Source organism: Bradyrhizobium sp. CCBAU 53340, assembly GCF_015291645.1.
GTDB lineage: Bacteria > Pseudomonadota > Alphaproteobacteria > Rhizobiales > Xanthobacteraceae > Bradyrhizobium.
Genome location: NZ_CP030055.1, coordinates 2553701 through 2666763 on the forward strand (window position 1 = coordinate 2553701; position 113063 = coordinate 2666763).

Sequence of the window (113063 nt, forward strand, 5' to 3'; positions counted from 1 at the left end):
AAAAGGGAAGTCCTCCAGGCGTGGCGTCGTATCGAGGCGGCTTGGTGCGTTCACCGATTGATCTCCGTCATATCCAGCCTCGTTACAGCCCAGTTATCCTGACCCGGCAAGTGGGCGCGGCTGCGGGGCGCTCCCGCTTTTATGCCTTCCCTGATCCTTCCCCGTTGGCTAGACAGGCAGGGTCACCTCTGCCCGCCGTTCAACCGACAACGATCGACAAAGAGACGACATGAGCGACGCGATCAAAACCGATGTGCTGATTATTGGCGCCGGCCCCTGCGGCCTGTTCGCCGCCTTCGAGCTTGGCCTTCTCGACATGAAGGCGCATTTCGTCGATATCCTCGACAAGGTTGGCGGCCAATGCGCCGAACTCTATCCGGAGAAGCCGATCTACGACATTCCCGGCATCCCGCAGGTTTCGGGGCAGGGGCTCACCGATGCGCTGATGGAGCAGATCAAGCCATTCCACCCGACCTTCCATCTTGGAGAGATGGTGGAGACCGTGGAGAAGATCGGCGATCCCGCCTTCCGCTGCACCACCGACGCCGGCAAGGTGTTCGAATGCAAAGTGCTGGTGATCGCGGCCGGCGGCGGCTCGTTCCAGCCGAAGCGTCCGCCGGTGCCGGGGATCGAGGCCTATGAAGGCACCTCGGTGCACTACGCCGTGCGCAAGATGGAGACGTTCCGCGACAAGAACGTGCTGATCGTCGGCGGCGGCGATTCCGCGCTCGACTGGACGCTCAATCTGCATCCCGTTGCCAAGCGCGTCACGCTGCTGCACCGGCGCGACGAGTTTCGCGCCGCGCCCCATAGCGTCGAGCAGATGCGCGCGCTGGTTGCCGGCGGCAAGATGGATCTGAAGCTCGGCCAGGTCACCGCACTGTCGGGTGCCGAGGGCAAGCTCACCGGCGCAACCGTCAAGGGCAACGACAACAGCGTCACTGAGATCGCTTGCGACGCCATGCTGCCGTTCTTCGGCCTCACCATGAAGCTCGGTCCGGTCGCGAATTGGGGCATTGCGCTGGAGAACAATCTGGTGCCGGTGGAGACATCGGCGTTCGAGACCAACGTGCCCGGCATTTTCGCCATCGGCGACATCAACACCTATCCCGGCAAGATCAAGCTGATCCTGTGCGGCTTCCATGAGGGTGCGCTGATGTCGCAAAAAGCCCACCGCTATGTCTATCCTGAGAAGCGGCTGGTGTTCCAGTACACGACCTCGTCCTCAAGCCTGCAAAAGAAGCTCGGTGTCAACTGACCGCGGCGCGAACGGGTCAGAGGTACCCCATCTTTCTGGTGCTGGAACCGTTCGCGAAATCGCCGTAGTCTGCGGCCATTGCAGTGGCAGCTAGCAAGGTGATGACAATGCGGAATCGTTTTTCGAGCTTTCGGCTGCTCTCGCTCCTGACGATCGCCGTCGTGACGACGATCGGCGTGGCGAAGCCGGCTGCCGCGCAACAGCCGACCGCTGCGGGTCTCTGGCAGAAGGTCGAAGATGGCCGGCCGGTGGGCTGGTTCCTCTTTGTCGACCATAACGGCATTTTCGAAGGCATCATCGCCAAGACTTTCCCGCGTCCCGGCGACGATCCGAACGAGGCCTGCACGAAGTGCACGGACGATCGCAAGAACCAGCCGGTGCTCGGGCTCTCCTTCATCCGCGACATGAAGCGCGACGGGTTGAAATATGAGGGCGGCAACGTCGTCAACCCGCGTGACGGCAACATCTGGAAGGCCAAGATGAGCGTGAGCCCGGATGGCCAGGTCCTGACCATGCGCGGCTTCCTCGGCATTTCCCTGTTCGGCAAGGATGAGACCTGGCAGCGCCTGCCCGACACCAACCTGGCTCAGGTCGATCCGGCCATCATCGCCAAATATCTTCCCGCACAGGCCGCTGTAACCGTGCCGAAATCCGCGCCCGCAGCAAAGAAGGGCGGCGCGATGATGGCGCCGGCGCCCAAGCAATAGGCGCAGCCAAGGCTACGAGAATTTAAGGCTACGAGTATCCAAGGCAACGAGCATCAATACGTCCGCGCCTTCTGGCAGGGCGAATAGAAGGTGCCGTTGCCGGCCTCGACCCGCTCGAGGCATTGCCGGGGATCGGTGATCTCGCCGTCGATCTGGAAATAATACGCCTGTAGCCCGAGGCTCAGGACGTAATGTCCCGGTGGAAGTTCGAGGTCAGCATCGCTGGCGTGAAGCTCGTACATTTCGGGTTTGCCTGGAATCGGCGCGATCCGAAACGGATAGGAGAAGTTGCGGATGACGCCAACGTCCTCTCCGCCTCCCGATGGTTTGCCGGCAGCGTTGGTCGAAAACTCCCTGACCTTCGCGACCACCCGGACCTCGAGGCGCTCCGGGATCACATTTGAAATGTCCCGGCGAAACACGATGAACTTGACGTGCCCGCTCGGCAGATGCGGCCGGCCCGGCTTCTTGAACTCCGGTGAAATCGCAATGCGCATGTCCGGCGCCATCACGCTGATTGCGTTCAACTCAGCCAGCGATTTGTCGTCGATCAAGGCGTAGATGCCGTAGTCGGTCGGAAGCACGCGCGTCGGCGGAGGAGGGGCGGAGGGGACCAGTTCGGGCTTGGCGACCGTGACAGTGGTCTCCGGTTTGGACGCGACGTGCGCGATCTCCGGCGTTTGCGACGAAATCAGCCGCCGTAGCGCAGCGAGCTTGTCTCGCTGCGAGACGATCAGGACGGTCGTGCTAACGACAATCAGGATGGCCACTGTCCGCTTGATCACCGGCAGAAGCGGACCTGATACCGCAGGCCGCTTGTTGCGGGAGATCCCGATCCCCGACGGCAGTACGGTCGTATCGCTGGACACGAGAACACCGCCTGCATCGCTCACTCTGGACGACGTGAGTTGCTGTTGCGGCAAGCGCTCGAGCGGGGCCTGCTCGCGCGAGAACTTCTCGACCTCCTCGATCGCGACCTCGAGGGCCTGCTTCATCTGGTCGATGTCCTTGGCGTCGGCGTGGGTGAACTGCTCCTGGAGCTTGTAACGGGCGAGGTCGTAGACCATCTGCCGCCTGGCTTCGGCGTCGTCCTTGACCGTATCGAGCATGCGCGAAATCACCAGCGCAAACTGCACCTGGTTTGCGGGCAAGTCGGTCGGGTCCTGTTGACCGGGAAGCAGGTCTCTGGAGTCGCTCATAGCGCCGACGGTCCAATGCCTGTCACGCCGATACCCAATTCTTCCATTCGAAACAGTCGGTTAAACGATTGCCGCGCGTCCGCGCCAGCTTGGTACACGTCCTGACACGCCAAGGAAAGTCTCCGAAGCGAGGCGGCGGACCGTCGGCACGTCACACCTCCGGGAGGGCGCGGCAGATCGGGCGTGCTTGTCGCGCCAGTAGTTCCCCGGAATGCGCGCTGGCGCCGGATTTGCATAGCTGTCGACAAAGCTGCCGGAGGAACGAGTCGCCGTTTCTGCGCCTGCTCAAGGGCGCGAGCGGTCTTGCTTGTTCCTGACGGTGCCGACTTCGATCCGTGAGATGACGCTATGAGATCTGCAAGACTGTGTGCGGCGACGCTGCTGGGCCTGATGACGGCGTTGGCAACATCGGCGCTCGCGCGCGATGATGGACGCTATGCCAACTCTCCGCTGAAGCCCTGGTTCGAGAGTCTGCGCAGCGAGTACGGGCAGTGCTGCTCGGATGCCGACGGCTATGTCGTCGCCGATGTCGACTGGGAGTCCGACAAGGGACACTACCGCGTGCATCTCGACGAGGAGTGGGTCGTCGTGCCCGATGGTGCTGTCATCACCGAGCCGAACAAGATCGGCCGCACCATGGTGTGGAAGCATTATATCGACGGTCACCCGCGCGTGCGGTGCTTCATGCCGGGCAGCATGACCTGAAGGCGCTGACAGCGTCCGCACCGGATGCGAACGCTGCAGGAGAGGGGGACGCTTAGCGTGCTTCGGCGTCGGCGTTCGCGCTGGCGAGCCGTTTCACGCGCGGTGACAGCACGGACATCTGCGCAGGCGAGGCGGGCATGCCGGCGACGGTCATCGTGGCCGCGGTTGGTTGCTGCTCGACGCCGGTGGCACCGAGTACCTGCACTTGCATCGCCGAGATCGGAAACGACTTCACTTCATAGGCGGGAAGTTCGCCAGCAAATGCGCCGGCTGAGCTCGCAATCATCGCGCCGGCAACGGCAATCATCGAAAGAACACGCATTTCAAAATCTCCGTTGAAAATATCAATCGGAGGTTTGGTCGCGGCACTGCGGTAACAGGTTCGCCCGTATGCGAACATTCGTCTGCCAATGGCGGAGATATTTGGTTGCGTGGCGCGACAGCGATGAAGCGAAGAGGCCGCTTTGCGCGCCTTTTGTTTCTAGACGGTTTCACCGAGGCGGTCGCGTGCGGTCAAGCAAAGGTTAAGAGTGTGGCCTCGAGTCAGCGTATCCGGAATGCCGCCGCGCGGATGTCGGATGGCGTCGCGCCATAGGCGCGGCGGAAGGTCCGGTTGAAATAGGAGATGTCGGAGAAGCCGCACTCGAAGGCGATCGCGCTGATCGTGTGGGCCGCAAAGGCAGGATCGCGCAGCATCTGTGATGCGCGCTCGACCCGGCGTGCAAGCAAATATTCCGAGAACGTCGTGCCGTCGCGCTCGAACAGCTTGTGCACGTAGCGGGGTGTCACGCCGTGACGCAGGGCGATCGTCGCGGCCGAGAGGTCGCCTACGCCGAGCCGCTGGCGGATCTCAGCCTTGATCGATTGCAATCGCGCGGCGGCCATCCCGCGCTGCCTTGCCTCGTGCGCCGCATCGGCATTGGCTCCGATCGCGAGCGCAGCGAGATCGACGATGTGGCTCGCCGCAGCCTTGGCCAACGCCGCCTCGAGCGGGCCATTCTCGTGCAGGGTCTGCACGTAGCGGACCAACAGCCGCAGCGCGGGATTCTCGGAAGGAAGCTGGCTGGCAAAGGTCGAGTCGAGGTCGCGCACCAGGGCCGAGACCTCCGGCCGAGGAAGCACGATGGTGATGAAGCTGCCGAAGCTGTGCATCGTGTTCACCGACGGATCGGTGCCCGAGATGATCGAGGCGGAGCCGGGCCGGCAGATGATCTCGCGGCCAAGCTGCTTCGTCGTTGCGGCGCCGCTCATCAAGACCGACAATCCGAATCCGTCCCGGGCACTGGCGAGATGCTGCCGGGTGACGTGATAGTGGGCCGGCGAGCGGGAGCCGGTTACCACGCCAACGCCGGGCAACCCCTGGAAGGTCACGCTGGCATGAAAAGGCGTGTCGTCGAGCGTCTCGATGTCCACATTGGCGATGTTGCGGCCGTAGATCTCGCGCCACATGGCAAGGCGCCGGTGAGCCGGGAACGCGTCAGTCGATGTCTGGACAGGGGCGAAGGGCGGGGTCGGAGACGTCATGCTGCTTGGGTCGCAATCCATCGTCCGGTCGTTCGATGGCTCTGACCCTTGTTAGCGGATTTTCGCACCATTTCAATCGCGAGGGTCCGACTGTGGCCGCGATGCATCGGATGCCGGCAAAACGCCGATGAGTTCACACCGGTCCAATCCAGTTCATCCCAGTCCGAGCCTGCCGCAGCAACCCGCGGCTAGGTGTTTCGCACGAGCCGAAGCAGCCGCGTCGGCGTGAGTCCCGACGCACGCGGCGGAGACGATTTCTGGAGGAGTGGGAATGAGATTTGGTCTCGGGTTTCGCAACGTGTTGCTCACGACGACATCCGTCGCGGCAATCGCGGTGTGCGGCGTCACGTCGGCGATGGCCGGCGACAACGAGGCGCTTTTGTCGCTCCTGGCCAGCAAGGGCGTGATCTCGTCGAGCGAAGCCCGCGCCATCACCTCCGCACCAGCCGCACAGCAGAACGATCGCCTGGTGGCGATCCTGCGCAAGAAGGGCGTGCTCGCCGACGGCGACATTCAGGCGCTCAAATCGAAGTCGCGGCCGGAGAGCGTGGCCAGCACGGATGCCCGACCAGCCCCGGCGTCCGTCGTGCCGCCCCCGGCCGCGGCGCCTGCCGGTCCAGCGCCGATGCCGCGCAAGGCGACCGCATTTGAGATCGGCGGCTTCGAGATCGCGCCGGTCGGCTACATTGCACTCACTGGCGTGAGCCGCAATACCAACACGGGTAACGCGACCACGACCAACTTCGGCGCGATCCCATTCGACAATACAATCGGCGGCAACATGACCGAGACGCGCATGTCGGCGCAGAACTCGGTGTTCGGCCTGCGCGTGCACGGCAACCTCAGGGGCGTCGACCTCACCGGCTATTTCGAAGGCGATTTCAACGGCAACGATCCGGCCAACGTCTATGTCAACTCCAACAGCCACACCTTTCGCATGCGGCTTGCGTATGCCGACGTGAAGGCAGGGCAGTTCGAGACGAGCTTTGGCCAGACCTATAGCTGGTTGACGCCGAACCGCTACGGCATGGGCCCCGATCCGTCGGACGTTTTTCTGACCAATAACATCGACCAGAATTTTCAGGTCGGCCTGCCCTGGGCGCGCCAGGCGGCGGCGCATTTTGCGTGGCACGCGACGCCGAATTTCACCATCGGTGCCGGCGTCGAAAACCCGCAGCAATTCGTCGGCGCGGGTGAGGTGACCTATCCCTTCGCCTTCAATGCGCAGCTTGCGTCGCAGTTCGATACCGGTGCCGTCCCCGGCGCGCCGAACCGGGCGCCCGATGTGGTCGCCAAGGCGGCCTACGACAGCGACGTCTGGTCCGGTACGCGGCTGCATGTCGAGGCGGCCGGCATGTGGCGGCATTTCCGCTCAACGAATATCCCGACGACGATCGGTTCGAGCTTCAGCTGGCATGATACGAACGGATGGGCGACGACGGTTGGGGCGAATCTCGAATTCTTCAGGACATTTACGCTTGTCGGCAATGCGTTCTGGAGCAATGGCGGCGGCCGCTATCTTGGTGCGCTTGGTCCTGACGTCGTGCCTACGGTGACCGGTAGCGGAGGCGTGTACGACGTCGCGCTCTCGACGGTTCGCTCGCACGGCTATCTCGCCGGCTTCGAGTGGCGCGTGCTCGAGCCGACGATCCTGGCGGCCTATTACGGGCAGGCGTTCTTCGACAGCAACTACTTCCTGGATCCGACCAACCCGCTTCCCGGCCGCTATGCTGGCTTCGGCGGTCCGAACTCGCCGAACACGGCCAACAAGCAGATCGAGCAATGGACGGTCGATCTCAAGCACACTTTCTGGGCCGACCCGCAATACGGTGCCATCTCGGGCCTTGCGCAATACTCCTATCTGCGACGCGAGCCCTGGTTCGTCGCAGCCGGCGCGCCCGGCGAGGCCCACACCCACCTGTTCTTCACTGAACTGCGCTACCAGCTTCCAGGCAATTGAGTGAGACGAGGATAGAACCAATGATCAAGTACACAATTGCCCTCGTTTCGATGCTGGGCGTTCTCGCAGGGCAGGCCGAGGCCGCGGATCTCTCCGCAGTGCCCTACGCCGCTGTGACTGCGGCGGCGCCGTGGACCGGATTTCACGTCGGTCTTGTCGCCGGCTGGGGGCGCGGCAGCGCAAACCAGGATTATCCGACCCTGCCTCTTATCGGCAATTCCGGTGACTTCGGGCAGACTGGCTGGATCGGAGGAGCCACGCTCGGATACGACTGGCAGTTCGGCACGTTCGTCGCCGGCGTCGAGGGGGATCTCTCCGCCGCGGACATTGATGGCAACACGTCGAACGGCTTCTGCGCGGGCTCGTTTCCCTGTCGGACGAAAGTCACATGGCTGCACACCGGCCGCGCCCGCGTCGGCGTGACGTTCGGAGATGTCATGCCGTATGTCACGGGTGGTGTTGCAGTTGCCGGACTGAAGGCCTGGAATCAGTTCAACCCGACCAACTCCGAGCCGAGCGCCGTCTGGGGCGGCGTTGTTGGTGGCGGCGTGGAATGGTTGTTCCTGCCGAATTGGTCGGCCAAGGCCGAATACCTGTTCGTCCCCTCGTTCAGTACGGCCACCTCAACCGACCTGCCCGATGCCAGGGTGAACGAACGCAATGTCAGCCTGGTGCGGTTCGGCGTGAACTATCATTTCGGCGAGCCGCCGCTGAGGGCGCGGTACTGAGCGTCGCAGCGCCGGCTCAAGTGGATTGAACGGGGTGTGAGACCCTTGTGAATTGTTGCTGGAATGTCTCATCCGCGCGGCCATGAAAGAGCAAGTGCACGACAGACCAAGGATGTTCACTCGAGTCCAAGTCGTGCCGCGCGGCACCCGCTAGATCATTTCATCGTGCAAGGCCGCTCCGTTCGCCCAGGATTCGGGGCGCATAAATGAAGGGACTGTCCGTGAAAAGAGCGCCATTGATTGTCCTGGCCATGATCGCCGCTGCAACGACGGTTGCCGAAGCGGCCGATCTGTCACGCCCCTCCTATGTCAAGGCGCCGCGACTGGAGAGCGCGCTCTACGACTGGAGCGGGTTCTATCTCGGTGGCAATGCCGGCTATGGCGTCGGCCGTGATCCCAGCACGGTGGGTTTCCCGGGCTTCTTCGGAGCGCCGGTCCCGCCGCCGGAATCGGTGACTCAAGGCCCCAAGGGATGGCTGGGTGGTCTTCAGGCCGGCTACAACAAACAGTTTGGCAATCTGGTCCTCGGTATCGAGGGCGACTGGCAGTGGACCGGGCTGCGGGATGCAGCCTGCGTTTTCGTGTGCGACGACGAAACCACCGTCAATGTCGAGCAGAAGCTGCGGGACTTTGGCACGGTGCGCGGCCGTGTCGGCTATGCGGCCGGCAGCACGCTGTTTTATCTGACCGGTGGTTTTGCTGTCGGCAGGCTTGATACGAACGTCGGACTGGTACGCGCGCTGGAGGGGACGGCGAACGCGGCGAGCTTCAGGCACACATTGACCGGTGGTACGGTCGGCGGGGGCATCGAGACGGCGCTATTTGGAAATTGGACCGGTAAGGTCGAGTATCTCTACATGGATCTCGGCGGAGTGTCCGACTCGTTCACGACTGCTACGCCGGGTGGCCGGATCACCACACAGGTCACCAGCGACATTCGCGACCACATTGTTCGGGCCGGTCTGAACTATCGTTTCGGCGGCCTCGGGCAAGGCAGCCTGGATGCGGGCCTGCGTGCGGCTGCAACGCGTCTTCACGACTGGACCGGCTTTTATGTCGGCGCCAACGCAGGCTATGGCGTTGGCCACGACCCCGCAAGCTTTACCCATGCGACCGTTTTGGGGACTGGATTTCCGGAAACATTCACCTTGGCGCCCGGTGGATGGCTGGGTGGCGGACAGGCCGGCTACAATTGGCAGACGTCCCAATGGGTGCTCGGCGTCGAGACCGACATCCAGGGCGCGGGCCAGGTCGATACTGCTTGTGTCAGCGCCTGCGAGCTCACCTTCAGCACGGGGACGACGCTCGAGCGGAAGCTCAACTGGTTTGGAACGACACGCGGGCAGCTCGGCTACGCCACTGGTCCAGCCTTGCTCTATATCACCGGTGGTGCCGCCTATGGACAGGTGCGCACGAGCATCACCGATCTCGGCGGTCCTGGGATCGTTTCGACGGCGAGTGCGAGCCACATCAAGGGCGGCTGGACGATGGGCGGCGGCATCGAGGGAGCCATTTCCGGTCCATGGAGCGCGAAGCTCGAATACCTCTACGTGGATCTCGGGAATGTCTCCGACACATTCGCGACGCCGGCGGCATTCAGTCCTCCGCTCCGGACCACGACGGTCTCCAGCAGCGTGCGCGATCACGTCTTCCGCGCCGGCCTCAACTACCGGTTCGGCGGGTAGCGGCTCAGGTCACCGGTGCCGGATTGAACAGCGTGAGGTCGTTGTGGATGCCCCAACGATCCGACCACGGCTTGGTGCGGCCAGAGGCGACATCGAGGATCAGGCGGAACAGGTCCCAGCCGGTTTCCTCGATGGTCTTGGCGCCGGTGGCGATGCCGCCCGCGTCGAAATCGATCAGGTCCTTCCAGCGGCGCGCCAGTTCGGTGCGCGTCGCGACCTTGATCACCGGCGCCGCTGCCAGGCCATAAGGCGTGCCACGGCCGGTGGTGAACACCTGCAAGGTCATGCCGGAGGCGAGCTGGAGCGTGCCGCAGATGAAGTCGCTCGCCGGCGTTGCCGCGAACAGCATGCCCTTCTGCGTCGCCTTCTGGCCGGGTGAGAGCACTCCGGTGATGGCTGATGAGCCGGACTTGACGATCGAGCCGAGTGATTTCTCGACGATGTTGGCGAGGCCGCCCTTCTTGTTACCGGGCGTGGTGTTGGCGCTGCGATCGGCGCCACCGCGGGCGAGATAGGAATCATACCAGGCCATCTCGCGCACCAGCGCGCGGCCGACATCCTCGTTGATCGCACGGCGGGTGAGCAGCTGGATGGCATCGCGCACCTCGGTGACTTCGGAGAACATCACGGTGGCGCCGGCGCGGACCAGCAGGTCCGCGGCAAAGCCGACGGCGGGATTTGCGGTGACGCCGGAGAAGGCGTCGCTGCCGCCGCACTGCAAGCCGATGACGAGGTCGGAAGCCGGACAGGTCTCGCGCGTGCGAGTGTTGAGCACCTTCAGCCGCGCCTCGGCCTGGGTCATGATCGCGTCGACGATCGCGCCAAAGCCGTCGTAGGCTTCGTCCTGCATGCGGACGATGGCATCGCTGACGCCTTCCGGCACCAGCCGCTCGGGCGCCAGTTTTTCGCAGCCGAGGCCGACCACCAGAATCTCGCCGCCGAAATTCGGGTTGAGCGCGAGGTTCTGCAGCGTGCGGATCGGCACCACGGCGTCAGGCGCGGTGATGGCGACACCGCAGCCATAAGCATGTGTGAGCGGCACGACGTCATCGACGTTCGGGTACTTCGGCAAGAGCTCGGTGCGGATGCGCTTCACCGCATATTCCATCGTGCCCTTGACGCATTGCACGGAGGAGGAGATGCCGAGGATGTTCTTGGTGCCGACCGAACCGTCCGGATTGCGGTAGCCCTCGAAGGTGAAGCCTTCGAGCGGTGGCAGCGGCGCAGGCACCGCGGTGGAAATCTCGAGCTTGTCGAGGGCAGGGGCCTCCGGCATGCGGATGCGCGCCTCATCGACCCATTCGCCGGCCAGGATCGGCGAGAGCGCGTAGCCGATGATCTCGCCATAGCGGACGATCGGCTCGTCTTGGGCGATGTCGACCAGCGCGGTCTTGTGCCCTTGCGGCACGAAGGCGCGCAGCGTCAGTCCGCAGGCAAAGCGGGAGCCGGCGGGAAGCCCGAAATCATTGACCACGATCGCGACATTGTCGCGCGCGTTGAGCTTGATGTAGCGGGGCTGTTCTTTCGCTGCGACGTCCTGGTCCATGGGAGGATTCCGGGATTTGTAGGGTGGGTTAGCGCAGCGTAACCCACCTCTTCTGCTTCCGCGGACAGAGACATTGGTGGGTTACGCTGCGCTAACCCACCCTACGAGATGTTCCCCGTGATTAGCCGGGGAACGTATAAGCCGTCTTCACCGTCGTGTAGAACTCACGCGCATAGGAGCCCTGCTCGCGGGCGCCGTAGCTCGAGCCCTTCCGACCGCCGAACGGCACGTGATAGTCGACGCCGGCGGTCGGCAGATTGACCATCACCATGCCGGACTCGCTGTTGCGCTTGTAGTGCGAGGCGTATTTCAGGCTGGTGGTGCAGATGCCGGAGGCGAGGCCGAACTCGGTGTCGTTGGAGATCGCCAGCGCTTCCTCGTAGTTCTTGGCGCGGATCACGGCGGCGACCGGTCCGAAGATTTCCTCACGCGCGATGCGCATGTTGTTGTTGGCTTCGGTGAACAGCGCCGGCTGGAGATAGTGGCCAGGCGTCTCGCGCTTGAGCAGCTCGCCGCCGAAAGCGAGCTTGGCGCCTTCATCCTGGCCGATCTTGATGTAACGGAGATCCTGGTCGAGCTGGCTCTGGTCGACCACGGGGCCGATATGCACGCCGGCCTTGAGCGCGTCGTCGACCGACAGGCTGTTCAGGCGTTCGGCCACCGCGGCGACGAAGCGGTCGTGAATGCCTTCGGTCACGATCAGGCGGGACGAGGCGGTGCAGCGCTGGCCGGTCGAGAAATAGGCGCCATTGACGGCGACCTCGACGGCGGTCTTCAGGTCGGCGTCGTCGAGCACGACCAGCGGGTTCTTGCCGCCCATTTCGAGCTGGAATTTCTTCATCGGATTCGAGAGCACGCAGGCCTGCGCGATCTTGCGGCCCGTTTGCACCGAGCCGGTGAAAGAGATCGCGGCAACATCGGGGGACTCGAGCAGGGTCTGGCCGACCACGGAGCCGGAGCCGACCACGAGATTGAACACGCCGGCCGGAATGCCGGAGCGGGTGATGATCTCGGCGAGCGCATGGCCGGAGCCCGGCACCAGCTCGGCCGGCTTGAACACCACCGTGTTGCCGTAGCAGAGCGCGGGCGCGATCTTCCAGGCGGGGATGGCGATCGGGAAATTCCAGGGCGTGATCATGCCGACGACGCCGACCGGCTCACGCGTGAGCTCGACGTCGAGGCCCGGACGGACGGAGGCGCCCTTTTCGCCGATCAGGCGCAGCGCCTCGCCGGCAAAGAACGCAAAGATCTGGCCGGCGCGGGCGACCTCGCCGATGCCCTCGGGCAGCGTCTTGCCTTCCTCGCGGGCGAGCAGGCGGCCGAGCTCTTCCTTGCGGGCGAGGATCTCGGTGGAAATCTTGTTCAGCGCGTCGTAGCGCACCTGCGGCGTCGATTGCGCCCAGGCCGGGAAGGCGGCCTTCGCGGCGGCAATGGCCTTCTCGGTCTGTGCCTTGTCGGCCTTGGCGTATTCGCCGACGATGTCATTGGTGTTGGAGGGGTTGATGTTCTTGGTGACGCCGGAGCCGTCGACCCATTCGCCGCCGATGAAGTTCTTCAGGATCGCAGTCATCGTTTCCTCCAGAGTGTTTTAGCGAACGAGGCAGGGACGCTTGTCGTCGAAGGTCCAGCCGGGGATCAGGTCCTGCATGGCGATAGCGTCATCCCGGGCGCCAAGTCCATGCTTCTTGTAGAGCTCATGCGCGGCTTCGATGGCAGCGCGGTCGATCTCGATGCCGAGGCCCGGACGATCCGGGACCTCGATCTTGCCGCCGCGGATCAGCAGCGGTTCTTTCGTCAGCGCCTGGCCATCCTGCCAGATCCAGTGCGTGTCGATCGCGGTGACCTTGCCGGGAGCTGCGGCACCGACATGGGTGAACATGGCGAGCGAAATGTCAAAGTGGTTGTTGGAGTGCGAGCCCCAGGTCAGGCCGTTATCACGGCAGGTCTGGGCGACGCGGACTGAGCCTTGCATGGTCCAGAAATGGGGATCAGCCAGCGGAATGTCTACCGCGCCCAGCCGCAATGCATGGGACAGCTGCCGCCAGTCGGTGGCGATCATGTTGGTCGCGGTCGGCAGGCCGGTGGCACGGCGGAACTCGGCCATGATCTCGCGCCCGGAGAAATCGGCTTCGGCGCCGCAGGGATCCTCAGCATAGGCGAGAATGCCGTGCATGCCCTTGCAAAGGCCGATGGCTTCATCGAGCGACCAGGCGCCGTTCGGGTCGAGCGTGACGCGCGCGTTGGGGAAACGCTTGGCGATGGCGGTGACGGCCTCGATCTCCTGCTCGCCACGCAGCACGCCGCCCTTGAGCTTGAAGTCGAAAAAGCCGTAGTGATCTTGCGTGGCTTCCGCCAGCCGCACCACGGTCTCCGGCGTCATGGCTTCCTGATGACGGAGGTTGAACCAGTCGGGCTTGCCGGTCTCGCCCGTGACGTAGTCGAGCTTGCTCTTGCGCCGATCGCCGACGAAGAAGAGATAGCCCAGCGTCTCGACGCTCTTGCGCTGCTGGCCTTCGCCGAGCAGGGCCGCGACAGGCAAATTGAGATGCTGGCCAAGCAGGTCGAGCAGGGCGGATTCGATTGCAGTAACGGCGTGGATCATCACGCGAAGGTCGAACGTCTGCTTGCCGCGGCCACCGGCATCGCGGTCGGCGAAGGTCGTCCTGACATCGGCGAGAATGTTGTTCATCGCGCCGACGGTCTTGCCGATCACGAGATCCCTGGCGTCCTGGAGCGTCTGCCAGATCTTTTGCCCGCCCGGTACCTCGCCGACGCCGGTGTGACCGGCATTGTCGGTGAGGATGACGATGTTGCGGGTGAAGAACGGCGCGTGCGCGCCGCTCAAATTGAGGAGCATGCTGTCGCGGCCCGCAACCGGGATCACCTGCATCGCGGTGACGACCGGTGCGCCAGAAATATCCGTCCGGGCCATCGCACCCTCCTCCCTGTTGTCGCTTGTTATTCAGCAGCCTGTTGTGACGATCGGATGGCGGGCAGATTCTTCACCAGCTCCGTCAGTTCCGCCATTTCCTGCTCGGTGAGATCGGTCAACGGCGGACGGACCGGGCCGGAATCACGGCCGATCACCTTCATGCCGGCCTTGATGATCGAGACCGCGTAGCCCTTCTTGCGGTTGCGGATCGCGATCAGCGGCAGGATGAAGTTCTTCAGGCCGGCGTGGATCGTGGCATGGTCGCGCTTGCGCACCGCGGCGTAGAAGTTGGTGGCGAACTCGGGCACGAAGTTGAACACGGCGGAGGAGTAGGTCGTCACGCCCATGTCGAGATAGGGCAGCGCGAACGTCTCGGCGGTCGGCAGGCCGCCGACATAGGTGAGGCGGTCGCCGAGCTTGGTGTAGACGCGCGTCATCAGCTCGATGTCACCGATGCCATCCTTGTAGCCGACGAGGTTCGAACAGCGCTCGGCGAGGCGCGCGAGCGTGTCGGGCTGGAGGATGGCGTTGTCGCGGTTATAGACGATGACGCCGATCTTCACGGATTTGCAGACCGCCTCGACGTGGGCGGCAAGGCCGTCCTGCTCGGAATGGGTGAGGTAGGGCGGCAGCAGCAACAGGCCGTCAGCGCCGGCCTTTTCCGCGCCCACAGCGATCTCGCGCGCGATGGCGGTGCCATAGCCGGTGCCGGCGAGCACGGGCACGCGGCCCTTGGTCTCGTCGACCGCGACCTCGACGACCTCAGGAACCTCGGTCGGGGTCAGCGAGAAGAATTCGCCGGTGCCGCCGGCGGCGAACAGACCTGCGACGTCATAGCCGCACAGCCAGTCCATATTGGCGCGGTAGGTCGCCTCGTCGAACGAGTAGTCCGCCCTGAACGGCGTGACGGGGAAGGACAGGAGGCCCGATCCGATCTTCTGGGCCATTTCCTGCGGGGTCATCTTGCTCATGGGCGCTGTTCCCTGCTCTCGTGTGTGTCGGGGACGCTCACTGAGGCACGCGTCCATGGGCCGCTGTTTAGGCAACCGTTCGATGCGCGTCCAAGCCAAAGCCTATATCGACCGATGCGGATTGAGCATCAATCTTCCATCACCTCCACCGAGGACAATTCGCTGGCGATCTTGACCAGGGCGGAGAGCAGCGGATTCTCGTCGTCGCGGCGCCAGACCATGAAGAGCTCGACCGGGACGCGGTTGCGCAGCTTCAGCGGCCGTAGCCGAACATCGGAGATTTTCAGGCCGGCGGCGGCGGCCGGCACGATGGCAAGGCCGAGGCCGGCGCGCACCATGGCGAGGATCGAGTGGATCTGGCTGAGATGCTGGACATAGCGCGGCAGGATGTCGGCGCGGGTGAACAAGGCCACCAGCAGATCGTGGAAGTAGCGGCTCTCATAGGGCGAATACATCACGAAGGGCTGGTCGTCGAAATCCTTGATGGTGATGCTGTCCGCATTCGCCAGCGGGTGCTTTTTCGGGATCGCGGCGAGCAGGGGCTCGGCGACGACGCGGCGGCTGGCGAGCTCCGGCCGCGCGATCGGCGGCCGCAGCAGGCCGGCATCGATTTGGCCTGATGTGAGCGCCTCGAACTGGTCGCCCGAGACCATCTCCTTCAGCGAGAAATCGACCTCGGGGAGCTTGGCGCGGCAGGCCGCGACCAGCTCGGGCAGGAAGCCGTAGGCGGCGGCGGCCGTGAAGCCGATCTTCAGCGAGCCGGTCTTGCCGAGCGCGATGCGGCGAGCGACCTGCGAGGCGCTCTCCGCGAGCTTCAGGATGCGGCGGGCCTCGGGCAGGAAGCTACGGCCGGCCGGGGTCAGGCGCACCGAGCGGCTAGTGCGCTCCAAGAGCGGCGCGTCGATGATATGCTCGAGCACCTGGATCTGCCGGGACAGCGGCGGTTGCGTCATGTTCAGCCGCACCGCGGCGCGGCCGAAATGCAATTCCTCCGCCACCGTGACGAAACAGCGGAGCTGGTTGAGGTCGAACATCGATACATGCCTTAGATGGATAAGGCGTTTCCCCGGCACTTCTAGCATCGATCACTCCCAAAACAAAGACGGCGGCCTTTTAGAGCCGCCGTTGAGTTGCCTGGTCAGCTCCCGTGAGAGCCCTCAGGAGGAACGTTTGAGCACGACGCGCTCGATCTTGCCGACCACCACCAGGTAGGCGAACGCCGCCATCAGCGCGTTGATGCCGACGAACACCAGGGCGCCGTTGAAGGAGCCGGTCGCGGCCACGATGTAGCCGATCACGATCGGCGTGGTGATCGAGGAAAGGTTGCCGAAGGAGTTGAACAGGCCGCCGGAGACGCCGCCGGCTTCCTTGGGCGAGGTGTCGGAGACCACAGCCCAGCCGAGCGCGCCGATGCCCTTGCCGAAGAAGGCGAGCGCCATGAAGCCGACCACCAGCGCCTGGCCGTCGACATAGTTGCAGGCGATGATCGACATCGACAGCAGCATGCCGCCGACGATCGGGATCTTGCGGGCCATGGTCAGCGAGCCGGTCTTGCGCAGGATGGCGTCGGAAATGATGCCGCCGAGCACGCCGCCGATGAAGCCGCACAGCGCCGGCAGCGTCGCGACGAAGCCGGCCTGCAGGATCGACAGGCCTCGCTCCTTGACCAGGTACACCGGGAACCAGGTCAGGAAAAAATAGGTCAACGTGTTGATGCAGTACTGGCCGAGATAGACGCCGAGCATCATGCGGTTGGAGAGCAGCTGGCGGATGTGGTCCCACTTCGGACCTGAGTCCGGCGCGCGCTCCTCTTTGGGCGCGTCGAGATCGACCAGCGCGCCGCCGTCCTTGATGTAGTCGAACTCGGCCTCGTTGATCGAGGAGTGTTCTTTCGGCCCGTAGACCGACTTGATCCAGACGAGGCCCATGAGGATTCCGAGCCCGCCCATCACGAAGAACACGTAACGCCAGCCGTAATCATGGGCGATCCAGCCCATCAGCGGCGCGAAGATCACCGTGGCGAAATACTGCCCCGAATTGAAGAAGGCCGATGCCGTGCCGCGCTCATTGCCGGGAAACCAGGCCGCGACGATACGCGCGTTGGCGGGGAAGGACGGCGCTTCGGCGATGCCGACCAGGAGGCGCAGCGCAAACAGCACGATGATGGCCGCACCGGCGCTGAAGAAGCCGACCCAGCCCTGCATCATCGTGAACAGCGACCAGACGATGATGCTGAAGGCATAGACGAGGCGTGAGCCGTAGCGGTCGAGCAGCCAGCCCCCCGGCACCTGCGCGGCCACATAGGACCAGCCGAAGGCCGAGAAGATCCAGCCCATGGCGACGGGATCGAGATGCAGTTCCTTGGACAGCGCGGAGCCTGCGATCGACAGCGTGGCGCGGTCGGCATAATTGACGGTGGTGACCAGGAACAGCATGGTCACGATGAACAGCCGGACGCGAGACCTCCTCACATCCGCTGCGGACACCACTGCGCTCATCCGGCGCCTCCTTGAACTCGAAATATTTCCTCAGGGCGACTCCTAGAGGCGCACGCGGGAAAGTGTCCAAGTTCAAGGGGGTATCGATTGATGCCGTTTTTGAATTGATGGAACGGCAGGTCGATCGTGAGGGCTCAGTCACAGCCGCCGCGGCGTACTGGATCGCCCGCCCAGTGCACGCAATTGCGCACAAGGCGGCCGATGACAGCGAGGGGTTGTGATTGCAGCGAAGGATCAGTCCCTCAACCGTACGGCCGGCAGCAGACGGGTATGGTCTTCGCCGCGCACCGCCTCGAGATCGTCCGGCTCGAGGCCAAGCGCCTTCAGGATGGTCGGCGCGACCTGCCGGTTCGCGACCCGCTCGCGAACGACCGTGGGCGCGAGCTTCGGATTGGAGACGACGAGCAGGACGTGGGTGTCATCCTCGGCGAAACCACCGTGTTCGGCGATCTTCTTCTTGCTTGCGCTGTAGATCGTGCCGGGGATCGGCTGGATGATGATATCAGGCGTGCGGCCGGCGGCCGGATCGCCGAACCGATCGACCAGCTCTTCGCCGGCATAGATCTTCTCGATGTGCGCCTTGTTGCCGCTCTTGCGGTCGGCCTCGAGGATCGCGACGGCCTTCTCGGCATCACCCTGGTTCTTGAGCCAGATCAGCGCAACGTCATCGGCGGTTTCCTGGGCCAGCGCAACGCCGCCATTCGTCAGCAAGTCGGTCGGATCGGTTACGTCGGCCCGCACGCCGCCGCCCAGCTTCGGGTTGGTGCTGCCGACGAGCATGTGAAGCTTGTTGACGTCGATCGGTGACTGGCCGTGCTTGGCGCCGACGATGACCAGCGTGTCGCGGGCAATGTGCTGGTCGGCCAGTGCATCCAGCATCTGGCCGAGCGAGGCATCGACGAAGTCGAGCGAGGCCTGGAGTTGCGGGCTCGGCGTTGCCGCGGCGTCCAGATATCCGTCGGCGGTCACTTTCTGGCCGACGCTGACGGCCTGGAAGTTCATGCCGAAGATTGCGGGAACGCCGACCTTGGTCTTGCCTGTGTTATCAAAGCCTTTGATCCAGTTGAGCACCGCCGTGACCTTGAGCTGGTCATAGGTGCGCGTAAAGCTCGGGTCGGCGGTCCAGTCCGCGCCGGGTTGACCGGGGACCGTGGTCGAGTTGATCTCGGGCGCGTAGAGCTCATCGAGGCCCTTGCCCGAGGGACCGCTGATGATCTCGTAGGCGGGATGCTTGTCCGACCAGGCGGTGCGCCGACCCGCCTCGTGGATCACCTCCATGATGGTGTTGAGCCGCTGGAATTGATGCGGATAGACCGGCTCGCATTTGCCGTTCTTCAGGCGCATCGGCAGATGCGCCGGATCGATGTGATTGGAGCCGGCCGGACCGCCGCCGTCGAGCTTGGTCAGGTCGTAGTCGATCGATTCATCGAAGAGCGTCTCGGCTCCTGGGCTGCCCTGGCAGTTGCTGCCGGGCGCGAACAGCGTGCGGTCGTAGGAATCGTCATAAAATACGCCGTGCGTCTTCGGTGTCCCGCCGGTCATGAACGCGAGGAGACCCGGAAAGGAGTCCGAGGGACTGGAGGTGTGCGCATCGGCGAAATGAACGCCATGGGCGAGGAGCCTCGCAAAGCTCGACGACGGGTGGGAGCTGACATAGCGCTGCAAATCGACCTCATGCATGCCGTCGACGCTGATGAGCAGCACATGCTTGACGTCGCCCTTGTCTTTGTCTCTGTCGTCCGCGTGTGCGAAGGATGGTGCCAGCAGCGAAAGACCAAGCGTCGAGACAAAAGCGATAGCGACGGCCGCGCGCGGCCGCTTTTCGATCGTCATTGTTGAGCTCCCCAGTGATGTCTGTTGTGGATTGACGTGCAGACACGCGACACCGCGCAGCGGAGAGCCTGCGCTCCCGCCGTGGGCGTCAACTCCTGCGTCAAGATGTAGCGCTGGGAAAACTAGGTAGCTGCGATGACCATTGGATGACGTCGCGACGATGCGGCGCGCGAAAATTTTTCTGTGCGCGGGATCGTCAGCTCAAACTAACGCCAGGTTCGTCGGGTGCACGCCGGTGAAGATGCGCTGGAGGCTCTCGTTACCGAGACCGAAGACGTGGCCGAACAGGTCGGCGAACAGTGCGCGATAGTCGGTCAGCACGGGATAGTCGCGGTTCTGGAACAGATGCGGCTGCTCGACCTTGACCTGCTCGCCCAGGATGCGGCCGCCATTGATGCCGCCGCCGAGCACCCAGTAGACGCTGCCATGGCCGTGATCGGTGCCCCGGTCGCCATTCTCGCGAAAGGTGCGGCCGAATTCCGAGATCACAACCACCACCGTGTCGCGCCATGCGGCGGGCCCGACTTCCTCGGAGAAGCCAACGAGGGCGCGACCGAGCTCACCGAGCCGGTCGGCGAGATAGCCGTTAGCGGCACCCTGGTTGACATGCGTGTCCCAGCCGCCAACGTCGACGAAGCCGAGGTTGAATTGCTCGCGCATCAGGCGGCCGATGCGGCGCGCCGCCAATTCGAAGCCGCGCGGCGAGACTGCGCCGCGGTTGGCGGCATTCATCTCCTCGGAGACCGAGCGGTAGACATCGTCGCGGACGCGAAAACCTTCCGACACCGAGGATGCCAGGTTGGATTGGGTGTACATCTGCTTGATCAGGGCCGCCTGACGGTCGTCGACGCCGGGCTTGGCAACGTTGTTGATGCCGGTGTTCGGCACCTGCGATTTGCCGCGGAAGATCAGCGGCAGCTGATCTGTAAACGCGATCGGCCTGGCGCGGGTCAGCTCGGTGGCGAGCCGGCTCATGAAGCCCGACCGGTAGTCGCGCGAGCCCCCGGCGGATTGGCCGAGTTCGATCGTGTCCTGGGTCTCGAAATGGCTCCTTGTCAGGTCGTCGCTGGTGCCGGCAAAGGGAATGAAGGCGATCTCGCGCCTGGCCCAGAGCGGATAGATGCTGTCGCGCAAGGCCGGATGCAGTCCCCAGTCGGCGTCGAGCGAGAGTGCGGAATTGGGATTGCCGACATCGGGCTTGGCGATGGCGAGCGTCGGCCGCGAGGCGCGATAGAAATCGCTCGAGACCGGCACGACGACATTCGCCGCATCATAGGCGCCGCGCAAGAACACGACCAGCATGCGGGCGTCGGTCGCCGGCGCAGCCCAGACGCGGCCCGCCACCGTGAGCGGAGCAAGGGCAGCAAAAGTCTTGATCAGCTCGCGACGGTTCATGGTGATCTCCGTGGCTCAGTGCATGAATTCCGGTGACGACAGGAACAGCGTGTTCCAGTCCTGCGGTGAAATGGCCCTGTCGAGCGATGCAAGCGTCGCCGGGCCGAGCGTCTTGCGAAGGCCGTTGAAATACAGTGCGTTCTGCAGCAGCGGGAACGCGGGTTGCTCGATCGGGTTCGGTCCGTCGGATTTGAACAGGCCGGATGAGCCTGAGCCGATCTGACGCGCGATCTCGAAGCGAACCATCATCTGACCGGGGCCGCTCCACGACGCTGAGGTCAGGGCGTAGCCGTCAGGCGTCTCGTGGTTGAACAGGCCCTCGCCGAGCCGATTGATCCAGCCCTGGATCGGCGCCGTGTTCAGGATCACCCTGTCGTCATAGGCGAGACGGACCGCAGAGAGCACGTATTGCACGGGATCCTTGAAACGTGTCCCGGGCTTCAGCGCAGCCTCGAATTCGGGTGAATGGATCATCGCGGCGAGGACCGAGGCAATGTCGCCGTCGGTTGATTTGAAGGTTTGCGCCATCCGCTGCACCAGCGCTTCCGGCGGATTGTCCGAGACGAAGTAGGTCGCGATCTTGCGCGAGACATGGCTTGCAGTCGCCGGATGGCGCACCAGGATGTCGATGGCCTCGTCGACCTCGGCGAGTCCGCGCCCTTTGATGGTGTGACCGAGAAAAATCTTGTCGCTGTAGTCGTGACGGGACGGGTTGAACTCGAAGGCGCCCTCGCGCACGAGCTGGGACTGCAGTTCCGGCTTGAGCTTCGGGTCTTCCGGCCTGGTGTCGATGCCGACCCCGGTGAGGATCTTCGCCAGCGCCTCGACATCGGCCTGCGTGTAGCCAGAGCCGACGCCCATGGTGTGCAGCTCCATGATCTCGCGGGCGTAGTTCTCGTTCAGATGGCCGGCGGCGTTGTCGGCATTGTCGAGATAGCGCAGCATCGCGGGATGGTGGACGGTCGCCGCGAGCAGGTCGCGAAACTTGCCGAGCGAATTGGGACGAATGGCGTGGTCGATGTAGTCGCCGACCAGGACGCGCAGGTTCGACTTGTACTGGTGGACGTTGAAATGATTGAACCAGAACCAGACCATGCGCTCGCGCAGCTGGTCGGGCGCGTAGAGCGCGCGCAGGATGGTGCGCGCCGCGGCCTGCTTGGCGCGCTCGTTCATCGCCTGCTGAAAGACCTGCTGCGCGGCCTTCTTCTGCTCGGGGTCGACGACTTGGTTGGCGCTTTTGGATTGCTGCTCGAAGGCGACAGCAATGTCGAACGGGAAGCTGTGGACGTCGGGCATTGCCTCGATCTGCGCCTTGGCAGCGTCGGGCACAGCCGGATTGCCGGCCGGATGGAGTTGCTCCTGGAGCCAGCGTTCGGCGCCGATGCCATGCATGTGCGTGGCGCTCGAAGTGCTCACGCCGAAGGTCAGCCGATCGAGCAAGGCGAGATCGTGCGGATTTAGATCGTCAGCACGAGAGACGTTCGAACTCAGGCCTGCGGCGAGCGCCACGAGCGTCGCAAGGCGCGACCACCGCAGCCGACGATATCCGCTTCTGCTATCCACGATCGGTCCCGCACCATGATGTGTGCGCATCATGCGCCGGTCGGCTGAACCCGCCCTGAATAGAATGGACTCACTTGACGGCGGCGCCATCAATTTTCGGCGAGCGGCGTTCGGTTCCCGCGCTGTCGGCTATCGCTGTACGCCCGGTAGCAACGGAGCCAGCAATCCGCGCGTGACGTTCGGCGGCACGGCGTCGAGGCCGAGCACGGCGCTTGCGGCAGGCAGCGTCGCATCCGCCATCGCGGCGTGACCTTCGGCCGAGGGATGCACGGCGCCACCATAGACGGCCGAGAGCACGCCCCATGTCGCATCGTGGATGTCGGTTGGCTGGCTCGCCGCGGGCAGGCCTTGCGGATAGGTCATCGCCGCGAAATAGCTGTCATTGGCGTCGCGAATCCAGCGTGCGCGCGGCAGATAGGCGCGATATTCCGAGGCGCCGCGGCCGCACAGCATCGGCTGGCTCGCCGCGCTGACGATATCAGGATTGAAGCTCTGGCCGTTTTCGGCAAAGCAGGTGCGGTCGAATTCGGGATCGCTGCCGGAATGGGCGCAAAAGCCATGATCGGCGAACGCGGCCTGATGTGCATCGACGAAGGTCATGCGGTCGGCTTCCGGATCGCGGCACAGCGCGCCGCGCGTGCAAGTGGCAAGCCCCTTCAGTTGCGGCAGGAACTCGGTGTCGACGAAGGTCGAGACGCGGGCGAGACGCTGCGGGTCAGCGTTGAAGGCAGGATGAATGTCGAAGCCGGCGCGGCCGCCGCGGCAGGGCACGCCGCCATCGGCCAGCGCCGGATTGGCGTACGAGACATAGACCACGTGCGAAAGATCGCCGCCGACCAAAGGTTTCAGCGCCTCGCGCAGCTTGAGGAAATTCTTCGGCAGCTCGCGCTGGAGCGCATCGCGGGAATCGTCGACGCTCGCCATCACGCCGGAGCGGCGGAACAGTGCGCGCTCGGTCGCGGTGTCGACGATGACGTCGGCGACGAGGCCGGAGAAATAGACATCGTTGGCGCCGATCGATAGCAGCACGAGATCGAGCGTGCGATCGGGCTGGCGCTTCCTGGCGGCGGTGAGCGCCTCGCGCAGCTCGTCGACCTGCGCATTCACACTGGTGTTGCAGACGCCGCTCTTGCCGGGCGGGCATTCGCGGGCGCGCTGCGAGCCGAGCAGCCCGTCGCTGATGCTGGCACCGGTGCAGGCGAGCGGCAGATAGGTGACGGCGATATGGGTGTAGCGCACCGCGAGCGCGAGCGCGGTGCGGGCCTGGTAGCTGTAGAGCGAGCGGTGGCAGGGCGAGTTGAACCAGAGCGCGCTGTAATGCTGCCAGTTCGCGAGCGTATCCGGCGCCTCGCAGGCGCGGCCACCCTTGAAGCCGGCGCGGCTCGGCCGGTAATATTGTCCGCCCGCGGTGCCGAGATAGGAGCGGAAGCAAAAGCCCTCGTCGGACAGGGCCAACGGACGATCCGGATTGCCTTCACCGGAGGCGATGCTGTCGCCGAGGCCGGCGATGAAGATGTCGCGGACCTGGATCTCGGTCTGGACGCGCTGAGCCGGATCGGAGCCGGAGGAGACGTCGACGCTCGCCACCGTCTGCTTGCCGTAGCGCACCCGCAGATTGATCGGCTCGGCGCAGTCGAAGGTCGACGTTTGCGGCCCGTCGCCGTCGTCGAACGACCAGGCGCAAGTGGCGCCGACCGGCACCGCGCCGGTCAGGCGCACGGTGATGGGGTGATCGATCGGGGTGATGTAGTTCTCTTTGACGTTATCGCGGGTGCATGGCTGGTTGACCCGGCCCTGGAGGTCGATGCAGAGCCGGTTGACCATGTTGCGGGCCCAGCCGCGGCCCTCGCTTTGCAGCTCCAGCGACTGCTCGGCGGCAAGGATGCTGCGGTTACGCGCATTCTCGACATGGAGCAGGAAGTCGCGCTCCTCCCGGAACAGGCGGAAGCGGTTGCGAACCTCCCAATTGATCTGCATGGCGCCGGCATCCTGGGCGGCTGCGGGCTGAGGCGGCAAAATAGCGAGGAGCCCGGCCAGCAGCAGGGCGCCCGCACAAAATCGGCGAAGGGAAACAGGGATCATGGCCCGCGTCTTCAACGGCAAAGTTGAGGCGGAAATAAGAGAGCATCGCTCTCTTGCCTGCAACCTTTGTCTGCCACTTTTACGGGCCGCCAGCGTGATCGCAGGCCGGTCTTAACGTTTGCTGGCCTGGCGCAACGACCGCTCATGCTCCATTGCCGTCACCTGCTTGGGCAGATTGGCCTGCGCGCAGGCTTCCGCCAGCCGCCGCCGCTCCTGCCAGGGCTGGACGACATTCATCCAGAGCTCGCGCGTGCCCATGATGGAGATGGCGAGGCCGAACGGGATCACGAAATAGAGAATGCGGAAGACGAGCAGGGTCGCCAGCAGCTGCTCGCGGCCGAATTCCGGCAGCGCCACCAGCATGGCGGCGTCGAAGACGCCGATCGAGCCCGGGGCATGGCTGGCAAAGCCCAGGAGCGTCGCCAGGATGAATACCACCGCGAGCGACAGGAAATCGATCGGGGGGGCGGCCGGTATCAGCAGGTACATCGCAAGGGCGCAGAAGCCGAGATCGACCACCCCGATCAGGATCTGCACCAGCGTCAGCGGCGCCGACGGCAGCACCACTTTCCAGCCCTTCTGGCCGAGCTCGCGGCGCTTCTCGCCCATGCTGAGCCAGACCAGATAGGCGACGATGGAGGCAAGGCCGCCGATCGCGATTAGCCGGTTAATCGACGAGGGCAGTTGATCCATGTAGGAGGCTGCATCCGGATGGATGGCCATGCCGATCGACAGCACGAAGATGTTACCGAGCCAGAACGTCAGGCCGGAGAGGAAGCAGATCTTGGCAACATCGATCGCGTTCAGGCCGTAGTCAGAGTAGATCCGGAAGCGGATCGCTCCGCCGGTGAAGACCGTGGCGCCGATGTTATGGCCGATCGAATAGGACGTGAAACTCGACAGCGCTGCGATGCGGTAGGGAACGTGCTTCTTGCCGATCGTTCGCAGCGCAAAAAAGTCGTAGAAGGTCAGCGTACAGAACGCGAAGAACACGCAGATCGCCGCCAGCCCGATATTGCCGCGGGGGATATCGGTCAGCGCGGTGAGGATGGCACCCCTGTCGATGCCATGGAGGGTCCGCACAAGCGTGGTGACCGCGAAGGCGATGATCATGACGCTCGCGGCAATTCCCAGCCGTCGCCAGCCGATCCATTTCTTGAAGCCGCGTTTCAGCGCGGGCAGCAGTCCGTGCATTCATCCTCCCGGCGGGGGGCAAAACCGACCCGATCGGGCCGTTGGCAGGTCGGGCGTGATCGTTGCCAAAAACCGGCGCCGATCGCTAGGCATCTTTGTAGCTCATTAAGGCAAAAACAGCGACTTGTGCAGCCCTTGACAAGGGCGGGATCTGCACCGGATCGGCTGTTTTTGTCATACGTGGTTCACATCGAGCGCGCGTTAAGCATGTGAGTCGAGAGCCAAGCTTCGATCGCGTGCCCTTATGTTCAGATGGTCTCAGATCCCGCGCGCGCAAGCATTGTTCCAGCGCAAGCGCCTGTAGGCTTTCTTTGGAACGACAGCGCCGCGCGCAGGTTAGCGCCCCATCAGCAACCGAACACGGCGAAACAAGCGGCTTTTTGCGCAAGCCGGTGCCGTCGTGTTCCCGAAACCCGCGAGGATCGGAACGATGGGACTGTTCACAAAAGACATCAAGACCATGAACGACCTCTTCGTGCATCAGCTGCAGGACATCTATTACGCCGAGCAGCAGCTCACAAAGGCGTTGCCGAAAATGGCCGATAAGACGACCGATCCGCAGCTAAAGCAGGGCTTTTTGACGCACCTCGAGGAAACCAGGCAGCACGTCACGCGGCTCGAGGAAGTGTTCAAGATGCACGGTGTCAAGGCGAAGGCGGTCGACTGCCCCGCGATCGACGGCATCATCGAGGAGGCCGACGCGACCGCCGGCGAAGTGGCGGACAAGGCCGTGCTCGATGCGGCGTTGATCAATGCGGCGCAAGCGGCCGAACATTACGAGATCGTCCGCTACGGCAGCCTGATCGCCTGGGCCAAGCAGCTTGGCCGCAGCGACTGTGCCGCTGTGCTCGCCAAGACGCTCGAGGAAGAGAAGGCGACCGACAAGAAGCTGACAACGCTTGCCGAGAGCAAGGTCAACCTGCGCGCGGCAAGCTGACCGCGAGCTACTCCCTGAGATACTCCCCGCAAGGGACGCCGCGCATGGCGCGCGGCGTCTCTTTTTTTGGCCGCGTCTAGCTGGCCCGGTACTTCAGGCCGAACACCAGGGCAACCATCGCAAAGACTGCAATCGTCGTCGCAAAGACCAGGCTCGCCACGGTCGAGCTGATCACGGTCGAAAGGACGCCGATCCCGATCACGGGAAGCGCGTTGCCGAGAAAGCAGCAGATGAAATAGGCCGAGACCACTTCGGCGCGGCGATCGTCCGGTGCGATCTGGTTCACAACCTGCAGGCTGCCGCGATAGCCGAGGCCCGCCGCGACGCCGCAGGTCGCGGTCGCCACGATCATGACCGCGAGCGATTCCGCGAACTGGGCGGTCACGAGCAGGGCAAGGCTCGGCAACATCAGGCCGAGCGACCATAGCATCGCGGCAGGGCTCGATATCGACCGCGTCAGGGCAATGACGGCTGCAACGGCAGAAGCAAGCTCGAGGAAGATCGCTCCGGCGATCGCGTGGCTGGTGACATGCAGCTCATTGGCGAGCACGCTCGGCGCGAGCGCGGCGAAAAAGGCGACGAGCGCCATGGCGCCGAACCCCGTGACTGCCGGCGCGACGAATTGAGGCCGTATTGACGACGGAACGCTGGCGCGCGGCCGTATCGACAGCTGCGTGAAGGCGGCCAGGGGACGATTGACCGTCTCGCGGGCGAAGGTGAGAAGGGCCGCGACAGCAACCAACACTGCGAGATAGACGATGAACGGCGTTCGCAGCGGTTGCGTGACATATTCGGCGAGCAGGCCGGCGACCATTGCGCCGAGACCAAGGCCGGTGAAGTTCGCGATCGTCGCGATCACGGTGGCGCGCGAGCGATCCCGCTCGGCGATCAGTTCCGCAAGCCACGCAGTGCCGGTCCCTGCGCCGATCCCGATTGCAAGGCCGCTCAACACGCGTGCGACGTAGAGCGAGGCGACACCGTGTGCGAACAGGAACACGAGCGCGCCCACGACGGCGATGCCGATGGCAATGATCGCGGTGCGCCGCCGCCCGACTTGATCGGACATCCGGCCGAATATCAGGAGTGCGGTCAGATTTCCGACGACGTAGACGGCATAGATCAGGGTCAACGTGATCTGGGAGAAACCCAGCTGCTGCTTGTAGATGACGTAGAGCGGAGTTGCGACCGTGCTGCCGGCGAACAATGCACCGATCAGGCAGCCGACAGCCGCAATGGTTGCGGTCTTGCTTAACTCCGATCTCGAGACTGAATGAATCGAGGTGTTGCCAACTCTTGCCATGCGTTCGCCACTCCGAAGACAACATGGGGAACCCAACACGAAGCAAGCTCGCGTTGTTCCCATGTTCTGGAGCGGATGAGACTTGCATGGCGGGCACGGTTACGCGGCTTCTGTGCCTTCGCAACACAGGGCGCCATTGCGCGATGACGTTTCGATCGCGACCGAAGCATGGTTCCGCAACGAAAGCCTAACGGTGACGTTTCACCCACAAATATGAGGTGGATCATGCCGGCAGAATTTCTTCAGCTGCAATCCTTTCCGAAAGCATCGAACGCGCGAGGCGCGCCGGCTGCATCTTCGCTCACGCTCGCGGCAATGAGCCTCGGCTATGGCGTGGTGCAGCTCGATATCACCATCGTCAACACGGCGCTCGACGCCATGGGCCGGACTCTCGGCGGAGGCGTTGCCGAGCTGCAATGGGTGGTGAGCGCCTATACGATCGCCTTTGCCGCCTTCATCTTGACCGCCGGCGCACTCGGCGACCGCATCGGCGCCAAGCGCATCTTCATGGCAGGGTTCGCGATCTTCACCGCGGCTTCGCTGGCCTGCGCAGTGTCCCCCAATGCCATCGTGCTCATCGGGGCGCGCCTGGTGCAAGGGCTCGCGGCGGCGATCCTGGTGCCGAATTCGCTGGCGCTGCTGAACCACGCTTATGCCGACGACCGCGCGCGTGGCCGTGCCGTCGCGGTCTGGGCTGCAGGTGCGAGCCTGGCGCTAACCGCGGGTCCCTTCGTCGGCGGCGCGCTCATCACGCTGATCGGCTGGCGCGCGATCTTCCTGGTCAATCTTCCGATCGGCCTCGCCGGGCTGTGGTTGAGTTGGCGCTACGCCAGCGAGACCACGCGGGCGCGCTCGCGTGAGATCGATTTGCCCGGCCAGCTTGCCGCGATCGGCGCGCTCGGATCGCTCGCCGGCGCGATCATCGAAGCCGGCGCGCTCGGATGGAAGCATCCTGTCGTGATCGCGGCATTTGTGGCTTCGGCCGTCCTCGCGGCACTGTTTGTCTGGTGCGAGAGCCGCACGGCGCAGCCGATGCTGCCGCTGTCGTTATTCAGTCACCGACTGTTTACCTTGACCACGATTGTCGGCCTTCTCGTCAATATTGCGATCTACGGCCTGATCTTCGTGCTCAGCCTGTATTTCCAGCGGATCAACGGGCTGTCGGCGTGGTGGACCGGTCTTGCCTTTGTGCCGATGATGGGCGCCGTATTGCCGGTCAATCTGCTGGCGCCGCGCCTTGCCGAACGCATCGGCCCGTGCCCGACCATCGTCATCGCTACCTGTATCTCCGCGCTCGGCTGCCTCGGCCTGGTCTGGATCGAGGCCGGAACGCGCTATTGGACGATCATCATGCAGATGATCGCGATCAGCGGCGGACTTGGCTTGCTGGTGCCGCCGCTGACCTCGACCTTGCTCGGCAGTGTCGAGAAGGCGCGCTCCGGTATCGCCGCGGGTGTCCTCAATGCGACGCGGCAGACCGGCAGTGTCCTTGGCGTCGCGCTGTTCGGCTCGCTGATCGCCTCCGAGGGGGCCTTCATGGCCGGCCTCCACCAGGCGCTCATCCTATCGGCGGCTGTCCTGCTGATCGCGGCCGCCGTCATCGGCCTTGGTGCACGAGCGCCGACGCGTGCAATGTGAGCAGCCACGCACATCCTCTGTTCACCATTCCGGGAGCCGGCGCATAGCCGGTTACCGACTGTCCATCTCTGCCGGCTCTAGTGCCTGATGGAATAGGGGCCGGCAATGTATCAAGTTCTGTTTTGTCTCGCGAACCAGCATGATTGGCGCCTGGTCGCACTCGGCGGCGCGGTGTGCCTGCTCGCGAGCGCTGCGGCAATCAGCCTGTTTCACCGCGCGCGGGCGACGAGCGGCGGTGCTCGCCTAGTATGGATCACGCTCGATGCCGTCGTGGCCGGCTGCGGCATCTGGGCGACCCATTTCATCGCGATGCAGGCCTATGGGCCGGGCGCCGGTGGTGCCTACAACATCCCCGTCACCATCCTCTCGCTGATCTTTGCGATCGCCGTCACCTTCATCGGTCTCAGCATTTCGGTTTCGACGAGGCAGGGAGCCCTGATCGCGCTTGGTGGGGCTGTCGTCGGCGGCGGTGTCGCAGCGATGCATTACACCGGTATGATGGCATTCGAGATTCCTGCCCATGTCGGCTGGACCGCCGGAACCGTCGCGGTATCGATCTTGCTCGGCATCGTCTTTGGATCGTGCGCTTTGTTCGTCGCAGGACGAGGCGATAGCCTGTCCAACGCCCTTGCTGCGACGATCCTGCTGACGGTTGCCATCGTCTCACACCATTTCACTGCAATGGGCGCGCTGGAGTTGACGCCGGATCCATCGCTCGCAATCAGCGGGCTGTCGATCCCGCCTGCCTCGATGCCCTTCCTCACCGCCGGCGCTGCGGTGGCGATCATCGCGATCGCGCTGGTCGCGGCGTTGCTCGACCGCCGCGCCAAGGGGGAACTGGGGCGTCAGCAGATCGTGCTGGACACCGCACTCGAGAACATGTCGCAGGGGCTGTGCATGTTCGATGCGGACGGAAAGATCATCCTGTTCAACGAACGCTACGCGGCCATGCTCCGTCGCACCAGCATGCCGCTCACCGGCCGCCTGCTGGTCGACGTGCTCAGGGAGGAGCAGGCCAGCGGTCAGTGGAAGGGCGACGCCGACGGATTCTTCGCGCGTCTCGTAGCCGACGCCCGCGAAGGCCGCACCACAACCGACGTCGTGACCAGGTTCGACCGCTCGATCCGCGTCGTCAACCAGCCGATGCAGGGCGGCGGCTGGGTCGCCACCTTCGAGGACATCACCGAATGGCTGGAGGCACAGGCCAAGATCTCGCACATGGCGCGCCATGACGCGCTGACCAATCTGCCGAACCGAGTGCTGTTCCACGAGCAGCTCGAGCAGGGACTACGCCGGGCGGCGGCCAACGACCAACTCGCGGTGCTCTGTCTCGACCTCGACCATTTCAAGGACATCAACGACTCTCTCGGTCATCCGATCGGCGATGCGCTGCTGAAGGAGGTCGGCCGCAGGCTGAAAGCGACCGTCGGCGAGCACGACACCGTGGCCCGCCTCGGTGGCGACGAGTTCGCCGTGGTGCAGATCGGCCGCTCAGAGGAGGCTGCCGCGCGGGCGCTCGCCGGCCGCCTCGTCGAGGTGATCTCTGCGCCTTACGAGATCGATGACCATCAGATCGTGATCGGCGTCTCCATCGGCATTTCGTTGTCGCCGCAGGACGGCAGCAATCCCGACGAGCTGCTGAAAAATGCCGACCTGGCGCTATACCGCGCCAAGGCCGACGGCCGCGGCACCTATCGCTTCTTCGAGACCGGCATGGACGCGCGCGCGCAGGCCCGGCGCCTCCTGGAGATGGATCTTCGGGCGGCGCTCCAGCGCAACGAATTCCAGCCCTATTATCAGCCGATCCGCGACGTCGCCAGCGATCGGGTCGTTGCCTTCGAGGCGCTGTTGCGCTGGAATCATCCGCAGCGCGGCCTGATCTCGCCGATCAACTTTATTCCGCTCGCCGAGGAGACCGGACTGATCGTCCAGCTCGGCGAGCTCGTGTTGCATCGTGCCTGCGCGGATGCTGCGAACTGGCCCGACGACGTCGGCGTTGCCGTCAACCTCTCGCCGGTGCAGTTCAGGAATCCGAACCTGATCGCATCCGTGACCGCGGCGCTGGAGACATCGGGGCTCGCGGCGCGTCGCCTCGAGCTCGAGATCACCGAATCCGTGCTGCTCCAGAACAGCGAGGCGACGCTGACCACGCTGCACGAGCTGCGCGCCATGGGGGCGCGGATCTCGCTCGACGATTTCGGCACCGGCTATTCGTCGTTGAGCTACTTGCGCAGCTTCCCCTTCGACAAGATCAAGATCGACCGCTCCTTCGTGTCGGAGCTTGCCACGCGCGAGGATTCGGTGGCCATCATTCGCGCCGTGACCGGCCTTGGCCGCAGCCTCGGCATCGTCACCACGGCGGAGGGCGTCGAAAACGACGCACAGCTCGAGCTGCTCCGGCGCGAGGGCTGCACCCAGGCCCAGGGCTACCTGTTCAGCCAGCCGCGGCCGGCCTGCGATGTCGCAATGATGCTGGATCGCCCGCGACTGCGCGCTTCCGCGTAAGGCGCTAGCCGCGGCGCAGCGCAAAATGCGCGCCGCAAAAGGCCATCACGGCGCCGAGGCACAGCGCCGCGAGGCCCGCGAGCACGCCTGAGATGGTCGGAACCGGGCTCGGCGCCGAGGCGGCCTGGCCTGCGCCGGCGAGCAGCAGCACGCCGACCGCGATCAGAAACTGGCGCATCCGCTGCGGGATCTGGCCGGAGACGGCGCTTTGCATCAATGTCGCCGTGAAATAGCCGCCAGAGAATCCGACTGATGCGATCAGCCACCAGGCGATCGCCGCGCCCGTCGGCATGAACTCGTGCGGGTCGGCGCGCCAGAGGCCGCCGAGGTCGAGCCCGTAGCGCGCACCCAGCATGTGCACCGCGAGCGCGAGCAGCACACCCGCGATCGCGGCGGCGCCGAGAATCAGGCGGCGCGGAAAATAGGTCGTCTCAGCCATGCTTCGTTTGTAGGATGGGCGGGGGCGATCGCGCAAGCGGATCGCGAACGGGATTGAGCGATGCAGGTGTTGGACGGGCAGGGTGGATCGGTCACGAGCTATGCCTACAAGGCCTCGCTGATCGGCTCGGCACATCGCTTCGAGCTGACTGACGAGGGGTTGTCCTGGCACATTGCCGGCCGCTCCGGCCTCTGGCGATATGACGAGATCAGTGCAATCAGGCTGTCGTTCCGCCCCGTCTCGATGCAGCAGCACCGCTTTCGCGCCGATGTCAGCCACGTCAAGGGCAGTCGAATCGCGATCCTGTCGACGAGCTGGCAGACGGCGGCCCTGATGGCGCCGCAGGACAATGGATTTCGCGACTTCATCGTCGCGCTGCACGCGCGAATGGCCAAGGCCGGCAGCCGGGCCGAGCTGACCGCCGGCCTCGGCGCCAAGACCTATGCTTTGGTGCTGGCGTTTTTGGCGCTGCTGGCCGTGGCAATGGCCGGGCTTCTGATCCGCGCGCTGATGATTGGCGAATTCGCCGGCGTGCTGTTCATCCTCGGTTTTGCCGCGCTGTTCGCCTGGCAGGTCGGCGGCTTCGTCCGACGCAACCAGCCGCGCAGCTACAGTTTCGATCGGCTGCCGGCTGGCTTGCTGCCGTAGCGCTTGCAATCAGTCGCAATCAAAATTGACTTCGCTGCCGCGCGCCCGTCTCGCATCGTGCCACGATGACATCAATGAATCGCAGCACGCGCCTGCCGACGGCGGAAGAGATCGCCGAGATCAATCGCACCCATCTGATCGATACGCGGCTCCGGCCGGCCGATCTGCTGTTTCTGTTCGGCACCCGTGAGGATGTTACGCTGCGCGTCGAGACGGCCGCGCGGCTCTGGCGCGAGGGCCTTTTTCGCTGGTCGATTGTCAGCGGCGGTGTCACACCGGGCTCGGAGCAATCCGAGTGCGCGATCATCAAGGCGGCAATGGTCGCTTCGGGCATTCCGGCGGACCGGATCCTCGAAGAGCATCGCGCGATGAACACCGGCGAGAACGTGATCTTCTCGCTGCCTGTCATCGATGCGGCGCTGGGATTGCATAACATCCGCAGCGTGATCTGCCTCGGCAACACCTGGACTGCGCGCCGCTATCCGATGACGCTGCACCGGCACTGGCCCGAGGTGACCAAGCTGCTGCTCACCGTCGATAGTTTTGCCACGCCGCGCTCGCTTTGGCATACCGATGCCGAGTTTCGCCGACGTGTCTTGCACGAATGGGACAAGATCGAGCCTTACAAGGCGAAGGGCTTTATCGCCGAATGGCCGGAGCCCTGAGGGCTACTCGGTCGAGTCGAAATCCTCCTCCTTGGTGCCGAGCAGCGAGACGATCGTGCGCAGGCCGGAATCAAGCTGCTCGAACGAGGGCGGAGCGAGCGCAAGGCGCACCGCATTCGGGGCGTGACCATGCGCCACCGCGAAGGTCGAGGACGGCGTCAGTGCGATCCCGCGGCGGGCGGCCGCGGCGACGAAGGTCTGCGAGCGCCAGTGCGGCGGCAGCGTCAGCCAGAGATGATAGGAGCGCGCGTCGGCGGCGATCTGGTAACCGGCGAGCAGCCGCGCCGCGGTCTGCTGGCGGCGTGCGGCGTCGATACGCTTCAGCCGCGTCAACTCGGCGACGGTGCCGTCGGCCATCAGCCGCTGCCCTGCTGCGAGCGCGTGGCCCGAGGCGATCCAGCCACCGGTGCGAACCGCGCTCATCATGCTCTCGCGCAAACGAGGAGGCGCGACGAGGATGCCGAGCGCAAGACCTGGCGCGACCTTCTTGGACAGGCTGTCGAGCACGATGCAGCGATCCGGCCCCAGCGCCGCCAGCGGCGTGTCGTCGGCGAGGAAGCCGTAGACGGCGTCCTCGATGATGGTGAGATCGAGCTTCTCGGCGACGCGCATGATGTCGGCGCGCCGCGTCACGTTCATGGTGACGCCAAGCGGGTTCTGGATGATGGGCTGCAGATACAGCGCCGATAGATGCGCTTCGCGATGCGCCTTCTGGATCGCGTCGGGCCGCGCGCCAAACTCATCCATCGGGATCGGCACCAGCGTGATGCCGAGCCGTGCGGCGATGCTCTTGACGTAGGGATAGCTGAGCGCCTCGACGCCGCAGCGGCCGCCGGTCGGCACCAGCGCGGCGAGCGCGGCGGCGAGCGATTGCTTGCCATTTGCGGTGAACACGATCTGCTCGGCCTGCGGCGCGAAATCCTTGCGCGCGAGATAGGCGGCGGCAGCAACGCGTGCGCTCTTGGTGCCGGTGCTGGTCGATGAGCGCAGCACGGCTTCCAGCGCGTCGACGCGCTCGAGCCCGGCGAGGCTCTTGGCGATCATCGCCCATTGCTGCGGCAATAACGGATAATTGACCTCGAAATTGATCCGCGCGTCATGCGGCTCGGCGATGGTCTCGACCTCGCGCTTGATGTCGCCGGAGATGAAGGTGCCCCGGCCGACCTCGCCGACCACGAGGCCCCGGCGCAGCAGCTCGGTATAAACCCGGCTGGCTGTCGAAACGGCAATGCCGCGATCATAGGCAAAATTGCGCTGTGGCGGCAGCCGGTCGCCGGGTCTTAACGTACCCTTAGCGATATCCGCGGCAATGGCATCCGCAAGCTTCACGTACTCGAACTTGGACATTATTGCACCGAGAGCAATGTTTTCCTTGCTCCGAGCAATGTACTGGAGCATTTAAGTTCCATCAAGTTCCGCGATTGAGCCGAGGTGAGCGAGAGCAATCCGACGGCAAATGAGGTGCAGGCGCTTCCAGCGTTTGCGCCAACGGCACCTGCTTCGCCGCGCGGGACACAAGGCCGGAGAAGAAACATGACCACGATCTCGCAAACTGCCGGGCGGAGTTTACGCCCATCCTCCTCGAGCGGATTTTTTGCCACGCTCGTCAATGCCGCTTACGCGCTGTTCGACCGCCTGGAGCGCCGCTCCGCCGTCAAGACGCTGAACGAGCTCGACGACCGCGCCCTGCGCGACATCGGCATCAACCGCAGCCAAATCGAGGATGCGGTCTACGGTCAGTTCAAGGCCGAGCTGACGCGGTATCTGTGAGCTTGCTCCTCTGTGTCCCGGGCGCGCTGCAACGCCCTTAGCGTTGCGGCGCAGAGCCGGGACCCAGAAGCCACACGATACGTGGATGCATGGGCCCCGGCTCTGCAGCGCATCACTTCGTGCTGCGCAGCGTCCGGGGCACGAGACTGCTGCTTTGGCGAACGCCTGCCTCAACATCGTCATTGCGAGCGCAGCAAAGCAATCCAGGGTGTCTCCGCGGATGCATTTTGATCTTCCCCCAAAAAAGTGGACGGGGATCAAGCCGATTTTAGCTCCATCTCGGCTGGGCTGATATAGCCGATGGCCGAGTGTCTGCGGTGATTGTTGTAGAAGCCCTCGATGTAAGTGAAGATGTCGCGCTCTGCGTCATTGCGGGTTGCATATTGGCAGTGATGGATCAGCTCGGTCTTCAGCACGTGGAAGAAGCTTTCCATCGGGGCATTGTCGTAGCAATCGGCTCTGCGACTCATCGACGGCCGGAAGCCGGCGGCTTGCAGCGCCTGGCGGTACTCGGTTGAAGCATATTGAGTGCCGCGATCGGAGTGATGGATCAAACCGGCGCTGGGCTTTTGTCCCTTGATCGCCATCCGCAATGCGGCAAGCGGTAGTTCGGCGCGCAGATGTTCGTCCATCGCCCACCCCACGATACGGCGGCTGTGCAAATCCATGATGGCGGCCAAGTACAACCATCCCTGGCCGGTCCAGACATAAGTGATGTCGGCGAGCCAAATCTGATTGCGCATGGCGGCCGAGAAGTTCCGGCCGAGCAGGTTCGGCGCGATCGGGAAGCCATGCCCACTGTCGGTGGTGCGGCATCGTCGCGGCCCGGCCGAGACGGCCCGAACAGCGTGGTGGCGCATCTGCCGCTCGATCCGGCCACGGCTTGCACGATGGCCCTGGGCTTTGAGTTCGGCATGGATGCGCGGGCTGCCATAGCGGCCATGGCTGTCGCGATGAACCCGCTTGATGTCCTCCAACAACTCTCGATTGGCAGCGGCCCGGGGGCTTTCCGGCCGCGACCGCCAGGCATAGTAGCCCGCGGGCGAGACGCCGAGCACACGGCACATGATCTGGACCGGATAGTCCGCACGGCGATCTTCGATGAAGCGGAACCTCATGTCCGGGGTCCAGCAAAGATCGCGATCGACTTTTTTAAAATGTCGCGCTCCATGCGCAACTGTTCGTTTTCCCGCTGCAACCGTGCGATCACGTCAGCCTGGTCCGCCGACGGCACCGCCGCTTGCGACGTGGGCGCCGCAGCGCTGCCGCCGGCTACCACCGTGCTCCGCTCCTTCACCCATCGGCTGAGCACGGAGCCGTCAAGCCCGAGCTCCTTCGATACCGACTTCGCCGAGCGGCCGCTCGACAAAACCAGATCAACTGCCTGCCGCTTGTACTCGTCCGAATAGGACCGACGCCGCCGTTTCGCCATCTGACACCTCTCGCTGCCTAAGCTATAGGTGTCCACCGATTTAGGGGAGGCTCAATTTCTGGATTGCTTCGCTACGCTCGCAATGACGGCTTGGTGAGAGCTGGAACCGCATCACCGCGATCAAGCGAACGCGACCTCGCCCCATACGCTGCCATAGGCTCTATCGTCCTCAGATGCGCTAGGCTTGCGGCGCGGACGCGTCGGAGTGCTACGCTGGCGCCCATGCCTGATATCGAGGCGCTGCATCCGCGCTGTGACGCTGCCCGCGAGCACGGCGATGCGCGCCGCCGCCTGTTTGACGACGAACATGATCGTCGTGATGCGGCTCAGCACGCCGAGCAGGAACAGCACCGAGAAGATGTCGATATAGGCGAGGAAATCGCCGATCAGCATCAACTCCGGTGGAATCGGGATGCTGTGATAGTAGGCTGCGATGAGGATGATGACGGGGATGAAGGCGATGGCCTTCCGCACCGTCAGCCGGTCGAGCAGCGCGGCGAGTTGCACGACCAGCACCTCCCACAGCGCATCGCCGATCGCGAGCGGGACCTCGTAGGTCCATCTTCGCCAGAATTGCTTCACGCCTTGGCTCCCGTTTAGTGCCTCACCACCAGCACCGAGCACTTGGCGTAGCGCACCACATGCCCGGCGTTCGAGCCGAGGAAATAGGTGCGCATCGCCGGCCGGTGCGAGGTCATCACGATCAGGTCAGCCTTCATGTGCGCGGCTTCCTCCAGGATCTCGTGGTAGATGCCACCCTGGCGCACCACGCTGGAGATATGGGCGGGGTCGATGCCGGATTCACGGGCGACGATGGCGAGCGCCTCTTCAGAGGTCTGGCGCTGCTGCTCGTCGAAATCGGCCGGGACGTATTCGGCCAGCATCACCGGTGTCATCGGCAGCACGTTGAGCAGCCGGATCGATCCGTTCCAGTTCTGCGACAGCGTTGCCGCGGTTTCGATCGCGGGCTTCGCCAGGTCGGTGTCGGCGAGGTCGATGGGCACGAGAATGGACTTGAACATCTGCGCCTCCAAATCTTCCAGTCAGCACGTTTTCCCGGTACGTCGCGCGCTCATCCCAGTCGAAGCAGCTTGGGGCTCACGAACAGCACCAGTTTGCCGTGGCGGTAGGCCACGTCACCCCAATCCTTGACGTCAAAGTCCAGGATCGCAAGCCCCGCGGTGGGAAGATTGTCGGTCAGCGCCTTGGCGCTGGCCCGATCGCCGCTGCCCGTCAGCATCAGGGCAGCCTCATGCATGCCGGGATTATGCCCGACCAGCAGCAATCGCCTGGGGTCGGCCGGGATGGTTGCAGTGCGAATGGTTTCGAGAATCTGCGCGGGATCGGCGCCGTAGAGTTCCGGCAGGATATCGACCTCTGGCGCTGCGACGCGGTCCTTCATCGCCTGCCAGGCGACGTCCCAGGTCTGCCGGGCGCGAACGGCGTGCGACACCAGCACCATCTCCGGGACGGGCGGATGGGTGGCGATCCAGTCGCCCATCTCGGCGGCATCCCGGCGGCCGCGGTCGTCGAGGCGGCGGTCCTGGTCGCGGCCGCTCGGCGCGTCAGTCTCGGTCTTGGCGTGACGCAGCAACATCAAACGGCGCATGGCATTCTCGAATCGTTCCACGTCTTGAATAATCTACAGGCGGCCATTGAGGACAAGGTGACAAGCGCCTGCTCGGTATTTTAAGAAAACGACATGAGCGAGACTTTCACAAGCGTGTCCCAGGAAGAAGCCGGCTTCCGCGAGCGCGCCCGGCTGTCCTTCGATCTTGACGCCGATATCTGTGTCATAGGGGCAGGGCTCGCCGGCCTTTCCGTTGCGCTGGAAGCGGCCCGCCTTGGGGCCAGCGTCGCGGTGCTCGAGGGCCGCCATATCGGCTGGAACGCCTCGGGCAACCAGTTCGGCACCGTGATGCCGGGTTTCGCGCTGCCGCTCGCCGAGCTGATCGAGCGCATCGGCTTCGAGGACGCCGGTGAATTGTGGGCGCTCTCGAAGGAGGGCGCCGAGTTCGTCCGGACCCACGCCACCGAAGAAAATATGCCTGATATCGGCCTCACCGACGGCGTGCTCGAGGTCTCCAATGTCGATGCCGGAGATCGGCTGATCAGCCGGCTGCAGATGCTGAACGAGGATTTCGACACCGAGGCCGAAGGCTGGCAGGTCGATCGCGTGCGCGCGGCGCTCAAGACCGATCGTTACTTCCACGGCGTCTATTATCCCAAAGCGTTCCAGGTCGACGGCCGCAAATATGTCCATGGCCTCGCGGCACTGGCGCGGCGCGCCGGCGCGCGCATCTTCGAGGACACGCCTGTTGTCAGCATCGATCATTCCGGCATCCGTAAACGCATCGTCACGCCTTCGGCACGGCTGCGCGCCACCCACATCGTGCTCGCCGGCAATATCCATCTCGGCGCGCCGTTGCGGCGGCTGTCGGAGACGTTGCTGCCGGTCTGGCGCTATGCCGGTATTACTGCGCCGCTCGGCGAGCGCCTGCACGAGTTCATCGCCTTCAAGGGCTCGGTGATGGATTCCGACGGCGTCGATCATTTCCGTGTCGTCGATGGCGACCGCCTGATGTGGGAGAGCCCGGAAACCACCTGGGCCGCGAGTCCGCAGCGCTTTGCCGGTGCCATCAGGCGGAGGATCCGATCGATTTTCCCTGAGCTCGGCAATGTCGAGATATCGGAGACGTTCGGCGGCGCCACCGGCCAGACCGTGCACGGCATGCCGCAGATCGGCCAATTGCGCAAAGGCCTGTGGGTGGCGAGCGGGTTTGGGCGCCAGGGCATGAACACCTCGGCGATGGCCGGACAGCTGATCGCGCGCAGCATCCTTTCGGGCGACGAGCGCTGGAAGCTGTTCTCGCCGTTCGAACTGGTCTGGGCGGGCGGCACCACCGGGCGGGTCGCGGGCCAATTAGTCGGCCTTTGGGGCAGGGCGAGTTCCGCCGCCGCAGGGTCGCTCGCCCGCTACCGCGAGCGGGTCCGGGTGAAGGACAGGGAACGCGAGGCGCGGCTGGCCGAGGCCAACCGGGCCGCCGGCACCGGTCCGCGCCATCAGCCCTCAGGGGTTCGGCCGCGGGTGGCCCCTGCGCCGCAGCAGCCGACGGCAACGGAGGAGGTGGAACCGGCCGATCAGGAGCAGGGCGTTTCGCAGTAAGGTGGGGAAGAAAAATTCCGCCTGAACGTGTAACGTTGACCGTTAGAGCCCGTATCTCAGGGCGTGGTCCCCGCGCACGGAGAATGAGATGTTTGACCGCCGCATCCTGCTAACGACTGTCGCCGGCCTGTTTGGGCTTTCGGCCTTCCGCTGGCTGAGGGCAACGCCGGCCCAGGCTGGAGAGAAGACCGCGCAGAAATTCGAGATCGAGAAGACCGACGCCGAATGGCGCGCGCAATTGACGCCGCAGCAATATGAGATCCTGCGCAAGGAGGGCACCGAGCGGCCCGGCTCCAGCCCGCTGCTGAACGAGCACCGCAAGGGCGTCTTCGCCTGCGCCGGCTGCGACCTGCCGCTGTTTACGTCCGAGACCAAATTCGAGAGCGGCACGGGGTGGCCGAGCTTCTACCAGCCGATCGAGGGCAATGTCGGCAAGACCGAGGACCGCACCTTCGGCATGGTGCGCACCGAGGTACACTGCCGGCGCTGCGGCGGCCATCTCGGGCACGTCTTCGACGACGGTCCGAAGCCGACCGGACTGCGCTATTGCATCGACGGTTTCGGGCTGGTGTTCCACCCCGCGGGGCCGTCGGCGACGTAGGCGTCATTTGAAGTGTTTTCCCCGGCAATTGTTGCCGGTCCGGCAATTATGCCCCGGTCGTCCGACCGGGGCATTTCTATTTAAGCCATTGATTTTATGAGGATACAAGCTTTGGCATAGGCCTTGCGACTGTGTCCCCGACTGCGGCCATGGGTCGACCTGCCGCCGAGACCGGATTTGGAGACAAAGTTTATGGGTATCTTCGATGCAATGAACACCTCGGTGGGCGGTCTGCAGGCGCAGTCCTACGCGCTTCAGAACATCTCGGGCAACATCGCCAACTCGTCCACCACCGGTTACAAGGGCATCGGGACCAGCTTCGAGGATCTCATCCCCGACGCCTCCGTGCCGAGCAAGCAGGTCGCCGGCGGCGTCACCGCGCATGCCCAGGCGACCATCACCACGCAGGGCACGATCTCCTCCTCCAGCGTCGCCACCAACATGGCGATCACCGGCGACGGTTTCTTCTCGGTGCAGAAGGCAACCGGCGTGGTCGACAATGTGCCGGTGTTCAACGGCGTCACCTATTACACCCGTCGCGGCGACTTCCAGGTCAATGCCAACGGCAACCTGGTCAACGGTGCCGGCTACTATTTGATGGGCGTCACGGTCGATCCGAAGACCGGCAACCCGACCGGCAACGTGGCGACGGTGCTGAAATTCCAGAACAACTTTGTCCCGGCGCAGGCGACGACCGCGATCCAGTATGCGGCGAACCTGCCGACCCAGCCGAACACGGTGGCGAGCTCGACCGCGGCCACCGGTTCGCTCGTAGCCAATGGTGGTCTCAATCCGTCCGACTTCTCGGCCAACCCGCTGCCGGTCGGCACGCCGGCAGCGCCCTATACGGACGCCACCATTACCGGCACGTCCGTCAGCAATCAGAACACGCCGCAGGCCGCCATCACCGCTGCGACGAAGCTGTCGGGCACCTCGCCGAGCGACTCGCTGACCACCAGCTTCGTTGCCGGTGATACCATTACCGTCGGCACTGCTCCGGCGACCACAATCACCATCACCGCGGCCGGTACCGGCCTGCAGGACGCAACCCACGTCCGCGCCGACGATACCGTCGGCAACCTGCTCACCGCGATCGGTGCCGCCACGGGCGTGGCGCCGACCATCAATGCCTCCACCGGCGCAATTACGTTGCACACCGGCACGGCACAGGATCTCAGCGTCACGAGCTCGGCGCCTGCGTTCTCCGCGCTCGGATTCACGAGCCCGGTGACCAAGGCGCGCGGCGGCGGCGGCACCGCTGGAACGGGCACGGTGATTGGCAACGACATCTCGACGTTCACCAAGGAATCCATCAGCGGCGGTGCGGTGACGGCCTACAACGCGGCCGGCACGCCCGTGAACCTGCAATTGCGCTGGGCCAAGACCGACAGCGCTGCACTGGGCACCGGACACACCGATAGCTGGAACCTGTTCTACCAGACTGACCCGAACGCGACCGGCACGACGGTCGGCTGGGTCAATACCGGCCAGACCTTCACGTTTGCCAGCGATGGTTCGCTGTCCACGCCGAGCGGCTCGGGCATCACCATCAACAACGTCAGCGTCAGCGGCCAGTCACTCGGCTCGGTGGCCTTCAACATCTCCTCCGGCGGCTTGACGCAATTTGCGAGCACGAGCGGCGCCGTGACCATCAACACCATCACCCAGAACGGCTACGCCGCCGGTCAGCTCCGCTCGGTTGCCGTCAACAACAACGGCCTCGTGGTCGGCACTTTCTCGAACGGCCAGAATCTCGACCTTGCCCAGGTGTCGCTGTCGCACTTCAACGGCACCAACTATCTCAAGGCGCTGGACGGCGGCGCCTACGCGGTGACCGACCAGTCGGGTCCGGCAATCGACGGTGCCTCGGGCACCATCAGCGGCTCGTCGCTTGAAGGATCCAACACCGACATCGCCGACGAATTCACCAAGCTGATCGTGACCCAGCAGGCCTATTCGGCCAACACCAAGGTGATCACGACCGCGAATTCGATGGTGCAGGACCTCTTGAACGTGTTGCGCTGATCGGCGCGTAACGTAACCATAAGGCGGCCGTAACATGGGTTTGAGTTCAGCCCTTGCCAGTGCGATGAGCGGTCTGCGTGCCAACCAGGCCGCGCTCTCGATCACGTCCTCGAACGTCGCAAACTCGCAGACGCCGGGTTACGTCGCCCAGACGCCGAACCAGATCGAAATCACCACCGGCGACTTCGGCTCGACGGCGATGACGACCGGCGTCAGCCGGGAGCTCGACAGCTATGTGCTGAACCAGCTGCGCACCGAGACCGGCGGCAGCGGCTACGCCGACCAGATGGCCAACATTCTGAAGCAGCTCCAGAATGTCTATGGCAACCCCGGCGGCAGCGGCACGCTCGAGACCGCGCTGAACAATTTCACCAGCTCGCTTCAGGCGCTGTCGACGAGTGCGGGCTCGTCGTCGGCGCAGACGGTCGCCGTCGGGGCTGCGCAGGCGCTGGCCCAGCAGCTCAACATCACCACCAAGGGCATCCAGTCGCTGCGCTCCAATGTCGAGCAGGATCTCGGCACCTCGGCGCAGCAGGCCAACGCGGCGATGAACCAGATTGCCGACATCAACACCAAGCTCCAGGGCCTGGCTTCGACCGATCCGACCGCGGCAACGCTGATGGATCAGCGCGACCAGGCCATCAACACGCTGTCGAAACTCGTCGACGTCCGAGTCACCACCGACGGATCCAACCAGGCCAACATCTACACCACCACCGGCATCCAGCTCGTCGGCGCCGGGCTCGCCTCGCAATTCTCCTTCACCTCCGCGGGCGCGCTCTCTGCGACCTCGCTCTACAATGTCGATCCGACCAAGTCCGGTGTCGGCGCGCTCAACATCAAGCTGCCGAACGGCTCTTCGATCGACGTCGTCGCCAACAACGTCGTCTCCTCCGGTCAGATCGCAGCCGATCTCAAGCTGCGCGACCAGACGCTGGTGCAGGCGCAGAACCAGGTCGACCAGCTCGCGGCGACGATGTCGAGCGCGCTGTCGGACAAGACCACGGCAGGCACCGCCGTCTCCGGCCCGCCCGCCGGATTCGACGTTGATCTCGCCGGAGCGGCGCCGGGCAACGCGGTCAACATCACCTACACGGACACGACGACCAACACGCAGCGCCAGATCACGCTGGTCAACGTCACCGATCCGACGGCGCTGCCGCTCCAGAACGCTGCCAACGCCAACCCGATGCGAGTCGGGGTGAACTTCTCCGGCGGCATGGGTGCGATCGCTTCGGCGCTCAACACCGCGCTTTCTGGTGTGCACCTCTCGTTCTCCGCAGCCCCGCTGCCGGCGACCGCCACGACGTTGCGGATCACCGATGATGGCACCGGCCTTGCCAAGGTCAATTCGTCCTCGATCTCCAAGACCATCTCGTCGCTGACCTCGGGCAATCCGCAGCTGCCGCTGTTCACCGACGGCGGCACCACGCTCTACACCGGCGCGATCACGGGGGCGGGCTCGCAGATGACCGGCCTTGCCGGGCGCATCGCGGTCAACTCGTCGCTGGTCACCGATCCGAGCAAGCTGTCGGTCTACAGCACCTCGCCGGCGACGCCCGCGGGCGATACCACGCGCTCGGACTATCTCTATTCGCAGCTCACGACGGCGGTGTTCTCCTATTCGCCGCAGACCGGGCTCGGTTCGTCGAGCCAGCCCTTCAGCGGCAACGTCTCGAACTACCTGCAGCAGTTCCTGAGCGTGCAGAGCAATGCTTCGACCCAGGCGACCCAGCTGCAGCAGGGCCAGAGCGTCGTGGTCTCGACGCTCCAGGCCAAGTTCAACTCGACCTCCAGCGTCAATCTGGACTCGGAGATGTCGAACCTGATCCAGCTCCAGAATGCCTATGCCGCCAACGCCCACGTGATGTCGGTGGTGCAGACCATGATGAACACCTTGCTCCAGGCTCAAGCGTAACCAGTACAGGGCTCTGAAACATGTCGATCAGCAGCATCAACTATTCTTCGTCGATTCTCGGCGCGCAGATCCGCAACATCAATCAGCAGCTCACCGACCTGTCGACCCAGCTCTCGACCGGCAAGCTGTCGCAGAACTATTCGGGGATGGGTGCCAACGAAGGCTTTGCGATCGCCTCGCGCGCGCAGCTGTCCAACATCGCCGCGTATACCGACACGATCACCAACGTCAACGTCAACATCAACCTCGCCAACACCGCGCTCCAGTCGCTGACGACGATCCGCAACACGGTGCAGACCGGGTCCGCCGGCACTTCGCAGGATCTCAACGTCAACGGCCAGACGGTCGCGCAGAACACCGCCGCCGCCCAGTTCGGCTCGATGGTCGGCGTCCTCAACACCCAGTCGGGCAACCGCTATCTGTTCTCCGGAACCGCCGTCAACACGCAATCGGTCGCGAACGCCGGCGACATCATCAACGGCACCACCACGCTGGCGGGCCTCAAGACCGTGATGGCGGAGCGCCAGGCGGCCGACCTCGGCGCCAACGGCATGGGGCGGCTCTTGCAGACACAGCCGACGGCGAGCTCGGTGAAAGTGTCGGAAGACGTCGCCGGATCGCCGTTCGGGTTGAAGATCGCAGCGGTCTCCTCGACGCTGACGGGCGCGACAGTGACCGGCCCGAGCGGCTCGCCGGTGTCGTTCTCGGTTGACCTCAACGGCACAAATCCGAACAATGGCGACAAGCTCAGCGTTCAATTCACGCTGCCTGATGGCACGACCGAGCAGATCGATTTGACCGCCACGACCGCGACGCCGACGCCGGCCGGCAGCTTCGCGATTGATACGACCACCCCGGCCAACACCGCGACGAATCTCAACGCCGCGCTGAACACGGCGATCCAGAAGCTCGCCAATACCTCGCTGGTGGCGGCATCCGCCGTGACCGCCGGCGACAATTTCTTCAATACCGCGAGCTCGGCGATCGGCACGCCCGTCAACAACCAAGCGGCACCGGCCGCGCCGATCACCGGGGCGACCGCACTGTCCGGCACGGCCCCCTCGGACTCGATCTCGCCCGGTTTCTCCGCCGGCGACAGCATTACGGTCAACGGCACCACGCTCTCCTTCGTCGCCTCGGGCGCCACTGGCAACCAGCTCAACGTCACCGACAGCATCCAGACCCTGCTGAGCAAGATCGACTCCATCACGGGCACCTCGAGGCCGTCGACCGTTCATGGCGGCGTGATCACGATCAACACCGACGACGCGTCGAGCCTGAGCATCTCGGGCTCGACTGCCGGCGCAACGGCAGCACTTGGCGCGCTCGGCTTCAGCTCGTCGCCGATCAGCGCGACGCAGCCGCCGCTGCGGGTCGGTTCCTCGCCGGCGACCTCGGCGACGACGCTGGTGAACGGTTCGGCCACGACAGTGAAATGGTATCAGGGTAATGACGGCCCCGGCTCGGCGCGCTCGACCGCGGTGGCGCGGGTCGACGATTCCGTCACGGTGCAATATGGCGCGCAGGCCGACGAGGACGCGATCCGCAATCAGTTGCAGGCGATCGCCGTGTTCGGCACGTTCTCGACCTCGCCGACCGGGCAATATTCGGGCGGCCAGGTCGCGGCGCTGAGCCTGCGCACCACGCAGGCGCTGACGCCGCAGCCCGGGCAGCAGAAGGTCGAGGACATCCAGACCGACATCGCGATGGCCCAGAACACGATGAAGGACGCGACCACGCGCCAGACTCAGGCCAAGGCGCAGCTCCAGACCATCATCGACCAGGCGGAGTCGGCCTCGCCGGACCAGGTCGCGAGCGAAATCCTGTCGCTCCAGAATGCGCTGCAGGCCTCGTATCAGACGACCGCCAACCTCGCGCAGCTCTCGCTGGTCAAGTTCCTGTAGGGGCGCATTAAGGCGCCGTTAACCATGCCTGTTTACCTCTTGGTGAGGATTTGAGCGGGGCGGAGCCGTCGATGTCGGACAAGATGCAGCTGGTGGTCGCGACGCCGTGCTTCGGCGGGCAGGTGTCGAGCATTTACGCCAGCTCCATCTTCGCGCTCCAGCGCGCCATGCACGGCATGTCCAATCTCGCCCTCAAGGTGCTCCTGCGTGACGGCGATGCGCTGATCACGCGGGCGCGGGCCAACCTGGTCGCGATGTTCCTGGACGACCCTGATGCCACGCATTTCCTGTTCGTCGACGCCGATATCGGTTTCAAGCCCGAGCAGGTGTTCCGGCTGATCGAATGCGGCGCCGACGTCGTCGCCGGCTGCTATCCGATCAAGCGGGTCAACTGGGACAAGGCGAGGCGGGCGATCCAGGCCGGCCGCGTTGACGTGCCGGCGGCCTCGCTCGACTACGTGCTCGAGATCGAGGACCCCGATCGCATCGTGGTGGTCAATGGCTTCACCCGCGTGCGCTACGCCGGCACCGGTTTCCTGATGATCCGCCGCCAGGCGCTGGAGGCGATGTGCCGCCATCCGGACTACGCCAATCTGCAGTTCTTCCGCGAGCATTCGCATGACTCGCTCGTCACGAGCCCGAACCGGTTCGCGCTGTTCGAATGCATGATCGATCCCGCGACGGGGACCTATCTCTCCGAAGACTTCGCCTTCTGCAAACGCTGGACCGATATCGGCGGCGAGATCTGGGCCGATATCCAGAGCTCGCTCGACCACGTCGGTCCGTCGGTGTTCCACGGCGACATCGCCTCGCAATTCGCGCCGGCCCCGGCGGCCGACGCGGCGTGAGCCTGTCGGGATGAGCATCGGCGCATCCCGTCTGTCCGACATCGAACGAGCGTCCGAGGGCGGCTCGCGCTATCGCCTGCGCGATCTCTTCACACCGCTGGATACGTTGCTCGTGTCCGGCGGAGACGGGCGGCTGGCGCTCGACCCGAAAGAGCGCGTCAACGCCTATGGCTGTGCACCGTCGCCCGAGCCCGAGATCTGGAATTTCGCCTCGTCAACGGCTTCGACGATCTCGCAACGAGCCTATGACCGCGCCGCGCTGGCGCGCGAGGGCTGGTGCACAAATCGCTGTTCGATGAGGTCGAGATCGCCTTCGACCGGCGCTGCGAGGACATGCGCGAGGAGCTGCGTGGTCACTTCCAGCTGTCGCCACGGGTCGAAATCGTGTTCTCGCCATCCAGCACGGACTCCCAGCTTCATGCCCTGTTCCTCGCCGGCGCCGCGCTTGGCGCGCCGCCGGTGACGATCGTGGTCGGCGCCGACCAGACTGGCAGCGGTACGTTGCAATCCGCGCGCGGGCACCATTTCGGTACGATGACGGCGAGCGGCGTTGCGGTGCGCAAGGATGCCGCGATCGCGGGCCTCGCCGGCGACAGCATCGCGGTGCCGCTGCTCGATGTCTCTGGCCTCATGATGCGTACTGACGCGGATGCTGCGGTGATGCGTGCGACCGAGGACAGCCTCGCGCAAGGCCGGCGCGTTCTGTTGCACATCATGGATTCGTCAAAGCTCGGCTGGCGTGCGCCGAGTGCCGCCTGTCTCGATGAGATCGCGCGGCGCTGGCCACGCAAGGTTCAGGTCGTGGTCGATGCCTGTCAGGCGCGGCTCGGCCGCCGGCGGCTGCGTTCCTATCTCGATCGCGGCTACATGGTGCTGATCACGGGCTCGAAATTCTTCGGCGGGCCTGCCTTCAGCGGCGCGCTGCTGGTGCCGAAAGGCCTGTCGCGCGCGATCGACCGGATCGATCGGATCGCGCCTGATTTCTTCGCCTATGCCGGGCGCTGCGACTGGCCAATGGCGTGGACGGCGCTGCGCTCGCGCTTCGAACGCCGTCCGAATTTCGGCCAATGGCTGCGCTGGGAAGCGGCGCTGGCGGAGATCGGCCGCTACTATGCCGTGCCCGGCGCCTTCCGTGCCAGGACCATGACCGAGCTCGCTGCCGGCATCGACAGCATGATCATGCTGTCGCCGTCGCTGCGCGCCGTACCGGCTCCCGTCGACATTGCTGATGCCGATGATGAAGAATTTATGCAGCGCACGATCTTTCCGTTCACCCTATTGCGCCACAATGAGCCGGTGTCGATCTCCGAGACCAGCACCGTCCATCGCGCGCTCGCGCGCGACATGAACGATGACATCGGCGGCAGCGCGGCGAACCGGCAGGTCGCCGCGCAACGCTGTCTCGTCGGCCAGCCGGTGCGGCTGGAGCAACCGGACGGCGTATCGCAGGCCGCGCTGCGGCTCTGCGTCGGCGCGCGAGACGTCACCGACGCCTGGTCGGTCGACGGCGCGCAAGCGCAAGCCAATGTGCAGCGTATCCTCGATCGCATCGCTGATGTCCTGGTGAAGATCGAGCTGCTGCTTGACCGTACCGCCGCCGTGCCGGCGTAGCCCGTATTCGAGGTGTGAGATGTTGCATTCCCTTGCCGCGCCGAATTACGCCGATCGTATCGGCTTTGCGCAGCTGACGCGCCAGGCCTTCGAAGGCGTCGACCTGCATCCGTTACGCGATCAGCTTCTGGCGCGGATCGCGGAAGGAACGGCGCAAGCGGGCGAGGGGCTGGATCTGTCGCTGATCGCCCAGCTGATGGGCGAGAAGGAAGCCGGGCTGGTGATCCAGTCCGAAGTGCTGTCGTTCCATCAGCTGTTTCGCACGCCCGCCGCAGTTCCGAAGCCGGGCTTGCGCGTGCTCGCGCTTGCAGCCGACATCGACATGGGCGGCAACACACCGATCGAATTCCTGCTCGAAGGCTCCGACATCGAGCTGCTGACGCTCTATGTGACCAAGACAACGGGCCTGCCGGAAACGCTGCCCGAGCACGACATTGCCATCGTGGTTGCATCCGATTCCGAGGAATGCCGCGAAGCACTGGCGCTGATCGAAAAGGCCGCGCCGAACTGGCCGCGGCCGCTGCTCAACCGCCCCGAGCTGGTCGGCAATCTCGATCGCGACAAATTGTTTCGGCTGCTGGCCGGTATCCCCGGTCTCGAGATTCCCGTCACCGCCCACGCGACGCGTGCGCAATTGTCTGATCTTGCGGAAGGCCGCATCGCCTGCACGGCGATCACGGGTGAATTGCACTTTCCCATGATCGTGCGGCCGCGCGGTACGCATGCCGGCGTCGGGCTTGCCAAGCTCGACGATGCCGCTGCGCTCGCAGCCTATCTCGCCGAGCGGCAGGAGCAGGACTTCTTCGTCGCGCGCTTCGTCAACTATGCGGGCCCTGACGGGCTCTATCGCAAGATCCGGCTCACCATGGTCGACGGCAAGCCCTATGCCTGCCACATGGCGATCGCCGATCGCTGGGACATCTGGTATCTCAACGCCTACATGGCGTTCAGCGAGGAGAAGCGCGCTGAAGAGGCGATCTTCATGCAGGACTTCGACCATGCCTTTGCTGCGCGCCACAGGCACGCGCTCGACGAAATGAGCCGACGCGTCGGGCTCGATTATTTCATCGTCGATTGCGCCGAGAACCAGAACGGCGAGCTGCTGGTGTTCGAGGCCGACAACACCGCTGTGGTGCATAACATGGATTCGCCGGTCGTGTTTCCATACAAGCCGCCGCAGATGCGCAAGATCTTTGCCGCATTCACCGCAATGCTGTCGCGGCATGCCAAGGAGGCTGCGATGGCGGGCGTCGGGAGTGCAGCATGAACGAGATCATCGGCAACACCCAAGCCGGCGTCACCAACAGATCGCTCGATCCACAGGACTGGAGCGAGTTCCGTGCGCTCGCTCATCGCATGCTGGACGAGGCGATCGACGGCATCGCCAATGTTCGCGCGCGTCCGGTGTGGCAGCCGATCCCGGACGAGGTCCGCGCGGCGGTCAGAACCGACCTGCCGCGCGAGGCGACCGATCTCGCCGAGGTCTATCGCGAATTCTCCGAGCATGTCGCGCCCCATGCGACCGGCAACGTTCATCCGGGTTTCATGGGCTGGGTGCATGGCGGCGGCACCGCGGTCGGCATGGTCGCGGAGATGCTCGCAGCCGGCCTCAATGCCAATCTCGGCGGACGCGATCACATGCCGATCGAGGTCGAGCGTCAGATCGTCGAATGGATGCGCGGCCTGTTCGGCTTTCCGCAAGGCGCGAGCGGCATCTTCGTCACCGGCACGTCGATGGCCAATCTGATGGCGGTGCTGGTGGCGCGCACGAACGCGCTCGGCACGATGGTGCGGCAGCACGGCATCGGCAATGACGGCGCGCTGCTCACGGCCTACGCGTCGAAAGCCGCGCATGGCTGCATCTCCCGTGCGATGGACATCGCCGGTTTCGGCACCGACGCGCTGCGCAAGATCGATGTCGATGCCGAGCATCGCATCGATGTCGCAGCACTGCGGGCGCAGATCGCTGCCGATCGCGAGGTCGGATTCAAGCCGTTCCTCGTGACGGCATCGGCCGGAACCGTCGATATCGGAGCGATCGACGATCTCAAGGCGATCGCGGAGTTGTGCCGCGAAGAAGGCGTCTGGTTTCATGTCGATGGCGCCTTCGGCGCGCTGGCGATCCTTTCGCCCGAGCTCGCACCGTTGCTCGAGGGCATCGGGCTCGCGGACTCGATCGCGCTCGACTTCCACAAATGGGGGCAGGTGCCCTACGACGCCGGCTTTCTGCTGGTGCGCGATGGCGAACGGCACCGGCAGGCCTTCGCGCACCCAGCGGCGTATCTGAGCCGCGAGGCGAGGGGGCTCGCGGCCGGCGCGGTATGGCCGTGCGATCTCGGTCCGGATCTGTCGCGCGGCTTCCGCGCGCTGAAGACGTGGTTCACGCTGAAAACATTCGGCACCGACCGGCTGGGCGCGGTGATCGCGCGAAGCTGCGCGCTCGCAAAATATCTGGAGACCCGCGTGCTCGCCGACCCCAGGCTCGAGCTGCTCGCGCCGGTCAATCTCAACATCGTCTGCTTCCGCTACCGCGCCGGCGATGCGGTCAATCGCGAGATCGTCGCTGACGTCCAGGAATCCGGCATCGCCGCGCCGTCGAGCACGACGCTCGACGGCAAGTTCGCGATCCGCGCCGCGATCGTCAATCATCGCACCGCGGAGACGGATATCGATGCGCTGGTCGCGGCCGTGCTGGAGTTCGGCGCGAAGCGCAGCGGCGGCGTGATCGAGATCGAGGCGCCGCCGCTCGCGGCGCAGTGATGTCACGATAAAACAAAAACGCCCCGGACCTGGTCCGGGGCGTTTTTGCTTGGGACGGACGAAGCGCTCAGGCGGCTGAGCTGACGTCGCCCTTAACGTCACTTTTGGGATGCGTCGCCTCGTACTGGTCCCGCAACTTCTCTTCGTAGGCGATCAGCTTGCGGGCATCTTTCAGCGCCCGGTAGAGGTCGCCGCTCATGATGTTGTTGTTGATGCCCTCGATGATGGACCAAGCGCTGGGCACTGCGGTGACGATATCACGCACGAGGTTGAAATAGGTGCCGTGCTGGGTCTGCGGGTCCGGCGAGATATACATGAGCTGAACCGCGAGATAGACGAGCTTGGCGGGCGTGTCTGCGGTCTCCGGCGTAAGGATGTCGCGCTCGCGCAGGATCGGCACGTTCTCGCCGTCGATCAGAAGGCGGGCGCGCTGATCGGTGTTGGTGATCACGCAGTTGCCGACGATGATGCGTTCGTGTGGCTTGAGCTCGACCTTGAGGGCCATGCCTGTTCTCCATCAACCCTGTTGTAACGAACCGTCGCCGTGCTCGCGCAATGAAGGCGATCGACCGTGATTTGGAGCCGATCCTTGCGCAACATAGTTAACCGGGCGTAAACGACCGCCGTTGCGAGTAAAAGAGCAGCAATATCAATATTGTGCGCGATATTCCGGTCCGTCCGTCGCACTTACGAAGGGGGCATCGCGTGCGGTCGCGGAAAAAGCGGGGGGTTCATTTCACGGATTGTTAGAGGCTTGGACGCACGGTCCGCGGGTCATCTGATCAATCATGGTCAGATAGGACGCGTAGCTACCAGAAAGGTAACAGTATGTCCGGTATCGTTCTCTCCGCATCGGTTCGCCAGAACCTGCTCTCCCTCCAGTCCACCGCTGACCTCCTCGCCACCACCCAGTCCCGTCTGTCGACTGGCCGCAAGGTGAACTCGGCTCTCGATAACCCCACCAACTTCTTCACCGCTCAGGGCCTCGACAACCGCGCCAGCGACATCGGCAATCTGCTCGATGGCATCGGTAACGGCGTTCAGGTTCTCCAGGCTGCCAACACCGGCATCACCTCGCTGCAGAAGCTGGTGGACAGCGCCAAGTCGATCGCCAACCAGGTGCTGCAGAGCCCGACGGGCTACTCCACCAAGTCGACCGTGACCTCGACCGCCATCACCGGCGCGACCGCCAGCAACCTGCTGGGCACCGGCTACACCAACAACACGGCCGTTGGTACCGCCGTGCTGAACGACAACACCGGCACTGCGGTCAACATCACGGCCTCCACCCAGCTGGTTGGCACCGCGGGTGCCACGTCCGACGACCTCAGCACCGCCATCACCAACGGTTCGGTCCTGACGGTCAACGGCAAGACCATCACGTTCGACAACACCGTGACCACCTCGACCCAGGACGCCGCCGGCAACTTCACCATCGGTATCAAGTCGACCAGCACGTTGACGGTGGGCACTGTGCTCTCCGCGATCGACACCATCACCGGTACCGGCACGGCTTCGACCGTCGCGAGTGGCAAGCTCACGCTGAGCACCGGCACGACCTCGGATCTCACGATCTCGGGTACGGGCAACGTGCTCGCCGCGCTGGGTCTCACCGCCGGCACGACCGCCCGCACTCCGCCTGCCATCTCGGGCCAGACGTTGTCGATCGCCGCCACCGGCGGCGGCACCGCCGTCAGTGTTACCTTCGGCACCGGCACCGGCCAAGTCTCGACGCTGAACGGGCTCAACTCGGCGCTGGCGGCCAACAACCTGCAGGCCTCGATCGACTCGACCGGCGTGATCTCGATCACGACCACGAACGATGCGGCGTCCTCGACGATCGGCACGCTCAGCGGCACGGCCTTTACCTCTACCGGCCCGTTCCACAGCGCTGCCATTTCGGCTCCGGTCGCCGATCCGACCTCGCAGACCCAGCGTGCAAGCCTGGTCGCGCAGTACAACAACGTGCTCGCGCAGATCAACACGACCGCGCAGGACGCGTCCTTCAACGGCGTCAACCTGCTCAACGGCGACACGCTGAAGCTGACGTTCAACGAAACCGGCAAGTCGACGCTGAGCATCACCGGTGTGACCTTCAACACCGCCGGTCTCGGCATCTCGAGCCTCGCCTCGGGCACCGACTTCCTGGACAACGCTTCGGCCAACAAGGTCCTGACCACGCTCAATGCCGCCAGCAGCACGCTGCGTTCGGAAGCATCGACGCTGGGTTCGAACCTGTCGGTCGTGCAGATCCGCCAGGACTTCAACAAGAACCTGATCAACGTGCTCCAGACCGGTTCGTCCAACCTGACGCTGGCCGACACCAACGAGGAAGCGGCCAACAGCCAGGCGCTGTCGACCCGCCAGTCGATCGCGGTCTCGGCACTGTCGCTGGCCAACCAGTCGCAGCAGAGCGTGTTGCAGCTCCTGCGCTGATACGCGGCGAAAATCGCCAGTCAAGGCATGGCGGCGGGGCTTTTGCCCCGCCGCTTTTTTGTTGCGCGGCGCGGCTCGCGCGGAGCCGGGGGGAACCGCGGCGGGTTAACGCATTGTTAACCTTGCGGCTTAAGCCGCCATTAACCTTAATTTAAAGGAGACCTTCTAAGACTGGACGAAAGTACAGTCCCCGATCGGCGAGTCCCGATTCGTACAGCGTCGCGCTTCAAGAGGAAGATCCGCCAATGTCCAACATCGTTCTCTCGGCATCAGTTCGCCAGAACCTGTTGTCGCTGCAGTCGACAGCCGACCTGCTCGCCACCACGCAGCAGCGGCTTGCGAGCGGCAAGAAGGTCAATACGGCGCTGGACAACCCGACGAACTTCTTTACCGCTCAGGGCCTCGACAATCGCGCCAGTGACATCGCCAATCTCCTGGACGGCATCAGCAACGGCGTGCAGGTGCTGCAGGCCGCCAATACCGGCATCACCTCGCTGCAGAAGCTGGTGGATAGCGCGAAGTCGATCGCCAGCCAGGTGCTGCAAAGCCCGACAGGCTATTCGCCCAAGTCCAACGTGACGGCGGCCGCGATCCCCGGGGCAACCGCCAACAACCTGCTCGGCACGGCATACACTAACAACACGGTCACCGGCAGCACTGTTACCAACGACAATACCACGACGGCCGCCAACATCACGGCTGCGACCCGGTTGGTTGGCACGGCGGGCGCCTCATCCGATGACCTCGGCACGGTCATCACCAACGGTTCGGTTCTGACGGTCAACGGCAAGACCATCACGTTCTCGACCGCGCAAACCACCTCGACGACGGACTCATTTGGCAACGTCACGATCGGCATCGGCACCGGCAGCACCCTCACGGTGCAGACCGTGCTGAACGCGATCGATGGCATCACGGGCACCGGTACGGCGTCGACCGTCAACGGCAGCGGCCAGCTCGTGCTCAGCACCGGTACCGCCCAGGATCTGGCGATCTCCGGCTCAGGCAACGTGCTCACGGCGCTGGGCCTTTCCGCCGGCACCACCGCCCGCATCCCGCCCCCTCTCAGCGGCAAGACCTTGACGATCGGCGCCACTGGCAGCGGCTCTGCCGTCAGCATCACCTTCGGCGCCGGCACCGGCCAGGTTTCCACTCTCAATCAGCTCAATGCGGCGCTCGCGTCGAACAATCTGCAGGCCACCATCGACCCGACGGGGCACCTCAACATCGTAACTTCCAACGATGCGGCTTCCTTGACGATCGGCGCAATCGGTGGCACAGCCGCGGCGAGTGGTCAGCCCTTCTATGGTCTGATCGCGCAGCCGCCCGTGGCTGACGCGAATTCGCAGTCGACGCGCGCCAATCTCGTCGCGCAGTACAACAACGTGCTCGCGCAGATCAACACTACCGCGCAGGACTCCTCCTTCAACGGAGTCAACCTGCTGAACGGCGATACGCTTAAACTCGTGTTCAACGAGACTGGACGTTCGACATTGACCATCCAGGGCGTGACCCTCGACGACGCCGGCCTCAGCCTTGCGCCCTTGAACCAGGGCGTTGATTTCCTCGATTCGAATTCGGCGAACGCCATCCTGACCTCGCTCAACGCGGCCAGTACCACTCTGCGCTCCGAAGCGTCGACGCTCGGTTCCAACCTGTCGATCGTGCAGATCCGTCAGGACTTCAGCAAGAATCTGATCAACGTGCTGCAGACCGGTTCGTCAAGTCTGACGCTTGCAGACACCAACGAGGAAGCGGCCAACAGCCAGGCGCTCTCGACGCGCCAGTCGATCGCGGTCTCCGCGCTGTCGCTCGCCAACCAGTCGCAGCAGAGTGTGCTTCAACTCCTCCGCTAAGCGATGAGTTGGTGACAACGCTTCCCAGGATTGCGGCGAGGCACAAACCTCGCCGTTTTTTTGATCGAGATTCCTAAGACTCGATTAGTCGAAATCAGCACGGGACAAATCCGGCGATTTACACCTGAGGCGTTTGCGCTTAGCCTCAACTCGAGACGATATCCGTGACCGTAATTGTCCGGAGTGTCTCCACTCTCTCACGTAAGCAAAATCTTAAGCGGTGCTGCCTAGGGTTGGGAAAGAAATCCTTAAGCCCGTACAACGGGCGAGGAAACCTCCAGGGTGATCGATGTCGAGTTCTGCTGCTTCGGCCTACGCGCGTGTCGCCACGACTACTGCGTCTCCTCGTGATATCGAAGCGCAGACGCTGCTGAAAGCTGCCAACAAGCTGCAGGACGCCGTCAATAGCGCCGATCCCTTCAACGAGCAGACGACACAGGCGTTGATGTTCAACCGCAAGCTCTGGACCATCTTTCTGAGCGAGGCGATGCGCGACAACAATCCGCAGCCGCTCGAGGTCCGCCAGAAGATCGCCAACATCAGCGTGTTCGTGCTGAGCCAGACCGCGGCGCTGCTGATGAGCCCGCAGCTCGATCACTTCCGCTCGCTGATCGAGATCAACCGGAACATTGCTGCCGGCCTGTCCGGCCGATCCTGACGGAGGCTCGTCGTGGCCGACCTCATGAGCATCCTGTCGAGCTCGTATAAGTCGGCGGGCATGTCGGCCCCGAGCAAGACGAAATACGTGCCGGTGGATTCCAGTCTCTACGAGGGCAACTGGACCGGCACCTATCCCGACGGCAAGAAGTTCTCGCTCAACATCTCCCAGATCAGCGGCTTCCGCGCCCAGGTCCACTACGAGAGCGGCTCCACGTCGCAGTATCAGCAGGTGTTGATCAAGGATTCTTCGTTTCGCTTCGGGAATACGAAGTTCACGCTGACCGCGAACGGCAAGGCGCAGATCAAAAACGTCGTGACCGATCCCGCGACAGGCTCGAACTATCTCGACACGGCCGTTGCAGCCCGCGCCACGTGATCGTCAGGCGCTGAGGTCCGTATTGAGCGGACGCGAAGGCTCAGACTTCAAATCCAGTGCATGAAAATAGGCCCGCCGGCGCAGCATCGCTTCGTCGGGGAATTGATCGACAACCCTATCGGTCTTTTCGTTCACAACCTGGAACACGAAGGACGCGGCCGCCTGGTTGAAAACCACCTGACGCGAAACGTTGTCGTTGTTGTTCTGCAAATCATTGCGCGCGGGCGCGCTCGTATCGCTCGCGGCGACCGTCTGGCCTACCGGCAAATCCGTCTGCACGGCATCGTTCGCCGCCGAATTCGACGTCGTGACGATCTGTACGGGGGCCGGGATCCCCACCGGCCTGATGCTGAAATCTGTACTCATGGCAGCCTCCTGGTTGCCTTACGTGAGTCAAATCCCAACCCCTCTCAATGCGCAACCATGGAACACCAGGATTGAACACCTGGTTAGGAAACGTGCCTAACCGCGCGACGCTTTTGCCGCGCGGTTTTTCGTAAAATTGGAGATGGTTTCGGATTGCGCTCAGAGCGAGCGGCTGACCGCGAGCGGCGTGATGTGGCGCGGGCCGGGAGCCGCGCGGCGCCCCGCTGCGGTGTAGGTGTTCGGCACGTTGCGCTTCTGGATCTCGGCATTGACGCCGCGCACGACGCTTTCGGAGACTGCGTGCGCGGTCGCGAGCACGGTAAGGTTGACCTGGAGCATGGCGCGGAAGGCGTCGTGATGCCGGTGCAGCGTCGACAGCAGCTCGGGCGCGGATTTAGCAAGCTGTGCCTGGTTCGCCTTCAGCTGGCCGACGGCTCCGACGTAGCGCCGCGACAGCTCCTGCTTCTGGCCTTCCATCGTCATCGCCTCGCGGACCTTGCCGGCGCGGACCAGTTCGGTCTCGCGCTCGATCAGGCCGAGCAGGGCGTTCATCGCGTCCATCAGGTCTTCGGCGAGCTTGCGCGCTGCGGCGCTCTCGGGCGTGCCGGGCCGCTGCGCAGGCATCGGCCGACGTGAGGCGTTGAAATGGTTCATCTCGAAGGACCTTATGCCGTGCGGATGGTTTTGGCCTGCTGCATGATCAGGGTGCGGTAGACTTCGGTGGCGACACCGATGCCGCCGGCCTTGGCGAAGTTCTTGGAATATTGCTCGGTCAGCATCGAGCGCCACACGCCGGTGCCCGGCGTATCGCCGAACGGGCCTTCGCCCTTCAGGCCCGACGTCATCTGCGAGAACATGCTGTTGAGGAACATCGCCTCGAAATCGGTAGCGGTCTTCTGCGCCTTGGATTGCTGCTGCGGCGAGACCTTCTGAAGCGCGGCGGCGAGTTCGAAGTCGGGACGGTTGTTGCGGCTCTCGACCGAGAAGGCGGGGTTCGCGAGCGCTGCCTTGACGACGTGTGCGGTGTTGATCATGCCGGTCTGCATCACATCACCTCGATGTCGGCTTCGATCGCACCCGCGGCCTTGATCGCCTGGAGGATGCTGATGAGGTCGCGCGGGCCGATGCCGAGGCCGTTGAGGCCGTCGACGAGCTGCTGGAGCGAGACGCCGTTCTTCACGAGCGCGAACTTCTTGCCGTCCTCCGTGACTCCGACGCTGGAGCGCGGCGTGACCACGGTGCGGCCCCGCGACAGCGGGTTGGGCTGGCTGACCTGCGGGCTCTCGGAGATCGTGACCGTGAGATTGCCCTGCGCGACCGCGACGGTGGCGACGCGGACGTCGCGGCCCATCACGATGATGCCCGAGCGTTCGTCGATGACGATCTTGGCGGCGAGGTCAGGATCGACCTGGAGCTGCTCGATCTCGGTGAGGAAGGCGACGACGTTGCCCTTGAACTCCGGCGGGATCGACAATTGCACGGTCGAGGGATCGATCGGCTCGGCGCTCTTGACGCCGAGATAGTCGTTGATTGCCGCGGCAATGCGCTTGGCGGTGGTGAAGTCGGCGTTGCGCAGCGCGAGGCGGACGTTCGGCAGGCGGTTGAGCGCGAATTCGATCTCGCGCTCGATGATGGCGCCGTTGGCGATACGGCCCACGGTCGGAACGCCGCGCACGATCTTGGCTGCTTCGCCCTCGGCCTGGAAGCCGGAGATTGCGAGCGAGCCCTGCGCCACCGCGTAGACGTTGCCGTCGGCACCTAACAGGGGGGTGACGAGCAGGGTGCCGCCGCGCAGATCCTTGGCATCGCCAAGGGCGGAGACGGTGACGTCCATGCGCGTGCCTTGCGTCGCGAAGGCCGGCAGATTGCCTGTCACCATCACGGCGGCGACGTTGCCGGTGCGGATGGTGGCGCCACGGATGTTGACGCCCATGCGCTCGAGCATCGCTTGCAGCGACTGCTTGGTGAAGGGGATGTTATTGAGGGTGTCGCCGGTGCCGTTGAGGCCGACCACGAGGCCGTAGCCGATGAGCTGGTTCTGCCGCACGCCTTCGATATTGGCGAGATCCTTGATGCGCGAGGTCGCGTTTGCGGGCGCGACCGAGAACGCCAGCACTGACAGCGCGGCGAAGGCCACCCCGCTCAGAATCCTCACCCAACGAACGCCTGGCATCCTCTGCTCCCCAAGGCTTTCCGAAAAGCCTCCTCGCATCTCGGACCATCAGCGACACTCCCATGACGAGCTGGTCCGACGCTGTCCTTGCGAGCCCTGTGCCAACGCGGGGCAAAGGGGTTAGTCGATTGAATAGGTTGAGTAAATTTGTTTCGTCCTGTGTCAGCGGCTGTTGTCGCTGAGGAGCGAAACTGCCGCCTGTCGGCAGATTTTGCCGGGCCGTTTACGCCCCGTTAACCATAAAGCGGCGAATGTGGCGCATCGATCACCCGGATTGCTCCGATGCGCATCTACGGACCGAATGGCACCACGCTTGGGACGCCGGCCAACCAGGCCAGGCGAACAAGCTCCGGCACCTTCGTGCTGCCGGACACCTCGTCGACGCAGGAGACACGGAGCGCTGCCGCACCGAAGGCCACCGCCAATATCGACGGGCTTCTCGCGCTGCAGGGTATCGAGGAAGATCCGGTCGAGCGCCGCAAGCGCTCGGTCGCCCGCGGCAGGACCGCGCTCGACGTGCTCGACGATCTCAAGATGGGACTTCTGTCGGGCAATCTCGACGCCTCGACGGTGATGCGGCTGCGCGATGCGGCGGCGAATTTGAAATCGTCTTCCGGCGATCCTGGCCTGGATTCCGTGCTGGCCGAGATCGAGCTGCGCGTCGAGGTCGAGCTGGCGAAGGCCGGGCAGGGCTGAGAGTCGTCCGTCACCCTGAGGTGGCCGCTTCTTCAGCGGCCCTCGAAGGGCGACGGCCCCCGCTGAGGCATCTCGGCCGTTCATCCTTCGAGGCTCACTGCACGGTGCTGCGCACCGCGCTGCTCGCACCTCAGGATGACAGATCTTCTGTTAGCCGCTTCACGCTCTACGCCGCTTCCTCCTGCTTCTGCGCGTCGTAGCGGCGCTGGGCGGCGAGCACGTCTTTCAGATTCTCCTCGGCCCAATCGCGCAGCGGATCGACCGCGGCGGCGAGGGTGAGGCCGAGCTGCGTGATCGAATATTCAACCGTCACCGGCACGGTCGCGATGGCGCGACGCTTGATCAGGCCATCGCGTTCGAGCGACTTGAGAACCTGGCTCAGCATCTTCTGCGAGATGCCTTCAATCGTGCGACGTAACTGATTGAAGCGCATCGGCTCCTCACGCAGCAGCAACAGGATCAGCACGGCCCATTTGTCGCCGACACGATCGAGGATCTGGCGCGTCGGGCATTCGGCGGCATAGACATTTGGCTTCATCTCGGGTCCTCGCGCTTGCGTGGGCTTTGCCAGCTGTTGTTCCGGTTACTCCTGCGTAATCAGGTAAGCACAAAGTGCTCTCTTAACACCAGCATTCTTTGCGATATCTAGTCACCGTTAGTTACTAAAGAAGCAAAGGAGCCTTCCATGAAAATCGCAGTTGCCGGCGCCTCGGGCCGGGCCGGTTCGGAGATCACCAGGGAATTGTGCCGTCGCGGCCATGCGGTTACCGCCATCGCCCGGAACCCCGAGAAGATTGCGGCGCTGCCGAACGTCACGCCGACCAAGGGCGACGTGCTCGACCAGGCGGGCCTCGCCAAGCTGTGGGCCGGACACGACGTGGCTGTGAGTTCCGTTCACTTCCTGGCCAGTGATCCGCTCAAGCTGATCGGCGCAGCCAAGGACTCCAAGGTCGGACGTTACCTCGTCGTCGGCGGCGCCGGCAGCCTCGAGGTAGCGCCGGGCGTCAAACTGGTGACCACTCCAGGCTTTCCCGCCCAATACAAGGCCGAGGCCGAAAAGGGTTCCGCCTTCCTCGATCTGCTGCGGCAGGAAAAGGACTTGAACTGGACCTTCATCTCGCCGTCAGCGCTATTCGTCGAAGAGGCCCGGACGGGCAAGTTCCGGCTCGGGACCGACCAGCTTCTCGCAGATGCGAACGGTAAGAGCTGGATCAGCTTCGCCGACTACGCCATCGCGCTCGCCGACGAGATCGAAAAGCCGGCCCATCTGAGGCAGCGTTTCACGGTCGGCTACTAGGCTTTTGGCCGCCCCCGGGCCCACCAGGATAAACCTTCCTGTGCAAGGGTTTGGGGGCGGTAACCGCGCCGTTAAGGAAATATTGTCTGTCACAAGGGGTAGCTATATAAGCCCCGGCTCAACGGACCCCGTTCCGTTCGCGAGTCGTTGCTTAAGAAGATAGGCCGCCCTTGGAAAAGTTGAAAAACTACCGACCGACCGAAAAAGAGCCTTTCATGAACGACCGGCAGAAGGAGTACTTCCGTTTGAAGCTCCTCGCCTGGAAGGATGAGATCCTCAAAGAGTCCAAGCTCACCCTGCAAGCCTTGCAGGAGGAGAACGTCAACCACCCCGATCTTGCCGATCGGGCATCGTCCGAAACCGACCGTGCCATCGAACTCCGCGCCCGCGACCGCCAGCGCAAGTTGATCGCCAAGATCGACGCCGCGCTCCAGCGCATCGAGGACAACACCTACGGCTATTGCGAGGATACCGGCGAGCCGATCTCGTTGAAGCGGCTCGAAGCCCGGCCCATCGCGACGCTCTCGGTGGAAGCGCAGGAGCGCCACGAGAAACGCGAGAAGGTCTATCGCGACGAATAAAGTCCGAGCCGCAGCGATGCGGCTCTTTGTTTTTGGGGCGCAAGGTGCCGTTTGGCGCCGTGATGGGCATTTTGTGCGTCGCTCAACGCCGCGCGACAGCGCGACCGTCCCGGTCGCGAAAAGTGAATCGCGATCAATGACGTAGAGTCCACTCCTGCGAACTCACGTGAGTTCGCATGAGAAACAACCTTCAACTCAGGTGCAGGGAGGTTTTGCGAGTCGCATCAACGAGATCGCCTCGGATGCTGAGACACTGATCAAGCTGCATCAAGCATCGCTGCAATCAGGCTTCATGCGACGCTGCAAGGCGCGCGTCTCCATAAAGCCTGGACCAGCTCAATATTTCCTTAAACGCCGGCAGCAGGCCGTAAGCCGCGTCCGTCAGCTCGTACTCGACCCGCAATGGCTTCTGCGCGCGGACAGTCCGGGACACCAATCCATCCTGCTCGAGCTCGCGTAACTGCATCGTCAGCATGTGCTGGGTGATGCCGCCGATGGATCGCCGCAGCGCACCGAAACGAACTGCTCCGTTCATCAGCGTGAACAGGATCTCCAGTTTCCATTTGCCGCCGAGCGCGTGGATGGCGCGCTTGAAGTTGGCGAGCAGGGCAGGGTCGGGGCTGCAATCGCAGTCGCCGTCGCAAACGCTGGTCAGGTTTTCCATACCGGTCTTGAAATCCATTCTACTTGTTCCCTCTGGAGATAGTGACCAGATGCGACCCTGAGCAGGGCGGCGGACAATTTGCCGGCCTGCGCAATCAGGGGAATTTGGCAATGAGCACTGTTCTGGTCACCGGCGGCTCGGGCTTTGTCGGCATCCATGTCGTCCTGCAGCTTTTGGCTGCGGGCCATCAGGTGCGGACCACGGTACGCCGGCCGGACCGGGAAGCCGACGTGCTGGCGATGCTGCGTGAGGGTGGGGCGGCGATGCCGGAGAGCCTGTCCTTCTTTACCGCCGACCTGACGGCTGACGAGGGCTGGCGCGAGGCGGTCGCCGGCTGCGACTACGTGCTCCATGTTGCTTCGCCGCTGTCGACCAGCTTGCCTGAGGACGAGAACGAAATGATCGTTCCGGCTCGCGACGGCACGCTGCGGGTGCTACGCGCCGCGCGCGAGGCCGGTGTCCGGCGGGTCGTCATCACCTCCTCGCTGGGCGCGATCGGTTACGGCCATCCGCCGCGGGACCGGCCGTTTGACGAAACCGAGTGGACCAATCTCGAGGGCGTCGACGTGCAACCCTACATCAAGTCGAAGACCCTGGCCGAGCGGGCGGCCTGGGATTTCATGGTGCGCGAGGGTGGCGGGCTCGAGCTGTCGGTGATCAATCCCGCCGGCATTTTCGGTCCCGTGTTGGGGCCGGACTTCTCCGGCTCGATCGAGATCGTCAAATCGCTGCTCGACGGCGCCATGCCGGCGGTGCCGCGGGTCTATTTCGGCGTGGTCGACGTGCGCGACGTCGCGGATCTGCATGTGCGGGCGATGATCGCGCCGGAAGCCAAAGGCGAGCGCTTCATCGCAGTGTCCGGCCAAACGCTGTCGATCCTCGACATCGGCAAGGTGCTGCGGCGGGACTTGGGCCCGCGCGCGCGCCGGGTTCCCCGGCTCCAGGCGCCGGACTGGCTGGTGCGGCTCGCCGCGCGCCGGATTCCGCTGCTGCAGGCGGTGGTGCCGATGCTCGGACGTATCAGGCATTCCACCAGCGCCAAGGCGAGGTCGGTGCTTGGCTGGCAACCCCGTTCCAACGATGAGGCGATCCTTGCCACGGCCGAAAGCCTGATCCGGCTCGGCCTGGTCAAGGCCTGAAGCTACGCCGCCCGCGCTTGTCAGGCCCGGGCGGGGATGCTGAAGTGCCGCCCTTGATTGCGATCGCGTAGCGTGGGAGGCGGCGCCGATGGACAAAATTCTCGAAGCCGCAAAGGCGATCGCGCTGGCGCGCCGCAACCATGCGCCGCTCGCCGCGCTCCAGGTTCCCCCTGAAGACGAGGCCGAGGGCTATCAGGTCCAGCGTGCGCTACACGACCTCCTCTTGAAGAATGTCGGCCCCCTGGTCGGTTACAAGATCGGCTGCACCAGCCGGGTGATGCAGGACTATATCGGCATCCCGCACCCCTGCGGTGGCGGGGTGTTCCAGAAGGGCGTGCACGACAGCGGCGTCAAGCTCGCGGCCTCCGACTATGTCCGGGTCGGCGTTGAATGCGAGATCGCGGTGCGGCTGAAGCGCAACCTTGCCGCCGGCGAGGCGCCGTTCACGGCCGAATGGGTTGGCGAGGCCGTCGAGGCCTATCATCCCGCCATCGAGATCGTCGACGACCGCTATGTGAAGTGGGAGACGATGGGCGCGCCGACGTTGATTGCTGACGATTTCTTCGCCGCCGGCTGCGTGCTGGGGCCGTCAGTTCCGCGCTCGTCGGTGCCCGACCTGAAGGCGGTCAAGGGCCGCGCCATCGTCAACGGCGAGGAGATAAGCCACGGTACCGGCGCCGATGTACTCGGCCATCCCCACAATGCGCTGGCATGGCTCGCCAACCATCTCGCCGCCGAAGGCAAGGGCCTGCATGCGGGGCAGCTCGTGCTGACGGGGAGCCTGGTCAAGACACTGTGGCTGAAGGCCGGCGACAAGGTGCGGATGGAGCTGGACGGGCTGGGCGTGGTGGAGGCGGAGTTTACGTAACGCGGCCGAGGAACTCTCCGTCGTCATTCCCCGCGAAGGCGGGGAATCCAGTACGCCGCACTGTATCGGTTCAGCAACGAAGGCCTCGGAGTACTGGATCGTCCGCCTACGCGGACGATGACAGCTGAGGTCTTGGCTAGCGCTATCGCTCATCATGACCGCTGACAGCAGATTGGGCGCCCCAATCACCATCCCAAAAATAGATGCGGCCCTCGCCAGGGGAGCTAGCGAGGGCCGCGTAGGACATCGTCGTTCGCGCCTAGGTTCGCGAGCACGATGTGGGAGCTCTTAAAGAAGCTTAGAAGGGCAGCAGCACGTCCATGACTTGCTGGCCGTAGCGCGGCTGCTGCACGTCCGTGATCTGGCCGCGGCCGCCATAGGCGATGCGGGCCTGCGCGATCTTGCTGGAATCGATGGTGTTGTCGCTCTGGATGTCTTCGGGGCGGACGATGCCGGCGACCACGAGCTCGCGGATCTCGAAATTGACGCGGATCTCCTGCTTGCCTTCGACCACGAGGTTGCCGTTCGGCAGCACCTGGGTCACGACGGCGGCGACGTTGGTCTGCAAGGCCTCCTTGCGGTCAACGCTACCCTTGCCCTCGCTGGAAGCAGTGGAGTCGGCGGTGAGAATGCGGCCGGGCAGGATCTTGTTGGCTTGCGTGATCGTCTTCGCCCCGATGAAGTCGGAAATCCCCGAATCTTCTTTGTTGGAGCGGCTGCGCTGCGTGTCGTTTTCGATATTGGCCTTGTCGGTGATGTTCACGGTCACGGTCAAGAGGTCGCCCACATGGGTGGCGCGCTGGTCCTTGAAGAAGGCGCGGCTGCCGTTGCGCCACAGTGAGTTCGGATTGTAGGAGGCGACTTCCGGCTTCGGCATCGGCATCTGCACCGGCTTGTAGCCGGGCTGCGTCGTCGGATTGTCGATCGCCGACAGCTTCGGCTGTTCGCCGATCTGCGACAGGCGGTCGATCGATGAGCAGCCGCCCAGCGCGCTGGCTCCCAGCAGCAGGACAGAGATCGCGATGCGACGAAAACGGAAAGCCGAACTGAAAGCGGACATGACTAAACTCTTACTTTGCTTGAGCTTGCGAGACGCGAGCTTGCGGGATCTGGGCTTCTGCGATTTGGGCCGGCGAGGCGGGGGCCTGGACCAGGTTGCGGAGAAGGGCTGCGGTGTCGACCGGGGCGGGCGCTTCCTCGCGCTTGAGTGAGGAGGTCTGCTCGACCGCAGGGGCCATCGGCGCCGACTGGCTGGCGCCCTGCACGGTCACCTGGCCGCGGCCGGTGACGATACCGGTCAGCGTGCGCTTGGTCTGCAAATTGAGAACGCTCACGGTGTCGCCCTCGGCGCCGCCGTCGATCGCCTTGCCGCGGGTGGTGAGGTAGATCCCGGGGACCTGGTAGATGACGGTGACGCTCTGGTCGCGCGTGACGAATTCCGGCTTGGCGATGTCGGCGACGCGGATCGGCGTGCCCGCACGCATCGGCCGGCGCAGCTGCATGCCGATCGCGCGCTCGCGTAGTGCGGGCTCGCCCGTCACTTCCGACTTCGGCCGGCGCTCCTGCGCGATGTCGGAGGATTTCAGCATCTCGCTCCGATCGATGTCGCGGGTCAGGACGGCGACCTCGACGGTCTCGATCGCGGTGCCGGTCAAGCGCAGCCTGGTCGGCGCCGGATTGCTGTCGTTGCTGATCTCGAAGGCGATGTCGAAGCGGCCGCCACGGGAATCGTAGCGGGTCGCGACCGCCTGTAGCGCGCCGGTGTTGGAGGCATCGAGCCGCATGTCGGAGACGCCGCGGTCGAAGGTGACGGTGAGGTTGGCGGCATCGCCCAGGCCGAAGCGGCGCTCGAGTGCGGAGGCAACCGCGTTCTCGAGATCCTTGCTCGCAAGCGTGCGGGCAAGGCGGGTGACCTGGACCTCCTTGATGTCGCCGGTCATCACGCCGATCACCTGCTTGGCGCGGAGCACGCTCAGGACCTGGGCAACCGGCAGCGCGCCGGTGGTGCCGAGATCGGGCGAGCGATAGACCGGGATCAGCGCGGCCGAGCCGGCATTGTCGATGAGGTCGCCGACCCGTACCACGTCGGAGGTGACGGTGACGCTGGCGCGCAGCGTCGGCGCGGCGATGCCGTCGTCGGCGGCCTGCGCCGGCAGCGCCAGCACGAGCAGGGCGGAGATCGCGAGAAGCGTGGTGCGGATCATCGTCATTACCTCAGCGGAACAGCGCCGTGGTCGATTGCATCATCTGGTCGGCGGCGCTGATCACCTTGGCGTTCATCTCATAGGCGCGCTGCGCGGCGATCAGGTCGCTCATCTCCGAGACGACGTCGACATTGGCCTGCTCGAGGCTTCCTTGCGTGATCTTGCCGTAGCCTTCGGAGTTCGCCGTGCCGTCCTGCGGCGTGCCCGACGAGGTCGTCTCGATGAACTGGTTGCTGCCGACCGGCTGCAGACCCGCCTTGTTGATGAAACGGGTCAAGCCGATCTGGCCCAGAACTGTGTTGGTCGACGAGCCCGGCAGCGTCACGGTCACCTGACCCTGCTCGTTGACGGTGATGCCCGAAGCGTTGTTCGGGATCGTGATGGTCGGCTGCACCGGATTGCCGCCCGCGGTGACGACGCGGCCCTGATTGTCCATCTGGAAGGTGCCGTCGCGGGTGTACTGGAAGGTGCCGTCGGGCATCAGGATCTTGAAGAAGCCTTCGCCCGAGATCGCGAGGTCGAGGTCGTTGCCGGTCTGCGACAGCGTGCCTTGCGTCATGCTGCGCGGCGTGCCGACAGTCTTGACACCGCCGCCGATGTCGACGCCGACCGGCAGGATAGTGCCCTGATCCGAGGCCTGGGCGCCGACGCGGCGGATGTGCTCGTAGATCAGGTCCTCGAACGCCGCGGTCTGCTTCTTGAAGCCGGTGGTGCGCAGGTTCGCGATGTTGTTGGAGATCACCTGAACGTTCAGTTCCTGTGCCGCCATTCCGGTCGCAGCGGTGTGGAGCGCTTGCATGTCAGTGATCCCCTAATCAGGCCGGAACGTCGGCGAGCTTTTCGATCGCCGATTTGTGGAGGTCGCTCTGCTGCTGGAGCAGGTTGGCGACCCCGGTGTAGGCGCGCATCACCTCGACCATGCGGGTCATCTCGACGACCGAATTCACGTTCGATTTCTCGACATAGCCCTGCTGCAGGGTGGACTTGGTGTCGGGCTGCTGGGTGGCGGAGCCGGTGTCATAGAGATTGGCGCCGAGCTTGGTCAGCTTGGCCGGATCGTCGAACGTCACCATCTTGATCTTGCCGCGGATGGAGTCAGTCTTGGCCGTGCCCTCGAGCACGGTGACGGTGCCGTCGGGGGCGACGTTGATGTCGTGGTCGGTCGGCTGGAACACGATCGGGCCGCCGGTGCCGAGCACCAGGTTGCCGTCGGAGGTCATGAGCTGGCCGGTGCTGCTGAGCGCGAACTTGCCGTCGCGGGTGTAGCGCTCGGCGCCGTCGGCCTGCACGGCGAAAAAGGCGTTGCCGCTGATCGCCATGTCGAGCGGGTTGTTGGTCGCCTCCATCGGCCCCTGGCCGACGTCGCGGTAGGTGCCGCGGTCCTGCACATAGGAGACCCGGCGGTCGGAGCCGATGAAATTGTCCTCATGCGCGTTCGAGCGGAGGTACTCCTCGAACAGCGAATGGTCGGCCTTGAAGCCGTTGGTGTTGGCATTGGCGACGTTGTTGGCGATGACATCCATCTGCCGCTCCAACGTCATCTGCCGCGACAATCCGATCAGAAGCGCATTCTGCATCGGTCAATCTCCCCTGCGTGGGGTCCGCCATTTCGCTCTCCCAAGCGCCTTGGCCGATCCCGTGAACGAGGCCGTCGGGTTCTCCCAAACCGTTCGATCTCGGCCCACTCTCAGCGAAAGCCGTGCCAACACAGAAAGGTTTGTAATTACAAATGGATGGCTATTTTTCAGCGCTTTGGGCGGCCGGCAGAAAGGTTCTGTTAGCCATGTTTGCCCGGCAGATTTTTCCTAGCAGAGGCCCGATCGAAAGGTTCCGTTAACCATTATTACCGTAGCGTTTGCGCGTAAGAGGAGCGCATTGCGCCGGGACATTTGTATCGCGTCACTGTCTGCCAGGAGGCTTCGCTCTTTCGACCCTCGATGAGATGAGCGAGCCCGGACGACCATGGCAGAGAACGAAGCGGAAGGCGGCGCAGCTGCCGAAGGCGCGGAAGCCGCTCCGCCGAAGAACAAGCTCAAGCTCATCATCATGGCCGTCGGCCTGCTTGCCGTCCTCGGCGGCGGCGCTGCGACCTGGTTCTTCTTCTTCCGTCACGGCGACGACGAGCATCATGCCGAGGCGGCGCCCCCGCCGAAGCCGCCGGCTTTCGTCGACGTGCCCGACATGATGGTCAACCTCGCCGGCGCGCCCGGCGAGCGCGTGCAGTACCTCAAGCTCAAGATCGTGCTCGAGCTGAAGGAAGAGAAGCAGATCGAGGCGATCAAGCCGTCGATGCCGCGGGTCACCGACATCTTCCAGACCTATGTGCGCGAGCTTCGCTCCTCCGACCTCAACGGTTCGGCCGGCATCTTCCGCCTCAGGGAAGAGCTGACCAAGCGCGTCAACGCCGCGGTCGCGCCGATCCAGGTCAGCGCGGTGCTGTTCAAGGAAGTCGTGCTCCAGTGAGGATGCTGCGGAAGGGTATGGACTAGCGTCATGGCCGGCAACGAGCAGATGGACCAGGATGCGATTGCCGCCCAATGGGAGGCGTCGCTCGATTCCGAGGATCCCGCGGAGGCCGCGAAGGCTGCTGCCGAAAACGAACTATCGGAGACCATGGCCCTGCAATGGGCGGCCATGGTCGAGGACGGCAGCCGCGACCTCGGCAACGGCAAGAACTCCGGCGAGCGGGTACTGTCGCAGGAGGAGATCGACAATCTCCTCGGCTTCACCGTCGGCGACGTCACGCTCGATGACCACAGCGGCATCCGCGCGATCATCGATTCGGCGATGGTCTCCTACGAGCGTCTGCCGATGCTCGAAATCGTCTTCGACCGCCTGGTGCGGCTCCTGACGACCTCCTTGCGCAATTTCACCTCCGACAACGTCGAAGTCTCGCTCGACCGCATCACCTCGGTGCGCTTCGGCGACTACATGAACTCGATCCCGCTGCCTGCCGTGCTCTCGGTGTTCAAGGCCGAGGAGTGGGAAAATTTCGGCATGGCGACGGTCGATTCCAACCTGATCTATTCGATGATCGACGTGCTGCTCGGCGGCCGCCGCGGCTCGAGCCAGCTGCGCATCGAGGGCCGGCCCTACACCACGATCGAGACCGAGCTGGTCAAGCGCCTGGTCGAGGTGGTGCTGGCCGACGCCGAGCAGGCGTTCCGGCCGCTGTCGCCGGTGACCTTCACGATCGACCGGCTCGAGACCAATCCGCGCTTCGCCGCGATCAGCCGTCCCGCCAACGCCGCGATCCTGGTGCGCCTGCGCATCGACATGGAAGACCGCGGCGGCAATATCGAGCTCTTGCTTCCCTACGCGACCATCGAACCGATCAGGCCCGTCCTGCTCCAGATGTTCATGGGCGAAAAGTTCGGCCGCGATCCGGTCTGGGAAGGCCATTTCGCCACCGAGATCGTCCAGGCGGAGATTTCTGTCGATGCGGTGCTCTACGAGGCCGATATTCCGCTCAAGCAGCTGATGCGGCTGAAAGTCGGCGACACCCTGCCGCTGGACATGCGCGCCGATGCCAACGTCACCGTGCGCTGCGGCGACGTCACCATCACCGAAGGACGCATGGGCCGGGTCGGAGAGCGCGTTGCGATCCGCGTGACGAAACCCTTGCGCAAGCCAAGTACGACACTTGCGATGTTCGAGAAGGTGGACGAACAGAACAAGCTGATGGAGGCCCCATGAACCACTCCCTAGGAATGGCGATCGAGACGCTGGTGGCTATCCTGCTGATGCTCACGATCGGCTACTGCATCCTGCTCAACAAGCGGTTGACGCGGCTGAAGGCGGACGAGCATTCGCTGAAGGCCGTGATCGGCGAGCTGATCACAGCGACCGAGATCGCCGAGCGCGCGATCGGCGGGCTCAAGCTCGCCGTGCGCGACGTCAACGAGAATCTCGGCAGCCAGCTCGCGGCCGCGACGCAGATGTCCGACCAGCTCTACAAGCAGCTCGGCGAAGCCGACAATGTGGTGCGTCGCCTCTCCAAGATCGCGATCGCGGCGCGCCCCGTGACGAATGCGGAAGCCGCCGCCGCGCCGGTGGCCAAGCCGTCGCCTGCGAAAGCAGTGGCGGCGGCCGCCGAAGCCTTCTCCGAGCGCCGAAGGTCCAATGGTCTCGCCGCATAAAGTCAGAGTATGAAATCCTTTCGTAACATCCGCGTCATTCCGGTCGTCCTGGTTGCGGTCGCAGGCCTGGCCATGCTGAAAGTGGCGGGGCTCGTGATCAATGGCGGCTATGTCTTCGACTACCAGCCGAACAGCGCGAAGAAGTCCTGGGCGCAGGAGAATCTGAACTTCCCGACCGGACGCGAGGACCCCGACATCACCGGCTCGACGCACGGTGAGCCGAAGGAAGCGCCCAAGCCCGCCGCGCCCGAGAGCAAGGTCGAGGGCGGCACGCCGGTGAAGATGGACGAAGCCCAGCCGCAGGTCTCGGCCTCGGAGCGCGCGATCCTGGAACGCCTGCAGGCGCGCCGCCAGGAGATCGAATCCCGCCAGCGCGAGATCGATATCCGCGAGAGCCTGCTGAAGTCGGCCGAGAAGCGCATCGAGGGCAAGGTCGAGGAGATGAAGGCGGTGGAATCCCGCATCACCGCGACCCAGGCCGAGCAGAAGGCCGCCGAGGCCCAGCGCATGAAGGGCCTCGTCACCATGTATGAAGGCATGAAGCCCAAGGATGCCGCGCGGGTGTTCGACCGGCTGGAGATGGGCGTGCTGATCGAGATCGCCTCCGCAATCGCCCCGCGCAAGATGTCCGACATCCTGGGGCTGATGTCGCCCGAGGCCGCCGAGCGCCTGACCGTCGAGATGGCGCGCCGTGCCAATGGGGGCGGGGATCAGTCGGCAGCCGTCGGGGATCTGCCGAAGATCGACGGCAAGCCGACGCAAAAGCCGAATTGAGGGCTCATACTTAAGAAGTCCTTAATTGGCAAAACCTACATTCGAGGGCATGGGCCGGCCTTAGCGCCGGCATGGACCGCCGAACCGGAAGAAATGCCGCCAATGGCGCGAGAGGCTGCCGCTGGATTTGTGTCGCGAGCCCGCGCATTGGCGCTGGGGCTGTCGCGTCACGTCCGCAAGGCCGTCCTGTTGTCGGCCTGCGCGCTGATCGGCCTCAATACCGTTGCGCGCGCGGCCGATGCCATCAGGGGCGAGGCGAGCTTTTCGGCCGGCGGCGGCTTTGCCCGCCTCGTGATCAAGCTTGGCGAGGACGTTCCGTCCGAGGTGACGACCGCCGGCTCCATCCTCATCATTCGCTTCGATCGCCCCGTCGACGTTCCCGTCGATCGCGTGCCGGAAGGCGCGCCCGACTATGTCAACTCCGCCCGCCGCGACCCCGACGGCAGCGCGATCCGGCTGTCGCTGGCGCGGCGCGTCACCGTCAACACCATGAACGCCGGCGAGCGCACCTTCATCGACCTGCTGCCGGAAGGCTGGAAGGGCGCGCCGCCGCCGCTGCCGATGGACGTGGTGAAGGAACTAGCCGAGCGCGCCCGCGCTGCCGAGCGGGCGCTGCGCGCCCAGCGCGCTGCGGCCGAGAGCAAGAAGCATCCGCCGATCCGCGTGCGTGCCTCGGTGCAGCCGACCTTCGTGCGCTTCGTGTTCGAGATGCCCGACGGCGTCGGCGTCTCCTCGGTGCTCAACGAGCAGAAGCTGACGCTTGCCTTCAACGCCAATCTCAACTTCGATCTTGCCGATGCCGTCGTCGCGGCGCCTCCGAACGTTGCCTCGATCAAGCAGAAGGCCGACATCGACCAGACCAGCGTCGAGATCGCGCTGATCGGCGATTCCGACGTGCACTCCTTCCGCGACGACAAGAACTACGTCGTCGACATTGCCTTCCAGCCGGACAGAGGCAAGGCGGCCGCAACGGCTGAAGCCGCGATTGCGCAGGCCGGCGCAGGCGGTCACGGACCGGCCGCAGAAAAGCCGGCGGCCGCGAAGCCGAAAGACGCCCAGATCGTGCCGCCGACTTCGGAGACGATCGCCCGCGACGCCAAGATCGACGTCAAGCCCGACGTCAAGCCCGAGGTCAAGCCGGAGGCGAAGGCGGAAACGCCGCCCGCAATGCCACCCCCTGAGGCGCCGAAGCCGGCGCCGGCCGTTGCGGCGCCCGCGACTGAAGCCCCGCACGCCGCCGAAGCGCCCAAGGAGGCCACAGCCCCCGCGGCGCCGGCGAAGGAAGCGGCCGAAGCTCCCAAGGAGGCCGTGGCGGAGGCGGCCAAAGAGCCTGTCAAGGAGCCGGTCAAGGATGTACCGAAGGAAGCCGCCAAGCCCGAATCCAAGCCTGCGCCTGCGGAGGCGCAAGCTGCGCCATCGCCTCCAATCGCCAGTGTCGATGCGCGCCGTGACAGCGACGGACTGCGCGTAACGTTCCCGTTTTCTGTGGCAACGCCGGCCGCAGCGTTCCGCCGCGGCGACACGGTGTGGCTGGTGTTCGATTCGCCGAAGCCTGTTGACGTCGACCCGATCCGCGCCCGTGGCGGCGCAATGATCGGCGAGGTCAGCCGCATGCCGCTCGAAAAGGGGCAGGCGGTGCGAATCCGTCTCACCCGTCCTTTGGTCTATTCGCTGACCAGCGAGGAGGTCGGCAAGGAGACGAACTGGCTGCTCACGCTTGCCGACAAGATCCAGGCGACGCCGCTGCCGCTGATGATGTCGCGCAACATCACCGATCCCGCGCTGGCCAACATCGCCATCCCCTTTGCCAATCCGGGCCAGCTGCACAAGCTCACCGATCCCGATGCCGGCGACATGCTCTACGTCGTCACCGCGCAGCGGCCGGTCCGCGGCTTCATCAAGCGGCAGGATCTCGTCGACCTCTCGCTGCTGGAATCCGCCCATGGCATCGCGATCCGCCCGAACTCCGACGACGTCGGCGTCGAGGTCGGGGCGGACAAGGTCATTCTGGGCAAGAAGGGTGGCTTGACGCTGTCGCCGGTCGATGTCTCGGCCGAGCGCGCGCCGACCGCGGTACGGCCGGTCTTCAATCCCGAGAGCTGGCGCAAGGGCCAGTCGGAGGATTTCTGGACGCGCCAGAGCGATTTGATCACGGCGATCTCGGCGGTCGAACCGGCGCAGCGCTCGCTGCCGCGGCTCGATCTCGCCCGGTTCTACATGTCGCGCGCGATGTATTACGAAGCCAAGTCCGTGACCGATGTGATGCTGGCCGATCCTCTCAACAAGGAGGAGAGCAGTGCGCTGATCATCCACGCGATCGCGAGCATCCTGATCGGCCGGCCGGCCCAGGGCCTGAAGGATCTCGCCAATCCCGTGATCGGCAACAGCCATGATTCCCAGCTCTGGAAGGCGCTCGCCTATGCGCGCCAGGAAAAATGGGCGGACGCCCGCGAGAAATTCAAGAACGTCGAATTCGCCATCGCCTCGCTGCCGCTGGACATCCAGCGCATCGTGACGATGGATGCGATGCGCGCTTCGCTCGAGGTCAAGGACTATGCTGGCGCCTCCAAGCGTCGCGGCGAGATCGAGGTGGTCGGCGTACCGCCGGAAGCCGCGCCAGGCTTTGCGGTGCTGCGCGGCCGGCTCGCCGAAGCGCTCGGCCACGACAAGGACGCGCTCGACGACTACAAATTCGCCGTCGCCTCGAACGACCGCCTGGCCGCAGCCGAGGCCAAGCAGCTCGAGGTCGCGCTGCGACAGAAGCGCGACGAGATCAGCAAGGAAGACGCGCTGAAGGAGCTCGAGACGCTGTCAATGACCTGGCGCGGCGACGCTATCGAGGTCAAGACGCTGCAGATGCTGTCGCAGCTCTATTCCGAGAACGGGCGCTACCGCGACGCGCTCACCGCGGCGCGCACCGCGACGAAGATGCAGCCGAACTCGGAGGCCTCGCGTCAGGCGCAGGATCTGGCGTCGGATCTGTTTACGCAGATCTTCCTGGGGCCCAAGGGCGACGAACTGCCGCCGGTCGAGGCGCTCGGGATGTTCTACGAGTTTCGCGAGCTGACGCCGATCGGTCGCCGCGGCGATGAACTGATCCGGCGCCTGGCCGATCGTCTCGCCTCGGTCGATCTGCTCGACCAGGCCGCCGAGCTGCTGCAATACCAGGTCGACCATCGCCTCGAAGGCGCTGCACGGGCGCAGGTCGCCGCGCGGCTTGCCATGATCTATCTCGCCAACCGCAAGCCCGACATGGCGATCACGGCGTTGCGCGCCAGCCGCATCAGCGACCTCTCCGGCGAGCTCAGGCAGCAGCGCCTCTTGCTGGAGGCGCGCGCGCAGAGCGACGTCGGCCGCCACGATCTCGCGCTCGACATCGTCTCCAACGTCTCCGGGCGCGAGGTGCTGCGGCTGCGGTCCGATATCTTCTGGGCGGCACGGCGCTGGCGCGAGTCCGCCGAGCAGATCGAGCTCTATTACGGCGAGCGCTTCCGAGACTTCAAGCCGCTCAACGCGGTGGAGAAGAGCGACATCATCCGTGCCGCCGTCGGCTACGCGCTCGCCGACGACTCGATCGGGTTGTCGCGCTTCCGCGAGAAATACGCCCCGCTGATGAGCGAGAGCGCCGACCGGCTCGCCTTCGACATCGCCAGCAAGCCGGCTGCCGCCTCCAGCGCCGAATTCGCCGAGATCGCCAAGCTCGCCGCCAGCGTCGACACGCTCGACGGGTTCCTGCGCGAGATGAAGCAGCGCTTCCCCGACGCCACCGCGCGTGCCCCCGCCGCCCCGCAGGCCAAGGACGAGACCGAGCACACCGGCTCACTGCCCACGATCCCCGTCGTGCGGCAGATCAAGATGACCCGGTAGGAACTTGCCGTCGGATCGACGCTCGGCCCAAGGATTTGCGAAAAACAACCCCATGCACAGTAGACGGCAGCAACTGAATCAACGGGTTGGCTGACGCCGACCGCAATTGCGGATTTTACGAAATAAATTTGACTCGTCGGGCAAAACACTGGCATCGATGTCACGATGCGCATCGCCCCTCCGTCGCCAGGATAGCCTGCTGCCAGGCCGGACCTGCGACCGCTCCGCATTCGACACTATCCCCCGTAACTCTGCACCAGGCTTCCCGCCACCAGCGACCAGCCGTCGACCAGCACGAAGAAGATCAGCTTGAACGGCAGCGAGATCGTCGCGGGCGGCAGCATCATCATGCCCATCGACATCAGCACCGAGGCGACGACGAGGTCGATGATCAGGAAGGGGAGAAACAACAGGAAGCCGATCTCGAAGGCGCGCTTGAGCTCGGAGATCATGAAGGCGGGCACGAGGATGCGCAGCGCGAGCTCGTCGGGTGTCGCCGGCGGCGGCTCGCCGGAAAGATCCAGAAACAGCTTCAGGTCCTTCTCGCGGACGTTCTTCTGCATGAAACCGCGCAAGGGGACGGAGGCACGCTGGAGCGCGTCCTCGACGCCGATCTGGTTGGCGACGAGCGGGCGGATGCCGTCGTCGTAGGATTTTTGCAGCACCGGTCCCATCACGAAGAAGGTGAGGAACATCGCCAGCGCCAGGATCACCGAGTTGGGCGGCGCAGTCGCGGTGCCCATCGCGGTGCGGAGCAGCGACAGCACCACCACGATGCGCGTGAACGACGTCATCATGATCAGGATGGACGGGGCGATCGACAGCACCGTGAGCAGCGCGATCAGCTGGATCGCGCGCTCTGTGACGCCGCCGCCAGCACCGCCGCCGCCGAGATTGATGCTGATGTCCTGCGCATGCGCAGGGGTCGCGAGCAAAGCCGTGACGAGCAGAGCCGTGGCGGGCAGGGCCGCGGCGATCAGGACAGAGGGGACAAGAACTCTACGCGGGAGGGACGGCAGCCTCACGAAGACGGCTTCGGACGGCCGAGCAGCGAGGCCATCTCGTCTTCAAGATTTTCAAAGCTGGTCTTCTCCGCAGCCGGCTTGGCCGGCGGCGCCGGAGGAGGCGGCGGCTCGACGCGTGCGGCGCGTGGCGGAGGCGCATCCGGCGCGACTGGCGGAGCGATGGTCTCGCCGGCCGGACGGCGCAGAGCCGCCTCGAGGCGCTGGGCCATCTCGGCGAGATTCTGTTCGGCGCTCGACGGCGCGGCGGCAGCGGGGGCCGGCGGCGGAACGGGCGGCGCCTGGAGTGCCGGCGAGGGCTGCGGCACGGGCGGAGGCGGCAGCGGCGCAGCCGCACGCTCGGCGCGCACCGGCGGCATCTTCGCCGGCTCGCTCTGGCGCGGCGGGCGCGGCATCAGCGGCGGCTCGCTGCGCGCAACGCGCGGCGGCAGCGGCTCGGGACGGGGCTCACGCTCGGGACGCGGTGCGATCGGCTCGGGCGAAAAGCCGCCCAGTGTCGGCTCGCTGCGGCGCTCGGCCAGAGTGGGCGCCGGGCGACGGACCTCGTCGGCGAAAGAAGGGCGCGCGGGGCGCGGCGGCGGCTCGGGCATCTGCGGCTCGGGATGGTCGAGCACTTCGGGCCGCGGCGCCTCGTCGGCCCAGCCGGCATCGGGCATCGGGGCGAGGCGCGGCGGCTCGGCTTGGCTGGGACGCTGCGGAATCTGGTCGCGGCCGGCGGCGGCACGGACGATATTCGGCTCGACGACGATGTCGGTCGGACCGCCGATCATCAGCAGATGCTCGACATTGTCGCGGCGGACCAGCACCAGGCGTCGGCGGCCATCGACCGCGGCGGCGTCGATCACGGCGAGCCGGGGCATCCGTCCGCGCTGGGTGTTGGCGCCGAGCCGGGTGGTTGCGAATCGGCGGACCAGCCACGCCGCAACGCCAATCAACGCCAGAACGACGATGAAGGCGACGATGAAGGTGATAGGGCTACCGTTCATACCTGTCCCCGGTAAATGGCGCTTCTCTCGTGCCTATGGTCGGATGTGCCGACCACTGGCGTGCGATGCCCCAAAACTGCGATTTCTTAACGTCCTGCGGCAAGTTTTGCCGTCCCCAACTCTTAATAACCTATGAATCGCCCGATCCAAAACGACTTCTTGGCCTGTGCGCGGGCCGCCAAGCGGTTGGGGTTAATGCGGCTTTTGGCATGGGTAGAATCACGGGGGAAGCCCTTTATGTTTCGATCGGAAACATGCATTCGCCGCGCCTTAACCACCTGTTAACCATACACGCGGCAAATTCTGCCTAGCTTTGGGCCAGGGTCCGCGCTCGGACCCAGCGAGGCGGAAGGAGCCGCAACGATGTCCATCAACGATCTGCCGGTGCTGTCGGCGCTTCGCACCAAGATGCAATGGCACCAGGAACGCCAGCGCGTCCTGTCCGAGAACGTTTCCAATTCCGACACGCCCAATTTTCGGCCCCGCGAGCTGGTCGAGCCGAAATTCGACAAGACCGGCACGCCTGCGAGCTCGATGGGGCCGCTCGCCATGACCGTCACCAGCGCCTCTCACATGACGCCATCGGGCGCGCCCTCGAGCTTCGAGCAGAACGGGAATGCGGGTTTCGAAACCCGTCCGGCGGGCAATGCCGTCAATCTCGAAGAGGAGATGATGAAGTCGGCCAACAACCAGATGGATTATGCGGCGGTGACCTCGCTCTATTCGAAGAGCCTGCATCTGCTCAAGACCGCGATCGGTAAAGGCTAGGCCAGGGGAGCTAGATCATGGCGAATGACAGCAGCGACTTTGCCCGTTCCATGGCGATCGCGACCTCGGGCCTGCGGGCCCAGGCCGGACGCATGCGGGTGATCTCCGAAAACATCGCGAATGCGGACTCGACCTCGCAGTCGGCAGGCGGCGATCCCTACCGGCGCAAGGTGCCGACATTCTCATCGGCGCTCGACCGCACGCTCGATGCGCAGGTGGTCACGCTCGGCAGGGTCAAGCCCGACCAGTCCGCCTTCCGCGTCAGATACGAGCCGAACAATCCGGCGGCGGATGCCAGCGGCAACGTCAAATATCCCAACGTGAATTCGGTGGTCGAGATGACCGACATGCGCGATGCGCAGCGGTCCTACGAGGCCAATGTCAACATCATCAGTGCGACGCGCCGGATGATCCAGCGCACGCTCGACATCCTCAAGACCTGAACAGGAAGCCTTAAGCCATGGCAACACCGACAATCGCGGCCAATGCTTATGCCAACCTTGCGCGCGTGCTGGAGAACGGCGGCGCCGGCAAGGGCAGCGAGCCGAACGGACAGTCCTTTGCCTCGCTGCTGAAGGACGCCATCGGCAGCGTGGTGGAATCGGGTCGCAAATCCGACGCGCAAACCGTGGCGATGGCCAACGGCAAGGCCAACGTGATGGACGTGGTGACGGCAGTCGCCGACACCGATGTCGCGGTGTCCACGCTGGTCTCGGTCCGCGACCGCGTGATCGCGGCGTATGAAGACATCATGAAGATGCCGATCTGATGGTTGTCATTCCGGGGCGCGACGAAGTCGCGAGCTATGATGCGCAATTGCGCATCTGAGAATCCATAACCACGATCGGGAGCATGGATTCCGGGCTCTCGGCTTCGCGAGCCCCGGAATGACGAAAAAAACCATTCACAGCGAGAAATCAAAAATGACCGGACCTGAGACCCTCGACGTCGCGCGCGATGCGATCTGGACCATCGTGATCGTATCCTCGCCGCTAATGGTGGTCGGGCTCGTGGTCGGCGTGATCGTGTCGCTGTTCCAGGCGCTGACGCAGATCCAGGAGCAGACGCTGATCTACGTGCCGAAGATCCTGGCGATCTTTGCCACAATGCTGCTGGCGCTCCCGTTCATGGCCGACGCGCTCCATTCCCACATGATGCGGATCTCGTCGCGAATCATCGGCGGCTGAGGCACAATGCGCCCACCATGCGCATCGACGTTTCGCTGCTGCCGGCGCTTGCCGCGGCCTTCATGCTCGCTTTCGCCCGGGTCGGCGCGATGGTGATGCTGCTGCCGGGGCTCGGCGAGACCAACATCCCGACACGGGTGAAGCTGTCGATCGCGCTTCTGCTCACGCTGATCATCCTGCCGCTGCATCGCAGTGCCTACCAGGTCGACATGGGCTCGCTCGCGCCGCTGCTGGTCCTGATGCTGCATGAGATCGTGATCGGCATCGTGCTCGGCGCAACCGCGCGCGTGACGCTCGCCGCGCTCCAGGTCGCAGGCGCCGTGATCGCACAGCAGATGGGGCTCGGCTTCGTCACCTCGGTGGATCCGACCCAGGGGCAGCAGGGCGTGCTGGTCGGTAACTTCCTGACCATGCTGGGCGTGACCTTGCTGTTCGCCACCGACAGCCATCATCTGGTGATCGCGGCGCTGAACGACAGCTATTCGATCTTCGCGCCCGGCGAGACCGTGTCGAGCGGCGACGTCGCCTCGCTCGCCACGCGGGCCTTTTCTGCGGCGTTCCTGCTCGGCCTGCAGCTGTCGGGGCCATTCTTGGTGTTCGGCCTCGTCTTCAATATCGGGCTTGGGGTGCTGGCGCGCTTGATGCCGCAGATGCAGGTCTATTTCGTCGGCGTGCCGCTGTCGATCTTCGCGGGCTTCCTGGTGCTGGCCATGGTGCTCACGGCGATGATGGGCACCTATCTCGACTATTTCATCGGTGTCATGCACCAGATGATGCCGCTCAGATAGGTGATCTAGTGCCGCCGATTTGAAGTTCCTACAGTGCAAGCCTCACCTCCGAGGGGGAACTTCAAATCGATCAGCGGCACTAGCCAAATTCAGAATCTCGTAGCGCCCCTGTGCTTTCCGAAGTTCGTGCACAGGGGTCGCGAAAGTGACGAACTTCGGAAAGCGGGCGCTACGTGGCGGAAGACAACGATCCAGAGAGTCAAACAGAAGACCCGACGCAAAAACGTCTCGAAGAGGCGCTCGAGCGCGGTGACGTCGCCAAGAGCCAGGAGATCAACACCTGGTTCATGATCGCCGGCGGCACGCTCGTGGTCTCGACGTTCTCGGGCTCGATCGGCAGCGGGCTGATGACGCCGATGCGCAATCTGCTCGCCAATTCCTGGATGATCAAAACCGACCCCGGGAACCTGCTCAAGCTGACGCAGCAGATCGAAGTCGCGGTGCTGGCTGCGGTCGGCGTGCCGCTCCTGATGCTGGTGATCGCGGCCATTGCGGGCAACATGCTGCAGCACCGGCTGGTCTGGTCGGCCGAATCCCTCAAACCCAAATTCAGCAAGCTGTCGCCGGCCGCCGGCTTCAAGCGCATCTTCGGCAAGCAGGCGGCTGCGAACTTTCTCAAGGGGATCGGCAAGGTGATCGTGCTCGGTACGGTCATGACCACGATCCTGTGGCCGGAGCGGCATCGCATGGAGGCGATGGTCAAGCTCGATCCGATGGCCATGCTGGGCGCCTCAACCAGCATGACCGTCCATCTGCTCGGCGCGGTGGTCGCAGCCCTCGCGATCATCGCCATCGGTGACTATTTCTTCCAGTATCGCAGCTGGTTCCAGCGGCAGAAGATGTCGCTGCAGGAGATCAAGGAAGAGTTCAAGCAGTCCGAAGGCGACCCGCACATCAAGGGCAAGCTCAGGCAGTTGCGACAGCAGCGCTCCAAGAAGCGCATGATGGCGGCGGTTCCCAAGGCCTCCGTGATCATCACCAACCCGACCCACTATTCGGTGGCGCTGTCCTACGAGCGGGGCATGTCGGCGCCGATCTGCGTCGCCAAGGGCATCGACAACCTCGCCTTCAAGATCCGGGAGATCGCGCGCGAGCACGACATACCGATCGTCGAGAATGTGCCGCTGGCCCGCGCGCTCTACGCCACCGTCGAGATCGACCAGGAGATCCCCATGGAGCACTACCATGCGGTCGCCGAAGTCATCGGCTACGTCATGCGGATGAAGCGCGGATTCAGCGCCGCGCGGCAATAAACCCCCGAAAAGTACCGGAAATGGCTGTAAACTGGGAATCAGCGTACGCTTTCGCCCCTGCTGCCCTTGCGTCCGCGGGTCCGATTCAGGCAGGGAGGACCCCACGTGCCCTGTGGCGCGTTGATTCTCTGCCGACAGGCTGCCTAGCGTGAAATGACCGCCGAGACCGACCACGACCTGTCACGCGAGCCCGCTGCGGCGCACGAGCCGTCGCCGCGCTCGGGCAGCATTGCGCTGGTGCTTCTGGTGGCCACCGGCCTGGTTGCGGTCGCCGTCGGGCTGATGACGCTCGGGCGTGCGCAGGCGCAGCCCTATATCCTCGGCATCCTCGCGGTGCTGGCGATGATCGGCCTGTTCAACCTGTTCGCCTTCGCCGCCGGCATCATCCGCTTCGCCGACCGCAATCTGGATGATCCCATCATCGGCCGCATCTCCGATCACTCCTTCGATGGCCTCGCGGTGACCGATCCGCGCGGCCATGTGGTCTATTCCAACGCGGCCTATCTGACGCTGACAGGCGCCGCCGGTCCGCAGGATGTGCGCCCCGTGGAGCGCGTCTTCATCGGCAACCCTGATGTCTCCGAAGCGGTGTTCCGCCTGCTCAAGGCGGCGCGCGAGGGCAAGCGGCAGCAGGAGGAGGTACGCATTTCCGGCCAGGACGGCAGTCAGGGCCGCTGGCTGCGCATGCGGGTGCGGCCGCTCGGGACCGGAAAGCGCGAGGCCAAATATGCGGTGTGGTCGATTGCCGACATCACCCGAGACCGCGAGCGTCAGGAGGACGTGTTCCAGGAGCTCCAGCACGCGATCGAATATCTCGATCACGCGCCGTGCGGCTTCTTCTCGGTCAATCCCGCCGGCGAGCTCGCCTATGTCAATGCGACGCTGGCGAACTGGCTCGACTATGACCTCGCCGAGATCGGCTCCGGAGGATTGAAGCTCGCCGACATCGTCTCCGGCGACGGCGCTTCGCTGCTCTCTTCGATCGTGGCGGTGCCGGGCGAGGTCAAGACCGAAGTCTTCGACATCGATCTGCGCATGCGCACCGGCAAGACCATGCCGGTCCGGCTCTATCACAAGCTCGCCTTTGGCGCCGATGGTGCGCCGGGGCCGTCGCGCACGCTCGTGATCAGCCGGGCGCGAGACGAGCGCAGCGATCCCGATCGTGCCGCCGAAGTGCGCTTCATGCGCTTCTTCGACCACACGCCGATGGCGATCGCCACCGTCGATCGCGGCGGCAACGTCGTGCGGGCGAATGCGCGCTATGCCAAGCTCGCCCAGGGCCTCGGGCTCGACAGCGCCTCCAAGTCGATCTTCCGCGCGGTGAACGCGCGCGACCGGCATCTCTTGATCACCGCCATCAATCAGGCCGCCGAAAACCAGGCCGACATCGCGCCGGTCGAGGTCGCGCTGGAGGGGACCAAGGAGCGCTGGGGACAGTTCTTCGTCACGCCCGTCGATGCGGCCGAGAACGACGCGGAAGCTGCGATCGTGCACATGCTCGAGACCACCGAGCGGCGCGCGCTGGAGAACCAGATCAACCAGTCGCAGAAGATGGAGACGGTCGGCCAGCTCGCCGGCGGCATCGCCCACGACTTCAACAACGTGCTGTCCGCCATCATGATGGCGAACGACTTCCTGCTGAACGCGCACAAGCCGACCGATCCGTCGTTCCAGGACATCATGCAGATCAAGCAGAACGCCACGCGCGCTGCGACGCTGGTGCGGCAGCTGCTGGCGTTCTCGCGGCGGCAGACGCTGCGGCCGCAGGTGCTCGACCTCGGCGATGCGCTGTCGGATCTCACCATGCTGCTGCGCCGGCTGATCGGCGAGAAGGTCAAGCTCGACCTGATCCACGGGCGCGACCTCTGGCCGGTCAAGGTCGACGTCTCCCAATTCGAGCAGGTGATCGTCAATCTCGCGGTGAACGCGCGTGATGCGATGCCCGATGGCGGCAAGCTGATCATCCGCACCGCCAATGTCGGAAGCGAAGAGGCCGGCAGGCTCGCCTACAAGGGCATGCCGGCGGCGGATTACGTCCGGATAGAGGTCGCCGACACCGGCACCGGCATTCCCGCCGATATCCGCGACAAGATCTTCGAGCCGTTCTTCTCGACCAAGGAAGTCGGCAAGGGCACAGGCCTTGGCCTTTCGACCGTCTACGGCATCGTCAAGCAGACCGGCGGTTTCATCTATGTCGATTCCGAGCGGGGGCAGGGCACCTCGTTCCACATCTTCCTGCCGCGTCACCACGCCGAGCCGGAGGTGCAGGTCGAGCAGCCTGCCGCCGTGGCCGCCGCGACGAACGGCGCTGCCAAGGAGGCTGCCCCCGCGGCCGTTGAGGCCAAGCCTCGCACCGATCTCACCGGGCAGGGCACCATCCTGCTGGTCGAGGACGAAGAGGGCCTGCGTGCGCTCAACGCCCGCGGCCTGCGCTCGCGCGGCTACACCGTCGTCGAGGCCGAGAACGGCGTCGAGGCGATGGAGGTGCTGGACGAGCAGAGTGGCGCGATCGATCTCGTCGTGTCCGACGTCGTGATGCCGGAGATGGACGGTCCGACGCTGCTCAAGGCGATGCGGGAGAAGAACCCGGATATCCGCTTCATCTTCGTCTCGGGCTACGCCGAGGATGCCTTCGAGAAGAGCCTGCCCGAGGGCCAGCAATTCGACTTCCTGCCGAAACCGTTCACGCTCAGCCAGCTCGTGGCCGCGGTGAAGGAGACGATGACGAAGCAGGGGTGAGGGCCGGTCGGCCGGGCCTCATACTCCGTCATTGCGAGCGCAGCGAAGCAATCCAGAATCTTTCCGCGGACGGCAGTCTGGATTGCTTCGCTGCGCTCGCAATGACGGGGAGAGGGCGGAATTCTTGCCGAGATAGTTACCGGTATCTCGCGACCACAGTCCCCCACCCGCCGGCCAACCCCCCGTTAAATATGGACTTTTACCATATCCCCGCGACTGAGGGCCGCAGCCCCGGGTTCCGAAACCGGCTTCCTTTTTGGTGAAGGCTGCCCATGTTACTGGCACGTCCCCATGCCGGGGATTTGGGAAACGAACATGAATTTCTCGCAATGGTCCCGCAGTCTCGTGAAGACGATTGCCGTCGTCCTGGCGCTCGCGCTGCCGACGGCACTGGCGGTCTCCTCCGCTGACGCCCGCGTCGGCGGCGGCTTCTCGTCGGGTTCGCGCGGTTCGCGGACTTTCTCGGCCCCGCCGTCGACCACGACCGCGCCGGGCTCGACCTCGCAATTCAACCGCACCTATAGCCAGCCCGGCGCCGGCATGAACACGACCGCGCCTTCGCGCGGCGGCCTGTTCGGCCGCGGCGGCGGTTTCCTGGGTGGCCTTGCGGCCGGCTTCCTCGGCGCGGGCTTGTTCGGCATGCTGTTCGGTGGCGGCCTGTTCGGCGGCCTCGGCGGCCTGTCGTCGATCCTGGGCCTGATCATCCAGATCGTGCTCGTCGTGTTCGTGGTGCGGCTGGCGATGTCCTGGTGGCAGCGCCGCAATTCGCCGCAATCGGCCTATGCCGGTGCGGCACCGCAGACGGACTATCGCAGCGGCCTCGGTGGCGGTCTTGGCTCTGGTCTTGGCTCTGGTCTCGGCAGTGGCTTCGGCTTCGGCGCCAACAATGCGCCGCTCGAGATCAAGCCTGCTGACTACGAGGCGTTCGAGCGCCTGCTTGGCGACATCCAGTCTGCGTGGTCGAACGAGGACGTCGCAAGGCTGCATACGCTCGCGACGCCGGAAATGGTCTCCTATTTCGAGCAGGACCTTGCCCAGAACCGCGCGCGCAATGCGGTCAACAAGGTGACCAACGTCAAGCTGTTGCAGGGCGACCTCGCGGAAGCCTGGCGTGAAGGCGAGACCGACTACGCCACGGTGGCGATGCGCTTTGCGCTCACCGACAAGACGGTCGACCGCAACACCGGCGCGATCGTCGCCGGCAGCGAGCAGCCGGGCGAAGTCACCGAAGTCTGGACCTTCGCCCGCCGCCAGGGCAGCCCCTGGGAATTGTCGGCGATCCAGCAGACCAACTGATCGCACGTTAGAACAACGAACGAGGGCGTCGTGCTTCGGCACGGCGCCCTTTTTCTTTGAGCCGCTGATGTCCCGATACGGCCGACCATTTTGCGGGAAGCACTTAATTGCTTGTTGCCCACGCCGCGCTCCCGCAATTTCGCGCCATCCGGCTGTAGAAGGAGATATTCGGTGAGCCAGTCTGTCGCGCGCTCCAGGACAAATCACGACAACGCCGCCAGGAATTCGTCCCGGCCGCTGGAGGCGATCGAAGCCGCGTATGACCGGATCGAGGCCGAGCGCGACCGCAATTGCTGGATCCATCTGCGCCCGCGGGAGGAGGCACTCGAAATATGCCGCAAGCTCGTGGCGCGGGCGCGGACGGGCGAACATCTTCCGCTGCTCGGCATTCCCTTTGGAGTGAAGGACAATATCGATGTCGAGGGCATGCCGACCACTGCGGCATGCCCGGCGTTCAGTTACACGCCCTGGCAGTCTGCGCACAGCGTCGAGCGCCTCACCGCGGCCGGCGCAATTTGCCTCGGAAAGACCAACCTCGATCAGTTCGCCACAGGCCTGTCCGGCGCGCGTTCGCCCTACGGCCCCTGCGCCTCGGTCGCCGATGCGCGCTATGTTTCGGGCGGCTCGAGTTCAGGATCGGCGGTCGCCGTGGCGGCCGGGCACGTCGTGTTCGCGCTCGGCACCGACACCGGCGGGTCCGGCCGCATTCCGGCCGGCTTCAACAACATCGTCGGAATCAAGCCGACCATCGGGCTGGTGTCGTCACGCGGGCTGGTGCCGAATTGCCCGACGATCGATTGCGTTTCGGTGTTCTGCAACAGCGTCAGCGATGGCGAGGCGATCCTCGACATTATCGAAGGGTTCGATTTCGAGGATCCCTACAGCCGCCCGCCCAGGGCCTCCTCGTTCGCCAGCGGAGCGATGCAATCGTTCCGCTTCGGCCGCATTGCGCCAGCCGATCTCGAATGCTTCGGCATGCCGGAATGCGGCGAGCTCTATGAGCGGGCCTGCGAGCGTTTCGCGCAGCTCGGAGGAACGGCTGTTGAGGTGGACTTCGCCCCGTTCCGCCAGGCCGGGGAGTTGATGTTCAGCGGACCCTGGGTGGCGGAGCGGCACTCGGCCATCGCTTCGCTGATGGACATCGAGTCAGGCTCTCTGCTCGATGTCACCAGGACGGTGTTGGGCTCAGCCGCGGGCTATTCGGCGATCGACACGTTCGGTGCCATTCACCGATTGCACCGGCTTCGCCGCAACGTCGAGGCGATCTTTGCGGGGATCGATGCGCTGGTGGTCCCGACCGCACCGCGGCCGTTCACGCTGGAGGAGATGCAGCGCGATCCGATCACCCTGAACAATCGCCTCGGCTACTACTCGTACTTTGCCAATCTGCTCGATCTCTGCGGCGTGGCGGTTCCGAACGCAAATTTGCCTGATGGCATGCCCATGGGCGTAACCCTGCTGGCGCCGGCCTGGCACGATCGCGTGCTGATCGGACTGGCGCGGCGGTTCGAGGCCGGTGCAGCTGATGCGGCGTTCGAATTGAAGCGCAGCGCCTGAAGGGCGGAGATCATTCCATCTCCTGCCCGAGCGTCGAAAGATCCAGGATCGAGATCACGGATCGGTCGTACCTGATCACACCTTCCTCCTGGAGCCGCGCGAGCTGCACGGTCACCCATTGGCGGGTGGACCCGATGAGATTGGCGAGATCGCCATGGGTAAACGGCATGCCGACGACGATCTCGTTGTCGCGCTTCACGCCGTAGACATGCGACAGGAAGATCAGCAGGCTATGCAGCCGCTCGGTCACCGAGCGCGTCCCGAGCATCTGGGCCATCGCCGAATAGCAGCGCGCCTTGAACGCCAGCGCGTCCAGCAAGGCGACGGCGATCGCCGGCGATTCCAGCGCAAGCCGCCGCAGCGCCGGTCCGGGCATGAAGGTCAGCCGGCTGCGTTCGGCCGCAACCGATGTCCACATGTGCGGGCCCGTTCCGAAGATGTCGGGACCGCCGACGAAGTTGCCGGGAAACCAGTAGGCGAGGGTGACCTCGCGCCCCGACGGCGCCGCATAATAGCTGCGGATGCGTCCCTCGCTGATCAAATAGATCCCGGCCTGTGCATCGCCCTGGGACCAGACCAGTTGGCCTGGTTCCAGCACCTTCTCGCGTCCGATCGCACGCAGGCGATTGCGATCGGCCCGATCGAGGCCGTCGAGCAAGCCAGGCAGCGGCCTGACGAGGTCGTCCGACTCAGCCAGCATCACACCCGCCGCTATCGCGCTGTTCGCCCTGTGCATGGCCGGCTCCGCTGTGAGACCCGGCATCTATTATTCAAGAACCATGCCAGCGCGCTGCGGCCCCTCCCTTGATTGGCGCGATCAGCTCGCGTCCGACTGGTTGAACGCCCGCAACCCTTCGGCGCGGATGACGTCGAGACAATCCTTCTTGAGGGAAAGATAGGATGGTTCGACCATGATGGAGCTCGAGCGCGGGCGCGGCAGCTTGACCGCGACCTCGCGCAGGATGCGGCCGGGTCCTGCGCTCATGATGAGAACGCGGTCGGCCAGCACGATGGCTTCATCGATGTCATGGGTGACGAACACGATCGTCGCCTTGATCCGGTCGCGCAGCTCCAGCAGATTGTCCTGCATCACCGCCCGGGTCTGCGCGTCGAGGGCCCCGAACGGCTCGTCCATCAGCAGCACCCGGGGTCGATTGGCCAGCGCCCGCGCGATCGCCACGCGCTGCTGCATGCCGCCGGACAGCGTGTTCGGATAGGCGTCGGCAAAGCGCTTGAGGCCGATCATCGCGATCAGATCGTCGGCGATGGCATTCGCCTCCTTGGCGGACTTCCCAAGCATCCTGGGGCCGTGCGCGATGTTCCTGCGGACGGACTTCCAGGGGAAGAGATGCGGCTGCTGAAACACCATGCCGACGTCGGGACGCGGACGCTCGACACGCGCGCCTTCCACCAGGATGTCGCCTTCGAACGGCACTTCCAGTCCGGCGATCGTGTTGAGCACCGTCGACTTGCCGCAGCCGGAGGGGCCGACGATGCAGACGAACTCGCCTGCTGCCACGTCAAAGGACACGCGATCCACCGCGATGGTCTGCCCGCGCTTGGTGTCGAATACGATGCTGAGGTTCGAGACCTGAATGGCCGGTTGTTTCGGCGCCGCCTCGGCGGAGGCTGGCGGATTTGCCAGAGCCAGTTTCATGATCGACCGGGGTCCCGACATCAACGCCACCAGACAGTACGTTCCGCAACAAGCGCAAACAGCCGGTCGGCAACGAACGAAATCACCCCGAGCGCGGCGAGCCCGCCCATGACCTGGCCGGTCTGCAAATTCTGCTGCGCAATCTCGATCCGGTAGACGATGCCGGCGAACGCGCCTGCAAGCTCGGCCGCGACGAGCGTGTAAAAGGAGATGCTGACGGCGGTGCGCAAGCCGACCACGATGTAGGGCAGCGCGCCCAGCAGCACGATCTCCTGAAGCATCTGCCGCCGCGGCGTGCCGAGCATCAACGCCGCACGGATCAGGCCGCGGTCCACCTTCTGCACGCCGATATGGGTCGAGAGCCACACCGTGAAGAACACGCCCCATACGACGAGGAACAGTTTGCCCGCCTCCGACAGGCCGAACCAGAGGATGACGATCGGCACGAAAGCGATCGGCGGAATTGGCCGCAGGATATGAAAGAGCGGCGACAGCAGGCTTGAAACAACCGGGAATTGGCCGGTGAGGATACCAAGCAGGATGCCGAGCGTACCTCCCACGATAAACCCGGTGGTGACGCGGAAGAGGCTGGCCGAGAGATCACCAAGGAACTGCCCGCTGCGTATCCACTCAAGGACAGCCGCAGCAACCACCGTCGGCGGCGGAAACAGCACCATGTTGACGGCCCCGGAACGGGAGACCAGTTCCCAGAGGCCGACGAACAACGGAAGCGACAGCGCCCCGACCAGAATGTTGAGGCGGCGAAGACGGGCTGGATCGCGCCGCCGATTGCGACGGTCAGTGCGCGGAGCAATCTCTTCTGATGTGCCGTCCTGCATGGTTGTGCGGGTGCCTATTTCCACGACAGGGTGACGCGTTCGGGGGCGACCTTCTTCAGCGGCTCGGTGACCACGACCTTGCTGAAGTCGGGCATCACAGCTCCCGGAGGATGATTGCCGCTCTCAAGGCGCCATGCGGAGTGGGTCTTGAGGATCTCGATCAGCCGATCATCGAGACGTACATGGTAGACATAGTCGGTCCAGATGGGCGCGAGTTCGTCCCGCTTCATGTCGACCGCCTCCGCCACCACCGTGATCGCGTCGTCCGGATGTGCCTTCATCCAGACCTCGGCATCGATCAGTGCGGCGATGAACTTCTCGACCAGCGCGGGGTTGGCGTCCAGATAGGACCTCATGACCACGATGTTGAACGTCTCGGAGTAGGTGCCTGAAGTATCGAGCTCGGCGACGGCTTCGCCCAGGGCCTTCTTCGCGTTGGCGATGTGGGGCTCCCAGGTGTCGATCGCGTCGATGCTTCCTGCTGCAAGTGCCGGCAGCATCTCCTGCGGCCGCAGGTTGACGAGGGTGACATCCATGGCCGTCAATCCAGCCGACGTCAGCAAGGTCGCCGTGTAGACCTCGCTGCCGGTGCCGGCGGTGAATCCGATTCGCTTGCCGCGAAGATCGGCCTTGGCCTTGATGCCGGCCTTGGCCGCGACGACCGTCTTGAGGTCGGAATATTCCATGCCGGCGACGAAGGCGATGGGCTGGCCAGCCATCGCTGAAGCGGTGACCGGCGCCTCCGCCGTCGTCGCGATGTCGGCGCCGCCCCCGACCACGGTGTCCAGGCATTGCTTGCCGGATGTGAAGTTCGAGACCGTGATGTCCAGTCCGTGCTTCTCGAAAATCCCTTTCGATTTGGCGACGATGGCAATGCCCGAGATCGGTCCGAGGTTTTGCGCAAGCCGGGCTTTGAGCAATTCCGCGGCCGAGGCGCAGCCTGGACTGATGGCAAGGCAGCAAAGCGCCGCATAGCCGGCAATTGCTGCGATTGGGCGGACGGTGTTCCTGCGCATGACGATCTCCCCTCGCGCCGCGCCCGGCGGCAGCCCCGATGTGATCGCGGAGACCGCCCTGAACGGTTCCGCCACAGACCCCGCGTCCTCCCCTGACCAATCGCTTGAGGATCGGCCTCTATTGGCATGCTCGCCCGGCGCCACGATCTCGGGAAGCAATTAATCGACACGGCTTTTCGGGCGACCGGCGTGATGGGGTGTCGGCAAGGCGGCTTCCGTCTCGTCCTGACGGAACCTTCGGCCGCGTGCTACATTGGGTCCGTCGCTTCCACGCTCACGGACTCCTCCCATGAAATACGAGCTCTACTACTGGCCCGAGATCCAGGGCCGCGGCGAATATGTACGGCTGGCGCTGGAGGAGGCGGGGGCGGCTTATGTCGACGTCGCGCGCGCCCCCCGTGGCTCGGCTGCGATGATGAGGATGATGGACGCCCACAAGGGCACACCGCCCTTCGCGCCGCCGTTCCTCAAAGCGGGAAAACTCGTGATCGGCCAGACCGCCAACATCCTGTTCTATCTTGGCGCCCGTCACGGACTTGCGCCAAAGACGGAAGCCGGAAAGCTCTGGGTGCACCAGCTTCAACTGACCATCACCGATTTCGTGGTCGAGATCCACGACACCCATCATCCACTCGGGCCTTCGCTGTACTACGAAGACCAGAAGCCGCCGGCGAAGAAGCGCACCGCCGAATTCTGGGACGAGCGCGTGCCGAAATATCTCGGCTATTTCGAGCGGCTTCTCGACGGCAATGGCGGCGCCTATGTCACCGGCCGCCGGCTGACTTACGTCGATCTCTCGCTGTTCCAGATCGTCGATGGGCTGCGCTATGCTTTCCCGAAGCGCATGAAGGCATTCGAGAAGAATATCCGCGGCCTCGTTGATCTGCACGGCCGGGTCGCGGCGCGGCCGAACATCAAGGCCTATCTTGCAAGCGAGCGCCGCATTGCCTTCAACGAGCAGGGCATTTTCCGGCACTATCGCGAGCTGGATGATTAACCGGTCGGAGCGGAAGCTGGCGGCAGCCTCCGCTCCGGACCGGCGTCTTCTGGCGCGATCGATCGCCCAAAGAGGTCATGGCTTCCGACCGGCTGCACGCGTGCCGAGCCGGATCGATCATCCGAGCGATCGTGAACGGACGAGAAATCATGCTCGTCGGGGCATGGGGGCTTGCAGAACATCGTCGCCTCTCGCCTCGTGCATCCGGACCGGACTAGCGTGCAGGTGCGGGCCTTCTCTAGCGAGGCACGGCTCCCGCGGCGTCAGTCGATCGGAGGAGGGGCAACGCTTTTCCGGTGCGTTTTCACCACAGTCCGGGCAGCAGGCGATAGCGCACCCGCGCCGCATAATCGGCATAGCCTGACAGACCTGCAGTCAGCGTGCGCTCCTCGATGCGGATGCGGACCGCGAGCAGAACGAGGAAGAGCGGTGCGATCGCCAATCCCCACCAAGAGCCAAGGATCAGCGGCACGCCGGCAAAGAACAGGATCATGCCGCTGTACATGGGATGGCGGACATAGGCGTAAGGTCCGGTCGAGATCACGCGCTGCGCGCGCTCGGCCTGCAGCTTCACCACGGGTGCGGCGAACGAATTCTCGCGGAAGACCCACAATGTGAACAGCGTCGAGGCGAGCAACAGCACGAAGCCGAGGACCTGCCAGGCGACGTCCATGCTGGAGGCAAGATGGCGCCGGTCGAGCCCCATCGCGACGAGCCAGCCCAGCATCGCCACGATGAACGCAATCATGAAGACCTTGTCGGCGGCGGGCTGGTCTTTCTGAAGAACGGGCCGCAGACGTTCGGCCAGAAGCGCCGGATCGATCCGGTAGAGCCACCAGCCGCAGAGCGGGCCGAGCAGGATAAAGGTGACAAGGAACACCCAGGCGCCGGCCCAATGCAACGTGCCGGCGGCCGCGAACAGCAGCACGCCCATTGCGGCGGTGAGGATCGTGTTCTGCAGCAGCAGGCGTGCGATCATGTTAGATGTGCTTCCCTTGCGCAGCGACGCATAGATAGCATGCTTCGGGCCAGTATGCGGCCGGTGCGAGGGTGCGCGTCAGATCTTGATGGGAGGCGTGAAGGCCGCCACGAGCCGCACCAGATCCGCCTGTCGCCTGGTTCCGGTCTTTGTGAAGATCCTGGTGAGGTGGGTCTTGATCGTCGTCTCGGCGACGCCCATGCTTCTGGCGACGTCAGGAACGCCGCCGACCTCGACAATGGAGAGGAAGACGCGCAGTTCCGCCGGCGTCAATTTGAACAGCTTCCGGATGAGATCCGGAGCGACCATCGTATCAAGCGCTGCCTTGCTGACGAACAGGACGGCGCAGGCCTCATAGCCGACCCCGAACATTTGCCGGCGCCCGGCTGTCAGCGGCACCAGATGGCCCACGTAATGCGAGCCGTCGTGGGCCGCCAGATGCAGCGAGATGCCCATCGTCGACCGCTCGCCGAGCGCCGTATCCACCAATGCCTGCCGCAGCATGCGATCCACATTCGGGTCGGACGTCATGAGCCGGCCATGGACCGAGCGGAGGACGTCGGCCTCGTCCAAAATCTCCTGCGCGCTCGCATTGGAGTGGGTGATATGGCCGTTCGCATCAAGCAGCAGGACGGCGGCTCGCAGCGCGTCGAGCGTGTGGGCAGACGTCGTCTCCAATGCGTTCTGCTGCTGCAGTTTCTGCCTGACACGCATGGCCCGCTGCATGTGCGGCGTGATGTAGGAGATCACCCCATACATCCTGCGATCGACCAGGCCGCCCGCCTTCATGATCGAGAGGCGGGATAATCCCGCAGCCGACTTATCGAGCAGGATATTGGCGGCGTCCTCGAGACCCTGCGGCCGCGTCCATTCGTTGTAGAACATGGTGGTGCGGAATTCGTCGACGTCGATCCAGTCTCCGATCGTCTGGATCTGACCGACCGGCGCGTGGAGCACGCCGCGTGACGGATCGAACGGCTCGTAGGTTTCGATATAGGATCGAACATAGGAGGGATCGACGCCGACGGCATGCGAGATCACGGCCTCGCCGGCGGCCCCGATCCGGACCAGACCACCGCTCTGGCCGCCTGCGAGGTCGACGATGCTGCCAAGTGTCGACGTCCACAGGGAATCGTCGAGCGCAGGATCGTAGATGTCTCCCACCAGCGAGAGCAGCTCTTCACTCAGTTCCATCGGCTCGTCCCATAAACGCGTGGATGGGCTTGTTCGGCCCCGCAGATGAGCACGCCGGATGAGGAAATTTGATGAGCCGGATCACACTTTGAGGGCGCGGATCAGCCAGACCGAGGGGCCGATGCACCGCTTGACGCACGTGAATGGCGGCACGCCTACGCGGCGGTGGCAATCCCGTGATGTAACAGGAGGCGTGTGATCACACGCGGTTCCCTGGGGCGTTCGGTGCGTGTTTGGCCGCGCTGTTCGGCAAATCCGGACGCGCAAAAGGCCCGGTCGTCACGACCGGGCAATTCATCCCAGGCAGGCGCGATCAGGCGAGCTGATCGATCCGCGTGCCCTGGCCCGGCGGCAGCGGCGCAGGCGGCGTCGGCTGATGGGTCGGGTCGTTATCTTGGGTCTTGGTCTGGTCGTCCGGCTGCTTGGTCGTGTCGTAGTTCGGAACCACGATCGCGATCGGCGGCGGAGCAACCGTCGAAACGTTGGAAACGCTCATCCACAAATCCTCACAGATGGAGAGGATCGAGCCTGCGCCGGAGGAAACCAAATTTCCTTCAAGGCAATCGTTAAAATGCGAGGGATGTGTTCGCTTTCCTCGTCATTGCAAGCGCAGCGAAGCAATCCAGAATCCCTCCTTGGAAAGACCCTGGATTGCTTCGCTGTGCTCGCAATGACGGAGTATGTGGTTGGTAGTGTGCCGCCTCTCGCACACCGCGCCTGTCGCGAGAGCTTCGCGCCTACTCATCCTTTGGCCGCGTGATCGCGATCGCGGCTTCCGTCTTGGTGCGGGTGCATTCCATGTTGAGGCGCTTGTAGCGCATCGTGACCTTGTCGCCGCGCAACAGGCCCATGCGCTTCAGGCAGCGCGTCGCGCCGGTCGTGGTGTCGTCCTTCGTCACCGTGAAGATGATCGCGGCCGCGGACGACACCAGATCATAGAACTGCGGCGTCGGCTTGCGGTCGCCCTTGGCATAGAGCTCGTTGGAATAGGCCTGTCCCTGCGCGCGGCAGCCGAGCGACAGCTCCTTCGCCGCCGGGTGAGTGAGGTAGATGATGTTGGCGGCCTTGAAGTTGACCTTCAGCCCGTCGATGCCGCCGGCGAGCTGTTTTGCAATGTCGTCGCACTGGTCGGCGCAGGCCGGCGCAGGCAGAGTCACAAGGCCGATGATTGCGGCGGCGACCACAATCGCGCCGCGGACGTGCAGTCTGGAAATCATGATGAAAGCCCCTTGAGGGCGCGCATTCAACCGTCGCCGCGCGCGAAGCGCAAGGGGTGCAACCGGGGCTCGGCCGGGCACAACTACAGCTATCGAAGGCAGGCGGCAAAAATGCCCGTCATGGCACCGAATCGGGATGCCCCGGCCGCGCCGGAACGCCTTCCCTTTGCGGCAAAAAGGCTTAGAACGCTTCTACGCCAGGGGCCTGCGCCAGGGCTCCAAAACCCCGAGATATGCTCCATGAACGCTCCCACTGCCTTTCCCGACGCCTCCAAGCCCGTTCCGCCCTACAAGCACACCCCCCTGTTCCCGCTGGGCAAGGATGAAACGCCCTACAAGAAGATTTCGTCCGAGGGTGTCAGGGTCGAGAAAGTCCTGGGCAAGGACATGCTGGTGGTGTCGCGCGAGGCGCTGCGGGCGCTCTCGGAGGCGGCTTTTGGCGACATCAACCACTATCTGCGCCCGGGGCACCTGAAGCAGCTCCGCGCCATCCTGGAGGACGGGGAGGCGAGCCCGAACGACAAGTTCGTCGCGCTGGACTTTCTGAAGAATGCCAACATCGCCGCCGGCGGCGTGCTGCCGATGTGCCAGGACACCGGCACCGCGATCATCATGGGCAAGAAGGGCTGCAACGTCATCACCGACGGTGAGGACGAGGCGGCGCTGTCGGAAGGCGCGCGCGATGCGTATCTGCGCCGCAATCTGCGCTATTCCCAGGTCGCACCGCTCTCGATGTACGAGGAAAAGAACACCGCCAACAACATGCCGGCGCAGTGCGAGATCTATGCCGAGGGCGATGACGCCTACAAGTTCATGTTCATGGCGAAGGGCGGCGGCTCCGCCAACAAGAGCTTTCTGTTTCAGGCCACGCCCTCGGTGTTGACCAAGGACCGGCTGCTCGCCTTCCTGAAGGAGAAGATCCTCACCCTCGGCACCGCGGCGTGCCCGCCTTACCACCTCGCCATCGTCATCGGCGGCACCTCGGCCGAGCTCTGCATGAAGACGGTGAAGCTGGCCTCGGCCCGCTATCTCGATGCGCTGCCGACCCACGGCTCGCCCGACGGCAACGCCTTCCGCGACGTCGAGATGGAGAAGGAAATCCACAAGATGACGCAGTCGCTCGGCGTCGGCGCGCAGTTCGGCGGAAAATACTTCTGCCACGACGTCCGCGTGATCCGCATGCCGCGCCACGGTGCTTCGCTGCCGATCGGACTTGGCGTGTCCTGCTCGGCTGATCGCCAGGTGCTCGGCAAGATCACCAAGGACGGTGTCTATCTCGAAGAGCTTGAGCACAACCCCGCGCAATACCTGCCGCAGGTCGAAGAGTCGCTCGGCGGCGAGGTCGTCAAGATCGACCTCAACCAGCCGATGAAGGACATCCTGGCGACGTTCTCGAAGTATCCGATCAAGACCCGGGTCTCGATGACCGGCACCATGATCGTCGCGCGCGATAGCGCGCACGCCAAGTTGCGTGAGCGGCTGGAGAAGGGCGAGCCGCTGCCTGATTATTTCAAGAACCACCCGGTCTACTATGCCGGCCCCGCCAAGACGCCCGAGGGCTATGCCTCCGGCGCGTTCGGTCCGACCACGGCGGGCCGCATGGATTCCTTCGTCGACCAGTTCCAGGCCGCGGGCGGCTCGATGGTGATGGTCGCGAAGGGCAACCGCGCGCCGGCCGTGCGCGAAGCCTGCAAGAAATACGGCGGCTTCTATCTGGGCTCGATCGGCGGTGCGGCGGCGAACCTTGCCGAGCACTGCATCAAGAAGGTCGAGGTGCTCGAATATCCCGAGCTCGGCATGGAAGCGATCTGGCGCATCGAAGTCGTCGACTTCCCCGCCTTCATCATCATCGACGACAAGGGCAACGACTTCTTCAAGGAATTGAACCTGGGCTGAGGTTTCGTTCCCCGGACGCAGCGCCGCATAAAAATGCTGTGCTGCTGATCCGGGGTCCATTGTTGCCGCATGGGTCCCGGCTCTGCGGGGCAGCGTTACACGCTGCACCGCGTCCGGGACACGAGAGTAGCCTTAAGCCCGCGCGCCGGTGAACGGGAAGCTGCCCATCGGGCCGATACCCATCTCGCCGCTGATGCTGTCGCCCGCGACAGTGCCGGTGAATTCGACCGTCAGCGGCATCGGTTTGTCGATCGAGACTTTCCAGGAAACGTTGTCACCATTGACGGTGCCGTCAAAAATCTCGGCGGTATTACCTTCCACGCCCTGCGTACCCGTGAGCGTGCCGCCCGCGGCCTTCAGGCTCAGCGTCGAGTTGCGCTCGCCCATCGGCGTCGTCATGGTCAGATTCCAGTTGCCGTCCACGGCCATTCCCGTCTCCCGAACAAACTTTGGCGGGCCGCGACGATCCGCGGCCAGTCCTGGGCCGAGCCTATAGCGCAACTTGAAGCCGCTGCCTAACGTCGCTTCGACGCTCCCCCTGGGCGGCAATCAGGCGCGGGCGGCGGCGCGCCGGCGGCTGATGACGACGAGCCTGAACACGACGTACTGCACGGCAAAGGCGAGGGCCTTGGCGCCGCCTGCGACCACCGAGATGTAGAACGCCCACAGCTTCAGATCGCCAGTGGCGGCGACCGCGATCGTGCCGGCGCCGAGCACGAACATCAACGCGGCCCAGGCATAGCCCGCAGCGGTGATATAGTCCGGTACGGTCTCGACCACGACCGGCGGCATGTAACGCAGCATCCAGCCGCGCTTCAGCATGATCACGCCGATCGCGAAATGCGCGATCGCAGGCTTGGCCAGCATGAAGCGGGGATCGTTGGTCAGCAGCGTCACGGTGCCGAGCACGACCACGAGCGCGACGCTCGCATAGGTCATGTAACCGAGCTCGCGACCCTTGACGCGGGCATAGATCACCTGAGCGATCGCACCCGCAATCGCCACCGACGTCGCCAGGATGACGTTGTCGGTCACCAGATAGATCACCAGAAAGACGATGGCCGAGAGGAAGTCGGAGGCAAGGCGGGCGAATACGTCCTTCATGATCGGTCCTGTCTCACTGGGCTTCGGGCAGCGCGCCGGCAGGCGCACCATACTTGATCTGGCGATATTCGGGATACCATTTGGTGAAATAGATCGCGCTGTTGCGGGCGGCAAAGGCGACTGCAATGCCCGACCAGACCGGCAGGCCGGGGAAATAGAGCAGCACGATGTTGGCGGCCATCATCAGCAAGGCGGCAATGGTCCATGCGCCGGTGATGATGTAATTGGCGGTGAGGAAGCCGGGCATTGCCGCAGTCTCGGCCGGAACGGACTCGATCGCGTATTGCAGCGTGAAGGGCCGGCGCGCGAGCATCGAGCCGAGCGAGATCACGAAGATGCCGATATCGACCGAGAGCTTGACACCGAGCGTGCTGAGCGTGGGGTGCAACGCGAGGAAGAGGCCGATGCCCGCGAACAGGATCGCCGAGCCCGCGGCCAGGATCTTCACCGAGCGGCCGCGTGCGACATCGATCGCGATCGTGGCGAGACAGATCGCCGAGCCCGCGAACACCGCGACCATGGGCGAGGTCATGAACATCAGGACCGTGTAGACGCCGTAGGGGGCAAGGATCAGGAAGATCGTCATGGTCGCCTCGATCGCATCAATCTTTACGATGTCAAGATTGATAGTTCAGGGTCGACGTTCGGTCAAGCAAAATCTTTACAGTGTCAAAATGACGTGAATGACCTGTAAAAATTCAATTGTTGCAACAGCTTGATCCGATATTTCGTTGGCCATGGCGGCCCAGGGCAGGCGCGACAGGATGGTCAGCGCGCAGGCGATCAGAAGGCCGATGGTCAGGATGATGCCGCCGACGCGGCAGATCGTGAATCGGAGCGAGCCCGGCGTTGCATACATGCCGAGCGGATGCAGCAGCCGCGACAGCACGAGCGCCCCCATCAGCAGGTGAATGCGCAAGGGCGATGCGCCCGACATCTCCAGAAGCGCCACCATCAGCGCGATGATCGGGACGTATTCCATGAAGTTGCCATGGGCCCGGATCGCGCTGCGCAGGTTTTCGTTGCCGCCGTCGCTGAAGGGCGCCTGGCTGCTTCGTCGCAGCCGGACGACCTGCAACGCGAGCGCGGCGTAGATCAGCGCGAGGATGGCGAGGTAGTTCGCCGTGATGTTGGGGACGTGCATGCGAAGTCTCCCTGATGACGTTCGCGACGGAGTGGGAAAGGGAGCTATTGCGCGCCGACCCAATTGCCGTGGAAGCCGTCGGGCACACGATGGCCGAGCTGCACCAGCGCGGCAGGGCCGGCCTCGATGTCGGTGGCGTTGAATATGGCAAGATCGCTGCGGTTCTCCCGCGCGCGCCAGACCACCGCCAGCAGCCAGCCGTCGCCTTCGGCCGCATCCTTCGATCGCTCGACGAACACAGGCTCGGAAATGGTGTCGCCCGCCGGAAGCAGATACTGGCCGAGGCGCTTGCCGGTGCCGTCGACATGGACGATGCCTGACAACGCGCCGAACATCGGCAGACGCGGATTGGCGCAGGCGTACCAGCCGTGATGGCTCTTCAGGCCGGCGCGACGATCGTCGATGCGCGGGAATTCGCCGGTGAGATCGTCGAGATAAGCCTGCTGGAAGCGGTCGGTATCGCCTGCGAGGTCGAAGCTCCAGCGGCAATGACGGGCGCGCGATTTCTCCGGATCCGTCGGCCTTCCGTCGGGATGCGGAAACAGCGGCGCCTGCTCGAACTGCATGACGTCGGCGACGATGCGGCCGCCATCCTCCCACGCATTCATGATGTGGAAGACGTAGCAGGCTTCACCGCGGAACCAGACGATGTCCTTCGCCGTGCCGCTCCGCTTCATCACGCCGACATAGGCGCCTTTGTCCGGCTCCCAGGCATAAGGCGGCTTGCCGCTCATCGCGCGCTCCATGCTGCCGGTGAGGGGCAGGATCGGAAACAGCACGTGATTTTGCGTGACGATGAAGTCGTGCACCATGCTGGCATAGGGCGTCTCGAAGCGCTCGAAGCACGTCACCTTGCCGCCCGCATCGATCGATCCGTAGGACAGGGCGGGTGTCAGCGGGCCGCTGGCGTTATAGCCAAAGAACACCAGCTCGCCCGTAACGGGGTCGACTTTCGGATGCGCGGTGAAGGGGCCGGCGATGCGGCTCTGATAGTTGCAATAGCCGCGCGTCGCCAGCGTGCCGGGCTCGATCTCGGTCGGCAGATGTCCTTCCTCGAGCGCGAGCAGCTTGCCGGCATGGAAGATGATGTTGGTGTTGGCGACGCCGCCATCGGTCAGGTTCGTGGGCGCATCCGGCAGCTTGCGGCCGAAGCCGCCGAACAGGGCGCGGCCGGCATCGTGCTCGGCGAGCCATTTCGGGGTGCGGACCCAGCGATTGCGGTAGGAGGCGCGCCCCGCTTCGAGATGAAAGGCGTGCAGCATGCCGTCGCCGACGAACCAGTGCGCGCCGGGGGAGGCGAACTGCGGATTGGGGCCGTTGCGATACAGCGTGCCGTTCAGCTCGCGCGGCAATTCGCCGACGATCTTGAGGAAAGGCGCGTCCGCCTCGAACGGAATCGGTGCGATATTGTTGCGGCGCTCGACGATAGCGTCCTGCTGCACGGCGTAGCCCTCCCTATCTTTACATCGTAAAGATTGCATAGAGCCGCGCGCGACTTTCGTCAAGTGAAATCTTTACACTGTCAATATTGCGTCATATAGCTTGCAGATGGCCAAGGGCAACATAAGCACCGACACCAAGAGCGAAACGGCGCGAAGTTCGCGCCACGCGAAGAAGACATCGCCGGCATCGCGTGCGGCGCGCCGCCCGGCAGCTGCGAAGACCGAGACGCCGTATCATCATGGCGCCTTGCGCGAGGCGCTGCTTCAGGCGGCCGAACGGGTGCTGGAGCGCGACGGGCTCGCCGGCCTGACGCTGCGCGCTGTGGCGCGCGAGGCGGGCGTCTCGCATGCCGCGCCGACCCATCATTTCGGCGATCTCACCGGGCTCGTCAGCGAGCTTGCCGCGATCGGCTTCCGCCAGTTCAACGCCGCGATGGCCTCGGCCTGCAACACGGCCACCTCGCCGCTGGAGCGGGCACTGGCGCGGCCCAAAGCCTATGTCGCCTATGCCCAGGCCCATCCCGGCATGTACGGTCTGATGTTCCGCACCGAGCGGCTCGACTATTCGAGGCCTTCGCTGCACGAGGCCGCGGAATCCTCCTTTGCCGGACTTGCCAATGCCATCGGCGCGATGCGGCAGGAGCCGATCAGCCGCGACGCGCTCACCATCGAGCAGGGGGCCGCGATCGCACGGGCCTGGTCGATGGTGCACGGCTTCACCATGCTGCTGCTCGACGGGCGGCTCGAGGATATTCTGGAGCGGCTGCCTGCCGGCACGACGGCCGAACAGCTTCTGGAAGCAATCCTGAAGTCGACGGTCGCGGGGAAACTGCCGAGCACATGATTGGACGAACGTTCGATGCCGCGGAACTCACGGCCCTGCACGTTCTTCACTGTGGGCAAGCGTCAAACGTTACGGGGATAGGCCTGACAGCGCCGCGGAATCGTTCTAGAAGAGCGGCTTCGCTCGGGCTCAAGCAGCCTGGTCCGCGTCCTCTTTACACCTGATCATGCCAGCCATCGCTCCCCGCAAAGCCTATCGCGTCGGTCGTTCCAAGACCGGACTTGGCCTCTTCGCCACCATGCCGATCAAGAAGGGCACAAGGATCATCCGTTATTTCGGACCGATCCTGGACTGCCGCATTCCTGAGCAGGACGAGATCGAGAACAAATACCTGTTCGAGCTCAATGGCCGCTGGACCATCGACGGCTCGGTGCGCAAGAACCTTGCCCGATACATCAACCATTCCTGCCGGCCCAACGCCGAATCCGACGTGCGCCCGCGCGAGCGCAAGGTGTTCATCCGCGCCATCAAGAACATCGAGCCGGGCGACGAGATCAATTACGATTACGGCACCGACTATTTCAAAGCCTATCTCAAGCCGATCGGGTGCAAGTGCCCCTCGTGCGAAAACAAGCGCAAGAAGCAGCGCGCCGAAGCGCGTGCCGAACGCGCCAAGGTGAAGGCGCGGGCGGAGCGTAAAGCCCAGAAGGCGGGCGCGAAAACCACCGCGGCGAAAAAGAAAAAGCTGAACGGCAAGCATTTTGCGGGCAAGGTCGGCCGCGCGAAGGCGTAATTCGCGCGCGCTCGCAATGACGAGGTGGAGAACGTGTGCGCCACACGTCGCACTCGCGCCCCGGACGCAGCACAGCGCCACTTCGGCGGTGCGCTGCTGAGCCGGGACCCGAGAGCTTCACGCAGCCACGACACTCCCGCTCTTCCGCAAGCCCACATATTGCAGCTCTGCGAATACGCCGGTCGCGATCGCCTGCGCCACGATCATGAGCTCGCCGGCGAGGTTCGGCGATACCAGCCCCGAGAACAGCAGTGCGATGCTGCCCACCGTCCAGGCGGCGTTGCCGGCCACGACCAGAAGTACGAGTGGCTTTGGCACCGTTGTGCGTGAGGCGAGCCAACCGACCAGCGCGGTGTAGGCGATCAGGAACAGGCCGGTTTCACGCAACAGCGCTTCGGGCAGGTTGAACAGCGTCGCGAACGCACCAGCGCCGAATGTGAGGCCGAGTGCGGCGAGGCCACTGAAGACGGCGTCGGCGAGCAGGGCACGGCGAAGGAATGTGGATGCGTCGATCATCAGGGGTCTCCATGGTTGGGGTGGGCTTCGAGTGATCGCTTTGAGTGATCTTGAGGTGAGCTCAGCGCAATCCGCGCCACCAGGCGCGGAGCAGGCGGGCGAGGCGGAATGGGCAAAGAGTCCTGCCGACGCTGTGCTCGAACGCCGTCACCTGCGCCACGACATAGTTGCCGGTTGAAAGCACCAGCGGCTCGGGCATGTTGAGCCCGCGCGCCAGCATCCGGGTCGCGAGCGTCATCGCCCAGGGAAGAAAGTGGTCTGCAAGGGTGCGGTAGAGCAGCAGCGCGATCATGGTCATTCTCCTGTGCTCGTGAAGATGCGCTGGTCGGGAGCCCAATTCGATTACCTCGCGGGTAATGGATGGCGTGAAATGCGCGTGGTAGGTTTCCGGCCATGAACGCACATGCATCCGCGGCCCAGGCCGTACCCAGCCAGCCGGTCCATATCGGCGATCATTTGCGCGAATGGCGGCAACGCCGACGTATGAGCCAGCTTGATCTCGCGGGCGAGGCGGAGATTTCCGCGCGCCATCTCAGCTTCGTCGAGACCGGCCGTGCCGCGCCATCGCGCGAGATGGTGCTGCGGCTCGCCGAGCGTCTCGACGTGCCCTTGCGCGAACGCAACGTGCTGCTGGTTGCCGCGGGCTTTGCGCCGGCCTTTCCGCAGCGTCCGCTGGAGGATCCCGCCTTGAAATCAGCCCGGCAGGCGATCGACCTCGTGCTTAGGGCTCATGAGCCCAATCCGGCGCTGGCCTATGACCGGCACTGGAACCTGGTGACCGCCAACCGCATGGTGGCGCCGCTGCTGGCCGGCGTTCCTGAGCGGCTGCTCAGCCAGCCCTTCAACGTGCTGCGGCTCGCCTTTCATCCCGAAGGGCTGGCGCCGCGCACGGTCAATCTCGCGGAATGGTGCGCGCATCTGCTCGAGCGGTTGCACCGGCAATGCGAGGCGACGGCCGACCCTGAATTGATCAAGCTCTATAACGACCTCAAGAGCTATCCCATTCCGGCCCGCGCGGGGCCGCTCTCGAGCGACAATGTCGCGATTCCCTTCAAGCTGCGCCATGACGGCGGGATACTCAGTTTCTTCTCCGCCACCATGGTGTTCGGCACGCCGGTCGATATCACCCTGTCGGAGCTGGCGCTGGAGACGTTCTTTCCGGCCGACGAGCGCACCGCGGCGTGGCTGAAGCAGACGGCGGCAAATATGGGCTAGTGCCCTTGCCTCGGGCGGCGTTCGGCTTATCTTCCGGCAACACCGCACCGCCCGAAGGAGGCGCTCATGAGCACGCTGAAACCGCTCCAGATCGATGTCGTCTCCGACGTGGTGTGCCCGTGGTGCTATATCGGCAAGCACCGGATCGAGAGTGCGCTGGCACTGGTGCCCGATGTGCCGGTGAAGCTCAACTTCCGCCCGTTCTTCCTCAATCCCTGGGTGCCGCGCGAGGGCATCAGCCGCGAGGATTATCTCACCACCAAGTTCGGCTCGGTCGAGGCCTATAAGGGCATTGCCGGCCGCGTGGTCGCGGCCGCCAGCGAAGAGGGGCTCGTCTACAAGCCCGAACTGGTCGCGCGCCAGCCCAACACGACCGACTGCCACCGCCTGATCCTGTGGGCCGAGGCGATCGGCAAGGCGCCCGAGATGAAGCAGCGCCTGATGGAGCTGTACTTCCGCGACGGCGGCGATCTCACCGATGTGAACGTGCTGGTGCAGGCGGCCGCCGATGTCGGTCTCGATGCCGAGGACGTGCGCAGGCGCCTCGCCACCGACGAGGACGTCGCACGCGTGTCGGCCGATGCCCAGGAAGCCGCCGACAAGGGCATCTCCGGCGTGCCGACCTACGTGTTCGCGCAGAAATACGCCGTCTCCGGCGCGCAGGACCCAAACCTGCTCGCCCGCGCCATCCGCCAGGTCTCGGCGGAGATCAACGCGCAGGCGGCGGAGTAGCGCCGGCCTATTTGCGGAGCAGGTGGATGGCGCGACGCGCCGTCTCGCGCGCCAGGCCGCGCGCGACCAATGCGGCGTGAATCAGTGCAACGACGGGATCGTTTCGTCGCAGCGGGATCAGCACATCGCCGATCGCAAAGCGCCCGCGCCAGATCGGGTTGATCATGGGATGGTCGGCGCTGGCGGTGGAATCCGCGCTGGCAATGACGGGATCGGCGCAGAGGTGACGCGTCAGATCGAGCGTGAGCTGCACGCCCGGCGAATGTTTCGCGAAGCGCTCATCGATGCCGAGCTTGAAGAAGAAGGCGCGGTCCTGGTGACGCAGCACGATACCGGCGGCGACCGGCGTCGCGCCGGCGCGGAGCGTCACGATCTCGCACTGCGCGGTCTCCGCGAGCGCCGGGACGGCGCGGCGGATGAAGGTCGCATCGCCCGCGTCCTGAATCAGCGCGGTGCCGCGCTGGCCCTTCCAGCCGCTGGCTTCGAGTTGCAGGAACGTTTCGAGGGCGGGCTTGATCTCATCCACCTTGCGCGCGACGTCGAAACTGATCGCGCCGTGCTCCGCCAGACGATGGCGCTGGCGGCGCAGCTCCTTGAGCTTCTTGGCGCCGAGAGCCTCGTGTAGCAAGCTGTCGCCACCCTGTGTCGCATCGAGGCTGGCACGGATGTAGGAGCTGAGCACGCGCGGCGTCAGGCGGTCACGGCCGAGCGCTTGCTTGAGCGATACCATCGCGGCGCCGTCGAGCGCGACATCGCGAAGGATCAGCGCATGCGCGCCGGCTTCGCGCGCCCGTCGCAACAGACGCGTTGCCGCCTCGACCGATGCATCGCGATCGATCAGCGGGCTGCACAGCGTGCCGTAGGGATGCGCGCTCACCAAAGCGGGCAGGGGGATCTTTAGGGCATGCCAGAGCGAGACCACCGGCATCAGCCCGATCAGTCGCGTCGAGGAGCCGCCGCAGACGGACAGGGCCGAAGTGCCGATCCGGCCGCGCGCGGTTGCGCTGACGGCGAGCTCCCAGGCGGGCAAATAATAGCCGTTCGGCTCGATCGCCCGCTGCGCCAGCGCGCGCCATTGGCCGGGATCGATGGCTGTCAGCGGGACGAGCGCAGCCGTTGCATCCTTTGCCGATGCCGGATTGACCGCAGCCTGGTGCGCGATGTCGACCACGTCCCGTCGTCCCCGTTCACGCCGGCAGGAGCCGGCGGTCCGTGGTCATGCTTAGCGCAAAGATTGGAAAATACCGTTGGGACGCGCCTTCAATTCGAGCGGTAGTGTTAACCGCTGGTTGACCACAAACGGCCCGGCTCGGAGTGCAGCACGGAAAAGGCAATGCCCATGAACACGCTGTAAGCCAGCACCATCGCGAGAGAAAAAGCTGCGGGAAGCACGCCGAGCTCCAGGCGCGCTGCGAATGGTCCTCTCCCCAGGATCGGAAAGTAGAGGAGTCCCATTGCGATCCAGCCGATTATGCCGAAGACGAATCCCTTCACGACCGCGTTGTGGCCGGGCAACAGGTGGTAGGTGGATCGGAACAGGATGCCGAGCACCAAGGTGCCGTTCACGAAGGACATGACCCAGGGCACTGTCGGATGGACGGTGCCGCCAAGCCAGTCGCTTAGGCCATGCTGCAGGTCCCGATAAGGGTGAAAAGTCGGAAGCCAGCCCATCCAGCGCTTCAGGAACATGACAGCGCTGTGAGCGGCGTTGCCACACAGGCCAGCCGCGATGGATTTCCAGACCTTATGGGCTCCTATCTGATGCATCGTCCTTTCGCTGAGTCCATCATCGGTCGGCCGGCACAAAATGGTCGCGCGCGGTCGCCGTCTGTCCGCTCGCAACATCGGTCGACCCGATCTCGACATTGACGGTCGACTTCGGCAATTGCGCCGGAGGAAGCTGCACCGACATCCTGATCTCGCGGGTCTGGTCCTGTCCGACCTCGACGATCAGCCGGCCGTCCGGCTGGCGTTCGATGCCGGCGATGCGCGCAGTCGCGCCCGGCAAACCCGAGACCTCGATCGCGAATGATCGCGCTGCGCCTTTGTTGAGGAGGCGAACGGTATAGTCGTTGCGTACCCCACCATCGGCGAGCTGGACAAACAGCGGATTGCGCTCGTGCAGGACATTGATGCTCATCGTGCTGCGTGTCGCAAGGGTATAAAGCATGATGGTCCCGACGACGGCAATGGCGGCAGTATAGATCAGCGTGCGCGGGCGGATCACGCGATAGATCGGCGCCTTGCCATCGCGGCGGCGCTGCATGTTGATGTCGGTGTCGTAGCCGATCAGGCCGGTGGGCCGGCCGATCTCGCGCATGACGGTGTTGCAGGCATCGATGCACAGGCCGCACTGGATGCAGCCGAGCTGGATGCCATGGCGGATATCGACGCCGGTCGGGCAGACGTTGATGCACTGATGGCAGTCGACACAGTCGCCGGCAAGATCGCCATGGGCGCGGGCGGCTTCCGCCTTCTTCACCGACATGCGCGGCTCGCCGCGGTCGTGACGATAGGTGACGTTGAGCGCCCACTCGTCGGTTAGTGCCGCCTGGATGCGCGGCCATGGGCACATGTAGATGCAGGTCTGTTCGCGGGCGTGCCCGGCGAAGAGATACGTCGTGCCGGTCAGGATGCCGATCCAGAGATAGGCGATGAACGGCGCCTGGAAGGTGGCGAGCTCCTTCACCAGCGTCGGGGCGTCGGCGAAATACAGCACCCACGCGCCGCCGGTCCACCAGGCGATCATGATCCAGAGAAAGTGCTTCAGCGCGACCTTGCGGACGTGATCGAACGTCCAGTAGCGCTTGTCGCCCTGCATGCGCTCGCGCCTGTCGCCCTCGACCCAGCGTTCGACCGCGTAGAACAGGTCGGTCCACACAGTCTGCGGGCATAAATAGCCGCACCACAGCCGGCCGGCGACCGCGTTCATCAGGAACAACGTCATCGCCGCGATGATCAAAAGACCCGTGAAGTAATAGACCTCCTGCGGCCACAGCTCGATGAAGAAGAAATAAAAGCGGCGATGCGGCAGATCGATCAGCACGGCCTGGTCGGGCAGGCCGGGTCCGCGATTCCAACGTACGAACGGTAGCAGGTAGTAGGTTCCGAGCGTGACGCAGAGGATCGCCCATTTGATGCGGCGGAACGGGCCACGCACCGACTGTGGATAGACCTTCTTCCGCTTCTCGTAGAGAGGGCCCTCGATGAAGGTATCGTCGGTCATGGCAAATTCCCCCGCACCACAATCGGCATCCGCGCGTTCAGGAGAACGCGCAGCCGCTGTTCAGCCCCAGCTTCTTGAACACGATCGCTGCCGGGCAGAAGCCCGTGAACGAGGCCTGCAACATGTTCAGGCCGGCGAAGGCCGTCAGCAGGTACCAATACGCATTGACGTAGGTGCCCAGTGCAAGTCCGAGCAGGACGACGAATCCTGCGAAAGCGAGAACGGCTCTATCGACATTCATGGCATGCTCCTTTTCAAGTAAGGTCTCGTTACGAACGGGTCAGACTGGCTTCGGTCCAGGCGACGATGCTGCGCGCATCCATCGCTCCGGCCTGGCGGGCGATCTCGCGGCCGCCGCGCATCAGCAGCAGGGTCGGGATGCCGCTGATGTTGAGGCGTGACGACAGCGCGGGCGCGTTGTCCGAATTGAGTTTCAACAGCCGGACCTTCGGCTCGAGTTGCTGTGCCGCACGCTCGAACATCGGCGCCATGGAGCGGCATGGGCCGCACCATGGCGCCCAGACGTCGACCAGCACCGGAATGTCGTTGTTGGCGACATGGCGGTTGAAGGCTTCTTCGTTCACCTCGATCGGATGACCGGTGAACATCGGCTGGTGGCAGGCGCCGCAGCGCGCGCCCTCAGGCGCGCGTTCGACGGGCAAACGGTTGATGCGTCCGCAACTTCCACAGACGATCTGGCATGTCGTGCTCATGTGCCCGTTCGGACCTCCTTGATCTTCGAGATGTTCAGCTTGTCGAGAACGAAGCGCTCGTAGAACGGCTCGCTCTCGCCGCGCCGCATCTTGCGGAGGAAATACTTCTCGAAGGCGACCTTGGCGTAATGCACCCATTCGCCTTTGGACGACCAGTTGACGTTGCGCGGGGGAATCTGGGGCTGTGCCAGGAAGGCGACGCCGGAATCGCCAAAGTCGGCGAGGCAGATCGCGTTCCAGGTCGGCACCGAGGCCGGCTCCCTGCCACGCAGCAGAGCACCAATGTTCATCGCCGTGGCCGTCACCATGGATTCGATCATGAAGCCGGTCTTAGGTACGCCGACCGGCACCGGGGTTGCGCCGACCGGGGCGATCGCCACGCAGACTCCGACCGCGAAGATGTTGGGGAAGGTCGGATTGCGCTGATGCTTGTCGACGACGACGAAGCCGCGAGGGTTGGTCAGCTTCTCGATGCCGCGCACCGCCTCGACGCCACGAAAGGCGGGCAGCATCATCGAGTAGGCAAAAGGCAGTTCGTGTGCCTTGCGGGACGTTCCGTCGTCGGCAAACTCCTCCACCGACATGACGCCCTCGTCGACGCGATCGACGCGGGCGTTTGTGATCCACTTGATATGTTTCTCGCGCAATTCACTTTCGAGAAGGCCCTTGGTGTCGCCAACGCCGTCCAGTCCGAGGTGACCGATATAGGGCTCCGAGGTGACGAAGGTCATCGGCACCCGGTCGCGCAGTTTCCGTCTGCGCAGCTCGGTCTCCAGAATGAAGAGGAATTCGTAGGCCGGCCCGAAGCAGGACGCGCCCTGAACCGCGCCGATCACCACCGGCCCAGGGTTCGCGGCGAGCTTCTCAAAGGCTTCGCGGGCGCGGGCGGCGTGGTCGACGTGGCAGATCGACTGAGTATGGCCCTGAGGCCCGAGACCCGGAATCTCGTCGAACGCCAGCTCAGGCCCGGTCGCGACGACTAGGTAGTCGTAATTGATCGAGGTGCCGTCGCCGAGCTCGACACGGTTCTCGGTGGGATGGACGCGCTTCGCACCCTGCGTCAGAAGCTGCACGCCCTTTCGTTTCATGATATCGGCGAGATCGATCTCGATCTCTTCGCGCTTACGCCAGCCGACCGCGACCCAGGGATTGGATGGGACGAAATGATAGACCGCGCCTTGTGCGATGACGCTGAGACGATCGTCCGGTCTCAGCTGCGGTAGCAGTTCATAGGCCATGAGCGTTCCGCTCAGGCCGGCTCCGATTACGACAACTTCCGCCATGGCTACCTCCGTTGGATCAGACTGCCTCGCCGGTTCAGTTCCGGCCGTCATGCAGCTCTTGACGATATATTCGTACATGCGTATATACGCAAGTATGAAAGTTGATGCTGAAGTGATGGAACGTGCCGCCGATCAGGCGAGCGAATTGTTGAAGGCGCTCGCCAACCGGCATCGCCTGCTGATCATCTGCCAGTTGATCGACGGCGAGCGGTCGGTCGGCGAGCTCGCCGAATTCCTGAACTTGCGGGATTCCACCGTCTCCCAGCATCTTGCGCTCCTTCGCAAGGATGGTTTGGTGTCTGCCAGACGTGAGGCGCAGACGATCTTCTATTCGATCGCGAGCGAACCGGCGCGCGAGGTGCTGAAGACCCTCTACGCGGCGTTCTGTGCGCCGAAATCGGCAAGGTCCAGATAAAGCCTAGGAACGATTGGATGGGAGCGCCTTGAGCGAGATCAACGCGTCGGACCTGACGCGGATGAATGTTTGCTGCGGCGTGGCAATGCTTTTGATAATGACACGGAACTGTCCCATGCGATGTATGGCAAGATGCCTGAGCCTGCTGGCCGCCTTCGCGGCGATCGGCCTGTCTGCAAGACCGGTCGCAGCGGCCGAAACCTTCGTGGTCGCGCGGCAATCCATCGCCGATGAGAAGGCCGTGTTCGCCACGGTCGAAAGCATCAGCGTCGTGCCGGCGCGCGGACGAATCGGCGGTACGGTGGCTCAGCTCAAGGTCAGGGAAGGCGATCGCGTTGCCGCCGGTCAGGCGATCGCGACCATCGGCGACGAAAAGCTGGTCCTCCAGATGAAGTCGCTCGATGCGCAGATCGAAGCCCTTCAGGCGCAGGCAAACCAGGCGCAGCTCGACTTTACCCGGACCGAGGGGCTGGTCGAGCGCGGCATTCTGCCCCGGGTCAAGCTCGACGAGCAGCGCACCGCCTTGAACGTGGCCGACAACGGCTTGCGGGCCAAGACCGCCGAGCGTGCCGTGATCAACGAGCAACTCAACCAGGGCCAGGTGCTCGCGCCCGCGGACGGACGCGTACTGAAGCGGCTGATCACCGTAGGGTCAGTCGTGCTCGCGGGCGATCCCATCGTCACGGTCGCCCAACAGAATTTCAAGCTGCGGCTTCGCGTGCCGGAACGGCATGCACGTTTCCTCAAGGCGGGCGACAAGATTCGCATCGACGGCGCGGAATTCGTCGGAGAAGCCGCCAAGTCGGGCGTCATCGACCTCGTCTATCCCCAGATCGAGGAAGGACGCGTGATTGCGGATGCGACCGTCGAAGGCCTCGGAGAATATTTCGTCGGTGACAGGCTGCGGGTGTGGATCTCCGGCGGCGTGAGAACCGCCCTCGTCGTTCCGGCAGGCTACGTGACCACCCGGTTCGGTATCGACTACGTCCGGCTCCAGAAGGACGGCGGAGCCATCGACGTGCCGGTGCAGCGCGGCCGCGAATTGGCGACGCCGGCACTCGTGGACGGACTCGAGATCCTGTCCGGCGTTTCGGCCGGCGACCAGTTGGTGCGGCCGTGAATCTCGGACTGTCGGGACGGCTCACCAGGGCGACGATCGCTTCGCCGCTCACGCCGCTGTTTCTGCTTGCGGCGCTCGTCGTTGGCCTGATCGCGGTCGTCATGATACCGCGTGAGGAGGAGCCGCAGATCAGCGTTCCCATGGTCGACATCCGCGTCAATGCGGACGGGCTGCGCGGACCGGATGCGGTTGAGCTCGTCACCAAGCCGCTGGAGTCGATCGTCAAGGGGATCGACGGGGTCGAGCACGTCTATAGCCAGACCGAGGACGACCGCGTCATGGTCACCGCGCGGTTTCTGGTCGGCACCAAGTTCGAGGACGCGATCCTGCGCGTGCACGAGAAGATCCGCGCCAATCTCGATCGGATCCCCATTGGTATTTCCGAGCCGCTGATCGTCGGTCGCGGAATCAACGATGTCGCGGTGACCGTGCTGACGCTGTCGCCGAAGCCGGAGGCCGCCGGGCGCTGGACCGACAAGGACCTCCACGAGCTGGCCGAAAAGCTGCGTGCGGAGCTGATGAAGGTCGACAATGTCGGACTGACCTACATTTCCGGAGGCGCCCCGCAGCAGGTTCGGGTCGAGCCTGATCCGGAGAAACTGTCGCTGTTCGGGATCACGCTGCAGCAGCTCGTCGCCAAGGTGAAGGATGCCAATCGTTCCTTCCTGGCCGGCCAGGTCCGCGATGCCGGCACCGTGCGCAACGTCGCGGCCGGCCAGACGCTGTCGGGCATTCCCGACATCGGGCTGCTGCTCATCACGACCCGCGACGGCCGGCCAGTCTACGTCAAGGACGTCGCCGCCGTGATCGTCGGCCCCAGCACCGTCGAGCACCGGGTCTGGAGCGATGCGCGTGACGCCCAAGGGCAGTGGGCGCGCACGCCGGCCGTCAGCCTCGCGCTTGCCAAGCGGGCCGGCGCGAATGCCGTGGTGGTGTCGGAGGATATTGCCAGGCATCTGGATAGCCTGAAATCGCGTTTGATCCCCGACGACGTTCAGGTGACGGTGACGCGCGACTATGGCGAAACCGCCAACGAGAAGGCCAACGAGCTGCTGTTTCATCTCGGGCTTGCGACGGTCTCGATCGTCGTGCTGATCGCGATCGCGATCGGCTGGCGCGAGGCGCTGGTGACTTTCGTCGTC

Annotated in this window: 109 protein-coding genes and 1 pseudogene (2 of these 110 running past the window's edge); 54 read left to right on the forward strand and 56 right to left on the reverse strand. The window is 64.4% G+C overall.

Features of this window, described 5'->3' with window-relative positions:
- Positions 1 to 54, reverse strand: the 5' end (the start) of a protein-coding gene (locus XH89_RS11940; RefSeq protein WP_194467243.1) for a thioesterase family protein. Its footprint begins 423 nt before the window's first position; the window shows 54 of its 477 coding nt (coding positions 1-54); the start codon lies at positions 52 to 54; the stop codon falls past the left edge of the window.
- 175 nt (positions 55 to 229) lie between these two features.
- On the opposite strand from XH89_RS11940, the gene XH89_RS11945 reads away from it, so the two are divergent.
- Together XH89_RS11945 and XH89_RS11950 are read left to right on the forward strand one after the other, a co-directional pair.
- Entirely contained in the window at positions 230 to 1258 is a 1029-nt protein-coding gene (locus XH89_RS11945; RefSeq protein ID WP_194467244.1) for an NAD(P)/FAD-dependent oxidoreductase, read from the forward strand.
- A 107-nt stretch (positions 1259 to 1365) separates the two neighbouring features.
- Complete coding sequence (locus XH89_RS11950; RefSeq protein ID WP_194467245.1) at positions 1366 to 1965, forward strand: DUF2147 domain-containing protein; 600 nt, start codon at positions 1366 to 1368, stop codon at positions 1963 to 1965.
- A gap of 53 nt (positions 1966 to 2018) precedes the next feature.
- Here XH89_RS11950 and XH89_RS11955 read toward each other — a convergent pair whose 3' ends face one another.
- The gene (locus XH89_RS11955) at positions 2019 to 3164 is read right to left on the reverse strand and encodes a hypothetical protein (RefSeq protein ID WP_194467246.1); all 1146 of its coding nucleotides are present in this window, start codon (positions 3162 to 3164) and stop codon (positions 2019 to 2021) included.
- A 348-nt stretch (positions 3165 to 3512) separates the two neighbouring features.
- On the opposite strand from XH89_RS11955, the gene XH89_RS11960 reads away from it, so the two are divergent.
- Positions 3513 to 3869: a hypothetical protein gene (locus XH89_RS11960; protein WP_194467247.1), complete on the forward strand. Its 357-nt coding sequence runs from the start codon at positions 3513 to 3515 to the stop codon at positions 3867 to 3869.
- A gap of 52 nt (positions 3870 to 3921) precedes the next feature.
- On the opposite strand, the gene XH89_RS11965 is transcribed toward XH89_RS11960, so the two are convergent.
- Both XH89_RS11965 and XH89_RS11970 read right to left on the reverse strand, forming a co-directional pair.
- Complete coding sequence (locus XH89_RS11965; RefSeq protein WP_246767812.1) at positions 3922 to 4269, reverse strand: hypothetical protein; 348 nt, start codon at positions 4267 to 4269, stop codon at positions 3922 to 3924.
- Between the two features lie 143 nt (positions 4270 to 4412).
- Positions 4413 to 5318, reverse strand: a complete 906-nt coding sequence (locus tag XH89_RS11970) for an AraC family transcriptional regulator (RefSeq protein WP_210345245.1) — start codon at positions 5316 to 5318, stop codon at positions 4413 to 4415.
- A 346-nt stretch (positions 5319 to 5664) separates the two neighbouring features.
- On the opposite strand from XH89_RS11970, the gene XH89_RS11975 reads away from it, so the two are divergent.
- From XH89_RS11975 to XH89_RS11985, 3 genes are all read left to right on the forward strand, one after another.
- Positions 5665 to 7353: a hypothetical protein gene (locus tag XH89_RS11975; protein WP_194467249.1), complete on the forward strand. Its 1689-nt coding sequence runs from the start codon at positions 5665 to 5667 to the stop codon at positions 7351 to 7353.
- A gap of 20 nt (positions 7354 to 7373) precedes the next feature.
- On the forward strand, positions 7374 to 8081 hold the full coding sequence (locus XH89_RS11980; protein WP_194467250.1) for an outer membrane protein: 708 nt from the start codon (positions 7374 to 7376) through the stop codon (positions 8079 to 8081).
- A 236-nt stretch (positions 8082 to 8317) separates the two neighbouring features.
- Positions 8318 to 9766 carry an outer membrane protein gene (locus XH89_RS11985; protein WP_246767813.1) on the forward strand — a complete coding sequence of 483 codons (1449 nt, stop codon included), beginning with the start codon at positions 8318 to 8320 and terminating at the stop codon, positions 9764 to 9766.
- Positions 9767 to 9770: 4 nt separating this feature from the next.
- Here the strand turns inward: XH89_RS11985 and garD are convergent, their stop codons facing one another.
- The 6 genes from garD to XH89_RS12015 form a co-directional block, all read right to left on the reverse strand.
- Positions 9771 to 11312 carry a galactarate dehydratase gene (gene garD, locus XH89_RS11990; protein WP_194467252.1) on the reverse strand — a complete coding sequence of 514 codons (1542 nt, stop codon included), beginning with the start codon at positions 11310 to 11312 and terminating at the stop codon, positions 9771 to 9773.
- 121 nt (positions 11313 to 11433) lie between these two features.
- Positions 11434 to 12882 carry an aldehyde dehydrogenase family protein gene (locus XH89_RS11995; RefSeq protein WP_194467253.1) on the reverse strand — a complete coding sequence of 483 codons (1449 nt, stop codon included), beginning with the start codon at positions 12880 to 12882 and terminating at the stop codon, positions 11434 to 11436.
- Positions 12883 to 12900: 18 nt separating this feature from the next.
- Entirely contained in the window at positions 12901 to 14244 is a 1344-nt protein-coding gene (gene gudD / locus XH89_RS12000; protein WP_194467254.1) for a glucarate dehydratase, read from the reverse strand.
- A 26-nt stretch (positions 14245 to 14270) separates the two neighbouring features.
- Complete coding sequence (gene kdgD / locus XH89_RS12005) at positions 14271 to 15215, reverse strand: 5-dehydro-4-deoxyglucarate dehydratase (RefSeq protein WP_194467255.1); 945 nt, start codon at positions 15213 to 15215, stop codon at positions 14271 to 14273.
- Positions 15216 to 15343: 128 nt separating this feature from the next.
- Entirely contained in the window at positions 15344 to 16249 is a 906-nt protein-coding gene (locus XH89_RS12010) for a LysR substrate-binding domain-containing protein (protein WP_194467256.1), read from the reverse strand.
- A gap of 123 nt (positions 16250 to 16372) precedes the next feature.
- Positions 16373 to 17713 (reverse strand): MFS transporter, encoded by a 1341-nt coding sequence (locus XH89_RS12015; protein WP_194467257.1) that lies wholly within the window; start codon positions 17711 to 17713, stop codon positions 16373 to 16375.
- Between the two features lie 62 nt (positions 17714 to 17775).
- On the opposite strand from XH89_RS12015, the gene XH89_RS12020 reads away from it, so the two are divergent.
- Positions 17776 to 17934: a hypothetical protein gene (locus XH89_RS12020; protein ID WP_194467258.1), complete on the forward strand. Its 159-nt coding sequence runs from the start codon at positions 17776 to 17778 to the stop codon at positions 17932 to 17934.
- A 13-nt stretch (positions 17935 to 17947) separates the two neighbouring features.
- Here the strand turns inward: XH89_RS12020 and XH89_RS12025 are convergent, their stop codons facing one another.
- The 5 genes from XH89_RS12025 to XH89_RS12045 form a co-directional block, all read right to left on the reverse strand.
- A complete protein-coding gene (locus XH89_RS12025) occupies positions 17948 to 19546 on the reverse strand; it encodes an alkaline phosphatase family protein (protein ID WP_194467259.1) in 1599 nt (532 codons plus the stop codon).
- Between the two features lie 201 nt (positions 19547 to 19747).
- Positions 19748 to 20941, reverse strand: coding sequence for a DUF1501 domain-containing protein (locus tag XH89_RS12030; protein WP_194467260.1), 1194 nt, complete (start codon positions 20939 to 20941; stop codon positions 19748 to 19750).
- Between the two features lie 15 nt (positions 20942 to 20956).
- Complete coding sequence (locus tag XH89_RS12035) at positions 20957 to 22504, reverse strand: DUF1800 domain-containing protein (protein ID WP_246767814.1); 1548 nt, start codon at positions 22502 to 22504, stop codon at positions 20957 to 20959.
- Positions 22505 to 22633: 129 nt separating this feature from the next.
- The gene (locus XH89_RS12040) at positions 22634 to 24586 is read right to left on the reverse strand and encodes a hypothetical protein (protein WP_194467261.1); all 1953 of its coding nucleotides are present in this window, start codon (positions 24584 to 24586) and stop codon (positions 22634 to 22636) included.
- Between the two features lie 111 nt (positions 24587 to 24697).
- Positions 24698 to 25780, reverse strand: coding sequence for a YbhN family protein (locus XH89_RS12045; RefSeq protein WP_194467262.1), 1083 nt, complete (start codon positions 25778 to 25780; stop codon positions 24698 to 24700).
- A 430-nt stretch (positions 25781 to 26210) separates the two neighbouring features.
- Between XH89_RS12045 and XH89_RS12050 the strand changes: the two genes are divergently transcribed.
- On the forward strand, positions 26211 to 26717 hold the full coding sequence (locus XH89_RS12050; RefSeq protein ID WP_194467263.1) for a ferritin-like domain-containing protein: 507 nt from the start codon (positions 26211 to 26213) through the stop codon (positions 26715 to 26717).
- 76 nt (positions 26718 to 26793) lie between these two features.
- Here XH89_RS12050 and XH89_RS12055 read toward each other — a convergent pair whose 3' ends face one another.
- Positions 26794 to 28017 (reverse strand): MFS transporter, encoded by a 1224-nt coding sequence (locus XH89_RS12055; RefSeq protein WP_194467264.1) that lies wholly within the window; start codon positions 28015 to 28017, stop codon positions 26794 to 26796.
- A gap of 225 nt (positions 28018 to 28242) precedes the next feature.
- On the opposite strand from XH89_RS12055, the gene XH89_RS12060 reads away from it, so the two are divergent.
- Both XH89_RS12060 and XH89_RS12065 read left to right on the forward strand, forming a co-directional pair.
- Positions 28243 to 29655 (forward strand): MFS transporter, encoded by a 1413-nt coding sequence (locus XH89_RS12060; protein ID WP_194467265.1) that lies wholly within the window; start codon positions 28243 to 28245, stop codon positions 29653 to 29655.
- Between the two features lie 105 nt (positions 29656 to 29760).
- Complete coding sequence (locus XH89_RS12065; RefSeq protein ID WP_194467266.1) at positions 29761 to 32160, forward strand: EAL domain-containing protein; 2400 nt, start codon at positions 29761 to 29763, stop codon at positions 32158 to 32160.
- 4 nt (positions 32161 to 32164) lie between these two features.
- Here XH89_RS12065 and XH89_RS12070 read toward each other — a convergent pair whose 3' ends face one another.
- On the reverse strand, positions 32165 to 32599 hold the full coding sequence (locus XH89_RS12070) for a hypothetical protein (protein ID WP_194467267.1): 435 nt from the start codon (positions 32597 to 32599) through the stop codon (positions 32165 to 32167).
- A gap of 60 nt (positions 32600 to 32659) precedes the next feature.
- Here XH89_RS12070 and XH89_RS12075 point away from each other — a divergent pair, with 60 nt between their 5' ends.
- On the forward strand, positions 32660 to 33247 hold the full coding sequence (locus XH89_RS12075; protein WP_194467268.1) for a hypothetical protein: 588 nt from the start codon (positions 32660 to 32662) through the stop codon (positions 33245 to 33247).
- Between the two features lie 65 nt (positions 33248 to 33312).
- Positions 33313 to 33912, forward strand: coding sequence for a YdcF family protein (locus XH89_RS12080; RefSeq protein WP_194467269.1), 600 nt, complete (start codon positions 33313 to 33315; stop codon positions 33910 to 33912).
- Between the two features lie 3 nt (positions 33913 to 33915).
- On the opposite strand, the gene XH89_RS12085 is transcribed toward XH89_RS12080, so the two are convergent.
- Complete coding sequence (locus XH89_RS12085; RefSeq protein ID WP_194467270.1) at positions 33916 to 35259, reverse strand: PLP-dependent aminotransferase family protein; 1344 nt, start codon at positions 35257 to 35259, stop codon at positions 33916 to 33918.
- Positions 35260 to 35445: 186 nt separating this feature from the next.
- Between XH89_RS12085 and XH89_RS12090 the strand changes: the two genes are divergently transcribed.
- The gene (locus XH89_RS12090; protein ID WP_128958298.1) at positions 35446 to 35682 is read left to right on the forward strand and encodes a DUF1127 domain-containing protein; all 237 of its coding nucleotides are present in this window, start codon (positions 35446 to 35448) and stop codon (positions 35680 to 35682) included.
- Between the two features lie 257 nt (positions 35683 to 35939).
- Here XH89_RS12090 and XH89_RS12095 read toward each other — a convergent pair.
- From XH89_RS12095 to XH89_RS12110, 4 genes are all read right to left on the reverse strand, one after another.
- Positions 35940 to 37114, reverse strand: a protein-coding gene (locus tag XH89_RS12095; protein WP_194467271.1) for an IS3 family transposase whose coding sequence is annotated in 2 segments (ribosomal slippage) — positions 35940 to 36805 and positions 36805 to 37114 — 1176 coding nt in all. Because the reading frame shifts where the segments join, the coding sequence is not laid out codon by codon here.
- Between the two features lie 120 nt (positions 37115 to 37234).
- Positions 37235 to 37696, reverse strand: coding sequence for a hypothetical protein (locus tag XH89_RS12100; protein ID WP_194467272.1), 462 nt, complete (start codon positions 37694 to 37696; stop codon positions 37235 to 37237).
- A 14-nt stretch (positions 37697 to 37710) separates the two neighbouring features.
- Positions 37711 to 38136: a universal stress protein gene (locus tag XH89_RS12105; RefSeq protein ID WP_194467273.1), complete on the reverse strand. Its 426-nt coding sequence runs from the start codon at positions 38134 to 38136 to the stop codon at positions 37711 to 37713.
- Between the two features lie 50 nt (positions 38137 to 38186).
- Positions 38187 to 38723: a histidine phosphatase family protein gene (locus XH89_RS12110; RefSeq protein ID WP_194467274.1), complete on the reverse strand. Its 537-nt coding sequence runs from the start codon at positions 38721 to 38723 to the stop codon at positions 38187 to 38189.
- 93 nt (positions 38724 to 38816) lie between these two features.
- On the opposite strand from XH89_RS12110, the gene XH89_RS12115 reads away from it, so the two are divergent.
- From XH89_RS12115 to XH89_RS12155, 9 genes and pseudogenes are all read left to right on the forward strand, one after another.
- Entirely contained in the window at positions 38817 to 40280 is a 1464-nt protein-coding gene (locus XH89_RS12115) for an FAD-binding oxidoreductase (RefSeq protein ID WP_194467275.1), read from the forward strand.
- 88 nt (positions 40281 to 40368) lie between these two features.
- A complete protein-coding gene (msrB, locus tag XH89_RS12120; RefSeq protein WP_194467276.1) occupies positions 40369 to 40881 on the forward strand; it encodes a peptide-methionine (R)-S-oxide reductase MsrB in 513 nt (170 codons plus the stop codon).
- Positions 40882 to 41073: 192 nt separating this feature from the next.
- Positions 41074 to 42906 (forward strand): flagellar hook-basal body complex protein, encoded by a 1833-nt coding sequence (locus tag XH89_RS12125; RefSeq protein ID WP_194467277.1) that lies wholly within the window; start codon positions 41074 to 41076, stop codon positions 42904 to 42906.
- A 34-nt stretch (positions 42907 to 42940) separates the two neighbouring features.
- The gene (gene flgK / locus XH89_RS12130) at positions 42941 to 44824 is read left to right on the forward strand and encodes a flagellar hook-associated protein FlgK (protein ID WP_194467278.1); all 1884 of its coding nucleotides are present in this window, start codon (positions 42941 to 42943) and stop codon (positions 44822 to 44824) included.
- Positions 44825 to 44844: 20 nt separating this feature from the next.
- Positions 44845 to 46728, forward strand: a complete 1884-nt coding sequence (locus tag XH89_RS12135; protein ID WP_194467279.1) for a flagellar protein — start codon at positions 44845 to 44847, stop codon at positions 46726 to 46728.
- Between the two features lie 71 nt (positions 46729 to 46799).
- On the forward strand, positions 46800 to 47576 hold the full coding sequence (locus tag XH89_RS12140; protein ID WP_194467280.1) for a hypothetical protein: 777 nt from the start codon (positions 46800 to 46802) through the stop codon (positions 47574 to 47576).
- A gap of 10 nt (positions 47577 to 47586) precedes the next feature.
- Positions 47587 to 49187: pseudogene (locus tag XH89_RS12145) on the forward strand (hypothetical protein).
- A 19-nt stretch (positions 49188 to 49206) separates the two neighbouring features.
- Positions 49207 to 50454 carry a hypothetical protein gene (locus XH89_RS12150; protein ID WP_194467281.1) on the forward strand — a complete coding sequence of 416 codons (1248 nt, stop codon included), beginning with the start codon at positions 49207 to 49209 and terminating at the stop codon, positions 50452 to 50454.
- On the forward strand, positions 50451 to 51947 hold the full coding sequence (locus XH89_RS12155) for an aspartate aminotransferase family protein (RefSeq protein ID WP_194467282.1): 1497 nt from the start codon (positions 50451 to 50453) through the stop codon (positions 51945 to 51947). Before XH89_RS12150 ends, XH89_RS12155 begins: the two co-directional genes overlap by 4 nt.
- Before the next feature lie 67 nt (positions 51948 to 52014).
- Here XH89_RS12155 and flbT read toward each other — a convergent pair whose 3' ends face one another.
- Positions 52015 to 52452, reverse strand: coding sequence for a flagellar biosynthesis repressor FlbT (gene flbT / locus XH89_RS12160; RefSeq protein WP_194467283.1), 438 nt, complete (start codon positions 52450 to 52452; stop codon positions 52015 to 52017).
- Between the two features lie 323 nt (positions 52453 to 52775).
- Between flbT and XH89_RS12165 the strand changes: the two genes are divergently transcribed.
- The 4 genes from XH89_RS12165 to XH89_RS12180 all read left to right on the forward strand — a co-directional run bounded on the left by XH89_RS12165 (position 52776) and on the right by XH89_RS12180 (position 57275).
- The gene (locus tag XH89_RS12165) at positions 52776 to 54383 is read left to right on the forward strand and encodes a flagellin (protein WP_194467284.1); all 1608 of its coding nucleotides are present in this window, start codon (positions 52776 to 52778) and stop codon (positions 54381 to 54383) included.
- A 245-nt stretch (positions 54384 to 54628) separates the two neighbouring features.
- The gene (locus XH89_RS12170; protein ID WP_194467285.1) at positions 54629 to 56239 is read left to right on the forward strand and encodes a flagellin; all 1611 of its coding nucleotides are present in this window, start codon (positions 54629 to 54631) and stop codon (positions 56237 to 56239) included.
- A 289-nt stretch (positions 56240 to 56528) separates the two neighbouring features.
- Positions 56529 to 56897, forward strand: a complete 369-nt coding sequence (gene flaF, locus XH89_RS12175; RefSeq protein ID WP_194467286.1) for a flagellar biosynthesis regulator FlaF — start codon at positions 56529 to 56531, stop codon at positions 56895 to 56897.
- 12 nt (positions 56898 to 56909) lie between these two features.
- Positions 56910 to 57275, forward strand: a complete 366-nt coding sequence (locus XH89_RS12180; RefSeq protein WP_194467287.1) for a hypothetical protein — start codon at positions 56910 to 56912, stop codon at positions 57273 to 57275.
- A gap of 3 nt (positions 57276 to 57278) precedes the next feature.
- Here the strand turns inward: XH89_RS12180 and XH89_RS12185 are convergent, their stop codons facing one another.
- The 4 genes from XH89_RS12185 to XH89_RS12200 all read right to left on the reverse strand — a co-directional run bounded on the left by XH89_RS12185 (position 57279) and on the right by XH89_RS12200 (position 59814).
- A complete protein-coding gene (locus XH89_RS12185) occupies positions 57279 to 57641 on the reverse strand; it encodes a hypothetical protein (RefSeq protein ID WP_194467288.1) in 363 nt (120 codons plus the stop codon).
- A 159-nt stretch (positions 57642 to 57800) separates the two neighbouring features.
- The gene (locus XH89_RS12190) at positions 57801 to 58295 is read right to left on the reverse strand and encodes a hypothetical protein (protein ID WP_194467289.1); all 495 of its coding nucleotides are present in this window, start codon (positions 58293 to 58295) and stop codon (positions 57801 to 57803) included.
- Positions 58296 to 58306: 11 nt separating this feature from the next.
- Positions 58307 to 58687: a flagellar assembly peptidoglycan hydrolase FlgJ gene (gene flgJ, locus XH89_RS12195; RefSeq protein WP_194467290.1), complete on the reverse strand. Its 381-nt coding sequence runs from the start codon at positions 58685 to 58687 to the stop codon at positions 58307 to 58309.
- Positions 58687 to 59814 (reverse strand): flagellar basal body P-ring protein FlgI, encoded by a 1128-nt coding sequence (locus tag XH89_RS12200; RefSeq protein WP_194467291.1) that lies wholly within the window; start codon positions 59812 to 59814, stop codon positions 58687 to 58689. The genes flgJ and XH89_RS12200 overlap by 1 nt, the downstream gene beginning before the upstream one ends.
- A gap of 282 nt (positions 59815 to 60096) precedes the next feature.
- Between XH89_RS12200 and XH89_RS12205 the strand changes: the two genes are divergently transcribed.
- On the forward strand, positions 60097 to 60510 hold the full coding sequence (locus XH89_RS12205) for a flagellar assembly protein FliX (RefSeq protein ID WP_194467292.1): 414 nt from the start codon (positions 60097 to 60099) through the stop codon (positions 60508 to 60510).
- Positions 60511 to 60676: 166 nt separating this feature from the next.
- Here XH89_RS12205 and XH89_RS12210 read toward each other — a convergent pair whose 3' ends face one another.
- On the reverse strand, positions 60677 to 61048 hold the full coding sequence (locus tag XH89_RS12210; protein WP_194467293.1) for a helix-turn-helix domain-containing protein: 372 nt from the start codon (positions 61046 to 61048) through the stop codon (positions 60677 to 60679).
- A 147-nt stretch (positions 61049 to 61195) separates the two neighbouring features.
- On the opposite strand from XH89_RS12210, the gene XH89_RS12215 reads away from it, so the two are divergent.
- Together XH89_RS12215 and dksA are read left to right on the forward strand one after the other, a co-directional pair.
- The gene (locus tag XH89_RS12215) at positions 61196 to 61807 is read left to right on the forward strand and encodes an NAD(P)-dependent oxidoreductase (protein ID WP_194467294.1); all 612 of its coding nucleotides are present in this window, start codon (positions 61196 to 61198) and stop codon (positions 61805 to 61807) included.
- Between the two features lie 215 nt (positions 61808 to 62022).
- Positions 62023 to 62388, forward strand: a complete 366-nt coding sequence (gene dksA / locus XH89_RS12220) for an RNA polymerase-binding protein DksA (protein ID WP_008554760.1) — start codon at positions 62023 to 62025, stop codon at positions 62386 to 62388.
- A 283-nt stretch (positions 62389 to 62671) separates the two neighbouring features.
- Here dksA and XH89_RS12225 read toward each other — a convergent pair whose 3' ends face one another.
- Positions 62672 to 63070: a helix-turn-helix domain-containing protein gene (locus XH89_RS12225; protein ID WP_194467295.1), complete on the reverse strand. Its 399-nt coding sequence runs from the start codon at positions 63068 to 63070 to the stop codon at positions 62672 to 62674.
- A gap of 92 nt (positions 63071 to 63162) precedes the next feature.
- Between XH89_RS12225 and XH89_RS12230 the strand changes: the two genes are divergently transcribed.
- The gene (locus tag XH89_RS12230; protein ID WP_194467296.1) at positions 63163 to 64191 is read left to right on the forward strand and encodes an aldehyde reductase; all 1029 of its coding nucleotides are present in this window, start codon (positions 63163 to 63165) and stop codon (positions 64189 to 64191) included.
- Between the two features lie 88 nt (positions 64192 to 64279).
- Positions 64280 to 65059, forward strand: a complete 780-nt coding sequence (locus XH89_RS12235; protein WP_194467297.1) for a 2-keto-4-pentenoate hydratase — start codon at positions 64280 to 64282, stop codon at positions 65057 to 65059.
- Between the two features lie 298 nt (positions 65060 to 65357).
- Here XH89_RS12235 and flgH read toward each other — a convergent pair whose 3' ends face one another.
- The 4 genes from flgH to flgF are packed head-to-tail and all read right to left on the reverse strand — an operon-like array spanning position 65358 to position 68840.
- On the reverse strand, positions 65358 to 66119 hold the full coding sequence (gene flgH, locus XH89_RS12240) for a flagellar basal body L-ring protein FlgH (protein ID WP_194467298.1): 762 nt from the start codon (positions 66117 to 66119) through the stop codon (positions 65358 to 65360).
- Positions 66120 to 66129: 10 nt separating this feature from the next.
- On the reverse strand, positions 66130 to 67263 hold the full coding sequence (gene flgA, locus XH89_RS12245) for a flagellar basal body P-ring formation chaperone FlgA (protein WP_194467299.1): 1134 nt from the start codon (positions 67261 to 67263) through the stop codon (positions 66130 to 66132).
- A gap of 10 nt (positions 67264 to 67273) precedes the next feature.
- Entirely contained in the window at positions 67274 to 68062 is a 789-nt protein-coding gene (gene flgG / locus XH89_RS12250) for a flagellar basal-body rod protein FlgG (RefSeq protein ID WP_194467300.1), read from the reverse strand.
- A 16-nt stretch (positions 68063 to 68078) separates the two neighbouring features.
- Complete coding sequence (gene flgF / locus XH89_RS12255; protein ID WP_194467301.1) at positions 68079 to 68840, reverse strand: flagellar basal-body rod protein FlgF; 762 nt, start codon at positions 68838 to 68840, stop codon at positions 68079 to 68081.
- 385 nt (positions 68841 to 69225) lie between these two features.
- Between flgF and fliL the strand changes: the two genes are divergently transcribed.
- From fliL to XH89_RS12280, 5 genes are all read left to right on the forward strand, one after another.
- Positions 69226 to 69726, forward strand: a complete 501-nt coding sequence (fliL, locus tag XH89_RS12260) for a flagellar basal body-associated protein FliL (protein WP_194467302.1) — start codon at positions 69226 to 69228, stop codon at positions 69724 to 69726.
- A 30-nt stretch (positions 69727 to 69756) separates the two neighbouring features.
- The gene (gene fliM, locus XH89_RS12265) at positions 69757 to 70959 is read left to right on the forward strand and encodes a flagellar motor switch protein FliM (RefSeq protein ID WP_194467303.1); all 1203 of its coding nucleotides are present in this window, start codon (positions 69757 to 69759) and stop codon (positions 70957 to 70959) included.
- Entirely contained in the window at positions 70956 to 71402 is a 447-nt protein-coding gene (locus XH89_RS12270) for a DUF6468 domain-containing protein (RefSeq protein ID WP_194467304.1), read from the forward strand. Before fliM ends, XH89_RS12270 begins: the two co-directional genes overlap by 4 nt.
- 9 nt (positions 71403 to 71411) lie before the next feature.
- On the forward strand, positions 71412 to 72176 hold the full coding sequence (locus tag XH89_RS12275; protein ID WP_194467305.1) for a MotE family protein: 765 nt from the start codon (positions 71412 to 71414) through the stop codon (positions 72174 to 72176).
- Positions 72177 to 72278: 102 nt separating this feature from the next.
- Positions 72279 to 76043, forward strand: coding sequence for a tetratricopeptide repeat protein (locus tag XH89_RS12280; RefSeq protein ID WP_194467306.1), 3765 nt, complete (start codon positions 72279 to 72281; stop codon positions 76041 to 76043).
- Between the two features lie 236 nt (positions 76044 to 76279).
- Here the strand turns inward: XH89_RS12280 and fliP are convergent, their stop codons facing one another.
- Both fliP and XH89_RS12290 read right to left on the reverse strand, forming a co-directional pair.
- Positions 76280 to 77068 carry a flagellar type III secretion system pore protein FliP gene (fliP, locus tag XH89_RS12285; RefSeq protein ID WP_194467307.1) on the reverse strand — a complete coding sequence of 263 codons (789 nt, stop codon included), beginning with the start codon at positions 77066 to 77068 and terminating at the stop codon, positions 76280 to 76282.
- A complete protein-coding gene (locus tag XH89_RS12290) occupies positions 77065 to 78051 on the reverse strand; it encodes a flagellar biosynthetic protein FliO (protein WP_194467308.1) in 987 nt (328 codons plus the stop codon). Before XH89_RS12290 ends, fliP begins: the two co-directional genes overlap by 4 nt.
- A 363-nt stretch (positions 78052 to 78414) precedes the next feature.
- Between XH89_RS12290 and flgB the strand changes: the two genes are divergently transcribed.
- The 9 genes from flgB (at position 78415) to atzF (ending at position 87639) form a co-directional block, all read left to right on the forward strand.
- Complete coding sequence (gene flgB / locus XH89_RS12295) at positions 78415 to 78819, forward strand: flagellar basal body rod protein FlgB (RefSeq protein WP_194467309.1); 405 nt, start codon at positions 78415 to 78417, stop codon at positions 78817 to 78819.
- Between the two features lie 17 nt (positions 78820 to 78836).
- A complete protein-coding gene (gene flgC / locus XH89_RS12300) occupies positions 78837 to 79262 on the forward strand; it encodes a flagellar basal body rod protein FlgC (RefSeq protein WP_194467310.1) in 426 nt (141 codons plus the stop codon).
- A gap of 17 nt (positions 79263 to 79279) precedes the next feature.
- Positions 79280 to 79588 (forward strand): flagellar hook-basal body complex protein FliE, encoded by a 309-nt coding sequence (fliE, locus tag XH89_RS12305; protein ID WP_194467311.1) that lies wholly within the window; start codon positions 79280 to 79282, stop codon positions 79586 to 79588.
- A gap of 154 nt (positions 79589 to 79742) precedes the next feature.
- Positions 79743 to 80006, forward strand: a complete 264-nt coding sequence (fliQ, locus tag XH89_RS12310) for a flagellar biosynthesis protein FliQ (RefSeq protein ID WP_194468459.1) — start codon at positions 79743 to 79745, stop codon at positions 80004 to 80006.
- A 17-nt stretch (positions 80007 to 80023) separates the two neighbouring features.
- Positions 80024 to 80794 (forward strand): flagellar biosynthetic protein FliR, encoded by a 771-nt coding sequence (gene fliR / locus XH89_RS12315; RefSeq protein WP_194467312.1) that lies wholly within the window; start codon positions 80024 to 80026, stop codon positions 80792 to 80794.
- Positions 80795 to 80967: 173 nt separating this feature from the next.
- Positions 80968 to 82047, forward strand: a complete 1080-nt coding sequence (gene flhB / locus XH89_RS12320) for a flagellar biosynthesis protein FlhB (protein WP_194467313.1) — start codon at positions 80968 to 80970, stop codon at positions 82045 to 82047.
- A gap of 153 nt (positions 82048 to 82200) precedes the next feature.
- Positions 82201 to 84786, forward strand: a complete 2586-nt coding sequence (gene cckA, locus XH89_RS12325; RefSeq protein ID WP_194467314.1) for a cell cycle histidine kinase CckA — start codon at positions 82201 to 82203, stop codon at positions 84784 to 84786.
- Between the two features lie 291 nt (positions 84787 to 85077).
- Entirely contained in the window at positions 85078 to 86082 is a 1005-nt protein-coding gene (locus XH89_RS12330; RefSeq protein ID WP_194467315.1) for a Tim44 domain-containing protein, read from the forward strand.
- Between the two features lie 111 nt (positions 86083 to 86193).
- Positions 86194 to 87639, forward strand: coding sequence for an allophanate hydrolase (atzF, locus tag XH89_RS12335; protein WP_246767815.1), 1446 nt, complete (start codon positions 86194 to 86196; stop codon positions 87637 to 87639).
- A 10-nt stretch (positions 87640 to 87649) separates the two neighbouring features.
- Here the strand turns inward: atzF and XH89_RS12340 are convergent, their stop codons facing one another.
- The 4 genes from XH89_RS12340 to XH89_RS12355 form a co-directional block, all read right to left on the reverse strand.
- Entirely contained in the window at positions 87650 to 88375 is a 726-nt protein-coding gene (locus XH89_RS12340) for a Crp/Fnr family transcriptional regulator (protein WP_194467316.1), read from the reverse strand.
- 81 nt (positions 88376 to 88456) lie between these two features.
- Positions 88457 to 89296 carry an ABC transporter ATP-binding protein gene (locus tag XH89_RS12345; protein ID WP_194467317.1) on the reverse strand — a complete coding sequence of 280 codons (840 nt, stop codon included), beginning with the start codon at positions 89294 to 89296 and terminating at the stop codon, positions 88457 to 88459.
- 20 nt (positions 89297 to 89316) lie between these two features.
- The gene (locus XH89_RS12350) at positions 89317 to 90159 is read right to left on the reverse strand and encodes an ABC transporter permease (protein WP_246767816.1); all 843 of its coding nucleotides are present in this window, start codon (positions 90157 to 90159) and stop codon (positions 89317 to 89319) included.
- Positions 90150 to 91151, reverse strand: coding sequence for an NrtA/SsuA/CpmA family ABC transporter substrate-binding protein (locus XH89_RS12355; RefSeq protein WP_194467318.1), 1002 nt, complete (start codon positions 91149 to 91151; stop codon positions 90150 to 90152). Before XH89_RS12355 ends, XH89_RS12350 begins: the two co-directional genes overlap by 10 nt.
- Positions 91152 to 91440: 289 nt before the next feature.
- On the opposite strand from XH89_RS12355, the gene XH89_RS12360 reads away from it, so the two are divergent.
- Positions 91441 to 92148, forward strand: coding sequence for a glutathione S-transferase (locus XH89_RS12360; protein WP_194467319.1), 708 nt, complete (start codon positions 91441 to 91443; stop codon positions 92146 to 92148).
- Between the two features lie 304 nt (positions 92149 to 92452).
- Here XH89_RS12360 and XH89_RS12365 read toward each other — a convergent pair whose 3' ends face one another.
- The 4 genes from XH89_RS12365 to XH89_RS12380 all read right to left on the reverse strand — a co-directional run bounded on the left by XH89_RS12365 (position 92453) and on the right by XH89_RS12380 (position 95538).
- Positions 92453 to 93127, reverse strand: a complete 675-nt coding sequence (locus tag XH89_RS12365; RefSeq protein WP_194467320.1) for an isoprenylcysteine carboxylmethyltransferase family protein — start codon at positions 93125 to 93127, stop codon at positions 92453 to 92455.
- A 78-nt stretch (positions 93128 to 93205) separates the two neighbouring features.
- Entirely contained in the window at positions 93206 to 94321 is a 1116-nt protein-coding gene (locus tag XH89_RS12370) for a helix-turn-helix transcriptional regulator (protein ID WP_194467321.1), read from the reverse strand.
- Between the two features lie 313 nt (positions 94322 to 94634).
- Positions 94635 to 94817 (reverse strand): hypothetical protein, encoded by a 183-nt coding sequence (locus XH89_RS12375; protein ID WP_194467322.1) that lies wholly within the window; start codon positions 94815 to 94817, stop codon positions 94635 to 94637.
- A 241-nt stretch (positions 94818 to 95058) separates the two neighbouring features.
- Complete coding sequence (locus XH89_RS12380; protein ID WP_194467323.1) at positions 95059 to 95538, reverse strand: hypothetical protein; 480 nt, start codon at positions 95536 to 95538, stop codon at positions 95059 to 95061.
- 240 nt (positions 95539 to 95778) lie between these two features.
- Here XH89_RS12380 and XH89_RS12385 point away from each other — a divergent pair, with 240 nt between their 5' ends.
- Positions 95779 to 97434: a fumarate hydratase gene (locus XH89_RS12385; protein ID WP_194467324.1), complete on the forward strand. Its 1656-nt coding sequence runs from the start codon at positions 95779 to 95781 to the stop codon at positions 97432 to 97434.
- A 132-nt stretch (positions 97435 to 97566) separates the two neighbouring features.
- On the opposite strand, the gene XH89_RS12390 is transcribed toward XH89_RS12385, so the two are convergent.
- The 5 genes from XH89_RS12390 to XH89_RS12410 all read right to left on the reverse strand — a co-directional run bounded on the left by XH89_RS12390 (position 97567) and on the right by XH89_RS12410 (position 101124).
- Entirely contained in the window at positions 97567 to 97863 is a 297-nt protein-coding gene (locus XH89_RS12390; protein WP_194467325.1) for a hypothetical protein, read from the reverse strand.
- A gap of 120 nt (positions 97864 to 97983) precedes the next feature.
- On the reverse strand, positions 97984 to 98538 hold the full coding sequence (locus XH89_RS12395; RefSeq protein WP_194467326.1) for an inner membrane-spanning protein YciB: 555 nt from the start codon (positions 98536 to 98538) through the stop codon (positions 97984 to 97986).
- 13 nt (positions 98539 to 98551) lie between these two features.
- A complete protein-coding gene (locus XH89_RS12400; RefSeq protein ID WP_194467327.1) occupies positions 98552 to 99124 on the reverse strand; it encodes a hypothetical protein in 573 nt (190 codons plus the stop codon).
- A gap of 75 nt (positions 99125 to 99199) precedes the next feature.
- The gene (locus XH89_RS12405; protein WP_194467328.1) at positions 99200 to 99682 is read right to left on the reverse strand and encodes an MAPEG family protein; all 483 of its coding nucleotides are present in this window, start codon (positions 99680 to 99682) and stop codon (positions 99200 to 99202) included.
- A 44-nt stretch (positions 99683 to 99726) separates the two neighbouring features.
- Positions 99727 to 101124, reverse strand: coding sequence for a carotenoid oxygenase family protein (locus XH89_RS12410; protein WP_194467329.1), 1398 nt, complete (start codon positions 101122 to 101124; stop codon positions 99727 to 99729).
- 106 nt (positions 101125 to 101230) lie between these two features.
- Between XH89_RS12410 and XH89_RS12415 the strand changes: the two genes are divergently transcribed.
- Positions 101231 to 101968, forward strand: coding sequence for a TetR/AcrR family transcriptional regulator (locus XH89_RS12415; protein WP_194467330.1), 738 nt, complete (start codon positions 101231 to 101233; stop codon positions 101966 to 101968).
- 166 nt (positions 101969 to 102134) lie between these two features.
- Entirely contained in the window at positions 102135 to 102701 is a 567-nt protein-coding gene (locus XH89_RS12420; protein WP_194467331.1) for an SET domain-containing protein, read from the forward strand.
- 117 nt (positions 102702 to 102818) lie between these two features.
- Here XH89_RS12420 and XH89_RS12425 read toward each other — a convergent pair whose 3' ends face one another.
- Both XH89_RS12425 and XH89_RS12430 read right to left on the reverse strand, forming a co-directional pair.
- Entirely contained in the window at positions 102819 to 103217 is a 399-nt protein-coding gene (locus tag XH89_RS12425; protein ID WP_194467332.1) for a hypothetical protein, read from the reverse strand.
- A gap of 61 nt (positions 103218 to 103278) precedes the next feature.
- Positions 103279 to 103509, reverse strand: coding sequence for a hypothetical protein (locus XH89_RS12430; protein ID WP_194467333.1), 231 nt, complete (start codon positions 103507 to 103509; stop codon positions 103279 to 103281).
- Between the two features lie 101 nt (positions 103510 to 103610).
- Between XH89_RS12430 and XH89_RS12435 the strand changes: the two genes are divergently transcribed.
- Positions 103611 to 104432, forward strand: coding sequence for a helix-turn-helix domain-containing protein (locus XH89_RS12435; RefSeq protein WP_194467334.1), 822 nt, complete (start codon positions 103611 to 103613; stop codon positions 104430 to 104432).
- A 66-nt stretch (positions 104433 to 104498) separates the two neighbouring features.
- The gene (locus XH89_RS12440) at positions 104499 to 105164 is read left to right on the forward strand and encodes a DsbA family oxidoreductase (RefSeq protein ID WP_194467335.1); all 666 of its coding nucleotides are present in this window, start codon (positions 104499 to 104501) and stop codon (positions 105162 to 105164) included.
- Positions 105165 to 105171: 7 nt separating this feature from the next.
- On the opposite strand, the gene XH89_RS12445 is transcribed toward XH89_RS12440, so the two are convergent.
- The 6 genes from XH89_RS12445 to XH89_RS12470 form a co-directional block, all read right to left on the reverse strand.
- Entirely contained in the window at positions 105172 to 106335 is a 1164-nt protein-coding gene (locus XH89_RS12445; protein ID WP_194467336.1) for a GNAT family N-acetyltransferase, read from the reverse strand.
- Between the two features lie 107 nt (positions 106336 to 106442).
- Positions 106443 to 106931, reverse strand: coding sequence for a DUF6789 family protein (locus XH89_RS12450; RefSeq protein WP_194467337.1), 489 nt, complete (start codon positions 106929 to 106931; stop codon positions 106443 to 106445).
- A gap of 19 nt (positions 106932 to 106950) precedes the next feature.
- Entirely contained in the window at positions 106951 to 108390 is a 1440-nt protein-coding gene (gene ccoG, locus XH89_RS12455; protein WP_194467338.1) for a cytochrome c oxidase accessory protein CcoG, read from the reverse strand.
- 37 nt (positions 108391 to 108427) lie between these two features.
- Positions 108428 to 108631 carry a DUF2892 domain-containing protein gene (locus tag XH89_RS12460; protein WP_194467339.1) on the reverse strand — a complete coding sequence of 68 codons (204 nt, stop codon included), beginning with the start codon at positions 108629 to 108631 and terminating at the stop codon, positions 108428 to 108430.
- 28 nt (positions 108632 to 108659) lie between these two features.
- Positions 108660 to 109103 (reverse strand): thioredoxin TrxC, encoded by a 444-nt coding sequence (gene trxC, locus XH89_RS12465; RefSeq protein ID WP_194467340.1) that lies wholly within the window; start codon positions 109101 to 109103, stop codon positions 108660 to 108662.
- Positions 109100 to 110386 (reverse strand): NAD(P)/FAD-dependent oxidoreductase, encoded by a 1287-nt coding sequence (locus XH89_RS12470; protein ID WP_194467341.1) that lies wholly within the window; start codon positions 110384 to 110386, stop codon positions 109100 to 109102. Before XH89_RS12470 ends, trxC begins: the two co-directional genes overlap by 4 nt.
- A 115-nt stretch (positions 110387 to 110501) precedes the next feature.
- Between XH89_RS12470 and XH89_RS12475 the strand changes: the two genes are divergently transcribed.
- The 3 genes from XH89_RS12475 to XH89_RS12485 all read left to right on the forward strand — a co-directional run.
- Positions 110502 to 110801 carry an ArsR/SmtB family transcription factor gene (locus tag XH89_RS12475; protein ID WP_371825210.1) on the forward strand — a complete coding sequence of 100 codons (300 nt, stop codon included), beginning with the start codon at positions 110502 to 110504 and terminating at the stop codon, positions 110799 to 110801.
- Positions 110802 to 110925: 124 nt separating this feature from the next.
- Positions 110926 to 111921: an efflux RND transporter periplasmic adaptor subunit gene (locus XH89_RS12480; protein ID WP_246767817.1), complete on the forward strand. Its 996-nt coding sequence runs from the start codon at positions 110926 to 110928 to the stop codon at positions 111919 to 111921.
- Positions 111918 to 113063, forward strand: the start of a protein-coding gene (locus XH89_RS12485; RefSeq protein WP_194467344.1) for an efflux RND transporter permease subunit. 2079 nt of this gene lie beyond the right edge of the window; the window shows 1146 of its 3225 coding nt (coding positions 1-1146); it begins with the start codon at positions 111918 to 111920; its stop codon lies beyond the right edge, outside the window. The genes XH89_RS12480 and XH89_RS12485 overlap by 4 nt, the downstream gene beginning before the upstream one ends.

Bases quoted from the DNA above. Each gene is read 5' to 3' on its own strand.
- XH89_RS12280 (WP_194467306.1), top strand. From the start codon at position 72,279: ATGGCGCGAGAGGCTGCCGCTGGATTTGTGTCGCGAGCCCGCGCATTG.
- XH89_RS12085 (WP_194467270.1), bottom strand. From the start codon at position 35,259: ATGTCCAAGTTCGAGTACGTGAAGCTTGCGGATGCCATTGCCGCGGAT.
- msrB (WP_194467276.1), top strand. From the start codon at position 40,369: ATGTTTGACCGCCGCATCCTGCTAACGACTGTCGCCGGCCTGTTTGGG.
- flgA (WP_194467299.1), bottom strand. From the start codon at position 67,263: ATGATCCGCACCACGCTTCTCGCGATCTCCGCCCTGCTCGTGCTGGCG.
- XH89_RS12270 (WP_194467304.1), top strand. From the start codon at position 70,956: ATGAACCACTCCCTAGGAATGGCGATCGAGACGCTGGTGGCTATCCTG.
- flgJ (WP_194467290.1), bottom strand. From the start codon at position 58,687: ATGCAGACCGGCATGATCAACACCGCACACGTCGTCAAGGCAGCGCTC.
- XH89_RS12015 (WP_194467257.1), bottom strand. From the start codon at position 17,713: ATGAGCGCAGTGGTGTCCGCAGCGGATGTGAGGAGGTCTCGCGTCCGG.
- XH89_RS12200 (WP_194467291.1), bottom strand. From the start codon at position 59,814: ATGCCAGGCGTTCGTTGGGTGAGGATTCTGAGCGGGGTGGCCTTCGCC.
- XH89_RS11970 (WP_210345245.1), bottom strand. From the start codon at position 5,318: ATGTGGCGCGAGATCTACGGCCGCAACATCGCCAATGTGGACATCGAG.
- gudD (WP_194467254.1), bottom strand. From the start codon at position 14,244: ATGGCCCGGACGGATATTTCTGGCGCACCGGTCGTCACCGCGATGCAG.
- XH89_RS12080 (WP_194467269.1), top strand. From the start codon at position 33,313: ATGACATCAATGAATCGCAGCACGCGCCTGCCGACGGCGGAAGAGATC.
- XH89_RS12185 (WP_194467288.1), bottom strand. From the start codon at position 57,641: ATGAGTACAGATTTCAGCATCAGGCCGGTGGGGATCCCGGCCCCCGTA.
- flgK (WP_194467278.1), top strand. From the start codon at position 42,941: ATGGGTTTGAGTTCAGCCCTTGCCAGTGCGATGAGCGGTCTGCGTGCC.
- XH89_RS12030 (WP_194467260.1), bottom strand. From the start codon at position 20,941: ATGAACCGTCGCGAGCTGATCAAGACTTTTGCTGCCCTTGCTCCGCTC.
- XH89_RS12415 (WP_194467330.1), top strand. From the start codon at position 101,231: ATGGCCAAGGGCAACATAAGCACCGACACCAAGAGCGAAACGGCGCGA.
- XH89_RS12370 (WP_194467321.1), bottom strand. From the start codon at position 94,321: ATGGAACTGAGTGAAGAGCTGCTCTCGCTGGTGGGAGACATCTACGAT.
- XH89_RS12385 (WP_194467324.1), top strand. From the start codon at position 95,779: ATGAACGCTCCCACTGCCTTTCCCGACGCCTCCAAGCCCGTTCCGCCC.
- XH89_RS12405 (WP_194467328.1), bottom strand. From the start codon at position 99,682: ATGCACGTCCCCAACATCACGGCGAACTACCTCGCCATCCTCGCGCTG.
- XH89_RS12435 (WP_194467334.1), top strand. From the start codon at position 103,611: ATGAACGCACATGCATCCGCGGCCCAGGCCGTACCCAGCCAGCCGGTC.
- XH89_RS12110 (WP_194467274.1), bottom strand. From the start codon at position 38,723: ATGCGCCGTTTGATGTTGCTGCGTCACGCCAAGACCGAGACTGACGCG.
- XH89_RS12075 (WP_194467268.1), top strand. From the start codon at position 32,660: ATGCAGGTGTTGGACGGGCAGGGTGGATCGGTCACGAGCTATGCCTAC.
- XH89_RS12420 (WP_194467331.1), top strand. From the start codon at position 102,135: ATGCCAGCCATCGCTCCCCGCAAAGCCTATCGCGTCGGTCGTTCCAAG.
- XH89_RS12380 (WP_194467323.1), bottom strand. From the start codon at position 95,538: ATGATTTCCAGACTGCACGTCCGCGGCGCGATTGTGGTCGCCGCCGCA.
- kdgD (WP_194467255.1), bottom strand. From the start codon at position 15,215: ATGAGCAAGATGACCCCGCAGGAAATGGCCCAGAAGATCGGATCGGGC.
- XH89_RS11955 (WP_194467246.1), bottom strand. From the start codon at position 3,164: ATGAGCGACTCCAGAGACCTGCTTCCCGGTCAACAGGACCCGACCGAC.
- fliM (WP_194467303.1), top strand. From the start codon at position 69,757: ATGGCCGGCAACGAGCAGATGGACCAGGATGCGATTGCCGCCCAATGG.
- XH89_RS12480 (WP_246767817.1), top strand. From the start codon at position 110,926: ATGGCAAGATGCCTGAGCCTGCTGGCCGCCTTCGCGGCGATCGGCCTG.
- flgG (WP_194467300.1), bottom strand. From the start codon at position 68,062: ATGCAAGCGCTCCACACCGCTGCGACCGGAATGGCGGCACAGGAACTG.
- flgH (WP_194467298.1), bottom strand. From the start codon at position 66,119: ATGTCCGCTTTCAGTTCGGCTTTCCGTTTTCGTCGCATCGCGATCTCT.
- flgF (WP_194467301.1), bottom strand. From the start codon at position 68,840: ATGCAGAATGCGCTTCTGATCGGATTGTCGCGGCAGATGACGTTGGAG.
- flgC (WP_194467310.1), top strand. From the start codon at position 78,837: ATGGCGAATGACAGCAGCGACTTTGCCCGTTCCATGGCGATCGCGACC.
- dksA (WP_008554760.1), top strand. From the start codon at position 62,023: ATGAACGACCGGCAGAAGGAGTACTTCCGTTTGAAGCTCCTCGCCTGG.
- XH89_RS11975 (WP_194467249.1), top strand. From the start codon at position 5,665: ATGAGATTTGGTCTCGGGTTTCGCAACGTGTTGCTCACGACGACATCC.
- XH89_RS12430 (WP_194467333.1), bottom strand. From the start codon at position 103,509: ATGATCGCGCTGCTGCTCTACCGCACCCTTGCAGACCACTTTCTTCCC.
- XH89_RS12150 (WP_194467281.1), top strand. From the start codon at position 49,207: ATGTTGCATTCCCTTGCCGCGCCGAATTACGCCGATCGTATCGGCTTT.
- fliL (WP_194467302.1), top strand. From the start codon at position 69,226: ATGGCAGAGAACGAAGCGGAAGGCGGCGCAGCTGCCGAAGGCGCGGAA.
- XH89_RS12400 (WP_194467327.1), bottom strand. From the start codon at position 99,124: ATGACGATCTTCCTGATCCTTGCCCCCTACGGCGTCTACACGGTCCTG.
- XH89_RS12225 (WP_194467295.1), bottom strand. From the start codon at position 63,070: ATGGATTTCAAGACCGGTATGGAAAACCTGACCAGCGTTTGCGACGGC.
- XH89_RS12395 (WP_194467326.1), bottom strand. From the start codon at position 98,538: ATGAAGGACGTATTCGCCCGCCTTGCCTCCGACTTCCTCTCGGCCATC.
- fliQ (WP_194468459.1), top strand. From the start codon at position 79,743: ATGACCGGACCTGAGACCCTCGACGTCGCGCGCGATGCGATCTGGACC.
- XH89_RS12205 (WP_194467292.1), top strand. From the start codon at position 60,097: ATGCGCATCTACGGACCGAATGGCACCACGCTTGGGACGCCGGCCAAC.
- XH89_RS12210 (WP_194467293.1), bottom strand. From the start codon at position 61,048: ATGAAGCCAAATGTCTATGCCGCCGAATGCCCGACGCGCCAGATCCTC.
- XH89_RS12230 (WP_194467296.1), top strand. From the start codon at position 63,163: ATGAGCACTGTTCTGGTCACCGGCGGCTCGGGCTTTGTCGGCATCCAT.
- cckA (WP_194467314.1), top strand. From the start codon at position 82,201: ATGACCGCCGAGACCGACCACGACCTGTCACGCGAGCCCGCTGCGGCG.
- XH89_RS12275 (WP_194467305.1), top strand. From the start codon at position 71,412: ATGAAATCCTTTCGTAACATCCGCGTCATTCCGGTCGTCCTGGTTGCG.
- XH89_RS12425 (WP_194467332.1), bottom strand. From the start codon at position 103,217: ATGATCGACGCATCCACATTCCTTCGCCGTGCCCTGCTCGCCGACGCC.
- garD (WP_194467252.1), bottom strand. From the start codon at position 11,312: ATGGACCAGGACGTCGCAGCGAAAGAACAGCCCCGCTACATCAAGCTC.
- XH89_RS11995 (WP_194467253.1), bottom strand. From the start codon at position 12,882: ATGACTGCGATCCTGAAGAACTTCATCGGCGGCGAATGGGTCGACGGC.
- XH89_RS12345 (WP_194467317.1), bottom strand. From the start codon at position 89,296: ATGAAACTGGCTCTGGCAAATCCGCCAGCCTCCGCCGAGGCGGCGCCG.
- XH89_RS12290 (WP_194467308.1), bottom strand. From the start codon at position 78,051: ATGAACGGTAGCCCTATCACCTTCATCGTCGCCTTCATCGTCGTTCTG.
- XH89_RS12040 (WP_194467261.1), bottom strand. From the start codon at position 24,586: ATGATCCCTGTTTCCCTTCGCCGATTTTGTGCGGGCGCCCTGCTGCTG.
- XH89_RS12025 (WP_194467259.1), bottom strand. From the start codon at position 19,546: ATGACGATCGAAAAGCGGCCGCGCGCGGCCGTCGCTATCGCTTTTGTC.
- XH89_RS12235 (WP_194467297.1), top strand. From the start codon at position 64,280: ATGGACAAAATTCTCGAAGCCGCAAAGGCGATCGCGCTGGCGCGCCGC.
- XH89_RS11945 (WP_194467244.1), top strand. From the start codon at position 230: ATGAGCGACGCGATCAAAACCGATGTGCTGATTATTGGCGCCGGCCCC.
- XH89_RS12125 (WP_194467277.1), top strand. From the start codon at position 41,074: ATGGGTATCTTCGATGCAATGAACACCTCGGTGGGCGGTCTGCAGGCG.
- XH89_RS12115 (WP_194467275.1), top strand. From the start codon at position 38,817: ATGAGCGAGACTTTCACAAGCGTGTCCCAGGAAGAAGCCGGCTTCCGC.
- XH89_RS12460 (WP_194467339.1), bottom strand. From the start codon at position 108,631: ATGAATGTCGATAGAGCCGTTCTCGCTTTCGCAGGATTCGTCGTCCTG.
- XH89_RS12060 (WP_194467265.1), top strand. From the start codon at position 28,243: ATGCCGGCAGAATTTCTTCAGCTGCAATCCTTTCCGAAAGCATCGAAC.
- XH89_RS12170 (WP_194467285.1), top strand. From the start codon at position 54,629: ATGTCCAACATCGTTCTCTCGGCATCAGTTCGCCAGAACCTGTTGTCG.
- XH89_RS12190 (WP_194467289.1), bottom strand. From the start codon at position 58,295: ATGAACCATTTCAACGCCTCACGTCGGCCGATGCCTGCGCAGCGGCCC.
- XH89_RS11980 (WP_194467250.1), top strand. From the start codon at position 7,374: ATGATCAAGTACACAATTGCCCTCGTTTCGATGCTGGGCGTTCTCGCA.
- XH89_RS12390 (WP_194467325.1), bottom strand. From the start codon at position 97,863: ATGGCCGTGGACGGCAACTGGAATCTGACCATGACGACGCCGATGGGC.
- XH89_RS12440 (WP_194467335.1), top strand. From the start codon at position 104,499: ATGAGCACGCTGAAACCGCTCCAGATCGATGTCGTCTCCGACGTGGTG.
- fliE (WP_194467311.1), top strand. From the start codon at position 79,280: ATGGCAACACCGACAATCGCGGCCAATGCTTATGCCAACCTTGCGCGC.
- ccoG (WP_194467338.1), bottom strand. From the start codon at position 108,390: ATGACCGACGATACCTTCATCGAGGGCCCTCTCTACGAGAAGCGGAAG.
- flbT (WP_194467283.1), bottom strand. From the start codon at position 52,452: ATGGCCCTCAAGGTCGAGCTCAAGCCACACGAACGCATCATCGTCGGC.
- XH89_RS12045 (WP_194467262.1), bottom strand. From the start codon at position 25,780: ATGCACGGACTGCTGCCCGCGCTGAAACGCGGCTTCAAGAAATGGATC.
- trxC (WP_194467340.1), bottom strand. From the start codon at position 109,103: ATGAGCACGACATGCCAGATCGTCTGTGGAAGTTGCGGACGCATCAAC.
- XH89_RS12365 (WP_194467320.1), bottom strand. From the start codon at position 93,127: ATGATCGCACGCCTGCTGCTGCAGAACACGATCCTCACCGCCGCAATG.
- XH89_RS12140 (WP_194467280.1), top strand. From the start codon at position 46,800: ATGTCGGACAAGATGCAGCTGGTGGTCGCGACGCCGTGCTTCGGCGGG.
- XH89_RS12055 (WP_194467264.1), bottom strand. From the start codon at position 28,017: ATGGCAAGAGTTGGCAACACCTCGATTCATTCAGTCTCGAGATCGGAG.
- XH89_RS12155 (WP_194467282.1), top strand. From the start codon at position 50,451: ATGAACGAGATCATCGGCAACACCCAAGCCGGCGTCACCAACAGATCG.
- XH89_RS12360 (WP_194467319.1), top strand. From the start codon at position 91,441: ATGAAATACGAGCTCTACTACTGGCCCGAGATCCAGGGCCGCGGCGAA.
- flaF (WP_194467286.1), top strand. From the start codon at position 56,529: ATGTCGAGTTCTGCTGCTTCGGCCTACGCGCGTGTCGCCACGACTACT.
- XH89_RS11965 (WP_246767812.1), bottom strand. From the start codon at position 4,269: ATGTTCGCATACGGGCGAACCTGTTACCGCAGTGCCGCGACCAAACCT.
- XH89_RS12470 (WP_194467341.1), bottom strand. From the start codon at position 110,386: ATGGCGGAAGTTGTCGTAATCGGAGCCGGCCTGAGCGGAACGCTCATG.
- XH89_RS12215 (WP_194467294.1), top strand. From the start codon at position 61,196: ATGAAAATCGCAGTTGCCGGCGCCTCGGGCCGGGCCGGTTCGGAGATC.
- XH89_RS12050 (WP_194467263.1), top strand. From the start codon at position 26,211: ATGGGACTGTTCACAAAAGACATCAAGACCATGAACGACCTCTTCGTG.
- XH89_RS12475 (WP_371825210.1), top strand. From the start codon at position 110,502: ATGGAACGTGCCGCCGATCAGGCGAGCGAATTGTTGAAGGCGCTCGCC.
- XH89_RS12450 (WP_194467337.1), bottom strand. From the start codon at position 106,931: ATGCATCAGATAGGAGCCCATAAGGTCTGGAAATCCATCGCGGCTGGC.
- XH89_RS12165 (WP_194467284.1), top strand. From the start codon at position 52,776: ATGTCCGGTATCGTTCTCTCCGCATCGGTTCGCCAGAACCTGCTCTCC.
- XH89_RS12090 (WP_128958298.1), top strand. From the start codon at position 35,446: ATGACCACGATCTCGCAAACTGCCGGGCGGAGTTTACGCCCATCCTCC.
- XH89_RS12330 (WP_194467315.1), top strand. From the start codon at position 85,078: ATGCCGGGGATTTGGGAAACGAACATGAATTTCTCGCAATGGTCCCGC.
- XH89_RS11960 (WP_194467247.1), top strand. From the start codon at position 3,513: ATGAGATCTGCAAGACTGTGTGCGGCGACGCTGCTGGGCCTGATGACG.
- XH89_RS12340 (WP_194467316.1), bottom strand. From the start codon at position 88,375: ATGCACAGGGCGAACAGCGCGATAGCGGCGGGTGTGATGCTGGCTGAG.
- XH89_RS12070 (WP_194467267.1), bottom strand. From the start codon at position 32,599: ATGGCTGAGACGACCTATTTTCCGCGCCGCCTGATTCTCGGCGCCGCC.
- XH89_RS12065 (WP_194467266.1), top strand. From the start codon at position 29,761: ATGTATCAAGTTCTGTTTTGTCTCGCGAACCAGCATGATTGGCGCCTG.
- XH89_RS12105 (WP_194467273.1), bottom strand. From the start codon at position 38,136: ATGTTCAAGTCCATTCTCGTGCCCATCGACCTCGCCGACACCGACCTG.
- XH89_RS12355 (WP_194467318.1), bottom strand. From the start codon at position 91,151: ATGCGCAGGAACACCGTCCGCCCAATCGCAGCAATTGCCGGCTATGCG.
- fliR (WP_194467312.1), top strand. From the start codon at position 80,024: ATGCGCATCGACGTTTCGCTGCTGCCGGCGCTTGCCGCGGCCTTCATG.
- flgB (WP_194467309.1), top strand. From the start codon at position 78,415: ATGTCCATCAACGATCTGCCGGTGCTGTCGGCGCTTCGCACCAAGATG.
- XH89_RS12135 (WP_194467279.1), top strand. From the start codon at position 44,845: ATGTCGATCAGCAGCATCAACTATTCTTCGTCGATTCTCGGCGCGCAG.
- XH89_RS12375 (WP_194467322.1), bottom strand. From the start codon at position 94,817: ATGAGCGTTTCCAACGTTTCGACGGTTGCTCCGCCGCCGATCGCGATC.
- XH89_RS12010 (WP_194467256.1), bottom strand. From the start codon at position 16,249: ATGTTCGACCTCAACCAGCTCCGCTGTTTCGTCACGGTGGCGGAGGAA.
- XH89_RS11950 (WP_194467245.1), top strand. From the start codon at position 1,366: ATGCGGAATCGTTTTTCGAGCTTTCGGCTGCTCTCGCTCCTGACGATC.